This is a genomic window from Bifidobacterium thermophilum (assembly GCF_002846655.1).
In the GTDB taxonomy this organism is placed as follows: domain Bacteria; phylum Actinomycetota; class Actinomycetes; order Actinomycetales; family Bifidobacteriaceae; genus Bifidobacterium; species Bifidobacterium thermophilum.
On sequence record NZ_PCGX01000008.1, the window covers coordinates 288,357 to 403,699 of the forward strand.

A 115,343-nucleotide genomic window follows, 5' to 3' on the forward strand; every position below is an offset into this window, starting at 1 on the left:
CCCGAGCATGTCGTGGTCATCCACGACGATATGGATCTTGAATTTGGTCGTATCAAAGTCAAGGCAGGTGGTTCCGCCGGCGGACACAACGGTATCAAGTCCATTGACCGTTCGCTTGGAACCAATGCCTATGCGCGTGTGCGGCTTGGAGTGGGACATGCCCGTCGAGGCCCGAACGCGCATGACAACACCGTCAACTGGGTGTTGGGCGGATTCGGCCCGGACCAGCGCAAGCAGCTGCCTGAATTCCTCGCCGATGGTGCCGATGCCGCTGAAACCATTATCTTCTCTGGGCTGAGCCGCGCGCAGGAGCAGTTCAATGGCCGGTGAGCAGCATACGCCCGCGGCGCCGTCCGCTTCCGCCGCGCCCGCGGCTCCGTCTGTTGCACCGACCGCCGGAGCGCTTTCCGGACTGCTCGACCAGCTCGATCACGACCGGTCCTTCCATGATTTGTCGCACGGACTGGTCGACGTGCCTGCGAATGAGGGCAGCGAGCCGATGCTCAATGTGGAAGCCGTGCCCGGCATTCGACCGGCTCTCGCAGCGGCGACCGCACAGCGAGCCCCAGTCGTTGCCATCGTGCCTTCGGGACGGGAATCGCAGGAAGCCGTTGAGGCGATTCGCAGCTGGTATGACGGCGATCCGCAGGATATCGCGGAACTTGAGGCCTGGGAGACGCTGCCGCATGAACGGCTCTCCCCGCGTGCAGACACGGTCGCGTCCCGCATGGCGGTATTCCGTCGTTTGACGCATCCGGAACCCGGGAACGCCCTGTTTGGACCGATTAAGGTTCTGGTCATGCCGGTGCGTTCGCTCATCCAGCCGGTTGTCGCCGGGTTGGGTGATGTCGAACCGTTGGTTTTTGCGGCGGGGGAGGAGCTTCCGCTCGACCAGGCCGCGGCCCGTCTTGTCGAGAACGCCTACACCCGCGTCGATCTGGTCATGGACCGCGGACAGTTCGCGGTGCGCGGCGGCATCCTCGACGTGTTCCCGCCGACCATCGCTCATCCGGTCCGCATCGAATTCTTCGGCGATGAAATCGACACCATCAAGGAGTTCCACGCCTCCGACCAGCGCACCTACGGCGATGGCCTACACACCGTCTGGGCGACGCCATGCCGCGAGCTGCAGCTGACGCAAGCGGTGCGTGACCGCGCGAAATCGCTCATCGGGCAGATTCCCAACGCCGAGGACATGCTCGCCTCCATCGCGGACGGCATCCCCGTGGAAGGCATGGAATCCCTGATGCCTGCGCTGATCGACAACATGGAGCCGGTGCAGCGCATGCTGCCCCAAGGTGCGGTCATCATGCTCTCCGACCCGGAACGGTTGCGCCGGGCAGCGGACGACCTGACGAAAACAGCCAACGAATTCCTCGCCGCCAGCTGGCATGTCGCCGCCAGCGGCCATGGGGCAGGCGCGCCGATCAGCTTCGACCAGGCGAGTTTCCTCGACTACGAGGAGACCGTCAGCTCGCTCGCCTATTCGCGCGATGAGGTGTGGAAACTCGCTGATTTCGGCGTGGACCCAGGCCTGCCGGGCAATGTGCGCATCGGCGCAAGCTCCCCGCAAGAATACCGTGGCGACGAGTCGAAAGCCGCCACCGGTATTGAAGGGCTGATTGACGCCGGATTCGTCGTGACCATCACCGCCGGAGCCCAAGGAACGCTCGCCAGACTCAAACGAGCTGTCAACGAGACCGGCATCACGCGCTTTGACGTATTGCGTTCGCGAGCCGTCGACGGGTTCGTGGACCGGGACGCGCGAATTGCCTTGCTCACCGAACGCGACCTGACCGGCCGTTCCAGCGCCGTCGGGCAAACCAAGACACCGAAGCGCCGGCGCAAGGCCATCGACCTGATGGAGCTCAAACCCGGCGATTACGTGGTTCATGAGCAGCATGGCATCGGGCGATACACCGGCATGCAGCAGCGCCAAATCGGCCCTGCCGGCGCGAAAACGACGAGGGAATACCTGGTTGTCGAATACGCGCCCAGTAAACGCAACGCCCCCGCCGACAAGCTGTACATTCCCACCGACCAGCTCGACCAGGTCAGCAAATACATCGGCTCGGACGCCCCCAAACTCAACAAACTCGGCGGCTCCGACTGGGCGCAGACCAAGGCGAAAGCCCGCAAGCATGTGCACGAGATCGCCCAGGACCTCGTACGCCTGTATTCGGCCCGCCAACGCACCAAAGGCTTCGCGTTCAGCCCGGACACCCCGTGGCAAAAGGAACTCGAGGACGCCTTCCCGTACCAGGAGACTCCCGACCAGCTGACCACCATCGACGAGGTCAAGGCCGATATGGAGAAACCGGTGCCGATGGACCGCCTGATCTGCGGCGATGTCGGCTTCGGCAAGACTGAGATTGCGGTACGAGCCGCCTTCAAAGCCATACAAGACGGCAAGCAGGTGGCCGTCCTCGTACCGACCACGCTGCTCGTGCAACAGCATTACGAGACGTTCACGGAACGTTACTCGGGCTTCCCGGTGGATGTCGCCGCGATGAGCCGCTTCCAAAGCCCCAAGGAAATCAAACAGACCATCAAAGGTCTGGAAGACGGGTCGGTCGATGTCGTCATCGGCACGCACAAGCTGCTCAACCCGAAAATCAAGTTCAAGGATCTCGGGTTGTTGATCATCGACGAGGAGCAGCGGTTCGGCGTCGAGCATAAGGAAACGCTCAAAGCGCTGCGCACGAACGTCGACGTCCTGTCCCTGTCGGCGACGCCGATTCCACGCACCTTGGAAATGGCGGTGACCGGCATCCGCGAGATGTCCACGCTCGCCACCCCGCCCGAGGACCGTCTGCCCGTGCTCACGTATGTCGGCCCATACGAGGACGCGCAGGTCACGGCGGCCATCAGGCGCGAGCTGTTGCGCGGCGGCCAGGTGTTCTACGTGCATAACCGCGTCGATTCCATCAGTGCCACGGCAGACAAGATCCACCAGCTGGTGCCCGAGGCGAAAATCGGCGTCGCGCACGGCAAGATGGGAGAGAAACAACTCGACGCAATCATCCGCGATTTCTGGCATCGCGATATCGACGTGCTCGTATGCACGACAATCATCGAAACCGGGCTGGATATATCGAACGCGAACACGCTGATTGTCGACCATGCCGACCGTTTCGGATTAAGCCAGCTGCATCAGCTGCGTGGCCGTGTCGGCCGAGGACGGGAACGCGCGTACGCGTACTTCCTGTACGACCCGTCCAAGCCGATGACCCAGCAGTCGCACGACCGTCTCGCGACCATCGCGCAGAACACGTCGCTTGGGTCGGGCTTCGATGTGGCGATGAAGGATCTCGAGCTGCGTGGCACCGGCAATTTGCTGGGCGACGAGCAGAGCGGACATATCGAAGGCGTCGGTTTCGACCTGTACGTGCGCATGGTTTCGCAGGCGGTAGAAGAGTACAAGGAGCCCGAGCGCAAGGAATCGGTAGCCGTCAGCATCGATTTGCCGATCGAGGCGTCGATTCCGGTGGATTACATCGATTCCGACAAGCTGCGGCTTGAGGCGTATCGCAAGCTTGCCTCGGCGAGGAGCGAACAGGATCTCGACGATGTGCGAGACGAGCTGACCGACCGCTACGGCAAGCCTCCAGTAGAGCTGGATTCGCTGTTCGCCGTGGCCAGACTGCGAAACAAAGCGCGAGATCTTGGTATCACCGAAATCATCGCCCAGGGGCGGAACGTGCGTATTCGTGGGATTGAGCCGGCAGAATCCCTGATGATGCGATTGCAACGCATCTACCCGGGAGCCCAGTACCGGCCGCTCACCCGCACGTTGACGATTCCGGCGCCGTTCGCTGGCTCGCTTGGCTCGGGCCCCATGCCCGGCGACCAAGTGATTGCCTGGACCAACCAGCTGCTCGACGACCTGCAATGGAAGCCCCGGACGGCCGGCAAGTGATTGATCGGGCGAGCCCGGTGCGATTGGTTGAGCCTGTGGTGTGACTGGGCGGTTGCGTACTGACGTGATAGCAGGGGAAGATGCCCCTGAGCGTGTGGTACCGGCCTGTTGTGTGATTGGCCGGTCGCATCACGCCGCGGATAGCGGATGTTCATAGGAGCCGGCCGTCGCAGAACACCGCCGCTGTCGAAGCGTCGCGCGAAGCTGGAAGCGCCATGAAACACAACACGAAGAGCACCATGCCATCCATGAACGAATGGCGCAACGTCATCCCCGCGCTCACTCCGTGGGGCAAGAACCGCGTCAAACCAGAGGAAACCGTCAAGCATGCGCTGATCATGCCGGGCATCGGTTATACCGTCGATCGCCCGCTGCTGTACTGGGCGTCGCAGGCGCTCGCCGCCGAGGGCTGGTACGTTGACCGGCTCGCGCTCACTCTGACCGAAGACGTCGAATTCCCCGAAATGATTTCCTGCATGGAACGCGTCATCGACGTGTGGAAGGCGAAATCCGTCGCCCGCGCAACCATCGCCGCGCAACATGCGTCAGACAATCGCGACACAGACGATGCACAGGATTCCGCTGCTGACGCCGGTTCCAACGCTTCCGCCGATTCCAGCGTTTCCTCCCTCACCCCGGACTCCGCTCCGAAGCTGCTGGTAGTCACGAAATCCTTGTCCACGTTGTCCTTCCCGCATGCGGCAAGGGAAGGCCTGCATGTCGCGCTGCTGACCCCAGTACTCAACCCGCCGCCCTTCGACGTGCACAAGTCGGTGATCCCAGCTCCGCTGCCGGGTGCGGAGCGCGCGCCGAAACCGCTGATTTGCGCGGGAACCGCGGACCCGTATTTCGATGATGCCAAGGCGCATCTGCTCACCGAACGGGTGTGCACGTACCCGGACGCCAACCACTCCATCGAGGTTCCCGGCGATTGGTCGCGTTCGATCGACTATCTCAAAGACGTTACCGGGCGTATCGTCGAGTATTCGCGCACGATCTGATGATGGCAACCATGCCTGGGCCGGCGGCCGAACCCACTGCCGCCGGCACACGCCCGAGTGCAACCGGTTGTCGGTGATGGTCGCCGCGAACGGCTTCACTGGCATCACCGGGCATCATCGTGCAACGGAACCACCGCTTCAAGGCTGAAGCTTCCGTTGGCCTGATCCCACGTCATCGACCCGCCATGATGCTCGATCAGCCGGGCGTGCCCGCGCAATCCCAGCCGTGTTCCCGATTCGGCCGTGCCATCCGCGGAACCTTCCATGGCAGCTCGCGAAGAGCCGTTCGAAGAGCGGCTCGTAGTCACGCCCGGTACCGTGCGAACCTCGTCCACCCCTGATTTCCGGCCTTCTGATTCCTTCGGAGCACCGGCCCCGGATGCTACCGTATTGCACAAAGCGATGGTCATATCGTCGCCTCGGCATCCGACACTGAGCGCGTACCCGCCATCACGGTCGCCGTACCGCAGGATGTTGACGACGAGTTCGTCGAGCAGGTCGCCGATGGCCCGAAGGCGCTGCATCTGGACAGCTGTGCCGCCGAGCTCGTCACACTGGTCCGGCAGGATGATGGGTCGATCCGCCCGATGCGCCACGATGACGCTGCCTCGGATCGTTCGCTCGGACGCTGCGAACCTGATGCGCAGTCGAGCGGCCTCATCCCGCAATGGGTCACAACCATGTGGATCGCCGCAGATCGGGATGTGAGCGGTGGTGCGTCATCATGAAGCGCACGTGCCGGCTGTGAACGCTCACAGGAAACAGTGAGTGAAATCGGCGATATCGTCCAACAATTCCACTATCCTTGACAGTGTCATCACAACCTGAGCAAAAGGAGTAGTTGTGGCAGCAATTGAAAGCGTATACGCGCGCGAAATCCTTGATTCCCGTGGCAACCCGACCGTCGAGGTCTATCTCGAGACCGAAGACGGCGCACAGGGCCGCGGCCTGGTTCCGTCCGGCGCCTCCACCGGTGCCGCAGAGGCTTGGGAGCGTCGCGATGGCGACAAGTCCCGTTACCAGGGCAAGGGCGTGCTCAACGCCGTCAAGGCCGTGAACGAAGTCATCGCTCCGAAGGTCATCGGCATGGATGCCGCCGATCAGCGTGCTCTTGACGACACGATGATCGAGCTCGACGGCACCCCGAACAAGGGCAAGCTCGGCGCCAACGCCATCCTCGGCGTGTCCCTCGCCGCGCTGTATGCATCCGCAGAGTCCGCGGACCTGCCGCTGTACCGCTACATCGGCGGCACCAACGGCCACATCCTGCCGGTTCCGAACATGAACATCATGAACGGCGGCGCTCACGCAGACTTCGCCACCGACATCCAGGAGTACATGATCTCCCCGTACGGATTCGACACCTACCATGAGGCCCTGCGCGCCGGCGTCGAGGTGTACCACACCCTGAAGAACGAGCTGAAGAAGGACGGCCTGTCCACTGGTCTTGGCGACGAGGGCGGCTTCGCTCCGAAGATGAAGTCGAACCGCGATTCGCTCGACTACATCATGAAGGCCATCCAGGACGCCGGCTATGAGCCTGGCAAGCAGATCGGCATCTGCCTCGACGTGGCTTCCTCCGAGTTCTACGGCAAAGGCGAGGAAGGCAAGTATCACTTCGAAGGCGGCGAGCGTGACGCTGAGTACATGCTCGACTTCTACGAGCAGCTGATCAACGATTACCCGATCGTCTCCATCGAGGATCCGTTCCAGGAAGAAGGCTGGGACGACTGGGCGGCCATCACCAAGCGCCTGGGCGATCGCCTGCAGTTCGTCGGCGACGACCTGCTCGTGACCAACCCGGCTCGTCTGCAGAAGGCCATCGACATGGGTGCGGCGAACTCCCTGCTCGTCAAGCTCAACCAGATCGGCTCCGTCACCGAGACCCTCGACGCCATCGAGCTGGCCACCGCGAACGGCTACACCTCCATGGTGTCCCACCGCTCCGGTGAGACCTCCGACACCACCATCGCCGATCTCGCGGTCGCCAAGAACACCCGCCAGATCAAGACCGGTGCCCCGGCCCGTGGCGAGCGTATCGCCAAGTACAACCGCCTGCTGGAGATCGAGGACGAGCTCGGTTCCGAAGCCCAGTACGCCGGCTACAGCGCCTTCAAAGCCTGCAAGAAGTACATCGCCAAGTGAGCCTAGCCTCACCGGCAGTGTGCTGACGGCATGTCCCTAGACGTGCCGCGCATTACGCAATACCCGTCGTGTTCGCAAGTCGAATGCGGCGGGTATTTTCGTCAGTATGACAACCAGTTCGCGAAAACCGGCGCGTCAGCGCACTCAGCAGACCGCCAAGACACGCAGGAACAGCGGACCGGTCTCGTTCTTTATCGCGGTGATCATCGTGATCATCGGCCTGATGCAGCTGGTGTCAACTTTTCATGATTACGCGTTGAACCTCTCCGAACTCAATGGTTTGAAAAAGCAGGAAGCCACGCTCGAAGCGCAGAAGCAGGATTTGGAGAACGATATCGCTCGTTGGGACGACAAGGCGTATGTAACCGCGCAGGCGCGAGAACGTCTTGGATTCGTGTTCCCGGGGGAGGTTTCGGTCCGGGTCGAACATCCCGAGGCGGTCACCGGTTCGACTACTTCGAAGAGCAGCGGCACTTCAAGCGCGCAGGATGAGCAGACGACGCTGCCGTGGTACAAGGAACTTGCTTACGCGTTCCAGCAGGCGGACACCCCGTCGAGATCCTCGTCCTCGTCATCATCGTCTTCGTCGAGCGGGAATGGCTCTTCTGGCAGCGAATCGGGTTCGACGCCAAGCTCGGGCTCAAGCGCCAGCTCTTCGCCTTCGGCGAGCGCATCCGATTCGTCTTCGCCGTCGGCATCCCAGTAAAGGGGGCCGACAGATGGCAGACCGGAAGCAGGGTCCAATCCCGCCGATGCCCGGACTTGCACGCCGCCGGCTCATGACAACACACCATGGACGTACTACGACATCACGAAACCACATCACAACCGCAACACACACCACAGGAGGAACATCATCCGATGACACCGGCGAGTGCAACCCCAACGCAACAGCTCGAGCGAGAGCAGCTTGAGCAGGAGGCTCGCGCGCTGCTTGACCGCCTCATGGCGCAGCCGCCGACAGCCAAGGACATCGCGACGGTTAACGTGCAGCTTGGCCGATTTCCGCGCGGCATGGTCGCGGTCGGCGCTCGTTGCGTGTGCGGCCGTCCGCTGGCGGTGCTGACCCGGCCGTTGCTGCCTGGCGGCATCCCGTTCCCCACGACCTGCTACCTGACGAGCCCTGAAGCGGTCAAGGCGGTGTCCCATGTCGAAGCCACAGGCGTCATGAAACAACTCAACGAGCGGTTGGGTGAAGACGCCGAGCTGGACCAAGCCTACGCCCTCGCACACCAACGATATCTTGTCTTTCGGCACGAGCTCGCCGAACGGCTCGGCGACAGCGAGGAGCATATCGCGGGCATCAGCGCCGGCGGCATGCCCACTCGCGTCAAATGCCTCCATGCGCTGCTCGCCCAGACACTGGTCATGGGCCATGGCGCCAACCCGATCGGCGATATGACCCTTGAACGGATCCGCGACGAGTTCAGCCCCACGGTTTGCCGCTGCACCACGGTCGTCGACGACGAGCAGATCGAGCGATTATTGCAGGAACGGTAGTCTCGTACGCGCGGGAACGCGCCGAAATCGCATCCGCCGACAGCGTAAGTCGGCGCACAGGGAAAGGAAACAGCATGACACAGCTTGCATCGCAACAGCAGGGCGGCACAGGCAAGTCGGTGACGGTTGCCGGCATCGATTGCGGCACCAATTCCATCCGGCTGAAAATCTCGCGGGTCGACGCCAACGGGTATGAGGATATCGTCCCGCGCGTCCTGCGGGTCGTCCGGCTCGGGCAGGACGTGGACAAAACCCATCGTTTCGCCGATGAAGCGCTTGAACGCGTGTACGCGGCGGCGCGCGAATTCGCGCAGATCCTGGCCGAGCATCCGGTCGACGGGCTTCGCTTCGTCGCCACGTCCGCGACCCGTGACGCTGAGAATCGTGCGGAATTCGAAGACGAGATCCAACGCATTCTCGGCGTGCGGCCGGAAGTCATCCCCGGCACCGAAGAGGCGGCGTTGAGCTTCCTCGGAGCGACGAGCGTTGTCCCGCGCGGTGAGCTCGAACCCCCATATCTGGTGGTCGATCTGGGTGGCGGATCTACTGAGCTGGTGCTCGGCGGGGGAGACGAACAGAGTGAAACCGATGTCCAGGCTGCATTCTCGATGAACATCGGCTCGGTGCGCATGACCGAACGTCACTTGCACACCGACCCGCCGACCCAGCAGGAGATCGACGAGGCCGTCGCCGATATCGACGAGCATATCGATGAGGCCTTCCGTACGGTCCCGGCAGGCAAGACCCGCACCATCATCGGCGTGTCGGGCACTGTGACCACGATGACCGCGCTCGCCATCGGGCTGAAGGAATACGACCATTCCGCGGTTGATGGTAGGCGGCTTTCACTCGAGGACGCGTATACGGTCGATGACCGGTTCTTGCGGATGACGCGCGAGGAGCGCCGGATGTACAAGACCATTCACCCGGGCAGGATCGATGTGGTCGGCGGCGGCGCGCTGGTGTGGAGCCGGGTGCTCGCCCGTGTCTCGCAGGCGGCGCTGGAGGACCACGGCAAGGCCATCGATTCGTTCGTCGCGAGCGAACACGGGCTGCTCGACGGCATCGTGCTCGATTACGGTCGTCGTCTGCTCGCCTCGCACTGAACGGCGTGCCACCGTCGCCGATGCCTGGCGTGGCAAGACGCGAAACGCGTGTCTCAGCCGCGCCCGGTCTGCCTGCATGCTAGCATGGAACAGTTGCCCCCTTGGCGGAATTGGTAGACGCAGTGGACTTAAAATCCATCGCCATTGGCTTGCGGGTTCGAGTCCCGCAGGGGGCACCCAACATGCGGCGGCGGGAAGCCGCTGATCCAGACACCGGTTTGGCGCCGAAGAAATCATCCTCCATGTGCAGGAACGCGCGTGGACCGGCCTGGCCTTGCAAGCCATGATTGACCGGGAGAACGAACTGCAGGCGCGTCTCCTGTTCGGCGACACGCCCTCACCCGACACGCCACGCCAGGACGGGCGACTCTGTGGCCGGGCCATCGCTGTGAACAACGGTTATCATCCTCGGCGCGCCATCAAATGGAATATCGGCGATATCCTTTACTTTGCTTTGTCGGGCGCGTATTGTCGATATCGCAAGGTTCCATTCAGTGCAGTCGAAGGAGATTGTCATGGACATCAAAATCGCAACGGGGAGAAACGACCACAGACACGCTAAGACCGTTTGGATCATCCTTACGGCGGTCGCGGTTGTCGCCGCGGCGGTCGCCCTGACGGTCGCGCTCACGACGCGGGATACCGCTATGCTGCGCCCCTCAGCGACTACGACCGCGACCACGAAACGGTCACCGAACACGGCGGCGACACCGAAGTTCCCCGCATCCTATGCCCGGGCGATCGACCACTACCTCGACGACACGCTCACCGCCCTCGACCGACAGAAGGAAGACCAGGGGAATACACAGGTGCCGGTGCAAACACGTGCCACGCCCAGTTACCGCATCGGCGCGGACGGAACGCACGAGCCGGCGATCTTGCGCAACGTCGAGGATGTGCAAATCCCGGCGGGCAAGTACCAGCTGACAGCCTACTGCATTGGCGAGGGCAGCGCGGACGTCGACTTCACCGTCGGCGGCGCCTCGAAACACGGGCTCCTGCAATGCTCGCCCGACGAGGTGAACCAGTCCAACCTGATCATCGACACTGATGGCACAGCAAGCGAAAGGACCGTGACCATCACGCCGTCCGAGCATTGTGAAAGCATGATCGGATACCAGATCCTGTACTACAGGCAGCAGTAACACTACAAGACCCATGGAGGCAGTGGCCTGACCGGTTACCGTATCGGACAGGCCACTGCTTCCGTTGTTTCGTGGGGGGAAAGTCGCCATGCCAGCCGCCTGCCACGCCGCCCCGGCCCCAGGCCGCCGCCGCGAACGATACGACAAGCGGCCGCAAGATCGGGAAACCGATGTCGCCTCGCATGGTATCCGATATCAACCGGATGCCGCCACACACCCGCAGGGTCGGGAACACCGATATCGCGAGTCGCCGCGGCCGGGCGATACATGCAACGCGACTGCACCACCAAGAACTGTGACCGACGAAGGACACTTATCGCATCATCGAAATCGGAAGACTCCGGAACACGGATAAGGGCCGACACGGTATTCACCCATACGTTACTTCGGAAAGCTAAATTGATATCGTTCCACGGCAGAAACCAGTGAACGAAACAAGGGGAGCCATCATGATTCGAAAAATACTCGCGGCCATCAGCGATGCAATCATGCCGCTAGGTCTGATATCCGCAGCGCCACTGGCCTCGGCGGTGGAAGCGCCATTGAGACCGGTAGCCCGCATCCGCTGCGATTTCTACTACCAGGGGCAATGCTACGACCACTGGATCCCCACGCCCGACTCCTGCAAAGGGGTAGGAGTCTGGGGAACCGCCAGGCAACAGGCGGCATGCATGGCATTGTTCGGAGTTGGACACGGGGGTAGCCGATGAAATGGCTTCTCGTCATTGTCCTGATACTGATACTCGGGATTCTCTCATACTCGGCGACCCAGCATCATCTGGACGCCAAGGCCGCGCGGATGCAACACGGCAACGATGAAGACCGCAGATCGGCGAAGGAACTACGCGAAATCTCCAGAAAAATCGACCAAGGAAAATACCTCTATCGGTAACCCCGCAAGACGGACGGACGACGTTGCCGTCCGCCCTTGGCGCCCCATGGACACGCTCATTCCCACTGCGTTGAACCGCCGCCGACACCGGATTCACGGCACGCCAGGCCGCCCGTGCGCCGGATCCACTCATCGTCCCCGTTCCGCGCCGGGACCGGACACCAATATCGCGGTATCCCTTGTGACCGATATCGACGAACACGTCCGGCATCGGTATCGCCGCGCCGGCACTGCACGCCCCGACATCGGCGCCCGTCCGGCCACTCCAATGCCGTGCCTCAACCCCGTCGATATCAGACACCCCACTGCGGTGACCAATATCGACGGTCGATGACGTCACCCCGATATCGTCCTATGCACAGCCCGGAAACACAGCCGGAATCAAAGCGACCCGGGAACTGCCCTCCGTGGTCCGCACGCGTGCCCACAACTGTGGCAAGCCTGCAGTCAATATCGCGGGTCGCCATGTGTCCATCGATATCGCGCAGACCGGTATGCCCGCCGGACCGGTGGCCGATATCAGCGCCCGGGAGACACCCTGCCGATCGGCAGTCCCCGGGTGCCGAGGGGTCCGCTATCGATATCGGATACATGGCGTCCGGCCCTATATCGATGCCGGCGCTCGCGTGCGCCTCATCTGATATCGGCGCCATCCCGCGTGCATACGTCCCGGCCGATATCGCCGGATGCCGCCACACACTCCGATATCGAATAAGAATCATAGAACATGGATACAATAAAAGCATCGAGTTGCCTTGAAAGGAGACGATGATGTTTGCTTTATGGCTGCGCAGGGCCGCAGCGTATTTTCTTCGCATTGTGCTGCCGACATCGCTGATGTCGCAGCTCATCGGGACGTTGCTGTTCGGTAGGTCTTCGCCAGGGGGGACCGCAGAGACTTGGATTGACTGTCTCTGTCTATTGTCCTGCGGTATCGTCTCAGCCTTGTCCACGCGTAATGGGCAGTCCTGGGGTCACCGGATCATGCGGCTTCAAGTCGTTGACCAAGACTCAGGAATGCCGATATCGGGTAGCAGGATGGGTTTGAGGGAATTCGCGCATCTTGCTGATATCGTGTCTCTCGGCATCGGATTTTTCTGGCCGTTGTGGGATGGCCGTGGACAGACTTTCGCCGATAAAATCGCCAAGACCATGGTAATCGCCAAGATGTAGGTATACTGGGAACCACGCAGGGATGCGTTAAACATAAGCATTACATCCAGGCAAAGGAGCCTGTGATGAATGTTCAGCATCAATATAAGAGTGTTCTAGGGACAGCTGCTGCAATCGCTGCCGCAGTAATGGGGGAGAACGGGCATAGTTGTGATGGCGAATCTCATATGGCTGGTGGCGGTAGGCGCGTTGATGCGCTGGTCCCGCCGGTCGGACGGCACGGGTACCGGTTCTTGCCATCATCGCCATGGTCCCGGTACAGGCATCCGCCGGCGAGACCGACAATGCACGAGACAGGCAGCTGGTCGCCGCGCGAAGTTGTCCCGAAGTGGGGCAGACCAGCGTGAAAGCGACGATCAGCACGTGGTCTCCTCGGCCGTTTCCGACTCGTCCTCTACCTCAACATATGTACGTACGGGATTACGCCGGGCGTTACGGAAATCTCCAGTACGGCAATTACGACACCAAGGTCAACATCACGAAGACCATGATTACCGCCCTTGCAAATGAACACCATAGTGCCACACGCGGCGGCAGATCGCCCCTCATGGCGCAATTCCAGAACGGTTATCGGTGTCTCGCGAGACATGAGCGTCGCAAATCTATCAAGGAACCGGCATGGGTATGGCGCTCGCTGCCAGCATCTGCCGGCATCCGTCACGTGACCCGCATCGGCCGCGAAACGAGTCACGGATGCAGTCACATTCGAGTTTGCCGCCTGCGACGCTTATAGTGGCGGATAACCGTTCAAAACACGTACGGTCAATGTGTATGCAGCAAAGGAACATCATGGTCAAGCAGACGAACACTCCAACCCGCGACGGCAACCGTCGAGTCCCGCTCATCTTCGCCCAAGCGGTCATCGTAGCGCTGGCGCTGTGCTTGGGAGAGATACTCTGCGCGCCGCTGTACACCGGCATGTCCTACCATTCGTTGGCGCTCGTGCCATGGTCCGCGATCGCCGGACTGCTGTCGGTCGTGTTCGCCTATACGGTCGGATTCGCGGCGTTGTGGGCGGCAGGCAAAGTCTCGAAGAAAGCGCCGCAGGCGTGGCGTCCGGTGATTGCCGCCCTCTTCGGCCTCGTGTTGTTCGGCATGTGGGGATATTTCGTGTTCGCCGCCGTACTGAACTCGATTATCGTCCCGCTCGGCCATGCCGCGTTGGCGGGGGCGCAGCTGGGATCCATCGCATTCAATTGCGCCGCCGTGGGACTGGCGTCATTCTTCTGCGCATCCGCTTTCGGCGAACGTCTCGCCACATTGCGCACCTGGGTGTGGGGCCTGTTCGCCTGCACCATATTGTTCGCAGCGTTCGGCGTGTTTTTCGTCGTACATATGGCCGCGCTACTCTATTGAGCGAATACATGGGTTGAGTCCGCCCAGCAACCCCCGCTTGACAGATCGACCTGCCCGTCGACGGACTCCCGTCGGCGGGGTGTGCAAAGACAACGATGCGGATGCCTACCCGCATTGCGATATCGAATTCGGAGGTGACGGCTTGTTCAGCGTGCTTGACATGTTCTCCATCGGAGTGGGCCCAAGTTCATCGCACACGGTCGGTCCTATGAAGGCCGCATGCCGATTCGCCCGTTCGCTGCGTGGCTCGGGAATCCTGCACCAGGTCGCTCGCGTCAGGACGGTCCTGTACGGTTCGCTGTCCCTGACCGGCCTCGGCCACGGAACTGACCGCGCAATCATCGCCGGGCTTGAAGGCAGCATGCCCGATACGGTCAACACCGCGCATCTGCTCCACGCCCGTGAGGAATGCGCTCGCAGCCGGCGTCTTGACCTGCCCGGCGGCAGGCGCATCGTTTTCGATCCGGACAGTGACATCGTCTTCGAAAAGTGGCAGCGTCTCGCCGCGCATCCCAACGGTATGCGATTCCAGGCATTCGATAGGGAAGGCAATCTGCTGGACGAACAGGTGTGGTATTCGATCGGCGGCGGATTCATCGCACAAGGCAGCCCAGAAGACACGCTGATCGGTATTCATGACCGTCCGCCTGAACACACGGCATTCGCCGATGCGGATGAACAAGAGACCACCAGATTCCCGGACAAGGCCCCATACCATTTCGACACCTGCACCGAGCTGGTGACTTTGTGCCAACGGGAGCATAAACGGATTTCCGACGTTATCTGGGCGAACGAAACCGCAGTGCGCCCGGCGGCCGATGTGCGCTCCAGGCTGCTTGCCGTCTGGGAAGCCATGGGGCAGTGCGTGCAAGCCGGATGCAGCAGTGACGAGCCGGTGCTGCCCGGCGGTCTTGACGTGCCCCGTCGTGCAGCCGGCATGTACCGTCTGCTCATGTCCACGGGCGATGTGCTGCGGCGCAGCCACCATCGCATCGATGTCGTCTTGGAATCCTCGGATGCGGCATGGGTGAACCTCTTCGCGCTCGCTGTCAGCGAAGAAAACGCCGGCGGCGGCAGAGTGGTCACCGCACCGACCAACGGGTCCGCAGGCATCATCCCCGCTGTGCTGGAGTATTACTGGCATTTCGTCGATGGCGCCGACGAGGACGGCGTCGTCCGCTTCCTGCTCACTGCAGGGGCGATCGGGTATCTGTTCAAACGCAACGCGTCGATTTCGGGCGCCGAAGTCGGCTGCCAAGGTGAGGTCGGCTCAGCGTGTTCGATGGCCGCCGCGGGATTATGCGAGGTAATCGGCGGGACCGTCCAGCAGGTAGAGAACGCCGCGGAAATCGGCATTGAACATAATCTCGGCCTGACCTGCGACCCGGTTCGCGGATTGGTACAGATCCCCTGCATTGAGCGTAACGCCGTGGCAGCGAATACGGCAATCAACGCGGTTCGTATCGCCATGCTCGGCAATGGCTCGCATATCGTCACCCTTGACCAGGCGATCCGCACGATGAAACAGACCGGCGAGGACATGATGGCCAAATACAAGGAAACTGCAAAAGGCGGGCTTGCGGTGAATGTCGTCGAATGCTGACCAGTGAACCTCGTACCGGCGGTCATGCCCTGCGAAGCGTCACGAAGCGTGCTAATCTAAGTGACATTGTTTCAGTGGCATTACGCCGGCGACCCGTGTCAAACGGGGGCGGCGGAATGCACAGATACGTCATCAAGGAGGCAAGCATGGTCAGCAACATGCCCGAGGTCAACGCTGAGTTCGGCGCCACACCGGCAATCGCTTTCCCGACGGATAAACCGCCGGTCGGGCTCAAGTCAATCGAAATCGTGGAAGGCGACGGCCCGATGGTCCGCCGTGGCGACACGGTGACGGTCAATTATCACGGTGTGGTCTGGGGCAAGGACACCCCGTTCGACTCGAGTTTTGAGCGTCATCAGCCGGCGAGTTTCGGTATCGGCGTCGGCCAGGTGATTCGCGGATGGGATATGACGGTTCCCGGTCATAATGTCGGTTCCCGTCTCGTGGTGTCGATTCCGCCATCCTACGGGTATGGCTCGCAGGGCGTTCCGCAGGCGGGCATCGGGGGAGAGGACACCCTCGTGTTCGTCATCGACATCATCTCGACGCGCTGACACGCATCCTTTTCAGGCGCCGGTGGTCGCCGGCGCTTTTTTATGACATGGCCGCCTCGCGCACGTGCTCGTGGGCGGTGCAATCCATCAAGGTCAGGAGGTAACAATGGCCGAGGAAGAGAAGACGATCCTGCTCACGCAGGAAGCATACGACAAGATGAAGCAAGAGCTCGAGTACCGCGAGGGCCAGTATCGTGACGAGATCACCGAACGTATCGCCGCGGCGCGTGCGGAAGGCGATTTGTCCGAAAACGGCGGATACCAGGCTGCTCGCGAGGAGCAGGGCAAGAACGAGGGCCGCATCAACGAGCTGACCGTCAAGCTGCGCAATGCGAAGATTCTTCAGGCCCCGAAGGCAGGCACGGTCGGCAATGGCTCAGTGGTGACGCTCGAGCTCGCCGGCAAGGAAATGACGTATGTGCTGGGCTCCCGCGATATCGCGGTGGCTACCGATTACGACGTCATCAGCCCGGAATCGCCGATCGGCGCCGCGATCATGGGCGCCAAAGCCGGTGACACGGTCTCGTACTCGACGCCGACGGGACGTCAGATTTCCGTGACGATCAAGACGGCGGAGCCGCTGAAGGCTTGAGATTTCGGGCGTGTCACCCTGGGAGGTGTCACGCCCCTCGTTCCGCTGCGTTGAATGCGGATGGAAGTGAATATGGTTGTGGCCCGGCACGTGAGTCGCGTGTCGGGCCACAACCATATCTTGACGTTTCTTGATGCGGTTGATGCGGCAATCGTCCGATTCTACGTGCCGTGAAGGCATGTCAGGCACGCGTCTGATAGGTCGGAGGGCTCGCACATCGGCGTGAAATACGCCAGATGGCACAATCACCGCAGATTGCAGATCACCATGTAGATCGCCACCATATGGCAGGTGTACCCGGCGATGGTGCCGAGATGGAAGATCTCGTGGAATCCGAACACTTTCGGCCACGGGTCGGGTTTGCGCAGGGCGTACACAATCGCGCCGAGAATGTAGCACAGCCCGCCGGAGGCAATCAATACCACGACTGCAGGACCCGCCGCCGGGGAAATCCAGAACAAGCCCATGTAAGCGGCCCCGGAGACTCCGAAGATGATGTATACGAGCACATACAGCCAACGTGGCGCGTTAATCCAGATGACATGGATAATCATGACAATCGCCGTGCACACCCACATGCTCACGATGATGAGGTCACGCATACGCGGCTGCAGGGCGAAGGACACCGGGGTGTAAGTGCCGGCGATGAGCAGGAAGATGTTGACGTGGTCGATGCGCCTGAGCACATTGGTCACTTTGGGCGACCAATCGCCCAGATGGTAGACCGCCGAATTCGTGAACAGCACGAGGGAACAGGTCATGAACACGGCGCACGCCCATTTCAGGCCGGTGCCGTGTGCCAGACAGATCAGGACGATCCCGGCGGCCAAGGACAGTGGGGAAGCGAAGGCGTGCAGCCAGCCGCGCATGAGCGGTTTCGGCCTGCCGTGGACGTCCAGGCGGACTTTTTTCGCGATTTGCGGGACGCTGACTCCTTCGAGTTTGGCGGCCTTTGCTTCGGCTTTGGCGAGCTTGTGTTCGGCCTTCGCATCCGCTGTGCTGCGGATCCGGTCCGCCTTCGCCTGTGCCTTGACGCGGATCGCCTTCGCCTTCGCGCGCATTTCGCGTTGCCGCGCCTGCGCGACCGCATCGCGCTGCTGCGACTGGTTCGTTTCGATGGCGGCTTCCTCTGGTGTTGTCATCTGCCTCACATCCTCGGTTACGCTAACGTAACCTACGTTACCGTAAGCGAGGTATTTGTCAATCTGACACCACCGGGACGACCGTGGTGCGTATGATGGGAGCATGGCAGTATTCACGCAAATCCTTGCGATGCGCCCGGACTTCACCGACGCCGATCGCGAATGGCTTCACCAGCTCGTCACTGATTGGCAGGTTATCGCCGACCTGAGTTTCGCCGACCTGCTGCTGATATTACCGATGCCGGACGGCCGCTATGTCGTCGCCGACCAGTGCCGTCCATCCACGGTGATGACCTTGCGCAGCGAGGATGTTGTCGGCAAGGAAGTCGACCGTGAGCTTGACGGCGAGTTGGACGCTGCGATGCATGCGACGTCGATTTTCCGCTCGACTGTGATGCGCAGCATCGGCAAATCGACGGTGTGCAATGTGTATGCCCCGGTCCGTCATGAGGGCAAGACCTTGGGACTGGTGGTGCGTGAGACCAATATGGCGACACGCGAATCCAACGGCCGCTATGAGTCCGAAAGCATCAACGCCGGCAAGCAGCTCTATGAGATGATTCCGCGCGGGCAGTTCCCGTATCATGATCCAGTGATGAACCAGCGGCACAACGCCCGTGTCGCCGACGGATTCATCATCCTCACCGTCGACGGCATCGTGCGGTACGCCGCTCCGAATGCGGTGAGCTGTTTCCGTCGTCTCGGCTCGCTGTCCACCATGCAGGGCCAGTATCTGAGCGAAGTCGGCACGCAGCTGCTGCATACGAACGACACGTTCCCTGAAAGCCTGCCGCTGGTTTTGAGCGGCAAAGCGGCGGTCGATTCTGAGCTCGAAGCCAATCGTTCCGCGGTGTCCATGCGGTCTCTGCCGCTGTACGACGCAAACGGCCGGACGGGCGCCATCGTGCTGTGCCGCGATGTCACCGAGCTGCGTCGCCGGGATGTCGAACTGCAGACCAAGGATGCGACGATCTCCGAAATCCATCACCGGGTGAAGAACAATCTGCAATCCATCTCCGCGCTGCTCAGGCTACAGGCGCGCAAGACTCAGTCGCAGGAAGTCAAGAAGGAACTTGCAGAGGCACAACGCCGTGTGCAGACTATCGCCATGGTTCACGAAGGCCTCAGCCAGACCGCGGACGAAATGGTCGACTTCGACAAGGTGATTTCGAAGCTGTTGAAGATGAGCGTCGATCTGGCCACCATGAGCGATCAGCGTATCGACATCGATTTCGACGGTTCGTTCGGGCTCATGCCCGCGCAGGACGCGACTCCGCTGTCCCTGGTGCTGACCGAACTGGTCACCAACGCGGTGGAGCACGGGTTCGAGGGCCGCCAGCAAGGTCATATCCTGATCCGCGCGAAGCGAACGGGCACGCATCTTGATATCGCGGTTGAAGATGACGGTTCTGGCATTGAAGCCGAGGAGGAACACGGGATGGCGAAATCATCGGGTTCCGGGCTCGGCACGCAGATCATCAATACCTTCGTCACCAACGACTTCGCCGGCAGCGTCCACTGGGAGCCGGGCGAGCAGGGTGGCACCAAGGTCATTGTGAGCATCAATCTCAGGGCGGCCCAAGCCGAGCAGAATTAGTCTTGTGCCGTGTTGGTGTTTCGGCTACCTGACGTTCAGGGGTGTTTGGCCTCAGGCGCCTGGTACTCTGACGCTCTGAGAACCGGGATTGCGGTACCAAAGCTCAGCCCGGGAGATTGCCGCACAGCCAGCTGGATCGGCGCAATTCCCGTGGAGGCGCGAGAGCTCTTTCGGTGCTTGGTTCTTTCGGCGTAATCTGCCGGTTTCGCCGGGAGTTTGCCGAATCCGGGATCGTCGGACGGTAACCTCCCGGATCGGGTTTTGAGACTGAATTGCAGAACCGCGGAATTCCGCCATTGCTGTTCGGGAGATCATGCCGGAACACACGTCACGTTGAAGAACTCCCGGATTGGCCTGGGAGATTATCTTCGGATGACCGATTTCGCCGTAATCTCCTATGGAGTGCGGGATTTTGCCGGCGTGGGGTTCTGTCGTCTCTGGGACTGCGCCAGTGCGGATCGAATCCAGCCTCGGCCGTTCGGCCGCCCGTGGCCCATGCAGGAGTCGACACCGATAAGGTGCCGATCCACGATGCCGACAATCGTGCATCTCGCCTGACTGTAGTACCTCGCGGGCCATATCTGCCCTATGTGTGTGCGGTGATACTCGATATCGCAAGTACGATCCGCAGCATGTCAACGATGCTGCTGCGTGTATCAGGGGTCAGCGCACACGCATAGGTGAGATAGGCTCCACGAGGTACTACAGATACCGCAGATATTGCAGATTTTGCCGATACCATACCGCAGAATCGCAGTGGGGCCGGCCATCCGAATCGATGACCGGCCCCACTGCGAATAAGACGGGCTGCCCGCGGCAATCAGATTTGCATCTGCATATTTTGCGAACGACGTGCGCGCATTGCGCGGCGCTTCAACGCGCGGCGCTCATCCTCGCTCAAACCGCCCCACACACCGTAATCTTGGTTGGTGTCAAGCGCGCATTTGAGGCACGCGTCGATGACCTTGCAGGTACGGCAGACGGCTTTCGCCTCCTCAATCTGCTGATAGGCCGCACCGGTGTTGCCGACAGGGAAGAACAGTTCCGGATCCTTGTCGCGGCATGCGGCCTTTGCCCGCCAATCATAAGCACTGCTCATTGCTTGTTGCCTTCCTTCATGTCTTAATCAAGTCCACTACCAGATAATCACGAAATCGAGGACTTTTCAAGAGGTTTGGCCCAGAGAAATGTCATCGTCGTGTGGAGATTGATAACGCAAACATTTTACTTGATAGCGCAAACATTGTACAGGTCTTGCACTCGGCCCGTCAAGTACCACCGCGCGACCGGCGGTGGTGAAATCACGCTGCTGCATGCAGGCGAGCACGGGGGCGGGAATGCCCAGCCCGAGATCATGCACGCGATCGCCGGTAGGGAAGACCACGCGTGTCGGCGCATCCTGCGGGACCCTGATATGGCGCAGGGACCCCGCGGCGAAGGCGACGGTGACATCGGGTGATTGCAGCGCCCGTCGGAATCGGTCGGCATATGGGTCGGTGGACAGCGGATCGGCGAGTTCGTCGGCGTCGTCGACAACGATGAGTTCGCGTGCCGGCCCCTGAGACGGCCTCAACGCGGCGAATCGCTGTTCGCGCCGCGGCACCGTCGGCGCCGACCGCCCACCAGGTGACGTGGATGCCGATCATCCGCGACTGCTCGCACAGCACATCGAGCAGTCTGCTCTTCCCGCTCCGAGGCCTGCCGATAATCGCGATATTGCCCAACGACACGTCAATGGATGCCGGGTGCCAGACGACCCCGTCGTCCTTGATACCGATGATCACCCGGTCGGGGCGCTCGGTTTGCATACTTCCGTTGCCATGGTCGGCAACTGCCAGATTGTCTGGCATGCGGTCAAGGTGCTCCGGCAGCGGAGGCGTGAACAGCATGGGCGTGGGCGTCGGCGACAGGAACAGCCCCGCGGTGGCGATATGACGAATCAGACGTCGAGAATCTCCAGGGGTTGTGCACCTCAATGATTGCAACGCTTCGCCATCGTACAGATAGGCCCCTCCCGGGCACGACGGACTGATGGCCTGTGCGACCGGGGAATCGAGCAGCTCGCGCGATTGCATGGCGTCGTTGACGCGCAGACACAGGTGCAGCCGCATATTGGCTTTCATTTCGGCGCTGACCTGGCCGAGCGGGTTTTGCGTGCAGGCGATCAGATGCATACCCAGCGACCTGCCCAGTGAGGTCACACGGGTCAGCCGTTCCAGATAATCGGGCAGCAACGAACGTATCGCGTGGAACTCGTCGATGACAATGACCAGTGCGGGTGGTGGATTGTCAAGCTCGGCGAGGCTGGAACAACCCTGTGAAGCGACAAGCTGTTCGCGCCGCCGCAGCTCACGCTCCAGCGCGAGCAACGCCCTGGCCGCGTGGGCAAGATCGAGGTCGCAGACATTGCCCACACAATGCGGTAGGTCGGCAAGCCCTTGGAATGTGGCACCGCCTTTGAAATCCATGAACACGAAGTTCACTCGGCTGGGCGGATTCCTCGTCGCAAGCGCGAGGCACCAGACCAGCAAGGCCACGGATTTTCCGGAACCGGTGGTGCCGGCGACTAGCGCATGCGGACCCTGTCTGGCGATGTCCAGTGTGAATACCCCCGTTTCGCATGTGCCGATTGGCACGTCGAGATGCGGTGAATCACGCCTGTGTCGGGCATGATTTTGGACGGCGGCCGGGCCATGCGACTGCCAGCCGCGTGAACCGGGACAGGATGAATCCAACCCTTGCGCCCATGTGCGCACGATGGTACGCCACAACATCGGGTCATGGTCGAGCCCCAGCAGCGTTTCCAACGGTTCGGGCGTATCGAGTTCGGAGGGCGGGGGAGCGCCGTTTCCCGTCGGAAATTCGAGCGAAGACCGGGCAGTCACGCAAGCATCGTCGGAGGCATGCGCCGGCGTGCCGATATCGCCGTGTTCGTACGCATCGCGTCCGCCAATCGCCAATATGGCGGAGGCAAGACAACCTATCAATCCCGGGATTGCCATAGGAATGAACATCCAGCGTCCTTCCAGCCCCATGATGATCGCCATCGTGCATTGCGTGGCGGCCGGCGCTAGGGCGCTGCATGCGATGAGGATCCGGCGATGGTGCAGCACAGATGCACGACGGTGCGTCTGCCGTCGCTGATTACCCCGTAGCACAAGTCGGTGTCGCTGACGCGGCCGAGCTGATTGCTGCGGAATATGCGTTGATGATCGAGAACCCAAAGTCATATCGACAGTATGAAGGTGCAATCGGCGTGTCGTCTAGACGCCCGGGAAAATGTGGACGAAAGATGATGACGGCACGAGCCAATGCGATAACGCTGTTCACCGGCGCTCTTCAATTGGACGATAGTGCGCGATGATGCGCGAGTTGCCCGAATGCCCGAGTTCGCGTGTGTGCCCGAGTGCGCGAGTGACCTCGCAAGGGGAGAGGACTTCACACGTTCCTGTGTGATGCCTTATGCGTCACAGAGAACGCCGACGATACGCGGCTCGAACCCGCGTCAGGAGGCCTCGGCGAGCGTGCCGACACTGCCCGAAGCGTGAGTGCCAGCCGCCAGTTCGCTGAACAGTTGCAGATTCTTGTCATCGTCAAGCAGTACGCACGATCCGACGCCGGCCACATAATATCCCTGATCGGTCCAATAGACACTGCCTGATATGCCCTTGGAACTCGAGGCGCTGCGGAACGCCATCACCATGGCCAGCAGGGTGGTCGGCGTCGTCTTGTCATCCACGCTTACCGAGGCCAAGGCTGTTTTCGCAACCTTCGACGTGGTCGAGAAACTGGTCAGCGTGCTTCGTGATGTTGCTTTTTTCATAATCGCGGCGATGACTTGGCGCTGCCGTGCGGCACGGCCGAAATCGCCCTGTGGGTCGGAGTAGCGCATACGTGAGAACGCCAGCGCGGTCCCACCGTCTGCGACATGGCATCCTGCTTGCCATACGAGCCCGGAATTCGCGTCGTTGACTGTGCTGTCATAGCACAGTTCCACACCGCCCAAGGCGTTGACCACGTCCTGCACGCCACCGAATTTCACCATGGCGACATGGTCGATTTTCTGTCCGGTGATGTTTTCGACTGCGCCAACCAGACTCTTCTTGCCGTATAGCTCGTATACGGCGTTGATTTTCATGGACTTGTCATCGACCTTCACGAGTGAATCGCGGGGGATGGAGATCAGCGAGCTCGGCCCGCTTTTCGGTTTGGTCAGTACGAGAATCGTATCGGTGCGGGTTCCGGGGACATCTCCAGAGGATTCGTTGATTGAGCCGTCGCGCTCGTCGGAGCCGAGAATAAGCCACGACGTCGCCTGTCCACTGGACATATCACTCAGCCACGCGGATTTGCTGAGATTGCTGTTGACCCAGTTGTAGGCCGCGATTCCTGCGACGATGACGGCGACCAACAGTACGACAATGAACCTGGAGAACACACGGCCTGCACTGATGTGACGACGGGGCCGTGCCGGGCCGGAAGGGCCCCGTGAACTGGAAGGACGCCGGATATCGTTGGCGCTGGATTCCATCGCATGCTCGTTGTTCGTGGCGTTGCGGGACGATCCGCCGGATACGCGTGCGGATTGCCGAACGGACTGTGCGGCGCCTGCTCGTGGTGCGGATGATGCCGCACGCGAACCAGAGGTACGGCCTTGTGCCGGAGAGAAACTTGGAGGTACGACTTGTCCTGTCGCCGGCTGCGCCGGGGCGGACGGGGTGCGGACTCGGTGTTTCGGGGTCCCCGCAGGCAAGAAGCTCGGCGGTTGGCTGCCGCCAGCCTCCCACTGCGATGATCCTTGTGACATACGACCTCCTGTGCGAATACGGTGCTACTTTTACTCAGCGCGGACGTATTATCACGGATTTCCGTCATTCCTGCGCATTAACCGCACATACTGTCGCATTGAGGTACCGGTCGGCGATGCCTAGATACTGTCCTGTCGTAGGATCGGTGATGGTGCCGTTCTTCTTGTTGACGATGCCGCCGGTGTTCGGGTCGATCAGTGTGCCGTCGGCGCGGGTGATCAGGCCGGTCTTCGGGTCGACGGTCTCAGTCGGCGTTGCGGATGCGGATGCAGAGTCGGAGGAGCTTGGGGTGTCCGAGCTGCTGGGGGAGGGGGATGAATCGGAAGAAGTCTTGGACGTGGTGTCGTCGGCTTGTGTCAGCGGCACCTCCTTGCGCAGCTTCTCCCACACGTCGTCAGCGTTCGAAGCCCAGACGACGCGGTAAATGTCCTTGGACCACGAGGTCACCGGAATCGTCTGCATGTACAGGTGGGTCGGGTCGAGATCCTTCAGGCTCATGGCCAAGCCCACCAGCGTGGATGCGTGGGCCAGCCCGGAACTGATGCTCAGGGACTTGAGCGCAGTTTTGGCCAGTTGATACAGCTGCGAACTCTGCGTGAACAGGTTCTTGGAAAGCGCTTCCTTGATGATTTCCTTGACCAGGTACTGCTGGCGTGTCGTACGCATGATATCCGAGCCGTCGGTGCCGGTCCCATGGCGCATGCGGGCGTATTCGGTCGCCGTCGTGCCGTCGAGATGCTGCATGCCGGGCTGAAGATTGATACCGGTGGTCGCATCTTTCGTGGCGACGGGGATGCATAGGTCGACGCCGCCGAGCGCATCGACCATGTCCCGCATGCCGGCGAAGTCCACAACCACGAAGTTTTTAATGTCCAGTCCGGTCAGCGAATTGACCGCGGCCAAGGTGCAGCTGCCGGCGGAGGCCAAGTCTCCGCCTTTCGCATACGCGTTGGCGAAAATCGAGTTGAACATCACGTCATAGCGAGCCGCAATCGTGCCCTTGCTGGTCTGGCAGCTGGGGGCGTTCACGATGGAATCGCGCGGGATAGACACCAGGTTGATGTATGAGCGGTCGGCGCTGATCTGCAACACCATTGCGGTGTCCGACTGATGGTTCTCCGCCTCGCCCGGACCGCCCAACGCCTTGTTCTCTTCGCCGCTGCGCGTATCCTGCCCGAGCAGCAGGATATTGATGGTCTGGCCGGCGTTGGGATCGACGACGGTATCCTGCGTGGACCCTGACTTCTGCGGGATGATGCTGATGGTGTTGTCGTCAATGACATGGTTGATGTCGTACCACGTCATTGCGGCGGCGCTGCCGACGAATACCAAGGCCGCCGCGACGACGCTGACGACCACGGAACGAGCCTGGTGCCGGGTGCGGTACCCGAGGCTGTGGCGGGGCTTGGGCTGATTCCAACCATTGAGATTGGGAAGCTTGGGGTTGCTGCGATGGGATGTCACGCTTGGAACCTTCCTATGAGCCGTCAGCCTTGGCCGAACTTGGATGATTTGTTCTTCTAGACCAAGTCATTGTAGACCATCAGAGTGATGAAACGTTTCATATTCACACTATTCCCCCGACATTGCACCCCGAACGGCTCTTCGATCAGCCGTGACACCGGGTTGCGGGCCCCGTCTAGACGACGCGGAATGCCCTCGCCATGCCCACGAAAATGGCAGCAAGGGTGCATAAAAGCTTGAAGCATCGGCGGTTCTGTGTATATGCTGGAAGGCAGTGATACTCGATATACCAAGGAGGAGATATGTGGGGTGAGTCACGGGATCACGACGGTAATGGTGCCGCCGGTTCGCGCTCGCTGCATGGGACCTGGGGGATTTTTGACGAAGATGACGGGCTGTCGTGGCGCAACAGGGCCTTATGCTCGCAAACCGACCCCGAGGTGTTCTTTCCTGAAAAAGGCGGTTCGACACGCGACGCCAAACAGGTATGCGAATTGTGCGAAGTACGTGAACAGTGTCTCGACTGGGCTGTCGACCATGATGAACGGTTCGGCATCTGGGGAGGAATGAGCGAGCGGGAGCGTCGCCGCTACAAGAAGGAACGTCGTCGGGCGTGACGCTCTCACCCCCTTGCGTACACTGGAACTATGGATTTGACAGGCAGCGGCATCGAACAGTTGGTGGGAGATGTCTTGGCGTCGCGCACATACACGCACAGCCAGGACGTTGACGACTCCGTGGCGGCGGTGATCACCGTCGAGGAAGACAGGAGGTTTTTCCCATCCACCCTGTCCGCCGTGCTGGCACAGAGCGTGCTGCCGGGGGTCGTGGTCATCGCTGATTGCACGGGAACGCTGGCACAACCCCTCCAGACCTCATTCGAGGTGATTCCCATGCCTGCCGGACCTGCGATGCGGTTGCCGCAGACCAAGCAGGTGTCCGTGCGCATCGTTCCGGTTACGGCTGCGAAATCCTTTGCACAAGCCGTTTCGGAGGCTGTCGAGACGGCACGGCTCGATGCAGGAATCCGCGGCCTGTGGATGTTGCATGATGATTCCCGCCCGGCTGACAATATCTGCCTTGAATCGCTGATTGAGACATGGCACAACGCGCCGACCGCTTCAATTCTGGGGGCCAAACAGCTCGATTGGCTGGGACAGAACCTTCATGATGTCGGCAAGTACGCCGGCCACCACCGCCTGTATTCGCTGGTCGTGGATGGTGAACCCGACCAAGAGCAGTACGACGGCAGACAGGATGTCTTCGCCGTGTCACTCGCCGGTGCGTTGGTTCCCGTCGATACGTTGCGTATGCTCCACGGCATCTCATCGTGGTTCGGTACCTTCGCGCAATCCGCGGATTTCTGCCGTCGCGTGTGTCTCAGCGGTGGGCGTGTCGTCGTCGTGCCCCGTGCTCGCATCGCCCATCGGCGTGCAAGATTCGAAGGCATCCGTACCCGTTCGGGCATGCCCATCGATGAGGATGAACCTCAGCATGCGTCGATGGCGCGGATGCGCGCCGAACAACGCTACGCGTATACGGATATCCGCATGCTGTGGTGGCTGGTCTGGTGGCTGTGCAGCCTGCCCGCCGCGATCGGGCGTGCCGTGGCGAAACTGTTCGCGAAAAAACCGTATGATGCACTGTGCGAGCTCGTGATGCCGTGGTCCGCGCTTGTGTCCTTCCCGCGCGCTCTCAAGGCTCGTCGTCTGGTCGCCCGGCAGAGCAAAGTATCCCAATCCCGTCTGGAGCAACTGGTTGCTGACCGACAGCAGATTGCGCGCTGGCGTGACCGCCGACGCGCCTTGGACAGCCAACGCCATGTGATTTTGCTCAGCCCGTTGGCCAAAGCGCATCTGCGCACCCGTCTGATCCGGCGGTGGACCGGGGCGATACTCATGGCCGTGGTGGTGCTGTGCCTGCTCATCGGCTCGCAATGGTCGCTGGTGCGTTCCCTTGCCTCCGGTGGCACGCTGTATTCGGACCAATGGTTGGCCACTGGCGCGAATTGGCGCCAACTTGTTGATTCCGCAACAACACAATGGGTGTTCGGCGGCGGTGTCGGCCGCGCAGCACCACCGACGCCGTGGCTGTTGGTGCTCATGGTCGCCTCCGTGTTCACGTTGGGGCATGTCGCCACGGCGGTCAGCATCATGTACTGTGCTTCCGCGCCGCTCGCGGCATTGTCGTTCTGGGCGCTGGCGGGAGTGTTCACCCGTTCCGACTCGGTACGTATCGCCGGCGGGCTGATGTGGGTCTCCTTCGCCGCAGCGATGGGGCTGTACCAATCCGGGAACCTCGCGATGCTGACCATGATGGTCTTCCTGCCCGCTGCATTCGCCTTCGTGTTCCGCGCCGTGGGTATGTACCACACCGAGGACCCGATCAAGCCGAAGGCGTCGATTCAGGCTGCGGCGTGCGCGGCTTTGTGCTTTGTCGTCGTTGTACTGTCAGAGCCGCAGACGCTGCTCGCCTTGGTCGTCGCGTTCATCGTGTTCCTCATGATGGTGCCGAAGCATCGTGCCATGTTGCTGCTCATCCCGTTCCCCGCGGGATTCGCCGTTGCTCCGACCCTGCTCAATGCCATCCATAACGGCACGCAGGGCATGTGGCGGCAGCTGTTCGGCGATATTGCGATACCTGTGCGCAGTGTGAACGGCTCGCCGACGGCGTTGAGTCTGACCGATGTGGTCCGCAGGACTTTCGGCGTCAGCGGGAGTGGCGACTTAAGCTCGCTTGATCCGCAGACCGCGTTGCACGTCGCTTCGGTTGTGGTGCTTGCCGTCGTGGCCGCCTTGGCTGTCATCTCGTTGTTCCTGCCGTTTGCGCTCAGAGTGTCGCGTATGATGTGGGTGGTCGCGGTGTGCGGAGCGGTGTTGTGTCTGGCATCGTCCCGCGTGGCCATCGCGGTTGACGCCGACGGCCAGGTGGCCGGTTCCGTGCTTCCGGGCATGGCCTTGGTCATGGTGGCGTTCCTGTCCTGCCTGTGCTTGGTCGCGGGAGGGGCTGTACAGCGTTTCCGCCCGTTGAAGACGTCTCTTGGTGCCGAAGAAGGCGCTGTTCATGCAAGTCCTGAACAATCCCGTCGCACGACGGCCTTGACCCGTGCCGCACGTGCCCTGCTGGTCATTGTGATGCTGGCGTTTGCCGCCACATGGTGCGGTTTCGCAGCTTTGGTGTCTCCCAGCCAGCATATCGGCGGCAGCACGAGCGGATTGCCGATGGTTGCCACAGATTATCTGGCGAAGAACAGCGATTACCGCGTGCTCGCCTTGCAGGCCCAGACCGACAATTCAGTCAATTATTCGATATTGCGCACCGGCAAAGGCGACCTGATTGACGCTTCGCCTGCGTTGCGGGCCCAGTTCGTGTCGGGGGAGCGTGATGCCGCATACCAGACCCTCGCCCAGGCGAGCGCGGCGTTGTTGTCAGGCTCTGATGACGATGCCATCGCGGCGATCAGCCAGCTGGGCTTCGGCGGCATTTACGTGGTTCCCAATACCTCGAACCGCGCTGCACGGACTGCGACAGGGAAGTTGATCGCTAATATCACCGCGTGCGACGGCGTGCAGACCGTCGTCAGCGCGGATAGCGGCACCTACTACCGTGTCGCCGGCGCAACCGATACCGCGACTCAGCACGTCAACACCTCGGCGCAGCGCAGATTGCAGGCGCGCGGATGGCGTTACGTATGGCTGTGGAGCATGGGTATTGTCATCGCCGCATACTGTCTGGTCGCCCTGCCTCGTCCGGGCGCCAAGGTGATGAGCGATGACGAGGAGGATGAAGCATGAGTCAGGAGCTATCCAATCGTAAGCGTGGCGGGTCGGGCCGTCACACCGCGTCGACGGTCCGTCGCGTCCTTGTTGCTCTGCTGACTATGGTGGTCATCCTTGCGGCGTTTGCCGCCTTGATTGTGCTCAAGCCCGCCGGATGGCTGGTCGATTCTCCTTCGGTTACGTCAGGGACGACCGTGCAACATGTCAGCCAGACGCAATACGGGCTGTTGTGTTCGCAGCAGATGACGCTTGCTGATGACGAGAATTTCGGGGACAGCGAATACCAGGCGACCGCGGGCAACATTGCGTCTTCCGCCTTGTATGCGGCCTTCGGTTCCGTGTATGGTGCCGATGTCTACGATTATCCGGTTGCTGACGATGCGCAGCCCGGCGAGCTGTCCGACAGCGATTTGCTGGATTCCGCGAACGTGAAGACGCTCGCCGGCGACGTCACGAAGAGCGCGCAATACATTGATGCGAAACTGCTTGAGGCGAAATCAGGGACCGGTGTGATCGGCTCGATGGCGTCGTGGGCAACATCGGGGGATTTGAAGGGTATGTCGGCCGCTTCGTGCGTGCCGACCGCCCTGAGTGACACATTCCTGCTGCCTGCGACGCAGACTGGTGTCACCGAGCAGCTCGTGGTGTCCAATCCTTCGCAGAAGTCTACGTCACTTGATGTGACCGTATACGGCACGAAACATGCGGGGAAGATGTCATTGTCCACGTCCAGCACGTTGACGGTCTCCGCAGGCGGTCAGGCGACCCTTGATATCGCCGCTGCCGCGCCCGGACAGCAGGGCGTGTACGTCACCGTGTCCAGCAAGGAGACACCGATTTCGTCCGTCGTGAAAGTGATTCGCATGCAGGGGTTGAAGCCGCAGGGATCGGATGTCGTTCTCCCGCTTCAGACCGCGGCGCTCACCCAGGCCATGCCCGGAGTGGTTAAAGGCGATGCTGTGACTGCCCTCGTCTTCGCACGGCGCAGCACCACAGTGACGTTGTCGTGGGTGACCGACGAAGGCCGGGTGGAGGCGAAAACGGTTACCGTACCCGGCAACAGGGTCACCGCGGTCGATCTCGGCAACGCCCCAGACGGTACGCTGGGCTTATTCGCCGACGCCACATCCGAAATCAACATACAGGCGACAGTCAGCCAGAGTGGTTCCGGACAGGCGGATTTCGCGTTCGTCCCCGGAGAGTCGGGACAACAGGCCTCAGGCTTGGTCATCCCGTCATCAACGTCAGCGAGTCTGCAACTGGTCAATCTGTCTGACAATGACCAGACTGTCACGGTGCGTGGCTTCGATGCGTCCGGTAAGGCGACGGGAAGCAAGAAGATTCAGGTGGATGCCACGACAGGCGTGTCGGTCGATCCCGAAGATATCGGCGCCGGTACCCAGATGCTCACATGCCGTGCAGGCAAGAACATGGTGTGGGGCGCGAGACTGTCGCAGACTTCGCTGTCTTCAGGCAAGGTGGCACAGGCAGCATATCTGCCGGCATCATCGTTGGAGCCACAGAGCCGTGAAGTGCTGACGGCGAACGACCAGCGCATCGTGCACTGACCGTTCGCTAATCAAGCCCCCAATCGGGGTCGATTTCCTCAGGTCTACGGCCATACAGCTCAGCGAGACGGCTGACCAGCTCGTCGCGGATCGCGAACTGAAGGTCCATACGGGTGCGCGCATGCATCTGAATTGGCATGCGGTACAGGACGATGCGTGCTGGCGTGCCGCGCCCGGCGGGGAAGCATTGGGAGCATAAATCCGGGTCCGCCTGCCAGGGTGCCGGATCGGACGGCGGAACGTCCTCGACGGCGAACTGTACGGGCTGCACCAATTGAGGCCATGCTCCGTGCAGCCGGCGCAACTGGGATGCGACCATATCGTCAAACATGCCGCTTTTCGTCCGGTACCGGGGCATTCTCACCCCGAACATCGGGGTACGGCTTCCGCGGCCGTGCCTGTTGCGGTATACGTGTAATTGCCAAGGTGCTCGCAGCATGTCGTCAACTGTATGTCGAGGCAAGGATTGAGCTAGGATAGCAGGGTGCATTTCGGCAAGGAGGAACAATGAACGCCACAGCGATCCATGCATGGCAGCAGCTTGATCTCGACGCAGTGGCGTCCGAAGCGAAAGCGATTGCCTTCGATCTCGACGGTACGCTCGCCAGATCGAAGAAACCGATTTCCCCGCAAATCGCGGATTGCCTGACCGCGCTGACCCACCGTCTGCCGGTGGCGATTGTCACCGGCGGCAGGTTCGCCCTGGTACGCAGCCAGATTCTCGATATGTTGGACGATCGCGCCTGCAAAGCGAATATGCATTTGATGCCGACCAGCGGAACCCGTTACTACCGCTGGGATGGCACGCAGTGGGAGTGCGTGTACGAGCATAATCTCAGCGTCGCCGAGCGGCAGGCCGCCATCAGTTCGCTGGAACGACACGCCAAGGAACAAGGCATTTGGGAAGACCACGTGTGGGGCGATCGCATAGAAGACCGCGGCAGCCAGATTACCTTCTCTGCCTTGGGGCAGCTCGCGCCGATTGCAGCGAAGGAATCCTGGGATCCGACCAATGAGAAGAAGAACCGGCTCGCCGAGGCTGTCAGCGCCGATGTGCCTGATTTGGCGGTCCGATCCGGCGGGTCCACAAGCGTTGATATCTCGCTGCGCGGTGTGGATAAGGCGTATGCCGTCCGGCAGTTGGCGACCGCGCTGCATATCGACGTGTCGCAGATGATTTATCTCGGCGACCGTATGGATCCGGACGGCAATGATTACCCTGCTGTCAACGCCGGAACGATTGCCATTCGTGTCACGGGGCCGGAGGAGACCCTTGAGGTGTGCGGTGAGCTCATTCGCCGTCTGCCTGTGGTTGCGTGAATCACCGGTGGCCTTTTGCCGAATGCAGGTAGGTGTTTGTGCCGTCAAGGGCATGAGCCTAGTCGTGTCGCGCGGCGTGGCTTACCGCGCTGTGATGCGGCGCGGGCATCATGATGGTCTGATGCAGTGATGTTGTGCTGCGTATTGCGCGTATTGTGCGGCATCGTGTGCATCGTGCGGCATTGTGTGATGTGATGCTTTGGAGAGCAGCGCAGTCGTAACTTCTGACCACATGCGTCGTACGGGCTGGCATCGCCGCGTGGCGTTCGCATACAGTCGGATGCATGCGATTGCGTGATTTGGCTTCCCGCCTGTTGTCATCCCCGTTCGCGATGGTTGTGCTGCCGCGCGGATGTGCGGGGTGCGGTGAACCCGATTCGGTGTTGTGCGCCGATTGCCGGGCGTTGTTTACTGTGTGGCCGTCCCGGCAGTTTCCGGGCCTTCCCGGCGGTACGCTTGCATGTGCGCGGTATTCGGGTCGGGCAAGGTCGGCGGTGCTCGCATGGAAGGATCATGATGATCGGGAATGCGATACTGTGTTCGCCCGGTATCTTGCGTTTGCCGTCGATATGATGCTGGGCAGGATTGGTGCTGCCTCGGGTGTTTCGGGTGTCGGCAGCGATCATCGGGTGGCGCTTGTCCCAGTACCTTCATCCGGACGGTCCGTTCGGGCCCGCGGCAGACCGCATATGACTGTGTTGTCGCATGCGGTATGTCGTCTGCTATGTGGGGAATACGGGTACGATGCCGTGGTCGCCGATGTGCTGACAGTCGCGCGCCACGGGGGACGGTCGGTCAGCCTGTCCAGCGCGCAGCAGCGTCATGACCGCATGGGCGATCGGTTCCGTGTGCGCGGTCGGTTGCATGATGGTTGTCTACATGATATGGGTTGCCGCGACGTGGGTGTCGGGACGGTGATTCTGCTGGACGACATCATCACAACCGGATCCACATTGCGTGGATGCGCCGATGTGCTTGCCGCCGCTGGAATTCATGTCTCTGCCGCAATCGCCTTGGCGGATACGCCGCCTCGAGGTGGTTCGTCGCGTGTCAGCTGATTGCTGATTCGCACCAAGAATCAACCCTCAGCCACACCAGCCCATACCTCCTCACAGCGCACCTCACCACAGTGCGCTCCTTCACAATCTATCTACGCTAAGTCTCTCGTTTTGTGTCACTGGTTTGTACGGTTTCGCAAACTGGTGACGCTGAGGGTGTTGTTGGCATAGACGGTTTGTGGAGTGCGGTGTGTCACGGCACCAGTCTGTCTGCCAGTCGGCAGTCCGTCTGTCAGTCGGCACGCACGACCGGCATCTCGTTCCAACGCGTGGTACAACGCGATGACAGCATCTCGCGCCGCATGGCCCATGCGGCTCCGGTACCGTCGTTGTTCCTGCCGTCTCCCCGGATGCCTGCGAAACCGATGCCTACGCGGGCCGGGCCGAATCTTCTGGCGACCTGTTCGAACGCCTCACTCAGACCAGGATCTGTCTGTGCGCCCAAAGCGGGGAGAGTGCCATAGGACGCGGCATCAACTAATCCGGTGAGCATGACACCAGCCCGCACATAACGCACCGAAGGGGTGATTCTGCCGTGGAGCGCCTGCCTGGCGGCCGCGGATATGATGACCGGGTCGTCACTCGGGTCTTGCAGGAGGATACTGCCGCAGACTGATGAGTACTGATCATGCTTACTGAAAGGACTGCTGGCACAGAACACTGAAACCCGCGTGCACAGGCTGTGCTGCCGTTGGAGCCTCCTGCAGGCGTACTGGGCGTATACGGACGCCGCTTGTCTGAGGCCTTCCTCGCCAAGAATCGGGGTGCCGAACATACGGGAGCATAATATCTGGCAGTCGCGCTTGTCTCCGGTTGCGTCGCTGTCATCCGCGATGCACGGTATGCCCCGCAGCTCCAGAATCGTCCGTTCAAGTTGCACCGAAAAGCGCCTGCGCATATTGACCGGATCCTGATCGCGCAGTTGCGCGGCCTGCCGTATGCCCAAGCCGCGCAGACGTTTCGCCAGTCTTCTGCCGATGCCCCAGACATCGTCGATTTCGATGGACGAAAGCACGGCTGTTCCTTGGTCATCGCGCGACAAATCGCCCCATGTGGTAACCCCGCGGGACGATGGATGCCGTTTGGCCCAATGGTTTGTGATTTTCGCCAGAGTTTTGGTGGGGGCGATGCCGATGCTCACCGGTATGCCTACTCCCTGCAATACGGCTCGCCGCATAACGGCGGCGATTCGGCGTGTTTGCTCGCTGTCCCACGGCGAATGCATGAAACATTCGTCGATGGAGTACACCTCCTGTCCGGGCAGGAATCCCGACATGATAGACATCATGCGCTTTGACAGGCTGCCATACAGCTCGTAGTTGGAGCTCCGGGCGATGACTTGGTCGTATGCCGCCTCCTGACGGATGGTGAACCATGGCGTGCCGTTGGCGATGCCAAGCGCTTTGGCTTCGTACGACCGGGAAACCACGCACCCGTCGTTGTTCGACAGGACCACAAGAGGCTTCCCGGCTACCTCTGGGTGGAATACAGCTTCGCAGGATGCGTAGAAGTTATTGGCGTCGGCGAGCACAATTGGATGCTCTTGCACACGGGGGTCAGGCATGGCGCGATCCCCACCCTCCGTGCCGGTAGGCACCCGGATGCTTGGGAGCGACGATTGCGCCGCCGCTGGATTTCGCTCCCGGATAGGTGACCGACGGAACTGGTTGTTCTGCGTGGCGTTGGGCCGTCTTACGCTGCCAATGGTAGTTCCCGGTTACCACACCCCAAATCAGCAGGTCTTGGTCGGGGGAGGGGATGAAATCCGGATACGCGGGATTTTCCGGGTGCAACACCGGGGTATGCCCGTGCATGACCAGCCGCTTTACGGTCAGCTCATCATCGAGGACGGCGACGACCACATCGCCGTCCTGCGGATCGAGCGCACGGTCAACCACCAGCAAGTCGCCGTCCCAGATACCCGCGTTTTGCATGGAATCGCCTGCCACGGTCACGATGAACGTGGTGTCCGGGTGCATGATGATATGTTCGTCAAGACTGAAGTCGCCATCGAAATAATCCTGCGCGACCGAGGGAAAGCCGGCGTGTACTGCCTCAAGTGCCTGCGGCACCGGTACGGGGGATTCCGATGCCGGGTGAATCGAGGAAATGACATCTGACAGCCGGGCCATGCCGGTGTCAACGCCGGTGATGCCCGGCTGGCGTGTTCTGATGCTGACGACCATCACATACCTCCATTCGAACACATGTTCGAATTCAGTATGTCGGATAGCCACGACAAACAGCGGCGGGTGCCGCAGAACCAACCGCGACACCCGCCGAAATGCGAATGTGCTGACCGAATGCACCGAATGCACCGCGCCGGCCTATAGCCAGCGCCCTTATGCGTCCCCACTACGCGCGGACTTGGCAACATCCGCCTGGATATGATGCTTGGGCAGTGTGATTTCGAAATCCGCACCGCGCGGGTCGTCCACGACACGCACCGTGCCGCCGTGCAGCTGGGCGGCCCACCGCGCGATGGACAGCCCGAGCCCGGTGCCGCCCGATTCGGTGCCGGGGCCGGTTTTGCCTTTGACGAAACGCCGGAAGATATCGCTTCTGGCCTCAACCGGAATCTGCGAACCGAAATTGACCACATTGGTCACAATGGTGTCGTTGGTTTTGTTTTCGTGCGTTTCAATCAACACCGCCGTGTCATCGGGGGAGTGCTTGAGCGCGTTGCCGATGACATTCGTGAACAGTTGACGCAGCCGGTCCTGGTCGCCTTCCATCGTCAGATCATCAGGCACATGCATGTCGATGGTGTGGGCATGGCCGGAATCCGCGATTTCCAAAGGTTCGATGGTCTCGTCGATGAAATCGGCGAAATTGAAGCGCTCGATTTGCAGGCTCGCCGCGCCTGCCTCCATACGGGACAGATCGAGCAGGAATGCGATCAGATCGCTCAATCGATGCGTTTGGTTGAGAATGCTCTCCATATTCGCCGGGGTCGGTTCGACCACGCCGTCGGCGAGATTCTCAAGCATCGCCTGCAGCGCCGAAACCGGTGTGCGCAGCTCATGGCTGACGTTCGCAATCAAATCGTTGCGCATCTGGTCGGCGTGTTGAAGCTCCTCGGCCATTTCGTTGAACGATCTGGCCAGCATGCCGATCTCATCGTTGCTGTCCGTGCCGGTCTGCACGCGCACGGTGTAGTCGCCTTCCGCCATGGCTTCCGCGGCGTCTCGCATCTGCCGCAGAGGCGTTGTCAGCCCGCGTGAGAAGAAATAGGTGATGCCCAAGGCCACGGCGAGCGTAATCGGCATGGCAACCCATCCGGTCAGGCCGACTTTGAGCAGGAACCATGCCATCACGAACGCGATGGCGGTGGAAATGACAATCAGGACGGACAATTCGAACTTTAGCGATGAGAAGAAGCCGATAGGCCGTCCACTATCCAACAGCCGGTTCGCCCGCGGCCGTTTTTTCGAAGATTGATTGGGCCGGGGCGAATCTGACTGGTGAGTCATCAGCGGGTCTCGCTTTCGGCGTCGTCTTCATTGGGCTCCGGCGGTTCGAAGGCGTACCCGACACCGTGCGCCGTGCGGATCATTTCCGAGCCAAGCTTATGGCGCAGGGCCTTGACGTGGGAATCCACGGTACGGGTGCCTGAAGCATCCGGCCAATCCCAGACTTCTTCAAGCAGTTTCTCGCGCTTGAACACGGTTTTCGGCTTGCGTGCGAGTGTTGCAAGCAGGTCGAATTCTGTGGGCGTCAGGTGCACCTGTTCGCCGTTGAGCGTGACGATGCGCTGCCGCGGGTCGATGACCAGCGACCCGAAGTCGAGGATCTTCTCGTTCTCCAGGTTCTTGGCGATGATGGTGGCGCGCTCCACGCGGCGCAACAGAGCCTCGCAGCGAGCGATGAGTTCGCGCGGCGAGAACGGCTTGGTCATGTAATCGTCGGCGCCCGCTCCGAGCCCCATGACCTTATCCGATTCGGCATCGCGGGCGGTAAGCATCAACACCGGGACAGGACGTTCGGCGACGATGCGTTTCGTCGCTTCGATGCCATCCATAACGGGCAGCATGATGTCCATGATGACTAGATCAGGCTTGAGCTGCTTTGCCGCCCGGACGGCGGACGCGCCGTCTCCTGCGACGCGTGCCGTCCATCCGTTCGCGGTGATGCGCTGCGCTATGGCAGTGGCGAGATCGGGTTCATCCTCGACGACCAGAATCGTGCGCGATTTCTTGGGGTTCTGGCGTGCGGAAGTGTTGAGCATATAGGACCGCCTTTCAGTTCTCTGGTTCCAAGAATACCGCTCCCAACGCCGGAATGGTGAGTTTCGCCGACCAATCGCGGGAATGATAGGCTCCTGCGTCGGCCTCGAATTCGCCGTTGTGGATGCCGGAACCGCCGTACTGCTCGTCATCGGTGGTCAGGATTTCGCGCCAGCGACCGCCGCTCGTCAGCGGCACCTGGTAGTCCTCCCACGCTTCGCCAGAGAAGTTGACAACGACGACGAGCTGTTCGCCCTTGTCGCCGATCCTCACGAAGCTCAGCGTGTTGTGATCGGCGTCATCGCTGGTCAGCCACTGGAAGCCGGCGGGATCGAAGTCCTGGCTCCATAGCGCCGGATGCGCCTTGTACATGGCGTTCAAATCGGCGACCAGATGCTGGATTTGGCGATGTTCCTTCCAGTTGAGCGCATCCCAGTCAACCGATCCGTTGTGGTCCCATTCGCCATATTGGGCGATTTCGTTGCCCATGAACGACAGCTTCTTGCCCGGGTGGGCCCACTGATAGGCGAACAGTGCCCGCACGCCGGCGTATCGCTGCCAGTCGTCGCCCGGCATCTTGCCGAACAGCGACCCCTTGCCGTACACGACCTCGTCATGGCTGATCGGCAGGACATAATGCTCCGAATAGGCGTAGACCATTGAGAACGTGATCTCGTTGTGATGCCACTTGCGGTTGATGGGCTGCTCGTGCAGATATTGCAGCGTGTCGTGCATCCAGCCCATATTCCACTTGAGGCCGAATCCGATGCCGCCTTGGTCCGTCGGGGCGGTGATGCCCGGATACGCGGTGGACTCCTCGGCGATCATCATGATGCCAGGGTTGTTCTTGTACGCCGTGGCATTGGCTTCCTTGAGGAAGTCGATGGCTTCGAGGTTCTCGCGCCCGCCGTAGATATTGGGATGCCACTGGCCGGGCTTGCGGCTGTAGTCGAGGTAGAGCATCGAGGAGACCGCGTCGACACGTAGCGCGTCGATATGGTACTCATCCAGCCAGAAGCAGGCGTTGGCGACGAGGAAGTTGCGCACCTCGTTGCGGCCGAAGTTGAAGATGTACGTGCCCCAGTCCGGGTGTTCGCCGCGGGTGGGATCTGGATCCTCATACAGCGGTGTGCCATCGAAGCGACCGAGAGCGAAGGCGTCCTTGGGGAAGTGCGCCGGAACCCAATCCATGATGACGCCGATGCCGGCCTCATGGAATTTCTCGACCAAATACTTGAAATCGTCCGGCCCGCCGAGACGGGAATCGATGGCGTAGTATCCGGTCACCTGATAGCCCCACGAGCCGGCGAACGGGTGCTCGGCAAGCGGCATGAACTCAACGTGAGTGAAGCCTTCCTTGGCGACATAGTCGACGAGCTGGTCGGCGAGTTCGCGGTAGTTCTTGATGCCTTTCTTCCAGCTGCCGGCGTGAACTTCGTAGATACTGACTGGGCCGTCATGCGGATTGGTGCGCTTGCGATGGTCCATCCATGCCGTGTCGTCCCAATCGAAATGCGATTCGACCACAATCGATCCAGTGGCTGGCGGAATCTCGTGAGAGCGCTCCATCGGGTCGGCCTTCATCACCCATTCGTTATTCGCATTGAGAATCTGATACTTGTAGATCTCGCCTGCCTGTACGCCGGGGATGAACAGTTCCCAGATGCCGGAGGAACCCAGTTCGCGCATGGCGTGCTTGCGACCGTCCCAGCCGTTGAAGTTGCCGACGACGCGCACGGCGTGGGCGTTCGGTGCCCACACGCTGAACGCGGTGCCGACCAGCTGTTCGCCACTGGTGCCGTCGTTGGAATCCATCGGGTCGTCATAACGCATGACGCGCGCACCGAGCGCTTCCCACAGCCGCTCATGCCTTCCTTCGCCGAACAGGTACATGTCAAGGTCGCCCACAGTCGGCAGATACCGGTATGGGTCGTCCTCAACGAGGGTCTCGCCGTTCTCATAGGTGGTGGCCACACGGTAGTCCGGCACACCCCAGCCGTCATGCGTTTCGATTGCAGGGACGGTCGCGCGGAAGATGCCGTTGTGCTCATGCTCGGCGACATGACGGACCCGCTTGCCGCCCTCTTCGGTGATGATGTCGACGCTGGATGCCAGCGGACGCAGGACCCGCACGGTCACGGCGCGCTCGTCATCCTGTGCGAAATGCCCGCCAAGCACCTCATGGGGGTTGTAATAGCTTGCGTTGCTGACGGCGTCCAATGTTCCTTGATCTACAGTAAACATGATGACATCTCCATTGATTCTCTCGTGTTCGTAGTGGTCATATTACGAGACTACCCGCAATTTGCGCAAAAGTCCCGCCGTGTCGTGTGTTTCTTCTCACATTTTTTCGCTGCCGATGGAATACGGGGTCGTGCTCGAGGAGGTGTCGTGATTCCATAATTATCTAAGTCTCGGCCCCTTGGCATAATATGTAAGGTTACGGTCTTTGACTACGTCGTTCACGGAGGGTTCATGGGTTACAAAGTCGGCGATATGGTCGTGTATCCGCGTCATGGTGCGGCACGGGTCGATGCGATTACCGAGCGCACGGTGAAAGGCGTTACACGGCAGTACCTGCAGCTGTCTGTCCTGTCCTCCGACGGTCTGGTCATCAATGTCCCCGTGGAAAACGCGGAGAAGGTCGGGGTTCGCGATATCGTCGATGCCGATGCCGTGTCGAAGGTGTTCGGCATCCTGCGCACGCCGATCGTCGAGAAGGAAATGAACTGGTCCCGCCGTTACAAACTCAATGTCGAGAAGATTTCGACAGGCGACGTGAATCAAATCGCCGAGGTCGTGCGCGACCTGTCCCAGCGCAATGTTGATGAGCATGGCCTGTCTGCCGGCGAAAAGCGCATGCTGACACGCGCGCGGAGCATCCTCACGTCCGAAATTTCGTTGTCCGAAGACATTTCCGAAGAGGAGGCGCAGCGACTGCTTGACGTCAACCTCGGCTACGCCGACCCGCTGCCGGGCGATGACAAGCATCACACCGAAGCTCCCGAGGAGCCGGCATCGCAGACGCTTGCTCGTCTTGAAGCGGAAAAGAAGAAGTCCAAGAGCAAGAAGAAGTGACCTTGGCTTCGGTGCCGTACGGGGATTCATCCGTGCCGATTCCTCAAGAACACCAGAACCGACGGGCTTCTGGAGTCCCGGTTCCGCAAATCCCGCTTGTGGGAATGGGGTTTGACGCCCATCGTTTCGCCAAGGACGCCCGTCCGCTGTGGCTTGCGTGCCTGAAGTGGGAAGGCATCGGGATTGAGGGGGATTCTGACGGGGATGTCGCTGCGCATGCCCTCATCGACGCACTGTTATCAGCGGCGGGATTGGGTGATATCGGCACGCTGTTCGGCGTTGGTGCTGACAGCGCGGGAGCCGGAGCCCATGGAACTGATATGCTCCGCACAACCTGCGACACTCTGCGTGAGCACGGGTTCAAACCGTTGAACGCCAGTGTCGTGGTTATCGGCAACAGGCCGAAAATGAGTGCAAATCGCGAACAGGCGCAGCGGGCGATGTCCCAGGCCGCAGGATGCCCGGTATCCATCACCGCAACCACCACCGACGGTATGGGATTCACCGGGGCGGGGGAAGGCCTCGCAGCGATGGCGACTGCGCTGGTCGTCAAATGCGATAATCCAGGCTCGATAGTCTAGGCACGACAGTCCGGTCTATTCGAGCATTATTGTGTCTTACGCGTTGGTGGTTTTCACGGCGGAGACGGCACGCGCAATAACCCAGAACAAGGTGGACAGCGTCACGATGATGAAGCTTGGCGGCGCCGGGAACATTGCTGAGAGCACCAACCCGCCCCAGATGGAAACCAAGCACAGTACGCTCGCCGTGCACATGGCTTTCAGCGGGGATGCGGCGATGATATTCGCGGTTGCAGCCGGGGTGACAACGAGCGCGAAGATCAGTAAGGTTCCCACTGCGGGCACCGCAATGGTTATGACTCCCGCCATAATCGCCATGAACAGCACATTCATCAGCCCGATCGGCACGCCTTTGGCCTGAGCCACCTGCTCATCCAATGAACTGAACAGCAGTGGACGGTAGATGACGGCGAGTGCGATGACGAGTACGATGTCGAAAATCGCGAACCCGATTACCTGATCGTCTGTGATTGTCAGAATCGAGCCGAACAAAATGGATTGCATCTGTTGCGATGCCGAACTTGACAGCCGTGCGAAGAACAGGCCGAGACCGGTGGCGAAGGCTAGCACGGTTCCTGTGGCGATTTCGCGTTGCGAGGCTCTTTTGCCCAGCGCTCCAATGACGAGCGCGCCTGCGAGCGCGAAGATCCCGAGGCCCAAGGATACCGGCAATCCGAGAAGCACCGCGCCGGTCGCCCCGGGCAAACCGATGTGCGCCAAGGCGTGGGCGGCGAATGTGGAATGCCGTGCGATGGTGAAATATCCCATGGCACCGGCGGCCACTGCGATGCACAGTCCGGCGAGGAACGCGTTGTGCATGAATGGCATGCCGAGGGTCTGCGCCCACTGGGGATCGAAGGAGAAATCGATATCGCTCATGTTAGGGTCATGACCTTTCTGCCGGTGCCGTTGCGGGCGCATCCGGCTGATGCTGGTGCGCATGATGGTGGAATTGCGCCACTTCGACGGGTGCATGCGTATCCTGTTCGATGTCGTCTGGCTCGTCGGGGGACGGGGTGACGAACATATCGCCTTGCGGGGTGGTCACGACTTGGACGGTCGTGCCATACAAGTGGGTCAGCAGATTCGCGTCGAGTACGTCGTTCATCGCGGCGTAATGGGGATGCCCGTCGAGCAGGTACACGGCTCCGGTGAGGATCGGCAGCAACATGTTGAGGTCGTGGGCGACCACTTGGATGGTCATACCGAGCTCATGGTTGAGCCGCGCCAGCACGTGGACGGTTGCGCGTTGGCTGGCCAGATCGAGATTGGCGAGCGGCTCGTCGAGCATGAGCAGCTCGGGGTCGCTCACCAACGCCTGTGCGATGGCGACACGTTGCCGAAGCCCGCCGGACAGTTGCGATAAACGGTAGGACGCTTTGTCGGCCACGCCAACAAAGTCCATCGCTTTGTGGGCACGATTGCGTTGCGCCGCAGTGGTGATATGGAAGCCGAATCGTGTGCCCGTCAGGCCGAGCAGCACCGATTGCTCCGCGGTGAGATTGGAATCGATGTCCGATGTGTAACTTTGCGGCACATACCCGATGCGCTTATTGGACTTGCCTGCCGGTTCTCCAAGGACTTCCACATTGCCGTGCGACAACGGGAGCAGACCGAGCTCGGCTTTCATCATGGTCGTCTTGCCGGCACCATTGGTTCCGACGATGGCGGTGACCGATCCGCGCGGGATTGAGAAGGTCCCGTTGCTCCAGATCACACGGTCGCCACGGCTGACCGCCGCTTGGTTGAACACGATGGCAGCCTCATGGACTGTGTTCTTTGCGGTGTTTCTTTCGCCGCTGGTATTCCGATCGCCGTCCTGAGCGGCTTGGGGCGCTGATCCTGTCATGCTGACCTCCCCGTGGATTGTCGTTGGAATCGGGCGCATCCCGTTGTCTGTCTGAAATCAAGCCGTAGGGATGTCGTATGAAAACAAGTATGACAAATGATGCTGACAATCATTCTCATTTAGTCGGGGGTGAAACCAATACCGCAACCAAGGTGACCAAAACAATCACGCAACGGTATGGAGCTCAGTCGCCCCGTTACTGCGCCGATGACGGGCTCGCGCTGCTCGACGGATCGCTGGCGGACTGGCTTGCAGAAGACGGGCTGGGGGAGGCATCCTGCGAGTTCCCGTCCGTCGAAGTGCCGTCGGACGTATCGTTCGACGAGTCCTTCTCATCGGTTTGCGCGGCGGCGACCTGCTTGGTCATGGTTTCGACAAGCGAGGAAATCCAGCCGGTCAGCGTGTGCTGGTCGGAAGGCATCTGCTCGGTGATTTCAATGACGGGCACCTTGTTGGCCGTGGCCGTCTTCTTTAGTAGAGCCGCAGAATCGCTGGATTCCTGCGGATTGTCCACCAGCAGTTTTGCTTTGTCTGATTCCAGAAGCTCCTGGAACTCCTGCAAATCCGCCGGGGCCGCCTCTCCGCCTGACGTGACGGACTGCAGATAGCCTTGCGGTGTGACGTCCTTGAGCTTCATATCAGACATCAGATAATAGGCGACGGCTTCGGTGGCTGCATACGTGGTGTTCTTGTGCTTCTTGGCGAAGGCGGCCATGGCGTCCTCAAGGTCTGATTCCTCGCTTCGCCATGTCTTGAGCCGCTTATCGAAGGACTTCTTCTTGGACGGCAGGATTTTGGAGAAAGTGTCGGCCAATTCGGTCGCCATCGCCTTGCGCGCGTCTTTCGAGAACCACAGATGCGGGTTGTCGCCTGAAATTGCGCCAACGGTGGAGGCTGCGGAGACACTGACCGTGCCTTTGGCGATGCTCTTCGAAGCCCATGAGTCGTAGCCGGCTCCGTTGGTCACGACGACTTGGGCCTTTTGGATTTCGGCGATGTCCGAGGTCTTGGGCTCGAAATCGTGGGCATCGACGTTCGTGGAATGAAGAATCGTGGTGACCTTGACATCATCGCCGCCGATTTCCTGCGCGAGGGTGCCCCACTGATTGACGGATGCCACCACAAGGATTGGACCCTTCGGGGCCGTAGCTGAGGGCGTCGTCGAGGAAGCTGGACGTGGGGTGGGCAAGCACCCGGCGAGGGGAAGGAGCAATGCGATGGCCGCCAGCGCCGCGAACCATGTCGCCAATCTGTTGCCAAGTCCCCGTGTGCTCATGTTGCCACCTTTTCTCTGTCTGCTGTGCCCTGTTCGCTGAACGTCTCGGTCTGCTGAGCGCTCCGCATGCCGGAATGCGCGCATGTTCTTTCCCCACGATAGCTTACGATACAGAAAACGTAAGCTGCGCCGCTCCTGTCCGCTCCGGGGCGGCGCAGGCATGTTGTTGTGGTCGGGGCGGCGTCAGGAGGCACAGCATGCCCATCGTATTGGACGGCAAAAGCGTGGCTGCCCAGATCAAAGCGGATTTGAGCACCAGAGTCGCAGCGCTCAAGCGGCAAGGGGTCCAACCGGGTCTCGGAACGCTTCTGGTGGGTAGTGACCCGGGCTCCGTCAAATACGTTGCCGGCAAACATGCGGATTGCGCTGAAGTGGGCATCACGTCGATTCGCCGCGATCTGCCCGCCGATGCGACCGAATCGCAGATCGTACAAGCGGTCGACGAGCTGAACGCCGACCCGGCATGCACCGGCTTCATCGTCCAACTGCCGTTGCCCGTCGGTGTCGATGAACTCTCGGTGATTGCGCGCATCGATCCCGGCAAGGACGTCGATGGCATGCACCCGTACAATCTGGGCGAGCTGGTGCTGCACACCTCCGGTGAAATCGCCACGCCGCTGCCATGCACGCCACGTGGCGTGCTGACCCTGCTTGACCATTACGGCATCGGGCTGGACGGCAAGGAGGTGTGCGTGCTGGGGCGCGGTATCACCATCGGCCGCACCATCGGGCTGTTGCTGACCAGACGGAATGTCAATGCGACTGTCACCTTGTGCCATACCGGCACCAAGGATGTGCGCGAGCATATGCGCCGGGCAGATGTCATCATCGCGGCGATGGGTTCGGCCGGTTTCGTCACGCCGGATGACATCAAGCCGGGCGCCGTGCTGGTTGATGTCGGCGTCTCGCGCGTCTGGGACGAGCAGGCGGGCAGGTATCGCATCAAGGGCGACGTGGACAAGGCGTGCTATGCCAAGGCCGGCGCTTATACGCCCAACCCGGGTGGAGTGGGGCCGATGACGCGAGCCATGCTGTTGGCGAATGTCGTGGAGATCGCGGAGCGCGCCGCCGCTCGCTGAAACCACGTGTATATGCGGTGTCGTGCCTGCCGGTGTGGGGTAGCCACGCAACCGTGGCATTCCGGGGTACGACACGCCGTATTTCACCGGCGGCATTTGTGCATGGTACACGCTAAACTCGGTCAAGGTATGTCTCCATGGGCATACCAGATAACTGAATAACGATTTTATCCATCTATTCATTAACAGAAACCACTATTTTAATGGCAGAAAACAATAAGGAAGTCACCAAGGTCGCGATCAACGACATCGGCACCGAAGAAGACTTCATCAAGGCAGTCGATTCCACCATCAAGAACTTCGATGATGGTGATCTGGTCGAGGGCACGGTCGTCAAGGTCGATCGTGACGAGGTCCTGCTCGACATCGGCTACAAGACCGAGGGTGTCATCCCCTCCCGCGAACTTTCCATCAAGAAGGACGTCGATCCCGACGATGTCGTCGAAGTCGGCGACACCATCGAGGCCCTTGTCGTGACCAAGGAAGACAAGGAAGGCCGTCTTATCCTGTCCAAGAAGCGTGCACAATATGAGCGCGCCTGGGGCGATATCGAGAAGATCAAGGAAGCCGATGGCGTTGTCGAAGGCACCGTCATCGAAGCTGTCAAGGGCGGCCTCATCGTCGACATCGGCCTGCGTGGCTTCCTGCCTGCCTCGCTCGTTGAGATGCGTCGTGTGCGCGACCTGTCCCCGTACATCGGCCAGAAGATCAAGGCCAAGATCCTGGAGCTCGACAAGAACCGCAACAATGTGGTGCTGTCCCGCCGCCAGTATCTCGAGGAGACCCAGTCCGAGGTCCGCGAGACCTTCCTGTCCCAGCTCAAGAAGGGCCAGATTCGCGAAGGCGTCGTGTCCTCCATCGTCAACTTCGGCGCGTTCGTCGATTTGGGCGGTGTTGACGGCCTGATCCACGTGTCCGAGCTGTCTTGGAAGCACATCGACCACCCGTCCGAGGTCGTCAAGGTCGGCCAGAAGGTCACCGTCGAGGTGCTCGACGTCGACATGGACCGCGAGCGTATCTCGCTGTCCCTCAAGGCCACCCAGGAAGATCCGTGGCAGCGCTTCGCTCGCACCCACGTTCCCGGCCAGATTGTCAAGGGCAAGGTCACCAAGATCGTGCAGTTCGGTGTGTTCGTGTCCGTCGAAGACGGCATCGAAGGCCTCGTGCACATCTCCGAGCTGGCCAACCGCCACGTCGAGAACCCGGAGACCGTCGTCAAGCAGGGCGAGACCGTGTTCGTCAAGGTTATCGACGTCGATCTCGATCGTCGCCGTATCTCCCTGTCCCTCAAGCAGGCGAACGACGCTGTCGATCCGAACTCCGAAGACTTCGATCCGGCGCTCTATGGCATGCCGGCCGAGTACGACGAGGACGGCAACTACAAGTATCCGGAAGGCTTCGACCCGAACACCAACGAGTGGATCGCCGGATACGAGAAGCAGCGCGAGGAATGGGAATCCCAGTACGCCGCTGCCCACGATCTGTGGGAAGAGCACAAGGCCTTCGTCGCCAAGGAGCTGGAGAACGCCGCGGCTTCCGCAGCCGAGGACGGCCAGGCCCCTCGCGAAGAGAAGGTCCAGGAGACCTCCAACTACTCCTCGAACAATGAGTCTGAAGGCACCCTCGCTGGTTCCGACCAGCTGGCCGCCCTTCGTGAGCAGCTGCTCAAGGAGAAGAAGTGAGCGATGCCAGTCATCACTGACTGACATGGTTGACTGACAAACCAACGGTATGGCCCCGGCACTTCGGTGACCGGGGCCATACCGTATCTTGCACCGGCATGTCGTGCGGCTACCATGGAAAACATGGTGATACGAATCGGACTGACCGGAGGCATCGCAGCCGGGAAAAGCACGGTTTCCCGCAGACTTGGCGAACTCGGGGCGACAATTATTGATTACGATGCCCTCGCCAGGCAGGTCGTGGAACCCGGGGGAGTGGCATTACAGCGCATCGTTGACGTGTTCGGCCCTGAGACCGTTGGTGCAGACGGCAAGTTGGATCGCACCTGGCTCGCTGAACGTGTATTCGGTGAGCATGCCGATCCTCACGCAAGGCAGCGTTTGGACGCCATCGAGCATCCGTTGATTTACGAGTTGGCCAAACGGATTGACAAGCAGACTGCCCGGCAGAACAGCTCGGCCGTAATCGTCCATGACATCCCGCTACTCGCTGAAGTCCTTCATGACCTTCCCTTCAGTTTCGATCATATCGTCACAGTCGAAGCGCCGGAATCAATACGCATCGAACGCATGATTCGCACACGGGGAATGGACAGGGCACAAGCGCAAGCCCGGATCGCCAGCCAGAGCAAGCGGTCGGCCCGAATTGCCATGGCGGACACGGTCGTGGACTCCAATGTAGACGTAAAGACTATGCTCGCACGCGTCGACTCGCTCTACGCCACTTGGCGGGATGAAGCGAGCGCGAGCGGCAGATAAGCAGCAGAAGCAGGCGGCGAACGGCCGCACAACAATATCGAACATTTGTACGAATCACTTGATATGCTGGAAGAATCAGCATACGGACGGGTCATGCGGGACTCAATGGGAGGACGATATGGGCATTTCCATCGAACGCACAGACAAGCCATTTGTCGTCAAGGCCCCCTACAAGCCTTCTGGGGATCAACCCCAGGCCATCAAGGAGCTCGCCGAGCGGATCAACAATGGCGAGAACGATGTCGTGCTCATGGGTGCGACCGGCACCGGTAAAACCGCAACCGTCGCTTGGCTTATCGAGAAACTGCAACGGCCGACCTTGATTCTCGAGCCTAACAAGACCTTGGCGGCGCAGTTGTGCGCCGAATTCCGCGAGCTCATGCCCGACAACGCCGTGAGTTACTTCGTGTCCTACTACGACTATTACCAGCCGGAGGCTTACATCCCGCAAACGGACACCTACATCGAGAAGGATTCCAATATCAACGACGACGTCGAGCGTCTGCGCCACGCCGCCACCGCGAACCTGCTCACCCGTCGCGATTGCGTGGTCGTCGCTACGGTGTCGTGCATTTACGGCTTGGGTACTCCCGAGGAATACGCGGGTCGCATGCTGTTCCTGAAAGAGGGTCAGCAGATCGATCGTGACACGCTGTTGCGCAAATTCGTTGACATGCAATACAAGCGCAACGACATCACCTTCACGCGCGGCACCTTCCGCGTGCGCGGCGATACCGTGGAGATCATCCCCGTGTATGAGGAGCTGGCCATCCGCATCGAGTTCTTCGGCGACGAAATCGACCGGATCTCCACCCTCCACCCAATCACCGGGGACGTCATCGACCATGTCAGTCAGGTGCATATCTTCCCGGCTTCGCACTATGTCGCCGGCCCCGAGCGCATGGAACGCGCGCTGCACACTATCAAGGAGGAACTCGACCAACGCGTCGCCGAGTTGCGCAAACAGGGCAAGGAACTGGAAGCGCAACGCCTGACCATGCGCACCACCTACGATTTGGAAATGCTGACCCAGGTGGGCACATGCGCCGGCGTTGAGAATTATTCACGGCATTTTGATGGCCGTGAGCCGGGCACCCCGCCGCATACCTTGTTGGATTTCTTCCCGGATGATTTCCTGCTCGTCATCGACGAGTCCCACGTTACCGTCCCACAGATTGGAGCCATGTACGAAGGGGACGCCAGCCGTAAACGCACGCTGGTTGAGCATGGCTTCCGCCTGCCTTCAGCGATGGACAACCGTCCGCTCAAATGGGACGAATTCCTTCAGCGAGTCGGACAGACCGTCTATCTGTCGGCGACCCCGGGTGATTACGAGCTCGGGCTCTCCGACGGCGTGGTCGAACAGATCATCCGCCCCACCGGCCTGCTGGATCCGAAGATTGAGGTCAGACCGGTCGAAGGGCAGATCGACGACCTGCTCGCCGAAATCAAGGATCGCGTAGCCAAGAACGAGCGTGCGCTGGTCACGACACTCACCAAGAAGATGGCAGAGGACCTGACCGATTACCTGCTCGACAAAGGCATCAAAGTCGAATATCTGCATTCCGATGTCGACACGCTGAGGCGCGTCGAGCTCCTGCGCGAGTTGCGTGAAGGCAAGATTGACGTAATAGTCGGCATCAACTTGCTGCGCGAGGGGCTTGATTTGCCAGAGGTTTCGCTGGTGGCGATATTGGATGCCGACAAGGAAGGATTCCTGCGGTCCTATCGTTCGCTGATTCAGACCATCGGCCGCGCCGCGCGAAATGTGTCGGGAACGGTCATCATGTACGCCGATGAAGTCACGGATGCCATGAACAAGGCGATTACGGAGACCGAAAGGCGGCGCGCCAAGCAGATCGCCTATAACAAGGAGCATCATATCGACCCCAAGCCGTTGATCAAGAAGATCAGCGACGTCAACGACATGATCGCCAAGGAGGATGTTGATACGCAGAGCCTGCTCGAAGGCGGGTATCGCAACGCCGGGAAAGCCGGCAATTCTCATCTCGGTGTGCCCAATGTCGATCAGGATGAGATCGAGAAACGGCATGAGGAAATCCTCAAAGCCGGGCTTCCGGCGCAGGATTTAGCCGATCTCATCCGTCAGATGAGCGAACAGATGCACACCGCCGCGGAACAACTCCAGTTCGAACTTGCCGCGCGGTTGCGCGATGAGATCCGCGACCTGAAAAAGGAACTGCGCCATATGACGCAGGCCCAGCAGTAGCGTGGTGCGCTCCGCAATCAGGCCGCAAAGCCGTCGCGGGAGTGTATTTCGGCGAGATGATGCAGCAATAGCGTGGACCGGTTCTACAGCCAGACGGCTTGCGCAACCAAGCGTCGGGAAAATCGGGAAAAGTAGAGGGCGTGCCGGCTGAAACCGCAAAACTGGCCCCCATAGACGTTGCAGGGCGCCGTGCTTGTGGTACCAAGCCTCATAGACAAAGCAATGCGTCGCGACCGTTCTGACAGCGGCATCGATGGTGCGTCAGCCGTTCTTTCTATGCTTGTTCCTATGGCAGAAACTCCGGTAGCATTCATGATCGCGACCTTTGCCGTTCTCGCGGTATTCGTCGTCGTAGACCTGTTCATCATCGGCCGCAGGCCCCACGTGCCCTCGACCAAGGAATGTGTGCAACATATTGCGTTCTTCGTCGTGGCGGCCTTGATTTTCGGTGGCATCATCTGGGCTGTCGCCGGATCGAAGCCGGCTGTCGAGTTCTATTCCGGGTGGATGACCGAATACTCGCTCAGCATCGATAATCTCTTCGTCTTCGTCATCATCATGTCGAATTTCGCGGTTCCCAAGGAGCTGCAGAAATATGTCTTGAGCGTGGGCATCACCGTCGCCCTGGTGCTGCGTGGCATCTTCATTCTCGTCGGTGCGGCGATCATCCAGCGGTTCACATGGGTGTTCTTCCTGTTCGGCGCCTTCCTCATCGTCACCGCCCTCAAACTGGTCACCGGGCACGACGATGACGAGGAATACCATGAAAACGGCATAATCCGCGCGCTGCGTAAAGTCATGAAAATCACCGACGAATACGATGGCGAAAAATTGCGTACTGTCAAGAACGGACAACGGTTCTGGACGCCGATGCTCATCGTGTTCCTGACCATCGGCACTACGGACGTCATGTTCGCTTTCGATTCAATCCCCGCGATTTTCGGTCTGACCAAAGACCCGTTCATCGTGTTCACTTCGAACGTGTTCGCCCTGCTGGGCTTGCAGCAGCTGTACTTCCTGCTCGGCAAACTGCTCGACAAACTCGTCTACCTTCCCGTCGGCCTGTCCATCGTGCTTGGATTCATCGGCATCAAGCTCATCATGGAGGCGCTGTCGGGCAATTCGCTACCGTTCATCAACAGCGGACACCCGGTGTCATGGGTGCCGGAAGTGCCGACTTGGCTGTCCTTGCTCGTGATCGTGCTTGCATTGGGTGGTTCCGCTGTAGCCAGCGTGCTCAAGATGAAGCAGGAGAATCGCAAGGAACAGGCGCAGCAGGTTTCAGACGGCGCCTGATGTAACGGTTCGTAGGCTCCCGACCCTGTCCAGATTGCCCGGCGGTAACACGCGGACATATCGACGGTGAACGCGACATGAAGCCGATGTGAGCGTTCACAACACAGTTGCCTGAATGGTTGGCGCATGGTGGGGGAACCGAGTAGACTAGCACACGGAAACAGGATTCTCACCTGTTCGATAGAAAAGTAAGTTGAAACAGAGGCAGGTATTCATGCGTAAAGCAAAGATCGTCGACACGATCGGTCCAGCCACCGAGTCCCTCGAAGGCATCACCAAGCTCGTCGAAGCCGGTATGGACGTCGCGCGTCTCAACCGCTCCCACGGCACCCCTGAGGATCATCTCAAGGTCTACAACAACGTGCGTGCGGCTTCCAAGGCGACCGGCCGCAACGTCGCTGCGCTGGTTGACCTGCAGGGTCCGAAGATCCGCTGCGGTTGGTTCAAGAAGAACGCCGAAGGCGAAGACAAGGTCGAGCTGACCGAGGGCCAGGAATTCATCATCACCACCGACGACGTCGAGGGCGACGAGCACATCACCTCCACCACGTTCAAGGGTCTGCCGGGCGATTGCCATCCTGGCGACCCGATTCTCATCGATGACGGCAAGGTTCGTCTCGAGGTCACCAAGGTCGAGGGCAACAACGTGTACACCAAGGTTGTTGTGGCCGGCCCGGTTTCCAGCCACAAGGGCATCAACCTCCCGGGCGTCGCAGTTTCCCTGCCTGCTCTGACCGAGAAGGACGAAGCCGATCTGCGCTGGGCCATTCGCACTGGCGCCGACATCATCGCCATGTCCTTCGTGCGTTTCGCGACCGATATCGATCGCGCCCACGAAATCATGGATGAGGAAGGCCGTCGCATCCCGATCGTCGCGAAGATCGAGAAGCCGCAGGCTGTGGCGAACCTCGAAGACATCGTCAAGACCTTCGACGGCATCATGGTCGCCCGTGGTGATATGGCCGTCGAAATGCCGTTCGAAGAGGTCCCGCTGGTCACTAAGCGCTGCATCGAGCTGGCTCGCCAGTATGCCAAGCCGGTCATCGTGGCCACCGAAGTGCTCGGTTCCATGGTGCATTCCCCGGTTCCGTCCCGTGCTGAGGCTTCCGATTGCGCGAACGCCGTGCTTGACGGCGCCGACGCGACCATGACCTCCAACGAGACCGCCGTTGGCGAGTACCCGACCGAGACCGTCAAGACCATGTCCCGCATCTCCGGTTACGCCACCGAGCACGGCTTCGACCGTATCCCGGCACTGAAGAACCTGGATATGTCTAACAGCGGTGCTGTGTCCTCCGCGGCTGTTGACCTGGCTGAGAAGGTCAATGCGAAGGCCATCGTGGCCTACACCCAGACCGGTAACACCGTGCATCGCGTGTCCCGCGAACGCCCGGCTGCTCCGATCTACGGCCTGACCACCAACGAGCACACTTACCACTGGCTGGCTCTGAGCTGGGGCACCGAAGCGTTCCTGCTTGATGAGGACTACCACGACAAGAACCGCAGTGACCTCATGGTGTTCACCGACAAGGTCTTGCGTGCCGCGGGCAAGGTCGCTGATGGCGATCGTATCGTCGTGCTGAGCTCCGCACAGGGCGAGCATCGTCCGGGCAGCACCGATTCCATCTACGTGCACACCGTCGGCGCTTGCGACTGAGCCACCTGCTGCGATGAGCAGCGCTGTGCGGGGTTGGCTCATCCCAACCCCGCATGATTCATACTGCGCGATTCGATGGTTCGGATTGCACGGTCGTTGATGACAAGATTGCAAACGCAATTGGCCTCCCACACATTCCATGTGGGAGGCCAATTGCGTTTGCTGCGTACTTCAGTAGTGCGGTTGTTGGCGTGGGCGACACCACCGGGATTTGCGTTTACTTGGCTTTGCGTTCCGCGCGTGCCTTGGCAATGCGCTGAATCAGACGCGGATGGGCGCCCGCATGCTCCGCTTCCTCCGCCGCAAGATGCTCGCGCAGCCGCATGACGGCGATGATTGTCTTCGCGTCGATGATTGTGCCGTTGAGGATCATATCCGAGGCTTCCTCGGGGGTGACGAGACGGACGTCCGGGCGAGGGGTCTCCGGACCGAGTTCCCCGCGTTCGACGGCGGTCAGACCCGTCGCGAAGAACACCGCGGTATGCTGCGTGGAAAAGCTCGGCGTATTGATGAAACGCACGACCTGCACCAGCTCCTTGGCCTCATACCCGGCCTCCTCGCGCAGCTTGCGTACGGCGACATCATGCGGACGCTCGTTGGAATCCATGGCGTGGCCGGCTGGTATTTCCAAGGTCCAGCGATGCGTAGGCAGGCGGTACTGCTCGACCAGGGGGATGCGGCCGTCATCAGTCAGTCCGATGATACCGACCGTGTCGCCATTGTTCTCTTCGACGATGAAGCGTTCAAAATGCCCAACTTTTGAGGAATCGAAAGATACCTGGTCCACATTGAAATAGTGGCTTTGCATGATTTGCCGGCGAGATTCCTCTTTGACCGGGGCAGGACGCCATGGATCGAACTTGCGGAAGGTTGTCTCACTCATTGTTCCTCCTTGATAACCGCTCGAAACAGCTCGGAGCGGTGGGTGCATCAGCTCTCATTCTACGCCGTTGAGGTGTGCTGTCACCGGGCATGTCCGCCTTCCTGGAGGATTAGGCTTGCGGCGAACTCGGACCCGGCGGCTTGCATTTGTTCCCTTCTCCGGGTACGGCGAGGCCCGACAGCGTGCACCCAGAAAGCTGTTGGGTTGCGCTGCAGGGCCTCGGTCAGTTCGCGTGTGCGTGAGACTGCCGACTTCACGCACTGTCGTTACAAATGAGTTTTCGTCATCACATTGCGAGCGCCGGCACCGGCCGCGGCGCGACCAGCACGGTTGAGCCGGTGTTCAGCGAAGGAGGCAGCTCACCGGCAGGCAACTGGAAGGTCAACGGTGTGCCGCTGCCGGTGAGCACCGCATCCACACGGACGAGAGCGCCCAGGAAGTGGATGACGTTGACCCGCGCCTCGATACCGTTGAGACCCTCGCGGGCCGCTTCCGGAGCATCCGCTTCGGCGCCGGCTGCAATCAGTGCGATATTCTCAGGACGCACAAGTACGGTGACATCCCCGGTATGCGATCCCTTGAGCAGGGGGATGCGCTGGCCGAAGACTTCGGCTTGTGCGCCGTCGGAATGGCCGGGCAGACGATTGGTCAGGCCGATGAAGGTTGCCACGTATTCAGTTGCCGGCTCACGGTACAGCGTCACCGGGTCGGCAATCTGCTCGATACGCCCGTGATTCATCACGCCAATCCGATCGGCGATCGCCAGAGCCTCTTCCTGGTCATGGGTGACGAACACCGTCGTTGTCCCGGCTTCGATCTGGATACGCCGGATTTCGTCACGCAGCTGGACACGCACTTTCGCATCGAGAGCGGATAGCGGTTCATCGAGCAGCAGCACCTTTGGATTGATGGCCAGTGCGCGGGCGAGCGCGACACGCTGCTGTTGCCCGCCGGACATCTGCTGCGTGTACTTGGCCGCCTGATCGGCAAGGCCGACCAGGTCGAGCTTCTCCATTGCCCGGCGCCGACGTTCCTCGCTGCCGACACCGCGGATTTCCAAGCCGAATTCCACGTTTTCCAACGCGCTCATATGTGGGAACAGCGAGTATGCCTGGAATACCATGGCCATACCTCGCTTGTTGGCCGGGACGGCCGTCATATCCTGCCCGCCGACGAGAATACGTCCGCGTTGGATGTCCTCAAGGCCGGCGAGGGAACGTAGCGCGGTCGATTTGCCGCAGCCGGAGCCGCCGAGCAGCACGACCATTTCACCCGGCTTGACTTCGAGGTTGAAATCGTCAAGCGCTTTGGAGCTTGAACCGGGGTAGATCTTGTCGATGCCGATCATTTGCACGCCGCCGCCGCGATCCGTGGATTGCGCGAGTACGGCCTGTGCGGCTCGGGTGACGCTGCCTGAATCGGCGGCGTCTGATGACGCATCTGTATGGGATGTCATGGTGTTGCCTTGTGTCAAGGACATATCAGTGTTCCTCCTTGGAACGGCGCATCGCGTCGGAGATGAGATCGAGCGAGACGAGCAGCAGCACGCCGAACAACAGCGCGAGCAGCGACATCGCCGTGGAAATCTGGGAATTGGACTGTCCCAGCTGGTACAGGGCGACTTGCAGGTTCATACGTCCGAGCAGCGAGGCCACGGTGTATTCGCCGAGTACTACGGAAATGGAGATGAATGAGGCCGACAGGATGGACTGCCACAAGTTGGGCATGAGCACGCGGAAAAACACACGCGGCCATGAGGCGCCAAGCGAGCGCGCCGCTTCGCACAACGTGAGCACGTCGATTGAGTTGAGTCCGACGGCGATGGCGCGGAACGCGTACGGCATCACGAGGATTGCGTAGGCGAAGCACAGCCATATCGGGTTGGTGCTCAGCACGTCGGCGGACAGCCAGCGGTAGATGGGGCCGAGTCCGACGACAAGCACGATGGCAGGGATGGTCAGGGGGAGTGTGGCCACCCATTCAATCACCCGTTCCATGCGGTGGGAACGGATGTGCGCGATCACCATGACCGGTACGAGCAGCAACAGCATGATGATGACTGTCACCACGCACAGTGCCAGCGACGTGCCCAATCCGGACCATAGGGTGGACAGGTCCGCGCCCAGCGAGCTGCCGTCGCCCGTGAAGATGGCCTTCCACGGGTCGAGACTCCAGCGTCCGGATAGCGGATGCCGCATCGTGAAAATCAGCATGCACAGCAGCGGAACGCCGAGGAACAGCAGCGTGACAGCGAGAATGGCCGTTTTGATGATGCGCTGCTTGTGCACGCGCATGGCGCGCAATTGTGGTGGCATGACGGATCGTTCGGAAACTGCCGTGGTCGGCGTTGTTGTTGAAGCTGCATCTTGTGCGGCTGTGATGGTGTTCACTGCCATCGTCCTGCCCTCTTTTCCACGGCGTGGCTGAGCATCATCACCAACGCCACGACGACGATCATCGCGAAGGCGAGTACCTGCGCGAATCCTTGCTGGTTTGGATCCATCTCGTTGCGCATCGCACCTTGGATCATCAAGGGCACGAGGATGGAGCGCTGCGAGAACAGGGCCGCGGCTGTGGCGTACGCGGAGAATGCGTTGGCGAACAGCAACAGCAGCGCGGAAACGAACCGAGGAGTCAGGATCGGTCCTGCTACACGCGTCCAATACTGCCATGTCGTGCCGCCGAGATTCTCGGTCGCTTCCCGCCATTGCGGACGGATTGAATCAACCGCCGGCAGGAAGATGATAATCATCAGCGGAATCTGGAAATAGCAATAGATGGTGATCAATCCGGGCAGCGTGCTCAGCCAGTTCGGGTTCACCGTCTGGCCGGTCAGCTGGCGGATCAGCATGGTGCACACGCCATTGATGCCGATGGTCGCGATGAACGCGAAGGCGAGCATCACCCCGCCGAATTGCGCGAGCACCGATGATACGGCGGATACCACGCGGCGCAGCAGGCCGTTTGGCTTGGCGCCGATGGTCAGGGCGTATGAAGCTGCGGCACCCACCGCGGCTCCGATGAGCGCCGAGAGCGCGGAGACGAGCAGTGATGTGGCGAATGCAGATACGGTGTTTGCTTCGAAGAGTTTGCTGAAGTTCGCGAGGGTGAAGCCGCCGTTCGATGTGCGGAACGCTCCGACGATGACGATAACGGTCGGTGCGAGCAGGAAGCATGCGGTGTATGCGAAAAACGGGATGGACATCGCGAACGTGCCCAGCTGCTTGTGATGGCGGGCTGCGACGGACAGATGTTGTGATGCGGAAGGTCCCGCCGGTGCCGGGTCACGCGAGGTGCCGGCGGCGCCGAAGTCTGCGGGGCGTTGCGGTTGGATTGCTGCAGTCATTGAGGACATGCGCTTTCTCGAGGGAATACATTCGTGTGGTTCATTGGGATGCAATACATGAAAGCGTCGCAATCACGGTTGCGGCCTACAGCGGCAGGGGAATGCTCCAGCCTGCCGCGTCTGCCGGTTGGTGATGCGACGCCTTGAAAATCATCAGTTGCCGATTGCTGAATCCCAGTTGTTCTGGAGCCAGGTGGTGATGCGGGTGGAATCGGAATTGGTGTAGGTGATTGGGTCGCCTTCGATGGTGGTAGCGGACTTCAACGCGGTCTTGTCAACAGTACCGGCCTTCTCCATCGCGTCAAGCAACACCGGGTTGGCACCGCCCTTGAGCCACAGGTTCTGTGCATCGGCGGTGTAGAGGAACTCCTCCCACAGACGGGCCGCAGCCGGGTGCGGAGCGTCTACGTTAATGGCCTGGTTGTAGTAGCTGACCACCTGGGCATCCTTGAAGGTCTTGTACTTCCAGGTGACACCCTTCTTCTTCAGGCTGCTCTGGTAGGAAGCCTGGTTGTAGGTCCAATCGAACACGACACCGGTCTGGCCGGAATCGATGGTGCCGTCGGTCACGTCGACGGTGGTGAGGTTGCCGGCTTCCTTGAGCTTCTTGAAGAAGTCAAGGCCGGGCTGCAGGTTCTTAATCGTGCCGCCGGACAGCTGGTTGGCCATGACGAATCCGTTGAAGGCGGCACCTGCCTCGGCGGGCTTGCCGTTCAGAGCGACCGTTCCAGCGAACTTCGAGTCGAGCAGATCGTCCAGCGAGCTGATATCGCCGTACTTGTCGGCGTTCCAGCCGATGGACATGATGCCGGTGTAATCGGCGTAATACTTGCCGTCGGCGTCTTTGACGGAATCAGGGATGTCGTTCCACGCCTGCACCTTGTACGGCGCAAACTGCTCGGTGTTGGTCGAGGCGACCGCGAGACCGAGGTCATAGACGTCGGGCGCGGCGTCCGTGCCCTTATTCGTCTTGCCGGCGTCGATTTCCTCCTTGGAAGAGGCGTTCGGGTTGAGCTCGGTGATCTTGATCTTCGGATACTTCTTCTTGAACGTTGCGATGACTTCGCCGTAATCAGACCAGTCGTGCGGCAGGGCGATGACGTTGAGCGCGCCTTCCTTCTCGGCAGCGGCGACCAGGTCGTCCATCGTGCCGAAATCCTTGAGCGAAGTCGCCTTCGCGGATTTCTCGTTGACCGTCACGGCCTTGCCTGACGACGCAGACGAGGACGAGGAAGAGCCGCATGCCGCCATGGACAGGGCGAGGACCGCCGCCATGGGGATGGCGAGTGCCTTACGCAGGGAAATCATATGTACCAGTCTTTCCTGAGATTGATTTCATTCGTTGGTTGTTGTGTCTGTATGGACAGAAGGCACTATATGCGTGCGGATTGAAGCGGGATTGACGTTGACATGAATCTTCGGTGGAGTATGGTGTCGCGAAATTGAACTCATGATGAATCGCGATTACGTGGCGGTATGTTGAGGCCAGCCAGCACGCCGTTGAATATAGTTCTCTGCTTCTGCCGACGTTGAGACACCTTTGAGTGTCGGTAGAAGGCTTTACCAACGTTGAACGGCTGGTGAGTGTCGGTAGAAGGTTAGGGGACACGCAGCGACTCGCGCGTTGATCAACCCTCGTTGCCGGTTACAATCTCACGAACTAGTGACGCTGGGAGGGCGGTTTGCGTAGACAGTTTGTGCGGTATGGCGGTCACGGCACGAAAAATGAGTAGACAGCCAAAAACGAAAAAACCCGCCGTTTAGGCGGGTTGATGGGTGCCCCCGGTGGGACTCGAACCCACACTGCGCAGATTTTGAGGCTGCTTCCTCTACCAATTGGGATACAGGGGCATACTTCGCAATCGAAGCAACAAAATAACAGTGTACCACATCTTTGCGAGTGACACGAACATTTCAGCAATCGGACGATTTCATGCTTGATATTTGCCATACATCGCTTGGCAACGCCCGAATTCGGCGTCGGAACCTTTGTCTTGACCTTGTCTGCTGGTATCATCGCTAACAGAATGACGGCAGATCGTGCCTGCGGTGTGGGTCCGCACAGAAGGGCATGGATCGGTCTCGGTGTCGGTGCGGCGCGTATCAGCGTGCCTGCCGGATGATTAGGAAAGAGGCAGGGATGACTGCGAAGAACGAGACGGGACAGGCACAGCCGGATACCCCGGTGCTGACGGAGGATGAACTCAAGGCAGTCGCCGCCGGCGAGCCGGTTGTGCCGCAGGATGAGCAGGATGATGACGCTCACGGGGACGAGCATCGCAAGCGCACCGTTGTGGTCGCTGAGGACGAATCCGTCAACCGTATGGATTTGGTCGCCATTCTCGAAGACAACGGTTATGAGGTCGTCGGTGAAGCCGCAAACGGTGAGGAAGCGGTCGAGCTGACGCGCAAGTATCGTCCGGACGTCGTTTGCATGGACGTCAAGATGCCGCGTATGGACGGCATCACCGCAGCTGGCGTCATCTGCGACGAAAATATCGCCCCTGTGGTCATGCTCACCGCGTTCTCGCAGCCTGATTTGGTCAAGCAGGCAACCGGCGCCGGCGCCATGGCGTACGTGACCAAGCCGTATGAGGAATCCAAGCTGTTGCCGGCTCTCGAAGTCGCCATGGGTCGTTTCCAGGAAATCAACGATCTGCTTGACAATGTTGAACGCAGCGAAAACGAGCTCAACGAGACCCGCGACCAGTTGCGTGACGCCGAGGAGAAGCTGAAGAAGGCGCAGGAATCCTTGGAAGAGCGCAAGCTCGTCGACCGTGCCAAGGGGCTGCTCATGGACAAGGCGGACTTCTCTGAGCAGGGCGCCTTCCGCTGGATCCAGAAGACGTCGATGGATCAGCGCATCCCGAAGAAGCGCCTCGCCATGGCGATTATCGCGAAGTACGGCGATCAGAAGCCGGATGCCGACGATGAGCGATAACTCCCAAGCTCAGAACGCTCAACAAGGTGCCGCGGATAAGGATTTCCGCGGCACCTTGCTTGTCGTTGACGGACACTCGCTCGCGTTCCGCGCGTATTTCGCCCTTCCCGTCGAGAACTTCTCAACCGCGAGCGGTCAGGCGACGAACGCGGTCTGGGGCTTCGCCAAGATGCTCGCGCAGGTCATCGAGACCGAGCACCCCGATAAACTCGCCGTCGCGTTCGATGTCAAAGGCGGTACGTTCCGCAATGATCTGCTGCCGCAATACAAAGGCACGCGCGAAGCGGCACCGGAGGATTTGCTGTCACAGCTGCCTCTGATTCAGGAGATGCTCGCCGCGCTCGGTGTCACCTACATCGAAAAGCCCGGGTTTGAAGGCGATGACATCATCGGCACCCTGGCGACCATGGGTGAACGCGAACAGTACCGCACCCTCGTGCTCTCCGGCGACCGCGATGCATTCCAGCTCGTGGACGATGCGATCACTGTCCTGTACCCGGGCCACCATTTCAAAGACCTCAAGCATATGACCCCGCAGGCGGTGGAGGAGAAGTACCACGTCACCCCGCAGCAGTACCCCGATTTGGCCGCCCTGCGCGGCGAGACCGCGGACAATATCCCCGGCGTGCCCGGCGTGGGTGACGGTTATGCGGCCAAATGGATCGGCCAATACGGCTCGCTCCAAGGCATCATCGAACACGCTGACGAAATCGGCGGCAAAAAAGGCCAGGCCCTGCGCGACAATCTCGATCAGGTCAAACTCAACCGCAAAGTCAACGCGTTGGTGCGCGACCTCGATCTCGGCGTCGGCATGAATGACTTTGATTTCGGACCGATGAATCGTGAACAGCTGTCAGCCTTGTTCTCGAAGCTTGAATTCGGCGTTCGTACACGCAATCTGGTCGTCAAGGCGTTCAGCGGCGGCAACAGCGCGTCGGCAGCGTTGCCCGATACAACCCAGACCGCCTCTGCCGACGCCGACGAGCGTCCCGGTGAATCAGTCAGCCTGGTCAGGGACTGTCCGGCAAGCCTGATACGGGACTGGGCGCAGCGGTATCAGGCACAACACGCAGCCAACACCGACGCGACAACCCTCGCCGAAAGCGAACAATCGAAGACAGTAGCGGTCGCCCCGGCCCAATCCGCGGCCAAGCCAGTGCCAGCCACTGCCGGTACGCCCGCTTCTCCGGAAGCTTCTTCCTCTTCCGACACGCCTGACAGTGACACCTACGAATCAACAGAGCGCCGGAGCGAACCGGAAAAGACCGCAACATCAAGCATCGTCATCGACCATCACGCCGTGAGCGCCCCGAAAGTCGCCCAAGGCTGGGTGCTGTACGCCGACGGCGATTCGAAACCCGGCGCTCCACACTGCACAGGTGTGGCCTTGCTGGCAGGTGACGAGGCGTTGGCATTCACCCCGCCGCTTGAACCGGATGTGGCTGCCGCAATCCAGACTTTCATCGATGCCAACCATGACACGATGATTGTCCACGGGTACAAAGAGCATCTGCACCTTCTGGAAAGCATCGGCATTCATCTGCGTCGGCCTGCATTTGACACCAAACTCGCCTGTTATCTGGTGCTTCCCGACTATCATCCCGACTCCCTTGAGCAGGCTGCGGTCCGGTTCGCGGACATCCACCTTGACCAGACGGAACGTCCGGCTCAAGGCCAGCTTGACCTTGACGGCCTGGATGATTCAGGTGCGGCCCAATCACAGGATGATGCGACGATCACCGCGAAACTGGCTACCATCAAGGAGCTTGCAGTGCGGTTGTCCGCCACGTTGGACGAGCGCGAGCAATACGGGCTGTTGCGTTCGCTCGAATTGCCGGTTTCCGAGGTGCTTCACAGGATGGAGGACGCGGGAGCGTGCGTCGATCAGACGCGTCTGGTGGCCATGCGCGACCAGTTTGCCGCCGATGCCGCACAAGCCCAGGAAATCGCATGGCGTGCAGCCGGCAGCGAAGTGAACCTGCAAAGCCCCAAGCAGTTGAGCAGCGTACTGTTCGACAAACTCGGCCTGCGGCCGCTGCGCAAGACCAAATCCGGCCAGTACAAGACGGATGCGGCGACATTGACCGCCTTGTACGCACAATCGGCGAACGGCAATGAGCAGGCGAACGATTTCCTGGGTGCGCTGCTGCGTCACCGGGAAACCAACAAGCTCAAGCAGATTGTCCAGACCTTGATTGACGCGACCAACCCCCATGACAGCCGTATCCACACGACCTTCGAACAGACGGTCGCGGCCACGGGACGCTTGAGCTCGGTCGACCCGAACCTGCAGAACATCCCCAACCGCAATGCGATGGGGCGGGAGATCCGTTCAGCGTTCGTTCCCGGGCCGGGATTCTCGTCATTGCTCAGCTGCGACTATTCGCAGGTCGAGTTGCGCATTATGGCTGATTTGTCAGGGGATGAGGCGCTGATTGAAGCGTTCCGTTCCGGGGCTGATTTCCATAAGTATGTGGCCAGCTTGGTGTATCAGGTTCCGGTGGACGACATCACGCCGGACCAGCGCAGCCACGTCAAGGCGATGAGTTACGGCCTGGCGTACGGGCTAAGCACGTACGGACTTGCGCAGCAGCTGCATATCAGCCCTGCGGAGGCCGACGTGCTCAAAGAGAAGTATTTCGCCACCTTCGGCAAAGTCCATGACTATCTCGAGTCGTTGGTCAGTAACGCGCGGAAGGTTGGGTATACCGAGACCTTGTTCGGCCGGCGCAGATACTTTCCGGGATTGTCCAGCTCCAATGCAAGGGCGAGAAATGCCGCTGAACGCGCCGCACTCAACGCGCCCATCCAAGGGTCTGCGGCGGACATCATGAAAATCGCGATGATCCGCGCCGATCAGGCCTTAAGGGATGCCGGCGTGGCCAGCAGAATCATCCTGCAGATTCACGACGAACTCGTGGTGGAAATCGCGCCCGACGAGGAGGAACAGGTCTCTGCACTGGTCAGTGACGCGATGGAACATGCCGTGAGTCTGGCGGTACCGCTTGACGTGTCGGTTGGTATCGGCGCTGATTGGCAGCTTGCCGCCCATTAGCCCCCTGCATGGCGGGCCCTCGTAAGAGGAGACATACGGACCATGCCAACAGCCGTATCGAGTTGAACTGGTGCCGTCAACGGTGATATTGCGTTGACGATACCAGTGGAAAGCGAGGAAGAATGCCGAATCTGCAAACCGTCGTGGACGCTTTGGAGACCCTGTATCCGCTGCGATACGCGGAATCGTGGGACGCGCCGGGACTGATTGTCGGCGATTTGGACGTACCGGTCACCCGCATCGCCTTTGCGGCGGATCCGACGCATACGGTCATCGATCAGGCGCTCGCATGGCATGCCGACTTGCTGGTCACCCATCATCCGCTGTTCTTCCGCGCGGTGCACGAGACCTCCGGATCTGGCGCACATGGTGCGATTGTCAGCGAACTGTACCGCCACGGCTGTGCGCTGTGGGTGGGACATACCAATGCTGACGCCGCTTACCGCGGTGTGGGACAGGCGGCAGCCGACGCGTTCGGACTGCAAGACCTGCGGCCGCTGGAGCCGATTGATGATCCGCAATCACCGCACGCGGTCGGTATCGGGCGTGCCGGCCGGTTGCCTCAGCCGATGCCATTGCGTGATTTCGCACGGATTGTGGCCCGTGAGCTGCCGCACACCGAATACGGTATCCAAGTCGCCGGCGAGCTTGACGCACCGGTGTCCACGGTCGTCGTGCTGCCGGGTTCCGGCGATTCGATGTTCGACGTGGTCCGTGCCAGCGGGGCGGACGTGTACGTGACCAGCGATTTGCGCCACCATCCGGCCACGGATGCGCTTGAGCAGGCACGCTGGGAGGCGTCGCTTCGCCGGCAGGGCCTGCATGCGGGCAGTGGGGACGGCCATATGCGCCCGGCGCTCATCAACACCCCGCATTCGGCGATTGAATCCCTGTGGTTCAGGTATGCGTTGGATGACGTCCCTGCGGCGGTTGAAACGCGGTCCGGCGAGCGTCCCGAAGTTACGTGGATTGATACGCGCACCGACCCGTGGGATCTGGTGATTCGCTGAACCGTCCCGGCCAAGAGTCAGGCTCAGCATCAGGCTCATCAGACCATGCATACGATCCGCCCGTGGATGGGCAGAGAGGAGAACACGGACATGACACAAGATTCAGCTCACAACGGGCAGACCCGCAATACGCCGCTCCTGCCTCATGATGCTCAGAGCGAACTCGACGCGAAGCATCTGCTCGACCGTTCGTCGGACGGCGTCGATATGAACGGTTCCGTCCGCGAAATCAGCCGCAAGACAGTGTTCGAAGGCCCGATTTTCGCCATCGACGATATCGTTCTCGATCTGCCGACAACCGATGGCGGCACCGCGCGAATCCGCAGACAGCTGATCCGACACGCCCCATGCGTGGTCATGCTGGTGCACGACGTGCCTGGCGACCGCTACCTCATCGAACGCGAATACCGAGTCGGTTCCAACCGTTTCGCCTACGGTTTGCCGGCAGGCCTGATGGACGCGGGCGAGAACCCCGAGCAGGCCGCTCTGCGTGAGCTGTCCGAGGAAACCGGCACCGTGCCTGACAACCTGTCCGCCATCCGCTTCGACCATGTCGGGGCGTACTACTCGTCCGAAGGCATGACCGACGAGCTCGCCAATATCATGGTCATCCACCTTGACCGTTGGCATACCGAAGACCGGCATTTTGACGCCGACGAGCATGTCGAATCGGCGTGGGTCTCCTGGCAACAGCTGCTGGACACGCCCGTGACCGAATCCAACGCCATCATCGCCATCCAGCGTGAGATGCTGCGCCGCACCAAGCATACGGGCGATACCGTCGCGTAAACCAATCGGGCGGAACCGTTCGGACGGCACCAATCAAAGGCACGCCAACCGAGAAACACACGGCGGGCAAGCCTGCGAACATGAAGCGGCAAAACGTGAGATACTGGAATCATGCAAATCAGACCTGGTTCCATGTTTCCGCTCGGAGCAAGTTATGATGGCGCGGGCGTGAATTTCGCATTGTTCTCGCAGGTGGCAGACAAAGTCGAACTGTGCCTGTTCGATGAGAACAACCATGAGACACGCGTTGAGATGACCGAGAAGAACTCATACGTGTGGCACAACTATCTTCCCGGCATCCAGCCCGGGCAACGTTACGGGTATCGCGTCTACGGGCCGTATGATCCCGAGCACGGTTTGCGGTGCAACCCGCACAAGCTGCTCCTGGACCCGTATGCCAAGGCGATTGAAGGCAACATCGACGGTGATGAGAGCCTGTACTCGTACTGGTTCCGCAGCCCGGACGACACGCACGACATGAACACGCTCGATTCAGCCGCCCACACGATGAAAGCCGCGGTTATCAACCCATACTTCGATTGGGGCAACGACCAGCATCCGTTCATCCCGTACCACGATTCAGTGATCTACGAGGCGCACGTGCGCGGCATGACCAACCTCAACACGATGGTGCCCCCGGATATCCGCGGCACCTACGCTGGGCTGGCGTACCCCGGCGTAATCGAATATCTCAAGAAGCTCGGCGTCACCGCCATCGAGCTCATGCCGATCCACCAGTTCGTCAACGACTCGTTCCTGCAAGAGAAAGGGCTGAGCAACTACTGGGGATACAACACCATCGGCTTCTTCGCGCCACAGAACTCTTATTCGAGCTCAGGCGAGCGCGGCGAGCAGGTCAACGAGTTCAAATCGATGGTCAAGGCATACCACCATGCCGGCATGGAAGTCATTCTCGACGTCGTCTACAACCATACTGCCGAAGGCAACAATTACGGGCCGACTCTGAGTTTCCGCGGCATCGACAACAAGGCCTACTACCGTCTCGTGGACAACGACCAGCGCCACTACTTCGACACCACCGGCACCGGCAACTCGCTGCTTATGCGCTCGCCGTACGCGCTGCGACTGATTACCGACAGCCTGCGCTACTGGGTTACGGAAATGCATGTCGACGGGTTCCGTTTCGATTTGGCCGCGACGCTCGCACGCCAGTTCCAGGAAGTCGATAAGCTGTCGGCGTTCTTCGACATCGTCGAACAGGATCCGGTCATCTCGCGGGTCAAGCTGATCGCAGAACCGTGGGATTTGGGTTCGGGCGGTTATCAGGTCGGTGGCTTCCCATCCAGCTGGTCGGAATGGAACGGCCGATACCGCGATTGCGTTCGCGATTTCTGGCGTTCGCAGCCTTCGACCTTGCCGGAATTCGCCAGCCGATTGATGGGCAGCTCAGATCTCTATGAGCAGAATGGGCGCAGGCCGGTCGCGTCGGTGAATTTCATCACCGCGCATGACGGCTTCACCATGAACGATCTGGTCAGCTACAACAACAAGCACAATGAGGCGAACGGCGAAGGCAATCGCGACGGCGAAAGCAACAACCGTTCCTGGAACTGCGGTGTCGAAGGCCCGACGAGCATCCGTGACGTCAACGAACTGCGTGAACGGCAGATGCGCAACATGTTCGCAACCCTCCTGGTCAGCCAAGGTATCCCGATGATTTGCGGCGGTGACGAGGTCGCGCGCACGCAGCAGGGCAACAACAACGCGTATTGCCAGGACAACGAGATCTCGTGGACCAATTGGGATCTCAACGATTCCCAGAGGGATTTGCTGCGGTTCGTCAGCAAGATGATCCATCTGCGGCTCGACCATCCGGTGCTGCACCGCCGCCGCTTCTTCACGGGGCGTACGCCGGGCGATGACGAGAATACGATACCGCAGGTTGAATGGTTCGACCATCTCGGGCGGATCATGGATATGGATGATTGGCAGAACACGCATGCCTCGTCGATGATGGTGTATCTCAACGGCAAGGATATTCCCGAGAGCGACTGGTACGGCAACCAGATGGTCGACAACGATTTCATCCTGATTTTCAACGCCCACTACGAGCCGATCATGTTCACACTGCCTGACGAGAAATATGGGCAGAAGTGGCAGCTGGTCGTCGATACCTACAATCCCAAGGGACCGGAATTGAGCTATGAGGCCGGGTTCGACATCACCGCGCAATCGCGTAGTTTCCTGCTGCTCATGAGCGTGGATGATACAGACAAGGAGGAGCTGTTCTGAGGGAACCGCTCTAAACGCGCGGTTGTACAGGGATATCCGATGATTGTCCGGCGATCGGCAGTGATTGACTGGAGCACACAAGCTGGTGACGCTAGGCCAGCCGCTAGCATCGCCAGCTTGTACGGGCAGACTGGTCGGTACTGCCGACCGCCGAGTGTCGTGCTGCTGATATCCGATTATTGGTCGGATGCGAGCCGCGACTCCAGCGACGAATCAACCGGTTTCGTCTCGATTGCCGAGTGATGCCGGGAAGGCAACCAGCGCAACCAATGGTGGCGACCGGATTTCGAATGATCGTCGTCGGTTGCGCCTGAACCGGCTGTCTTGGCAGCTTCCACATCGTCTTTGGATGCTCTCGTCACCGGCACGTTGACCGGAATCGGCACGGTCCGCATCGCATCAGCGTCGTTGCCGCTTGCGGCGACATCATACTGGGCGTGCAGAAGCTGGGCCTGGACACGGTCGGTTTCAATCGCCGCAATCTGCCTGGTGAACACCACGAACCATCCGAGGAACAGCAGTCCGGCGAACGCCTCGACATTGGTCAGCGTATTTTCGCCTTCCAACCAGATGATGCCGGTATAAGCGCACACGACGATCGCGAGATCAGAGATTACATACACCGCTTTCGACAGCTGCGGCGCCAACCATGGCAGGGCGAGCATCAGAATACCCATGACTCCGGGCAGACTACGTGCGAACACGTTGTGCAACACCGGATGCGGGGTGTAACGGAACATACCGATGCCGAAGAACTCGATACCGGCGAGCGTGAGCAGAATCCCGAGAATGACGGTGCGCGGGACGAAATGGGGGATAGGGCCCGAACCCAGTTTTGTCTCGTCGCCATGCCAGCGCAGACGTTGCCGGTAATTCGCCACGAGTTCGGAGATGGCGAAGTAGCTGATGATGATGATGCAAATGCCGCCGAGCATGAGTGTGGAATTGAACATACGGGCCGCGAACGTGGTGCGGTCGCCCAGCTGGGAGAAATTGTTATTCGCCCAATACGGGTCATCACTGGTCGAGCCCGCGGTGCTGACGCCTGCGATGATGAAGAACGGAAGCAGGGACGCCAGGGTTTTCGCGTTCATGAGCTCCGCCTGAACGAAAGTCAGATAGCCGACGATTCCTGAGAATGCGGCGCAAATCGCAGGCAGGTATCCGGTCATCGTCTTGCCCATGAGCGAATTGATCATGTCGAGGAACATGAACGACGTGAGGAATACCGTCGATCCGTACACAACCGATAATGCGAGCACCTCAAACAGACGCCGGACGACGAGATACCAATGGTGTTTCTCACGCAACGACCTGGAGAAATGCGTATACCCGATGATGAACGAAACGACGGCGCATCCCGCGGCGATACCTGAGCATGCGGTGAATGTGCGCTGGGTCAGCTGCCAGATTGCGGGCGCATAGGTGCGGAACATGGTCATCGCGAAGTACCCGATGACCGCGCATACGACACAGGAAATCAACCCCGACGATTCAGCCCGCTGGTTACGTCCCACGTCGTTCTCCTCTCATTGCCTTGCAGCAGCCATTGTATCGCCAGCGATAGAGGGGCTGCGATGCGGGCTTTTCAGCCAAAGCCGCTACGATTGAACAGCAGGGTGGAGGCGGTGTCGCATATAGGCGTGTGCATGGATTTCTGTGTCCATGTCAATGTGTGGCGAAAACAGGTGCTACGCAATCTTTGTCGACAACCATGGTGTCATCGAAGGAGTGCCAGGAACCATACTGGAAGTGGTCGGAATTGCCGCCGCTGGTTGTGAGATTCAGCGTAAGCTTGCCGCCTACGAAGTCGTATATATTGCACGCGATTGTTCCGTTGTTCTGTGGTTTGCACTGGCCTATGGACAGTGAGTCGCTGCTGAGCTTGCCTGGTGTGTACGTGACCGTCCACGCGGAATAGACTTGCGGATCGAGGTATTTCGAGATGAACGTACACGTGTTGTCTGACAAGTCACGCGCATTGAGCTTGCTGACGCAGCTGCGCGTATGAACGTCCAACTGTCGCAACATCGAAGTCTTGGCTTGATCGGTGAAATCATAGTCAATGGAGAAGGAATATGACAAACTCGCATTGACGACGGCAACCCATGTGCCGTCATCGGAACGTGTTTCACCGTAGCGATAACGGTCTGATTCGGTATCGTCAGTACTGGTGGCGTCGGAACCATCCGTATTGCCGGAACTGTCGGCGCTGCCGGCAGCGTTGTCACCATCGGTTCCGGATGTTTCAGGAACGCGCGTATTGGAGGAACTATACGGAATGAAGATATCTCGTTGGACAACGGTGAACAGTTTCGGATGGTCCGCAGGTAGAGGCGTGCTGACCGCATAGATGCCTGGGTATGCGGGAACATAGAAATCATCGTTGTCGATGTCAAGCATTAACTTGCTCTTGCAGTATTTCTTCGATGTAGGACATATCGAGTTCAGGTTGAAACCGGTATCGGACACCGGCACACCATTCACCGTGAATCGCTCGGACCGTGGCAGTTTCATCACGTTGAGCAGGCTATCATCAAACGCCCATGAGCCATTGGGCTTCATGTGCAGACGGAGTATGCTTGAACCACGATATTGTTCCCCTTGCTTATTGCCCAGAGTGTAGAACATATGAACCGAGTATCGCAACGGTGAGAAGGATTCGTGCTTGAAATCGATGTCATACGATGTGATGCGATGATTGGCGTCCAGCACGCCGTGGGCGAACAGTGCACGCGCGGATTGCGGCACATTTGGGTTGGCGAGTTGTGTAGCATGTTCGAAATCGCCATTCGCAACGGCACGGACATACGAGGCAACCAGTTCACGCGGCGCCTTAACCCGAGGCAAGATGAGCGAAGCCGCGATAAGCGCCACGATGATGACGACAACTGCGACGATACACGACGAGGGCTGCAATGCGGCAAACGGCGATGTCTTCTTGGAAAAGATATCGAGCTCCTGATCCGCGGATGTGTCGGCCGACGATTCTTCGAAGGGAAAAGCTGAATCATGGCACGATGATGAATCCATGCCAGCCAGTGTCGGGGCCGTGTCGTCCTCGTCGTTTGGAGCATCCAGGTGGGAGCGCCATCCGTCCATATCCTCGCCTTTCGTGAATCGGCATTCGTCATTGTGCTACGGTCACTTGCAGCGTCATGCCACGGTGACATGTCATGGTGAGTCTTGGAAAGGAAAAAGAAGCCAAATCATTGGACCCCCAACGATTTGGCTTTTGTGGTCGGGCTGACAGGATTTGAACCTGCGACATCCTGCTCCCAAAGCAGGCGCGCTACCAAACTGCGCTACAGCCCGATGTGTCAAACGGCACAATCACCCATTATACCTAAAGCCAAGACGAGTACGACACGACACTGTTATTCCATCGCCATTTCGCCGGAGTTCCGCCGTTATTACATTGTCATTCCTGTCGCCCTTTCTGACCCCACTGTGCCCGCTTGCTTGTCCCACAAACCGGCGAACTGTTCCCATATGCTGTGATGAGGCGTCGCCAGATGCGGCGTTTCGGATACTATGGTGACCATGACCGAACACGCATATCCCGACCCCTGGCCCGCACCGGTGGCGAGCCGCCCGCTTAACGCGACTGTGACCATTCCGGGCAGCAAATCCCTGTCCAACCGTTTCCTCATCCTCGCCGCGCTCGGCACGAAGCCGGTTACGTTGCGCGGATTGCTGCGTTCTCGTGATACCGAGTTGATGATGGACGCGCTGCGTACGCTCGGTGTGCATTGCGAGACCGCTCCTAACGTCGAGACCACAGTGACCGTGACTCCTCCGGCCGACGGACATTTCCACGGTTCGGATACCGTGTATTGCGGGCTCGCCGGCACGGTGATGCGTTTCGTGCCCGGCCTCGTCCTGTTCGCCGACGGTCCGGTCCGCTTTGACGGGGATGAGCAAGCCTACCAGCGCCCGATGGGACCGATTCTCGACGGTCTCGAGCAACTCGGCGCGACAATCGCCTACGAGGGGGATCCCGGACGATTGCCGTTCACCATCACCCCGCCACAGCATGCGCATATCGACGGCCAGCGTCGGCATGTCGCCATCGACTCGTCATCATCCTCCCAGTTCATCTCCGGGCTGCTGCTGATCGGTTCGCGGCTCCCCGGCGGGCTTGACCTCGCCCACACCGGCGAACACCTGCCCAGCATGCCGCATATCCGCATGACCATGCATGATGTCGAAGCCGCGGGTGGGCATATCAGCATGCCCGGGCTGGGTCACTGGATTGTGGAACCTGCGTCGCTCGAACTACCTGCAGACGTCATCGTCGAACCCGACCTGTCCAACGCCGCGCCCTTCCTCGAGGCGGCGATGATCGCTTCCGGCAGCGTGTCCATACCGAACTGGCCGTATATCACCACCCAGCCTGGGGGACTGCTGCCCGGAATCCTGCAACATATGGGCGCGAGCATCACCCTCGACGGCACGCCATTCGACGAAGCCATGCGTCAAGCCCAAACCCAACCACACGCGTACACCCACCGGTCGGGAACGCTGACTTTGACCGGCAACGGTACCATCCACGGGCTTGGAGATTACGACATGTCCGCTGCGGGGGAGATTGCACCGAGTATCGCCGCCGCCGCAGCGCTCGCCGACACGCCGTCAGCGCTGCATGGCATCGGGCATCTGCGCGGCCATGAGACCAATCGTTTGGCTGCGTTGGTCACTGAAATCAAGCGGATAGGCGGGAAAGCCGAGGAACTGCCTGACGGGCTTGTAATCGAGCCCGTTCCGCGCGCTTCACTGCATGCTGCGGTCATGGAAAGCTATGCCGACCACCGTATGGCGACGTTCGCCGCCATGATCGGGCTCGCCGTGCCAGGCATCGAAATTCGCAACATCGCGACCACCCGTAAGACGATTCCCGATTTCCCTGGCATGTGGGCGGATATGCTCGCGCAACGCTGATTCGCGTCATCGCTGTTGTGGCAACTGGGATTGTGCGATCGCGCCGTATTGCTTGTGATTGCTCTCATCTCTGATTCTGCCGACACTGAGCGGACTGTCAGTGTCGGCAGAAACAGAGATAGGAGCCCTAGGGGTGCAATGGAAGGCGCCGCGCACCTGATTGTGACACGCAAGTATATGCAAATGAGGGGCTGTGAGGATGTTTTTACGCATCCTCACAGCCCCTCAACTGTGCCAACGTTCAGCGGTTACCGACTATGTCATCGACCAGCCGGTCAGACTGACTGGCGTATTCAGCGGGTGAACTCGTTGCCGTAGGAGTCCTTGCCCTCTGCGGCGATGGTCGCGGACTTGCGGGCGATGGCGAGCTCTTCGTTGGTCGGCACAACGGCGATGACCACGGAGCTGTCCGGCGTGGAGATGACGCGCGGCTGCTTGGAACGCGTGTTGTTCTTCTCCTCGTCGAGCTTGACACCGAACGGGGCGAGACGATCGCACACCATCTTGCGCACAATCTCGTCGTTCTCGCCGACACCGGCGGTGAAGGTGATCACATCGACGCCACCCATCTGAGCGGTGAAGTCGCCCACGTACTTGATGATGCGGTGCACGTACACGTCGAGCGCGAGCTTGGCGTCCTTGTCGCCGGCTGCGACGAGCTTGTGAACCTCACGCATATCGGCGTGGCCGCACATGCCGGTCAGGCCGGAACGCTTGTTGAACAGGGTGTCCAGCTCGTCCACGCTCATGTGGGCGTTGCGAATCAGGTGGAAGACGGCAGCCGGGTCGATATCGCCGGTACGGCCGCCCATCATGAGGCCCTCGAGCGGGGTCAGACCCATGGAGGTGTCGATCGGCTTGCCGGAGATCTGAGCGGAGGCAGAAGCGCCGTTGCCGATGTGCAGGACGATCTGCTTGAGGCCTTCAGCGGGCTTGCCGATGATATCCGGGACGACGGAGCCGACATACTCGTGGGAGGTGCCGTGAGCGCCGTAGCGGCGGATGTGGTACTGCTCGGCGATGTCCTTGTTCAGCGCATAGGTGCTGGCCTCGGCCGGCAGCTGGAAGAAGAAGGAGGAATCGAACACGAAGACCTGCGGCACGTCAGGCAGCAGCTGACGCATGACTTCAGCGCCCTTGGCCTCCGGGCCGTTGTGCAGCGGGGCGAGCACGGCGAGATCCTTGACCTGGTTGATGGTCTTGTCAGTGACGAGCGCCGGCTTCGGGAAGATGTAGCCGCCCTGGACCACGCGGTGACCGACAGCCACGATGCCAGCCTCGGACAGCTTCGGGCCGTACTGCTCGAAGAAGCCGAGCACACGCTTCAGGCCCTGCTCATGATCGTGGATGGGCTCTTCGAGCTCATGCTTCTCACCGTTGTACTCGTGCTTGTAATGGCCGTCGGTCGGCTCACCGATCTTCTCGACGAGGCCGGAAGCGAGACCTTCACCGGTCTCGAGGTCGACCAGCTGGTACTTGATCGAGCTGGAACCCGAATTGATGACAAGGACGGTTTTCGCCATAGTGGGCATCCTCCATTGTTGTGTACGATCCGTGCGGTTTTACACGGCTACCATTGCTGACTTTACTCGTGAGCGGCTACAAATCGGGGCGTACGCCATGGCGAATCCATGAGCGTACGCCCCTCGTCACAGGGCTTGCCCGGCAGCTCCGGCTCCGGTCCAGCCCGCCCGCGGTCAGTCTTCTTTCGTCTGCAACGCCGTCAATGCGATGGTGTTGATGATATCCTGGACGGTCGCGCCGCGAGACAGGTCGTTGACTGGTCGGTTGAGGCCCTGCAGCACCGGCCCGATTGCGCGGGCGCCCGACGCACGCTGGACTGCCTTGTACCCGATATTGCCGGCGCTCAGGTCTGGGAAGACGAACACGTTGACGTGCCCGGCGACCGGGTTGCCCGGCGCCTTGGTTGCAGCCACCTCCGGCTCCCACGCGGCATCGAACTGGATCGGCCCGACCAGGGGCAAATCCGGCTGCTGTTCATGCACCAATGCGGTGGCTTCCTCGACCAAGTCGACGTCCGGCCCCTTGCCCGAGCCGAGCGTTGAATACGACAGCATGCCCACCCGTGGCTCGATGCCGAGACTTTTGGCCGTGCGTGCCGATTCGATGGCGATTTCTGCGAGTTGACGGGCATTCGGATTCGGTGTGATTGCCACGTCCGCGAAGACTGCGACATGCGTCTTGAAACACATGAGGAACGCGCCGGACACCAGCGAATTGCCCGGCTTGGTCTTGATGACCTGCAAGGCTGGCCGCACGGTGTTCGCCGTGGAGTTGACCGAGCCGGATACCAGCCCGTCCGCCTTGCCGAGCACGACGAGCATCGTGCCGAAATAGCTCGGATCCTTGAGCTGCTCGCGCGCCTTGTCAGGTGTCATGCCTTTCTTGGCCCGCAGCTCGCACAGCTTGTCAATCATCGGAGCGAGAACGGTTTCATCGTTCATGCTCTGGAAGCGTGCCTTGGACAGGTGTTTGAGTCCGAGTTCGTCGCCATGCTTGAGGATATCGTCGCGTTCGCCAAGAATTAGCAGATCGACGACTTCGCGCTCGAGCAGATAATCCGCGGCCTCGAGAATACGGCCTTCTTCACCTTCCGGCAGTACGATGGTCGCGCCGGACTCCTTGGCACCATGCAGCAGTTTGTTCTGGAACGCGTACGGCGTGGTGGCAGGGGAGAAGGGCGTGTCGATTGCCGCACGCACCTCGTCGGCGGGGGCGTTGTCGCGGAATGCTTTGAGCGCGCGCTCTGCGGCATCGTCATGCTCCGGATCGGGGAAATCGACCGCGGGAACTGTCCACACCGGAATATCGAGCTCGGACAAGGCCTGACGCGCATCTGCCGCTTTCTCGGGCGTGCAGCCGGTCACGAACACGCCGACGACAGCCGAGCCGCCGTGTTCGATCGCTTGACGGCAGGATTCGACGGTTGCGAGCACTTCCTCGCCATTGCGTCTCATCGTGCAGACGGCAAGGAATACCGGGGATTTGAGGTCGGCGGCGATGTCGACGTCAAGTTCGAAACTGTGCGGGTTGAACACGTGGGAGGCGTCCGTACCGACGATGACCATGGCCTCGGCGCCGCTGGCTTTCGCGGTGTCGTAGTAGGCGGAGACGATGTCAGGCCGGATGCACTGCGGGTGCTCGCGTGCATACTTGGGGCATACTCCGCGCACATCGTCAAGACTCTGACCTGCATTCGACGCTTCGACAAGGGACTGCGTGATGGGGCTTTTTCGACATGCGATCGGGCGGAACACCCCGGTGCGTGCGACGGCGGTGAGGGCGTCAAGCACCCCGTACGCCACGACGTTGCGGCCGTTGCCGCCTTCTGGACTGGCGATATAAATCACTCGTTCCGACATACTGCTCCTTGATTCAGGCCGTCGCGCGTCTATGCACACGGCTTGGACGTGAACTGTTCCGTTCTATTGTACGGTCGTTGCGTTTCGCGGTATATCACTGTGTCGCCGTTGCATGCATTCGCCAAGTGGTTGTAGAGAACGACTGAACTTGGAAAGACTTTCCTCTCAGTATGCAAGGAAAACGCGGCGCTCCAGACTTCCCTGTTTGGCCACTCGATATGCCTGTGATGGACTCGCGGAAGGTTGCCCCGGCGAGCAACGTGAATATGTGTCGGTTTGCGTATGTCAGGGCATGCGTCAACCGACGAAACACTCTGGATGACGATGGTGTCCGGTGGCATCTGTCAGGTTTTGTATGTCTTGGCATACGCAATTCGTATGATGGCAACAGGTTCTGGTATTCATGAAGATGTTTTCTTGTGCGGCGCATGTTGAGACATACGTAACTCGGCAGATGTCGGGGGAGAAGCTGTTATCTGTCATGCCATTGTCGGCTGACGTATGTCCGGGCATGCTCGGTACGGCAGACACCGAGTGACGTTGTCGCCAGCGGTTGCAGCGGTAGCGGTGGAAAGTGTAGCTGATACGTGATGTCGTTACGCGATAGAGTAACTAAATGAGACATCAGTACGAAGCGTTCCTTTTGCGTGAATTCAAGAGGTCGGCGTGTCTTTGGTTGACAGCTGCCTGACTGATATGGCAAGCTGAATTTGCGAAATAAGGCGAACTAAGTTCGACTCGCTGAGGCCGCTTCGGGAGACCGGGGCGGCCTTGGTGCTTCTATGAGAACTGGAGATTACCGCAAGGAGGGGCGGCATGACCGGTTTACACAAGCGCTTCAAGGATTATTCGGATCTCACCGCGTTGCTGCGGTCGCGCGGCATGATCGTGGATGATGCTCGTGCCATTCCCGTACTCCGACGGGAAGGCTATTACATGATCATCAATGGTTACAAGGACCTGTTCCTAGACTCTGCCGCCACTCAACAGTCCGGTGGGGATAGGTTTTTGCCCGGTACTTCGTTTGAGGATGTGTACGCGTTGTTCCGGTTTGACCGTGGACTGCGATCTACGCTTATGGACGGGATTATCCGCGCTGAGGCAGCTTTGAAGAGCTTGTGTGCTCACGAGTTTACTCGAGCATATCCAAACGAAGTGAATCCATATCTGAATACCGGTCATTATGATTCTGCTCATCGTAAATCAGCAGGGACATTAATGAACAAAGTATTCAAACGTATCCTTGAACTTGACGATAACCCGCGCAATTATGGCGAGTACGGCGGGAAGGCATACATCCGGCACTATATGAATGACTTGGACGGACAAGTCCCGTTGTGGGTGCTCGCAAACGATTTATCTTTCGGACAGATTGTGTGGTTCTACCAGACACAGACGGCGGCTGTGCGGCTTGCTGTTGCCACCGCGTTCACGGGAATGGGTGGTGCCCGGAGAAGCCGAAGACTGACAGCCCGTACGCTTGACAGCATGTTCAACCGTCTGGTGTTCTTTCGCAACCTGTGTGCGCATGACGAGCGTTGTTACAATGCACACTTCGATAACAGAATGAATGAATCCGTCGCACATGCTTTCCAGGATCTCGCTTATCTTCTTGACCCTGATGACTATTGGCTAATTCGCAAACGTCTTGATGATCTGGTCTCTGGGTTGCATCGCGATTTGCCGTTGCACGCACAAGAGGCGCTCCGTCAAGTGGGGTATGGTACGGGAAGTTTGTGATTCGGCGAACATGGCTTAGTAATCCACGGTTGGATATCACTGCATTGACAATGGACGGTATCTGCGGTGAAGCGAATACGGCAGGAGGGGCACCGGGATTGTTCCCGATGCCCCTCCTGAGCTTAAGGCTTATGCCTCATGCGTCTTGCGACGCTTCAATCACTCGTTGTCGCCAGCGGTTGCGGCGGTGGCGGTGACGGCGCCCTGCTTGGCGGTGTTCACGCCCGGCCACACCCAGTCGGTGTAATCCGGATGATCGTAGCCCTTGTCGACCGCGAACTGGAAGGCTTCGTCGCGGAAGGCCTCCAGCTTGTCGATCTCAGCGGCGTACTTGTCGGCATCAACCATGCGCAGAGCCTCAGCGGTCAGCTCGTAGCGGTCGATGTTGTTGACGCGCACCATGTCGTACGGCGTGGTGGTGGAGCCCTGCTCTTCGTAGCCGTGAACGTTGAAGTTGTCGTGGTTCGGGCGATCGTAGATCAGGCCGCGCACGTCGCGGGCATAGGAGTGGTAGGCGAACAGGACCGGCTTGTCGGTGGTGAACAGGTCAGCGAACTCCTCATCGGTGAGCGCCTCGTTGTTCTCCTTGGCAGACTGGAGCTTGACCAGATCCACCACGTTGACGACCTTGAACTTGATGCCGAGCTTGTTGAGCTTGTCGGCAGCAGCCATGATCTCCTGGGTCGGAACGTCGCCGACGGAAGCGAGGACGATGTCGGCCTCGTCGTTGGACTTGACGTTGGAAGCCCACTTCCACTCGGCAGCACCCTTCTCGAGCTCGGCACGAGCCTCGTCGAGGGACAGCCAGGTGGCGGCCGGCTGCTTGCCGGCGATGATCGCGTTGATCATGTTGGTGGACTTGAAGCACTTCTCGACGACGGCCAGCAGCATGTTGGAATCAACCGGGAAGTAGATGCCAATCACGTGGTCGTTGTTGAAGCACTTGTTCAGCAGCACGGAGGTCACACCCGGATCCTGATGGGAGAAGCCGTTGTGATCCTGGCGCCACACGTGAGAGGAGACCAGCAGGTTCATGGAGGAGATCGGCTTACGCCACGGGATCTCGCGAACCGTTGCCTCCAGCCACTTGGCGTGCTGGTTCAGCATGGAGTCGATCACGTGCACGAAGGACTCGTAGGAGCTCCAGATGCCGTGACGGCCGGTGAGCAGGTAGCCCTCGAGGAAGCCTTCCATCTGATGCTCGGAAAGCTGCTCGGTGACCTGGCCGGTGACGGCCATGTGCTCATCAACCTGAGCGGACAGGTAGCCGGCATCCCACTGCTTGTTGGTCACTTCATAAGCAGCAGCAAGACGGTTGGAAGCGGTCTCGTCCGGTCCGAAGATACGGAACGAATCCGGGTTGTTCTTGATGATGTCGCGGCAGTAGACACCGAGACGACGGGTGGCCTCGAGCTGACCCCAGCCGTGGCCGTACTCGGAGACTTCCTTGACCTCGTAGTCCTCGAGCTTCGGCAGGTTGAGCTCCTCGCGGATGCGGCCGCCGTTGGCGTTCGGGTTCTGGCCGATGCGCAGCTCGCCCTTCGGCATGAAGGCGGTGACTTCCGGACGCACAGCGCCCTTGTCGTCGAACAGCTCTTCAGGCTTGTAGGACTCGAGCCAGTTCTTGAGCACCTGGAAGTGCTCTTCGGTATCGCGAGCGGAAGCCAGCGGCACCTGGTGAGCGCGCCAAGAGCCCTCGGTCTTCTTGCCGTCGATGAACTTCGGGCAGGTCCAGCCCTTCGGGGTGCGGAAGATGATCATCGGGTAGAACGGACGGGTCATGTCGTCGGTCTGAGCCGCGGCCTTGATGTCGCAGATCTCGTCGAAGACGGACTCGAACAGGTCGGCGAAGCGACGGTGGATGGACATGTGGTCCTCATCGTCGAAGCCAGCGACGAACTCGTACGGCTCATAGCCCATGCCGTGGAAGAACTCATGCAGCTCTTCGTCGGAGATGCGGGAGAGGATGGTCGGGTTGGCGATCTTGTAGCCGTTGAGGTGCAGGATCGGCAGCACGATACCATCGGTGCGCGGGTTGATGAGCTTGTTGGACTGCCAGCCGGTAGCCAGCGGGCCGGTCTCGGCTTCGCCGTCGCCGACGATGGCCGGCACGAACAGGCTCGGGTTGTTCATCACAGCGCCGTAAGCGTGGGACAGAGCGTAACCAAGCTCGCCACCCTCGTGGATGGAGCCCGGGGTCTCCGGAGCGAAGTGGGACGGGATGCCACCCGGGTAGGAGAACTGGCGGAAGAACTTCTGCAGGCCAGCCTCATCCTTGGTGATGTTCGGGTAGTACTCGGTGTAGGTGCCGTCCAGGTAGGACTGAGCGGTACCGGCCGGGCCGCCGTGGCCCGGACCCATGATGATCACAGTGTTCTGCTGGTGATCGGCGATGAGACGGTTGATGTGGCCGATGAGGAAGTTCAGGCCCGGGGTGGTGCCCCAGTGACCGACGAGACGATGCTTCACGTCTTCGCGGGTGAACGGCTCCTTCATCAGAGGGTTGCTGCGAAGATAGATCTGGCCGATGGACAGGTAGTTGGCGGTGCGCCAGTACTTGTCAACACCTTCGAGGGCTTCCTCGGAAACCGGAGCGTCAAGCTTCTTCCAAGGGGTGCCAATAACAGGATTCGTCATGTGTACTCCTGTACTCCTGCACTGTTCGTGCGATTGGTTGTTTACATTCGGGCAAGAAGACCTCAGGCCTTGCGGTCCGTGGACTTCTCTCCCTGTCGCAAACCATCGTACGTGGAGCACACGACTTTTGCACGTTTTTTTGCATGTGTGTTCGAAACTGTTGTTAAATTTTGATGTATTGTGAGATTGAGATGGTGGAGATGTGAAGGTGAATGCAAGATGACAATGCCTCCAAAACCGCGGAATATCAAGGAATATAGTAGTTGCTGAACATTTTGGACGTTCATTTCGGTGAAAAACATGGCGGCGTGTTGACGCGTGGCGTGTTCTGTTCATGTTCGCTTGCTGGTGTGGTCGGTTCCTAGGAGTAGCGGCGCGGTGTGCGACCGGATTGCCGCACGGCAGGCGGGTATTGCGTCTGGTGGGGCAGTCGCGGCCGGTATCTGGCTGTTGTGTGATTGGATTGTCGCACGGCGGGTTGGTTTACACGACTTTGGGATCTGGTGTTGGGGTCACATGTCGCGGAGCGACTGGGATGCCGCTTTTTGCCCACATGTCCAGTATGAGTTTGTGAGTTTGCCACATATCCACCGCGGCGTTGTCGGCTTGCCACGCAACAATAGGTATGTTGTTGTGACCAGTCGATTGTATAGATAGGGAGAGTCACCTATGGCGAAAGGTCCAGTGCTCGTCGTCGATTTCGGCGCGCAGTACGCCCAGCTTATCGCGCGTCGCGTGCGCGAAGCCAACGTGTATTCCGAGCTTGTGCCCCATTCCATGTCCGCCGACGAGATGCTTGCCAAGGATCCGAAGGCCATCATCCTGTCCGGCGGCCCGGCCTCCGTGTTCGAACCCGGCGCCCCTGGCATCGACAAGAAGATCTTCGAGGCCGGCGTCCCGGTGCTCGGTATCTGCTATGGCTTCCAGGTTATGGCGTATGAGCTTGGCGGCACGGTTGATAAGGCGGCGCTCGGCGAGTATGGCAAGACCGAAACCAGCATTGACGACGCCGAAGGCATCCTCGCTGGTTCCCCTGCCGAGCAGACCACGTGGATGAGCCACGGTGTGGCTGTGGAGAAGGCCCCTGAGGGCTTCAAGGTGCTTGCCCACACGGAGGGCGCTCCCGTTGCCGCGATGGAGGATGAATCCCGCAAACTCTACGGCGTGCAGTGGCATCCGGAAGTCAAGCACACCCCGCGCGGCCAGGAGCTTATCGAGACCTTCCTGCATAAATGCGCTGGCCTCGACCGCGATTGGGACGCGTCGAACATCATTGAAGACCAGGTCAAGAAGATCCGTGAGGAAGTCGGGGACGCCCAGGTGATCTGCGGCCTATCCGGCGGCGTGGATTCCGCTGTTGCCGCCGCTCTCGTGCACAAGGCGATCGGCGACCAGCTGACCTGCGTGTTCGTGGACCATGGTCTGCTGCGCAAGGGCGAGGCCGAGCAGGTCAAGCATGATTTCGTCAAGGCGACTGGCATCAAGCTCATTGCCGTTGACGCCTCCGAGGACTTCCTCACTGCACTCAAGGGCGTCTCCGAGCCGGAACGCAAGCGCAAGATCATCGGCGAGAAGTTCATCCGCACGTTCGAGAAGGCCCAGCGCCAGGTCATTGAAGAAGCCGGCAAGAACGGCGCTGAGGTGAAGTACCTCGTGCAAGGCACCCTGTATCCGGATGTCGTCGAGTCCGGCGGCGGCGACGGCGCGGCCAATATCAAGAGCCACCACAATGTCGGCGGCCTGCCCAAGGACATCAAGTTCAAGCTGATTGAACCGCTGCGCACCTTGTTCAAAGATGAGGTGCGTGCGATCGGCACCAAGCTTGGTCTGCCGGACGATATCGTGTGGCGTCAGCCGTTCCCCGGTCCGGGGCTCGGTATCCGCATCATCGGCGAAATCACCCGCGAACGGCTCGATTTGCTGCGTGAAGCTGACGCCATCGCCCGCGAGGAACTGTCGAAGGCCGGTCTTGACCGCGATATCTGGCAGTGCCCGGTCGTGTTGCTGGCTGACGTTCATTCCGTGGGCGTCCAGGGTGACGAGCGTACCTATGGTTCGCCGATTGTGCTGCGTCCGGTCAGCTCCGAGGACGCTATGACCGCCGATTGGTCGCGCGTTCCGTACGACGTGCTTGCCACCATCTCCACGCGCATCACCAACGAATGCCGTGGCATCAACCGCGTGGTGCTTGACGTGACCAGCAAGCCGCCGGCAACCATCGAATGGGAGTGATGCCGGAGCACGCCGAATTTGCGCATCGCCGAGAATCCATAGGAGTCTCCGGGGATCGCCGGGACAATTCGGTGATCCGGTGAGAGGCTCGCAGCCGTTGCAATGGTGGCTGCGAGCCTCTTACCGTATCTGTCGCTTGTCGTATCTGTCGTAGCTGAAAGCAGCCGTGCGCTTGTGCCCGTCTACGTTCATTGCATGCTTTTTCGTGGATTCCCGACCGCGTGACGTCGTCACACGCCCTTGACCAAGCGGACTTACGATGGGAACGACGCTGATCGGGCGCGTTCAGTGACCCGAATCATCAACTGCATGATCGACGGGAGGAACGACATGACATACCGGACATCACATGGGGCATCGCATCGGCACGCAGTCGATGGCGCCGCCGCAGGCATGGCAACCGGGGCGCGGGCCATTGATCCGACCATCTGGCGCGTCCTCGGCACGCCGCTGATTGCCGCCACCCACCCCGGTCCGCTGTCAGGCATGGGTGTCGCAGTGAAGGATTTGTATGCGGTCGCCGGGCAACGCGTCGGGGCAGGCAATCCCGCCTATTTGGCTGAATCGCCCGTCCAAGAACATTCCGCTCCCGCGGTCCAACGTCTGCTTGACGCAGGAGCGGATGTGATCGGCATCGCACGAACAGACGAATTCGCATACTCCCTTGCCGGTGCCAACGCGCATTACGGTACACCGCCGAACCCGAGAGCGCCGAGACGCGTACCGGGAGGATCGTCTTCCGGCCCGGCAAGCGCGGTCGCTTCAACACAGGCGACCATCGGTTTGGGGACGGATACGGCGGGATCGATCCGCATTCCATCCGCATATCAAGGATTGTGGGGGTTGCGCACCACGCACGGCAGAATCAGCCGTGAAGGTGTGCACCCGCTATCCGGGTCGTTCGACACGGTCGGCTGGATGACCCGCGACGCACAGACTATGGATGCCGTGACGCAAGCGATGCTGCCTGACCGGGACTCGGCGACATTGTCCGGCGAAGTGGCGGTCTGCGTGTTGCCCAGCCAGATGGTGGATGCGGATGTCGCTGAAGCGTTCGGACGTTCCTGCGATCTGATGCGCAGCGCGACGCTTGAAAGTGGACGCGCACGCCCCGACACGTGGGATGAACTCACCTTGGACGCCGACATGTTCGACGGGTTTCTTGACATCTTCTCCGTGGTACGTGGTTATGAGGCGTGGCGAGCCAACGGCGGCTGGGTACGTGGGCATTTCGACGCAATCGCCCCGGATATCGCCCAGCGTTTCCGTAACGATGCGCAGATTGGCGAGACCGCATATCGCCGAGGATTAGAACGGTTGGAGCAATCTCGCGCGATGGTCAGGTCACTGGTGGGCGACAGGGTGCTGCTCATGCCGACCGCCGCTACTGTCGCCCCGACCCTCACGGAACAAGATGACCCCGACACTGCGGCCCGCACCCGCAAACAGACCATGCGACTGACGTCCCTTGCCGGCATCGGCGGCCTTCCAGCCTTGACCATGCCTATCGCAACCGCACAAGGATTGCCGTGCGGTGTGTGTCTGATTGGTCCTGCCGGGAGCGATAAGGCGTTGGTGGCGTTCGGCAAGGAGCTTCGCCGGCGGCTTTCGGCGTGAGCTCGCGCGATACCAATCGCGGCAGCGGGTCGGCGACTGGAATAGGGGGCGGAGAGCGTCGTCCGTCTGCCGGCGATTGCGATTGGCGTCCGTCTGCATGGCCACCGCGGGAAATCTCAGTTTGCCGCTGTGAGCCGCCGATTTGGGCGTATCGCCTTGCAATAATGCGGAAGTTGGAATCGTCACGCCGTTTCGCGTAGAGTAGGAGAAGGATTTCAGTTGCCGCAAGAGACGCGGCAGCTGGCGGCGAAGGGCCTCGAGATATGCAGCATGAAGCAATGCAAAGCATCATGATGCAGCCAGAAGAAAGGGAAGACCATGGACGATTTCGATGACGATGAGAACATGTCCTTCGAAGAGTCGCTCAGCCACGACGAGATGGGGCCGGTGACCGTGGAGACGCTGCAGAATATCGAGCAGCAGATCAACGAGCAGAACGGGGTGCCCGTGTGGGCGGTTGTGCAGAATCTGTTCGTACCGACCGCACACCGCATTATGCAGGATGCCGGAAGCGTGATCGGCGAACGGGCGGCGAGTTTCGTGCGTTCCACATTGGAAGAAGTGATTCGCACCACACCTGATTCCGGCGATGACCTGCCTGATGTGTCGCTGAGCGTCACCGGCGCCATGACCTTGCTCGGTTCGTACTATTACGATGGCGTGCTTGGCGAGCAGGATTACACCAAGGCGTTCGAATACTACAAGGAGGCAGCGGAACGTGGCGGCATCCGGGCGACGCTGAATCTGGGGTACTGTTACCAGTACGCTCACGGGACCGGGCGTGATGACGGCAAAGCCTGCACCTGCTACAGCGTGGCGTATCTCGCTGACCCCACCAACCCTGAAGCGCGCTACAAGATGGCCGACATGTTCTTCAACGGGTATGGTGTGCCGCGCAACGAAACCGTGGCCGTACAGGCGTATCTTGAGATTCTCGACAAGGTCACCGATGATGACAATCAACAGTGGTTCGCGGAGAATGAGGAATCACTGTACCGCCGGCTCGCGCTCGCGTATCGCGATGGCAGGGGAGTCAAGCGTAGCCCGCTCAAGGCGCTTGAGTATTACGAGAAGCTGGAGATCATCCACTATCGTGACTTGGCGCATGGGCGGCGTGACACACCGTATTACAGTACTGCACAACACTTGGACAGTGTGCAGAAGGAGATCGCCAAGCTGCGGGCGGAGTTGGACTCCGATCCGACGGCGGCGTCGATGTAAGCTCGGGCGGCGCTGGCGGGCATGGGCAGGTGCGTGCTGGTGCTTGCTAGCGTGCGTGGGCTGGTGCGCGGTATGGTGTCGGCTGGCGCGTACTGGCGTTTGCTGGTACGAGTGCTGGTATCCGGGCTGGCATGCGGGACTTTATCCGTTGACGGGTCTGTTTGTGATGATTTCCCATGTGGGGTGTTGGAGATTGTCGGAAATCTTGGGGGATTGTGGGAGATTACAGCAAACTGGCCGTTTGACGGGTAAAGTCCCGTGCTGTTGTGGGTGATGAGTGCGATTCGGTCACTTTGCGGGCCAAGTCCCGTGTTTTCCCGGGAGTTTACCGCAGATCGGTCATTCGACGCATAATCTCCCAACCACGGATTCCTGCCGATGTGTAAAAACCGCGAAATTCCAACATTCTCATTTGGGAGATAATCACCAAATCCCGAAATCCGCGAGTTCTCCCGGGAGCATTTTGGCAGATGGGCGGAATCGGGCTAAACTGCCACTACTTGAGGAAGCTCAGATTGTCTGTTCCCAACAGCACCGCTGTGTGTCGAGTGAAAAGACGTCAGCTTTCCGTCACATGCACGAGGCTACTCCTAGCTGTGAAGCTGCGTATGTTGGTACCGCATGCGATGCTTGATTCTTGGGATGCGGAGCAAGTAACCAGAGTATACTCACTTGTTCGCCTTGGTAGGTGCGTGTGACTGGATACCAGAGCTGTCCAATATTGTCGATGCATTGTTGTTCCTCATGTGTCTTCTTAAGAGCGGGGCGCAATCTTGTTTTCGCCGATTTCAGCTGTCTTCGTGAAGTACATTACTTTATGGCGTATCGATGTTGTAATTGTTTATTGCAGCTATTGTTGTTAGGGCGCATAATTCCGTATTGTGCTAGTCAGTCATCACTCGTTGATTTACCGGAGCGGACGATTGTCTGTTCCTGGGAATATCACAATCATGTGAAGAGTAAGAAGAATGCAGCGGAAGCGATTCTGGTTGTGGTATTAGCGGCAGTCTTCATCATTGGAGTGATTTCCGCGAAGATTATCGATACGGTGAACATTCCTGATGTTGTATCCGAGTCGCTGGCGGATGCTCTTGATGAGCTTGAAAATGCTGGTATCGATGAGGAAGATATTACTGTCAAGGCGTCGAACTTTGATTATGATACTGTGATGGAGCTTGTTGGCAATAATTCCAGTAGTTACTCAAATAGCATCGACGATACCAATTTTGATATTTTCGACAGCCAGTGGGGCCGTGAAGCCAAGATCGTCGAAGAAAATCCTAAGCCAGGTAGATATGACAAGAACAAGTACATTAATGTAACGATTACAGTCAGGCTGAGCAAGAGGGGATTGAGACAGTACAACAAGGCTGTAGCGGCGATGCGTGATCAGGATGCAGCGAGAGAAAAGCAATATCAGCAAGAAATGGCTGATCAGCAGGCGCTGGAGACTAGATTCAACTCGTTGAAGGGGAAAATCGAAGCTGGTCAGTGTGTGTCAGTGAGTGGTTGCATGCCTGATGTGGAAGCGCTAGGTGCACAAGTCGAATATGTATCGGATTCCGATGTCACCAGTAGTGTGGCTTTGTCCCCGGATGAGTGGCGGTTCAAAGACGATACGTCCTCGGACTCTATCAATTTCAATATTCCCTTAGTTACATTGTCGGTTGAACAGATTCCGTATCCTGAGTTGCATCCGGATGCTAGTGAATCATCCTCGGATCGTGAGTCGTCTCCGAATCCTGGTTCGTCGGAGAGCTATTCCGATACCGGTAGTAGCGGCGGCGGGAGCAATCGCTGGCAGTATTACAAGAACTGTAAGCAGGTGTGGAATGCGCTTGGACATGGAATCACGAGTAGCGATCCGGGGTATTCGCGTGACTTGGATGCTGACGGCGACGGTCGTGCGTGTGAGGTGAAGCCGAACTACTGACCGGATGAGTGGTTATGTGTGTTCTGGCCAAATGCTCTTTAGGAATAGTGGCGTTCTTCAACTTTTTCTAGGGAAAGGGGCTTCATGCAAGGCACTTGGGAGAATAATGACATGTTCTCCATCGTCAGACTGCAATTGTCGCATCTGAAGACGAGGCTATCGCATTCACTTTATTAAAAGACATTGTTTTCACAGACGTGCGTCGTTGCCGCTACAATTGCTTTTTCAAGGAATTGGCTCATAGGGAGAGATGATGACTGAACAGTTGGATGTTGACGGGGCTGTAGAGAATCACAGCAATTTCCAGTTGTCTACAGATGAAAATGTCAAGGATGATCTTGACATGAACTCTCACGATAATCTCTCCGGGAAACTGCCGGCTATCGATGAATCTGAGCTTGCTGGAGAACTTGAGATCCAACTGAAGCATCTTCTCAACAGGCACACCGGCAAACGCGATGACCAGACGCCATCGTTCATCCAAATGGATTATGACCGCTGTGTGGATGTCGGAGAATACGAACAGCCGTTAAAGGCGGAGCTAGAGACGGAGCTGCTTCATTTCTTCGCAGAGGGGTATCAGCACGCTGTTCAAGAGCAAGCTGGCGATGCGGAACTTCTTGATCATTCCGTTGTTGAGTCAGCTTCGCTGGTATTCGCCAATCGCGCTGTTCAGCATTTGAAAGAAGACACGAAAGGCCAGTCGTTTTCTGCTGCTTCCCGGAAATATCTCAACCGTCGGCGTATTGAAACAGTTGATTATCCAGTCGTGTATATCGTCTACGGCAACGAGGAGACTGGCGCGTACGATGTTACGCTGAAATACGATACTGTCGACGGCAGGAAAATCTGGTTCAATCCAGACAGTGAGGACGCCAATGCTGTTCGGCGATATGTTGCCTCATTTGATTCCGATGGCAGCGATATCGGGAATTCTCTAGAAAGCCATGACGATTCTACGATTGCTGAGGATTCGCACGATAAGGATTCGCGGAGCTTACCGAAGGGCGTTGATGGGGATCGCTATAAGTGGAAGCGCGGCTATACCGTGTACGTGGGGGAGACCAATGACATCGCCCGTCGTGTCAGGGAACATCTGAACTCGGATCCTTCGGGCAGATCCGATTGGGCTGAAGTCGCGAAAAGACTCACCGAAAAACCTGGCTCCTACAAGCAGGTGCTTATCTGTGATCAGTTTTTCACGAAGTCGATGACGGAAGACATCGAAGACCGTCTCATTGACTATATGGTCGGTGTCCCGGACGTCAAGAAACTGATGAACCGCCGTCGCAATCCGCAGAGCAACTACCATCAGTCCGAAATGACCACCCAGATATTCCATGACATCTGGCGCGGACTTGGCAATTTCTGGAGCGAAAAGCACCCGGATAGCCCCGAGCTGTTTCCCGATGAACAGGTCATTTTCGACTCGGCGCTGTTCAAAGCATCCCCGTTCCATAACCTCACCGATGAGCAGCGGAAAGCTGCGCGACTCATCATGAATGTTGTCGAAAACAAGTTGCGGGCGTTCTCGCAGTCGGAAAAATCCGGGGATGCTCCCACACATTCGCTGATTCTGGTTGCCGGAGCGGCTGGAACCGGCAAGACCGTCCTGCTCAGTCATCTGTTCTATCGGTTGAACGAGGAACTCGGCGATATGCGGGGCGCTCGCGATAAGAGTGAAGTGGATCTCATCGTCAACCATGACCAGCAGCTCACCGTCTACCGGAATATCGCGAAGAAACTCGGGATGGATAAGGTCAATACTTCCAGCATCACGGGCAGGAAAACCGTGGCTGAAGTGACCAAGGCGATCGGGTTCATCAACGCTAAGAGTTCGAAAATTGAAACCGAGGAAGGCAAAGAATATCAGAATAAGGCGAAAGTAACGCTTTACGACTATGATGAGCCGGCAGCAATTGCCGATGTGGCGCTTGTCGACGAGGCGCACCTGCTTCAGACAAGATCAAGCCAGTCATATCAAGGCGGCAACCAGCTGTACGACATCATCATGCGTTCCAAGGTCACGGTTGCCGTTTTTGACCCCAGCCAGATTATTCAGGAGCGTTGCGACTGGAGCCCTGACCTGATTGCGCGCCTCTTCCCCGAAGGGTGGCGTGACCTTGCTTCCGCGGAATTCGCGGTTGCCGACCCGTTACGGCAGAATGCCGCAGACGCTGCGAACAGCAGGTCGCGGAGCGTGGACTTGCCGATTATCCAGATGAAAACACCTGATATCGATTACTGGTCCCGTAAGAAACGCAACATGGAGGTTCCGCCGCTGCCTGAAAAAGTCGACAGGAAACCGCTCACCGTCGATGTGACGAATATCGTCCTGAAAGCGCAGATGCGTGTGTGCGCGGATGATGCAACCATCAACTGGATTGACGATTTCATCGCCGAACATCAGGATGATAATCGCACATCAGCATGCGGCGTTATCGGTCACATCCCAGCTGATCCAGGCGAAATGCGTGAACCGCAGGAGGAAAATTACAGGAATATCGATGGTTCGTATTCGGAGCCGAAGGCATCGACGATTGAATGGGTGCGGCAACCGTATGAAATCAAGGTGTTCGAATCCCCTGTGGAACTGTTCCAGGCAATCTATGCAAAGGCAAGACCGAATAACCTCAGCAGGCACGAAGGTGGTCTATCAAGGGTTATAGCTACATATGACTGGCCTTACACGTCAGGCAAAGTAAATGAAAACGATCCATGCGGCTTTTGGAATGTCGAAATGTACCGTGATGAAAACGGGGATTGGCAGCCTGGTCTTTCTAAAGACATGAAGCAAGAGATTGACAGTACTGTTCATGCATGCGCGCAGTCTATGGGAAGTGCATTGGTCGAGATTTTCGGCATTGGGGCGAAGAATGTGGATGTCCCGGATGATGACGTTATCTCGTCCATGCCAGATGATCGATTCTGCATACCGTGGAATATGGAATTCACGAAATATAGTGGGTCCCTTGGTAACAACACATCGGGAAAGACGCAGTCAGGCACCGATACATCACATAAAAAACGAGGCATCTATCAGCAGACTCCACAAAGCGTTACCGAATCGCTGGCGTCGCTTTCGGACCGCTGGTCTTCAACGAAACACCGTGTTGCCGAAGAGCGTTCATGGGCTGAAGGGGAGCACACGGTTTTCGAAGTGGGCTCGACCTATACCATTCAGGGATTCGATCTCAATATCGCCGGTGTCATCATTGGACCGTCTGTCAAGTACCGTGACGGCAAGGTGATATATGATCCTGATGCCAGTTGCGACCAGTATGCCAAGGAGAAGAAGGCATCACAGGAGGACCGAATTCGCAATATCCGCAACCAGTTCAATGTCCTGATGAAGCGCGGTGTGCATGGGTTGTACATCTTTGCAGTTGATAAGCAGTTGAGGGAGAAGCTGTTGGAGGAATACCAAGGCTATCTTCAGGAAAGAAAAGAACAGGATGCCAATAATCTTGTGCAATGGAAGCGTATGGTGAAAATATACGAAGCGGAACACAGCGCAGCGTCAGATGATGACGAAAGCACGGAGAACGAACTGCAAACGTTATCCTAGGTCTGAGTAGCCCACTGTGTTGTATTTCCCGGTACCGCGTCCTGTGATGGCATGGCAAATCACAGGACGCGGAACCGGTTGTACTGCTACCGCGAGTAGTCTACTTGCTACCGTAGCGCAACCTTCAATCAGCACTGATTAATCAGCTTCATCACCTGAGGAATATCTTCTGCGCTTCGCAGATCCACCCGTGTCAGGCATCCCGCCTCGAATCCGTGCGGTCGCTTGTCCTGCGCGTAGCCGTTCGGATCGTCAAGGTCGTCCATAGTTGCGTTGAGGCCAATGCCGAGGCTTGTGGAGCTGGGAAGTGCCTTGATGACAATGTGCAGTGCCTTCCCGCTATCGGTGTAATAGCCCACGTAGTTCTTTTTCACGCCGAGCGTCCAGTTGGGCTGCGCTTCTCGTATCGCTTGCTGGAGCAGCTCGAAGAGCTCGCGGCATTTGCCGCCGGGTGCGAGTTCCGGTTGTGAGGTTTCGATTGTCCAGCTGCCGGAACGGGATGTCGTTCTCGGTCTTGGTCGGTATTGGTCGATGATGTTCTCTTGCAACGTGGGGCGCGGCCATATCGTGCAAGCTCTATCGGCGAGCATCTCGGCACGTCGGCGGATGGTTTCCGTGTTCCACACGCCGCAATCGGCGATATACCGGTTCAAGCTAAGCGGACTGTACTTGTACCCTCCAGGCTGGAGGCTCTGCTTTTCCGGGAACGACTTGTTCGAATATTCCTGGTTGTAACCGGTGAGTGTGAGATTGCCGAGTGTGTGGCACAACGTGTCGTGGATGTTCTGCCAGTCCGGGCCGAGCATGGTCTTCCAAGCGGCGGAATCATCGATGGTCTGCGGCATGACATGCTCAATCTGGTACATACCGGAATTGATGGGTTCCTTTGGATGGTACGAGTCCTCCAGATGTTCCAGCAGATACTGCTTGCCTTTCTTGAGTCCGTTGTAAATGTCGCGTGTTGTGAGCGCCTCGGCGAACTCGCCGTCATCGGGGAAGTAACCGGTGGTGTTGTTCTCGGGCGCGAGCAGTAGCGCGGTCAGACACTGTTGCGGATTATCGGCATCATCAAGCCTGCGGTACATGCCGGCGAACATCTTGTTCAGGCCCTGTGTGGATTTGCCTACCACCATGCGGCGGAACAGGAAGGATTCGATAGTGTCGCACAGGCTGCCGAACTCATCCTTGGTGAGTTTGCGCTCATCCATCAGCGTGTACAGACACATCAGGAGCGGGCGCACAGGTCTCACGCCAAGGCTGTTGATCCGGTCGAACCTGCGTTTGAGACTGGGGTCGGGCTCCTGCCCGAGGAACAGGCATGCATATCGTGTCGCGTACGCGAGCAGTTCGGACAGTATGGTTTCCGGCTCCCGGTCGAGGTCATGGTTTTGGACGTAGTACTTGAAATCGTGGTAAGCGTTATCCTGCTTAGGGTTGCGCTCGGGGATCTTCAAATACAGCCAATACCAGAGAAATGCGTTGAATTCGTACTCGGCATCCTGTCCGAACAGGTGTTCGATATGGCTCCAATACTGGTCGTAGAGCTCCTTCTGCCGGCCGGCTGGCAGTGACAGGAGAATGAAGTTGCGTACGAGGTCGATTGGGGTGAGGGGCTTGCCTTTGGAATTCATCGACTCGAAGATGAGTTGGGCGTTGTCTTCATTGGGATTGAGCTCCGTGTCGATGATCACCAGCTTGTTTAGGCCGTTCCACAATGTCTCGGGGGAGACTCGCCCGCTGCGGATGTTGTCGGTGAAGAACGCTTTGGCTTCTACGAGACGGCGAATCGGTGACTGCGGCAATTTGGTGCCGTCCACTAGGGATTGCATGGTCGCCTTGTCGTCCATTGACAGGACGAGTTTATACCGCGATTCACCGCGGTAGTCATCGTTGAACAGGTAGCTTTTTCGCAAGGATTTGGGGGAGAGGTCCGTGAGGAATTGCGCGCGGGAATCATCCTCATCCAAATAATCGAGCAGTGCGGCGAGGAGCAAGGACAGCGTGGTCATGCGCTGCTGGCCGTCGATGAGGAGCTTGCGGTGGATGCTGGTCGCAGTGCTGTCTTCTTCGGGAATGTACAGGAACGATCCGATGAAATGGGTCATGCCGTCCTTGCCCGCCAGTGTGACATCATTCCACAAATCCTCAAGTTGCGGGCGTTCCCAGGAATACTCGCGTTGGTACACGGGAATAATGAACTGGGTTCTATCCGCCCCGAGTAGATCAAGGAACCTTGCCTGTGTGGCCCGCATGATTAGTCTCCTTCTTCGGTGATGCCGTGGTTCTATGATATTGCGGGCTGGGGTGATTGGTGTGGGGTGTGGTTTGTGGGTTATTAGGTGCGGGTTTGCGGCAGAAGTGGAAACTCGCTGGTGTGCGATGATGATGTTGCACGGCGGCTTGATATCGTCTGTCGTGCAGGCATTCCGGCATCTACTTTGTCGCGGTGCGACTATCGCGCTACACGGCAACGTAGACGGACCATTCGGATTGTGAGGTAAGGTGGGGTATGGCGAACTCGTTCCTCGCTTGTTTCGCGATGGGCCTACAATCATCCGCATGGATTCAGATAAGTTCTGCTTCGCTGCCAACAGTCTCGTCAGGGTCAGTGCCGAGAAGGAAGCTGCGCTAAACAAACGCGACGGTATTGTCCCGTGGGATGATGCAAAAACGGCATGGGTAAACGCGAGATTCAAATACGCGCTCGAGCATGGGACTGATTTCTGTCAGTTCAAGGCTGGTGAAGAATATGATCGGCTTCATGCCCAGGGCAAGGTTTAGGTGCTGGTTGTCTGTGGTTGCTTGAGTGGTAGTGGGCTCTGTCACTGCTGGATTGCCGTGTTCCATGTGGTGCAGGCTGCAACGCTGAGGAAACCGCACTCAACCGACGCGACCCACAACTGCAAAATAGTCAGCGTCATGAGAAAAGAAAACGGGAGCCTATCTAGAATGGCTCCCGCTGTTGGGAGACCGCTTCACATCCGCAAAGACCGGTCGAGTCATCCCGTGTTCATGTCATGTCGAGGCTATCGATAGTAACCCAGAATCGCAACTGAGCGGCGTGTTCTGTTTCAGTGTCGCCTCGATCCATGCGGCCACTTCACATACCGCTTGAACAGCTTGATCGCATCATCGGGAATATACGCGGTGTCGGCAAGGTGCATGGCATGAATAATGCCGACAAGTCGTGAGGCACTCATGACTGGAATGCCTTGGTATTCGGCGGACGTACCGGATGGGGAATCAGGGTCATAACGCACGTGCCTGTCGGCTGCCCACTGCAGGTTACTGACATCCGGCGTGCCTTCGGGACCGGGGACAAAGCAGATCACCCATTGTGCGTCGATGTTGTGCTCTCTGAGCAGAGGCTCCCACATGGATTGCTGGTGCAACATATTCGACGATGTCGCAAGTGTGACTCGCCCGTCCGGACCGGTCACGAACGCATGCTGAGATTTGCTGATTCGCGCAATCGTGCTGTTGCCCATGCAAATGTATTTGGTGTCCTTGCCGCCCTTGTAATACTTGGCGTCAACAAACCAGGCATGTAATCGTCCTTCATAATCCATGCCGAGCAGCACGCAGTCAATGTCGGCGTTTGTTCTGCGGCCGTTGCTGTCCAAACCATAAAGGCTGTAAAACCCGATGACATTGAGGTTGCCGTTCTTGTTGAACGCAGCGATGATTCCAGCCAAAATCTTCTCACCAATCATGCCTGAGGAGATGCCTCGTTGGCCGTAACCGCTGTGTTCAAGTCCGCTGCCCGGGAATCCGTACAGTTGCCCCCGGTAGTGCGCCTCACCCAGATTCACGCCCATCGCGGCATGGTATGCGTCGCCAAGCGAGGTGCCATATAGTTCCTTAGATGCGTCTTGTGTCACCATGCGGTACCCCTGATACGTCATTTCATCTGGTGGCGCTGGTTCGATGCCATATTCGGTGACGGCGTCATGCAGCGGACCGGGATCATGCTTGTCCAGCCAAGCAGCGTCGGTATGGCGTCTGTATGCCGTCGCCGTATGCCCGGGGATGAGCAACAGCAGCAGCGTGATTATTAATGCGCATGCGATTACTGTGTCCGGTTTGGAGGTGTAGAGCGTATTTTCGCCGGAACCATTACCGGTAGATGCTCCGTTGTCGATCGACACAAAATATAGAAAGTCGAACAGCACGGCATACCACGAGGGGATGCCGGAGACAACGGCTATCAGCACACATGCAATCCGGAACTTGGTCGTCGACGTAGCGGGGGTTTCGGAATACTGACGACCGGACGCCTGAAATCCGATGAATGCATCGATGGCTACCAAGACGGCAATGACCAGAATGCAGGTAATCGGCAAATCCCTCACCCCTCGATACGTCTCCCGGCAATCTCTCCTTCGGCAGTATCTTACGCCGGATCGGGCTTATTGTTCGGGGCAGCGAGTAACGATTATCGCAATGACTCTACCTTGCTGCTGTGTGATGGTCTGCTCGCACTGTGGTGAGGTATCTCCTGTTGAGGTTGAGGGGCGCAGGCAATCAGGTTGTGGCGTGAGTGTGGTGTAGCACGGCGGGCTGAAAGCGACCATTGGTACGGCCATTCTGATTGCTATCTCGTCGTGGTGTGAGTGTGGTGTCGCACGGCGACAAGATAGTGCCCAATAGTACGGTCATACTGCATATTCTCTCGTAGCGTTGCGACTGTGGAGTCGCATGGCGGGCTGCTAACGCCCCTAGGTACAGTTTCCGGTCGCAATCTCGCTGTGTTGCGACTGCTGCATCGCACGCCAGGCCGATGCCCCGTCCACCGTCTCTGTTAGTATCGACCACAGCATGTCTATCACCGCATTGAATCTGTCACATATCACCTACACATACCCCGGGGCGCCGGAACCGATTTTCGAAGACGTTACTGTCACGTTCGCACCCGGCTGGACCGCCGTGCTCGGCGACAACGGCATCGGCAAATCCACGCTCATGCACATCGCACAAGGCAAGCTCACTCCGGAACGCGGGCAAGTCAGCCCATCGGACGCGGTCATCGCGTTCTGCCCGCAGGATGTCGCAGCCGTGCCTGACAACTTGGATGATTTCTCCGCCGACTGGAGCCCGGAAACCATAGCGATACGCGACACGCTCGGCATCGCGGACGACTGGCCGTACCGGTACGACACGCTCTCAGGCGGGGAACGCAAACGGTTGCAAATCGCGTGCGCGCTTGCAGCGCACCCCGACGTCCTGATTCTCGACGAACCGACCAACCACGTTGACGCTCCGACCCGGAACGCCATCGCCCAAGCCATGCTCGACTTCACCGGACAACGCCATGCCCTGGCAACCACCGCCATGCCCACCGCGAACGGGCAGCATCACGAAGAGAGCAACGGTAAAGAAAACGCCACATTGCCCGCACCCCGCCGGGGACGCGTCGGCATCGTCGTCAGCCATGACATCGAACTCATCGACCAAGTCGCCATGCGATGTGCCTGCTTCGAACGCCGTCACGTCGGGCACAGCAACATCACCGTAGTCACCATGCGTCCCGGCAACTACACGGCTGCGCTCGCCGACGCGACCGCCCAACAGGCAGGGGAGCGTCACGCCCTCGATCAGGCAAGCAAAGAAGCCGCGCGATTGCAACGCGAAAGCGCATCACGCCGGCATGATGCGGCACTCGCCGCGACATCATGGCGGGCGAACCGAACCATCTACCGCAAAGACCATGACGCGCGCAACGCCGCCAAACTCGCCAAAATGACCAGTGTCGACGGCTCCGCCGGCTCAGCGCAGGCGCGCCTCGACGCCCGGGTTGAGGCCGCACGGCAGGCTGCGGACTCCATTACGGTCGCCGCGAAACGCTACGACGGGGATCTGGCCGCATTCGCCGGCATCGAACCCAGCCATGCGACGGAACTCGTCCGCCTAGATGCGGGTGTTATTCCGTTCGGGGCATCGGCAGTGCAAGTTCCGGCGCAATCTGACGACCCTGTTGCTGGTGCGGGCGGCGAGAGCAGTAATACGGCGGAAGTTGGGAAATCAGGGAAACCGATTGATATAGCGCAATCGGCGGGTACAACAGGAGCGGCATCGGATATCCCCGTGACCGCACACGCCTGGCACACCCCGGACGGTGTGCGCATACCGGTGCTCAGCGTCGGGCCGAACGACCATATCGGCATCATCGGACCGAACGGCGCCGGCAAAACAACCATCCTCAACGCGTTGCTCGCACGACTCGACACGCAGCCATTCGACGTGCCGCGGCTCGTCATCGCGCAGAACACCACAAGCGACGACGCGCACGCTGCGCTCGACCAGCTGGCGCAACTGAGCCCCTCCGACCGTGGCGACGTGCTCTCAGCCATGGCCCAGCTCAACGCAGACCCCGACCGCATCCTCGCCGCCTCCAGCGAACCCTCGCCGGGTGAACTGCGAAAACTGCTCCTGTGCCTCGGCGTCACGCGCCACCCGCATCTGATCATCATGGACGAGCCGACCAACCACCTCGACCTGCACTCCAGGCAGGCACTCGCCCGGGCGCTTGCCACGTATCGTGGGGCGGTTATCGTCGTCAGTCACGACATGCCGTTCCTGCGTGAGGCGGTCACCCAGCTGTGGCAGGTACACGCGTAGGTGAGTGACGGGGGCCGCGGTGGTTGGTGAGTGATGGGTACTTCCGGCGTGCATCTCGCCTTTCTGTAGTACCTCCCGGAGCGCATCTGCTCTATCCGTGTTCGTGAAAGTCGATATCGCAAGTATCGGCCGCGGAATATCAACGATGCTACTCGTGGTATCGGGTGATGACGCACACAAATAGACGAGATAGCTTTGAGCAGGTACTACAGATACCGCAGATGGCGGTGCGTGCGTGCGGTATTCCGTTGTATCAGTCCGGTGCATGCAGGCAGGAGCCGACGGGGCAGCGGTTTTGGCCCGGTCGCTGTTGTATCCGCCTGCTTACGCTTCCCTCCGCACGCGGAAGGAGATGGCGACACAAGCACCAACAGCCAGCGCCAACACCAGCAGGATGATGAAATCGATACGGCTGCCACTCACGGTCGCAGAACTTACAGGCATGTGCAGGGTCTGCGCGGCAATCACCGCACTCATGACTGCGGTGCCGAGTGACCCGGCGAACTGCTGCATCATCGAGAACAAGGAGTTCTGGTCGGATTTTTGCCGAGGTGCGACATATTTACTTGCGTCGGACATCGTGATGCCGAATCCGATATTGAAACCGATTCTGAGCAGCGTATAGAAGATGCCGGTCAGCACAACGGTCAGCGATTCGGCGAACCCCGTGAGCAATCCCAACGCCAGTACCATGAGCGTGATGCTGACGGTGATCGGCCGGCGCAAACCGGAACGGTCGTAGGCCTGTCCGGCGAAGGGTGCGGCAAACGAACCGATCAGCGAACCCGGCAGCAGCATAAGACCCACTGTCATCGCGGAATCGCCGAGTACGTCCTGCACGTAAAGCGGGAACACAATCGAAATGCCGATATTGATGAACTGCATGCCGAAATATGAGAACAGACGCAGTCTCACCATCCGGTTGTCCAGAATCGAATAATCGAACAGCCTGCGCGCGCCATGACGGGCATGCCACACCATGACGGCTATCAATGCCAGCACGATGAGCAGGCCGATCCAGAACCGCGGGGACAGCCAGCCGCCCCGTCCGGCCTCGTTGACTGCGACAAGCAATCCCAAGAACACGCAGGACAAGACCGTGAGCCCGATGATGTCAAAGCGTTGGCCGTCAACACCCGGCGCCGTACCGTGGATGGTGAACGAGCCGGCGATGCCGATGCATACGAACAGGGGGAGGACGCCTACGAAAATCGCGCGCCAAGACCATACGCTGGTCATAATGCCGCCATACGAGGGTCCGAGCGCCGGTGCCAAGGAGATGATCACGGCGGCGAAGCCGGTGTACACGCCGAGCTTGCGTACGGGTACTTGGGTGAAAATCGTCTGGAACATCAGGGGTGTGGCGATGCCTGTGGCGATTGCCTGGAGCATGCGCCCGAACAGCAGCAGGGCGAATCCGGGGGCAACCAGGCAGATGAGCGAGCCGATGATACTCGTGGCGAGCGCGAAGAAGAACAGTGCGCGGGGATTGAACCGTTTGAGCAAGTATGCGGTGCTGCCCATGACGATAGTCACCAGCAGCAGATACCCGGTGGCGAGCCATTGCACGGTGGTCAGCGGTACATGCATGCTGCGGATGAGCACCGGGAAGTCCACGGTCATCGAGGTTTCGATGAGAATCCCGACGAAGGAGAGCATGCCGATGGACGCGATGGCCGCGCGCGTGCGCCAAGGGACGGGGGAGTCGGCTGTGTCGCGGTTTGCGGGGCGCAGGTCGGGGTTATGCTCCGTGCTGTCTGCGGGTTTCGGTTGTTGCTGTGTGCTTTCGGGCATCGTGCTCCTTGTCGTGGCGTTGTCGTCGTTTGCCGTCGTGCATCGTCGGTTGCCGTCACAGGTCGTGAGCCGTGTCCGGACCGATACGTTGCTATGCGCTGTCATGTGTCGTCTGTTGTGCGGCGGCTTGCCTGCTCGCGCGTGCCGGCCGGTATCGGGTTTGCAGGAGGCGCGGTTTGCGCGGGTGCAGACGTTGTCGGCGGTGCTACTGGCGCTTTGGGCGCTGCGTTAGCATTGGGCGCTGCGAGTGGGGCATGTTTTCGTCGCCGATCCCATGGGGCGTGGTGCGTCACCTCATTCAGCGCGGAAGACGGTCATACTCTACGCACCGGGGGTGGACGGTGCCGGGGGCGGATGGGCGCCGGCAGTAGGTGGCATCGGTGGTTTTCGCAGAAAAGGGGCGAACGTAAAAATACGCTATTTTCCTAAAAAGTCTTGTGCAATCGGTGTCATGCCGGTTATTGTCGGTACGTGATGAAACGAGAACCAGGCACACACAGCCCACACCCACATGACCCGGCAGCAGCTTCACATGCGGGAAAACCGGCACATCGTACCGGTTTCGATTCCGATGGTGAACCCGGCGGTGGAAACGGCTCCCAGCCCGGTAACGGCACAGGCTCTGGCATTGGCTTCGATGCCGCACGCGAGTGGACGTTGGAAGAATGCCCGGTGGGGCAGGATATGCGGGTCACCGGCGTGCGCATGGATGAACGGCATGTGTTGCGCATGCTGGAACTCGGCATCAGGGCGGGCGGCTTGGTGCGTGTCACCCAGCGGTCGAATTTCGGAGGACGTGTCATCGCCATCGGCACGGGCAGAATCGCTGTCGATGCGGCCACCGCCCAATCCATCACCGTCCGGCCAGCGGAACCCAACACGCATGGAGAACAATCATGAGCGCGGATATCAAGTCTGAAGAATCGACGAATACCGCCGGATGCGCCGCGTGTTGCGGGCATGGCGACGGCGAATCCAAACCTGCTCATACCTGGGATACTGGGCCCGACGGGCATAACGGGCATTGCGGGCATTGTGGACATTCCCAGCACGGCGGGCAGCCTGACGGGCAGCACGGCGGACACGACGACATCATGTCGATGCCGTCTCCGACCGTCCGAGGAAGGCTGGAACGGCTGTTTAACGCCATTCGATTCGGCCGCGCGCCTAATGCCGACGCGGATGCGGACTGCCACCATGGTTCCGGCGGCGGGCATACGTTGACCGGCGAAACCGCACGACGCGTGGTCTTCGTCGGCAACCCCAACGTCGGCAAATCCACACTGTTCAACGCGCTGCTGGGTGCTGGCGCGCGTGTGATGAACGCGCCGGGCACCACGGTGCTTGTCGAGCGCGGGCGGCTTGACATGACCGGCAAACCAGGCATTCCCGAATCGTCCGCGGGCATCTGGGACATCATCGACACGCCCGGCACCTACTCGCTGCTCCCGCAGTCGCCGGACGAACGGGTTGCCGCGCAGGCCGCCGCCGGGATTGACGGCATGCCGACGCCTGATGCGCTGGTGGCCGTGCTGGACGCCACTAATCTCGTCCGGTCCCTGTACTTCCTCGCGGGCGTGCTCGAACTGGGCAGGCCCGTCGTCGTCGCGCTGTCGATGAACGACCTGGCCCGCCGCCAAGGCGACGATATCAATCCGCAAACGTTGTCACAGGCGCTTGACGGCGTGCCGGTGATTGCGATTGACCCGCGTACCGGCGAGGGAACAGATACGCTTATGAGCACGGTCGCCGGCAGTTTCGACGGCACCCCGCTTCCGCACGGTTTGCAACTGATGCACGCCGGCAATGACGAAGAGCTTGCAACCATGGTTCGTGAGGGCGCCGACCGCCGCTTCGACTGGGCTGCCGGCATCATCCACCGGCTCGGTCTGGACCATGCCGGGCGGGAGACGGTGTCCGACCGTATCGACCGCGTCCTGCTTAACCCGTGGCTGGGTGTGCCGGTGTTCCTTGCGGTCATGTATCTGGTGTTCCAGGCGACCACAACGCTCGCCGGCCCGATGCAGGACTGGTTCGATGTGACTGTGCGCGGGTGGCTGACCGACGGGATTGACGCGGTTATGTCGTTGTTTGGTCCGGGTGCCACGAGCGGTTGGGTGCACGGGCTGATTGTGGACGGTCTGCTTGATGGCGTCATCACCGTGGCTACGTTCATCCCGCCGATGGGCATCATGTTCATCATGCTGTCTCTGCTGGAGGATTGCGGGTATTTGGCGCGCGCCGCGTTCGTCATGGACCGTCTGATGCGTGCCCTGGGGCTTGACGGGCGTGCGTTCCTGCCGATTGTCGTCGGTTTCGGCTGCAATCTGCCGGGACTTGCGGCCACCCGTACGCTCACTGATTCACGGCAGCGCGTTATGGTCGGCATGCTGATACCGTTCGCCTCATGTTCTGCGCGACTATCCGTGTATCTCGTGCTCGCGTACGCGTTCTTCCGCTCCACGGCGGGCTTGGTCGTCTTCCTGATGTATGTCATCTCGATTGTGCTGATTCTGGCGATTGGCGTGCTGTTGCGTCACACTGTGTTCCGCGATTTGAAGCCTGAACCGTTTGCCATGGTGCTGCCGCCCTACCAGTGGCCGAAAGCCGTGGCGCTGGTCCGGTCCGTGCTCATCCGGCTGTGGGGCTTCCTGCGTGGGGCAAGCTCGATCATCATCAGCGTGATCATTGTGCTATGGCTGCTCGCCTCCGTTCCGGCTACGGCGGGTGCGGGGAGCTTCGGAAACGTCGAGGATGTGCATGATTCGGCCTACGGTGTGGTCGCCGACGCGGTGGCGCCCGTGTTCGCGCCCGCCGGATTCGACGACTGGCATGCCTCGGCCGCCTTGCTCACCGGGTTCGTCGCCAAGGAGGTAGTGGTTGGCTCGATGTCCCAGTCCTACAGCATCTCCGGCACGGACGACCAGTCAGAACAGCAGCAGGGGCAGGGTGCGCTCGGCAGCAAGCTGCGCGAATCCTTCGATGAAGCTTCGGGCGGGCATGGGCGCGCTGCGGCGATCGCGTTCCTGTTGTTCGTGCTCGCCTACACGCCATGTTTGGCGACGGTGGCCGAATTGAAACGCCAGTACGGCGGGCGTGTCGCTGCCGGCAGCGTCGCGCTGGGGCTGGCGGTAGCGTACGTGCTTGCGGTGGTCGCATTCCAACTGCTCAGGCTGGTGATGTGAATGAGTGCTGGTATGGATACTGCCGCGGAAACCGCCAAACACACCGTTCGCCGCATGCCTACCGGTGTCCGCGGCAGGGTTGCGGTGATGATTCGGCAGGGGCTTGATATCGCCGCGTGTGCTCGCGTGCTCGGTATGCCGGTGGATTTCGTGCGGCAGGTCGCCGAAAGCCTGGAAGCTGAAGGTGCGATCGATTTGGTCACATGGCGCGGCTCGCACGGCTGCGCCACCGGCGGCTGCGACCCGGACCCGGATTCCCCGCTATGCGCAGGCTGTCCACTCAAACCAATCAAGCTGCGTCGCCGCACACCTGCCCAAGAAGCGCAACCTCCCCGGCGTCCGGGGCTGTGGCATCGGGCGATACGCCGGGACTGAACGCCTCCGCCCTGCCGGAGTGTCCTGCGTCGACCGCCATGCGATGTCGGACTACAGTGGTGAGGTCGAAAGGAGCGGCCATGAAGGATATCGCCCAGACGGTAAGCCGACGAACCCATGCCTGCATCGACTGGCTGAGCAAACCGAGGGCCATGCCACGTTGGGACGCCTACGACATGGTCTACCTGTTCGCCATCGCCGGCACGGTCGGCACGGTATACGAGGAAGCGCTCATCGGCCTGACCCACGGCGTGTTCGAGAACCGCAGCGGGTCGATCATCACGACTGTCAACTGGGTGTACGGGCTGGGCGCGGTCATCATGTTCCTCGCCCTGCGACGTGCCGACCGGCCATGGCAGTACATCGTCTACGGGTCGCTGCTCGGCGGGGCCGTGGAATTCACCTTGAGCCTGATCCAGCAGTATCTGCTGGGCACGCGCTCATGGGACTATTCCGGCAAATTCCTCAACATCGGCGGCCGTACGACCGTCCCCTACATGCTGGTATGGGGATTGCTGTGCATGGCCTGCATGTGCTGGCTGTTCCCGCCGGTCCTCAGGCTCGTCCACCGCATCCCCGGGCGTGCACGGTGCAGTATCGCGGTGGCGCTCGCCGTGATTATGTTGGTCGATTTGTCGCTCATGGTGCCCGCGATTATCCGCTATGGGCAGCGCGCGCACGGCGTCTACTTCGACAACCCGTACTGCCATTGGGTGGACCGCGTGTTCAACGATACGTTCATGCACTCGCGATACCCGAATATGCAGGTGGGCTAATCCCCGTCCTTCGGTAACGGCGACGGTGATATCGGCTGATCGCGAAGGTAATCGCGCAGGACGACCGCGTTGTTGTGCTCGTTGTCTTTTGCGCCATACAGGAGCGTGACGCGGGGATGATCGGCGATGAGCTCGCGCAGGCGGCTGACCGCTTCCGGGTTGGCGTCCAACTCTTCGCGGTAGCGGGAGGCGAACTCGTCGAACCGTTCGGGGATATGCCCGAACCATGTGCGCAGCTCCTTGGACGGGGCGATATCCTTGATCCACACGTCCACGTGTGCGCTTTGCTTGGACCTGCCGCGCGGCCACAGCCGGTCGACCAGCACGCGCAGCCCGTCGTCCGCGGACGGTTCCTCGTATACACGGCGGATTCTCACATCGCAGCTGGTGTTGCCGTCGCTGTCGCCGTTGTCGCCGTTGCGGCCTTTGTCGTCTGCAACCGTTTGCCTTGTCTGCATTGCTTGTGTCCCTTTCGCTTGTGTCCCATGCATCGGCCCGGCAGCGTCCAGCGGCACGGCTTTCGCGTTCAACGGGCTTTTCGACACATACGGATTGCCCATGATAATCAGGCGTCTTGGCCGGTCCGCCGCCTTGCTGATACCGATGCGGGGCGTGCAGCCAATCCGCTCGCCTTCCCTGAGCGACGCCCGTACCAGCCGCAGCGGTGGCATGCGCAAATCATGGCCGTACAAGGATTTGTCAATGGCGAGCGCCTGACAGAGTTTTGCCGGCCCGTTGGTCAGTTGGGCGCCCGTGCGTCCGCCACGTAGTTGCGTCATATGTTCGACGCCTTCGATCGGTTCGCCTGCGCGGATGAGCACGCCGCATCCGAAGCCGTCCGCGCCGGCGGTCACGTTGACGCAGTAGTGCATGCCGTACGTGAAATACACGTAGGCGTGGCCGGCCGGGCCGAACATCGCGCGGTTGCGTTCGCTACGCCCGTGATAGGTGTGGCTTGCCGGGTCGTTCTGGTCGTAGGCCTCCGTTTCCACGATGCGGACAGCGCTATGGGTGCCGTCGGGCCAGTCGCGTACCAGCAGGCAGCCGAGCAGTCCGACGGCCGCAAGGTCGGCGCCCTGGGTGAGCAATTCCATGGGGAATGCGTTCCCGCTGCCGTTCTCGTCGTCGATTTCGTCGCAGATCCGTGCCATGCTGCTTCCTTTCGTCCGGCGCGTACGCGTCGGCTGCCACCATCGTCTTCCTTGATATGGACGGCAACTGACAGGCTCGCGAACCCTCGCCTAATTTCCCGTGTTCGGTGTGTCGGCATGACACAATGAAATCATGAACGATACGAACGACACCGCCTTGAACGTCAGGCACTTGGTCAAACGCTACGGGGACATGCTCGCGCTTGACGGTTTCGACCTTCAGGTGCGCCGTGGCGAGATTTTCGGTCTGCTCGGACCGAACGGCTCAGGCAAGACCACGGCGATCAGCTGCATTCTGGGATTGCTGGATTTCGAGGCGGGCGACATCCGTGTGCTGGGCGAGCAGATGACCCCGTCCGCATATGAGCTACGCCGACGGATTGGCATTGTGCCTCAGGAGGTCGCCGTATTCGACGAGCTGAGCGTCGAGGAGAACATCGATTACTTCTGCTCCCTGTATGTCAAGGACCGCAAGCGTCGCAAGCAGCTGGTTAAGGAGGCGATAGGGTTCGTCGGGCTCACGGAATTCAGGCGCTACCGGCCGAAGAAACTCTCTGGAGGTCTGCTTCGCCGGCTCAACATCGCCTGTGGGATTGCCCACCGGCCGGAACTCATCTTCTTCGACGAGCCGACCGTGGCCGTAGACCCGCAAAGCCGCAACGCGATTCTCGAAGGCATCAAACGCCTCAACCGCGAGGGCGCGACTGTCGTTTACACCAGCCACTACATGGAGGAGGTCGAACTGATCTGCGACCGCATCCTGATTATGGACCACGGCCGGCATTTGGCGCTCGGTACTGCGGACGAGCTCAAAGCCCAGATCGACACCGGCGAGCGCATAACCATCGAGGCCGCTGGCCTGGGCGGGAGCGTGCCAGCAGGGATCCGTAACCTTCCGTTCGTCCTCGAAGTGAAAGCGAGTAGCGATACGCTGGACATCCGTTGCAAGCATGGCGAACACAATCTGGTCGACGTGCTTGACGTGCTGCGGCGTGGGAACATCCGTCCCGGGCGCGTCACCTCACAGCCGCCGACACTCAACGATGTGTTCCTTGAGCTGACTGGCACAGCGTTGCGCGACTAAGGGGGATCGTCATGTGGCATACCTTCGTCATGGAGCTGAAAAGCTCACTGCGCACACCCGCCGTCCTGTTCTGGATGATTGCGTTCCCTGTCATCCTTGCCACGCTCATCCAAGGCGTATTCGGTACCATTGCGTCCGGCGACGTCACCCTCGAGCCGGCATCCGTGGCCGTGGTCTCAGACACGGCTTGGAACACCAGCCGTGGCGCGAACACGTTCGTCAACGCGTTCTCGGCGTCAGCAAGTGAATCGTCAACATCTTCGAGCTCATCGACCGTCACCGGCAAGAACAGCGCTATCGCACTGTTCAAGCGGATCGACGCCGCAAACGTGGCCGAAGCCACAACGCTCCTGCGTCAAGGCAAGGTGCTCGCCTACTTGTCAATACAGGATTCCGGTGATTTGAGACTCACGCTCTCGCAGAGAGCCGCCACGGATATCGCCCAGACCAAGTCTGGCGGCTCCGACGGGCAGGCATGGTCACTGATCACCCTCGGCACGCTGGTCGAACAGTACAACGAACGTTCGCGCATTGTCACACAGGCAATCGAGCAGGCGGCCGCCAATGACCCGTCGAAACTGACGGACAGCGCGTGGATCGCCGCTCTGGCGGGAGCAAACCTTGAAGAGATCACCCGACAGGCATCCGGCATCCGGCATGCCGACGGCATGGTGCGCTACCATGTCGCAATCCTCGCGATGAGCATCCTTATGGCCATGACCATGACCTGCAACATGCTCAGCGCCCTGCAAGCCAATCTCTCGCCTTTGGGAGCGAGGGTCAGCGTATCCCCGTTGTCGCGTCTCGCGCGCATCGGCGCGGTCCTGTTGTCTTCATGGCTGGCGACTTTCCTGTGCATGCTTATCGTCTACGCGTATATGCGCGTGGTCTTGGGCGTGTCTTTCCCGGGAAGGGAAGGGCTCGCGATCCTCGCCATCGCGCTCGGCTCCGGCATGGCCAATTGTCTTGGTCTGGCGCTCGGTGCAATCCCGGTCATCTCGCTCGGTGCGAAAAGCGGTATCAGTGTCGCTTTCTCCCTGGTCCTGTCGATTTTCACCGGACTGTACGGCAACATGGCCTTCGCGGACAGTGTGCAACGCGCCGTGCCGGGTTTGCAATACCTCAATCCCGCCAAACAGGTGACCAACCTGTTTTACGACCTGCTGTATTACGACAGTCTCGCCCCGTTCGCCCGCACTGTAGGAGTGCTCGCCGCCATGTCGGCGATTGCGCTGGGGGCAGCCGCATTCGAACTGAAGAAGGTGAGCTATGAACACCTGTAAAGCAGCATGGCTGGTTCTGCGCGCAAACATGTTCCAACTACTGGTCTACCTGCTGGCGACCGGGGTCATGGCCGCCATGCTCGGTATCGGCATCGGACTCGCCTCCGACGGCGACGACCAGACCAGCGCCTATGAGCCGCCCGCAGCATCCCTGGCGATTATTGACCGTGACAGCGCCGGCGGTCATGCCACAGGCGCCGCATTGCGTTCGTATCTCTCGTTCTCGGCGGACATCGTTGACATCGAAGACAGTACCCAGGCCATCCAAGACGCGATCGCCACCGACTATGTTGATGTCATCGTCATCGTCCCGCAAGGCTATACGGCATCGTTCACCAAGGCGGCACGAACGCAGGGCACTCTGCCCGCGCTGAGCCTGGCGGGCTCAGGAAACGGCACTGATTCCACCGGTTCTGCGGCGGCGCGGATGCTCACCATCCGAATCAACGGGTTCCTCGGATCACTGAAATCAGCCATGCTTGCCGACCAAGACGCATCGCTCGCCCAAGCAGCCGCCACCGTGGCCAAGGCGCGCGCGGAAAGCGGCCAGTCCGTCCAAGTGGCTGCTGCTGCCCCAAGCCACGCGCATGGCTCGTCAGCCACAGGAAGTCTCACTCCGAGCGGCCGGGTCTTCGCCGCGACCCTCGCTACCATGCTTTACCCGCTGATGCTCAACATCGCGTTCATCGTGATTGTCATCATCACCGCGTTCAACAAGCCGACCACCATGCGCAGGGTCGGCGTGTCAGCCGAACCCGGCCATGCCATCTGGGCACAGGTGTTGCTCGTCTGCTGCGGCGCATCAGCCGTGGTATGGCTGTGCTGCATCGGTGTCGCCATCGCCTGCTCCGCAGTCTGCCAGGGCGGCCTTGCCGGCATCGGGTGGCGGCCATTGTTGTTCTCGCTTATCGGCACGTTCGTATTCTCCTTGACGGTCAGTGCACTGGGGTTCCTCATCGGCCAATGTCGGGTTTCCGCCGCCGCGATGAACGGCATCGTCAACACCGTGACGCTCGCCTCCGCGTTCCTGTCCGGCGCGTGGCTGCCGCAATGGCTGATGCCCTCATCGTTGCAAGCGTTTGCACGCCTACTGCCCGGCTGGTGGTACGTGGACGGCGTGTATGAAGCGTTCGGCGGGCAAGGCAGTGCGATGACCGGTACGCCCGACATCGGCAGGTGGGCTGCCGCAACCGGTCTCATGGCATTGTTCGCGCTCGCGTTCATCGCGGTGGGCTTGGCTGTCTCGCGGTTCGCCGCAAGACGAAAATGACAGTGGGACTGCCATGACCCCAAGGCGCGATACCATTGGCCGCATGAGCACACCGACACCATCGTTCGCCCTGCTGCCGATCCGCACGGCAACCGTGCAGGATCTTGACGCTCTCGACCGGCTTGAACAGGCATGCTTTCCGCCGGCGGAAGCGGCCAGTCGCGCGTCGATCAGCAGCCGGCTCGCGGTATTCCCCGACCATTTCTGGCTGTTGGAAGCCCAACACGGCCCTGACGGCGGCACACAGCTCGTGAGCTTCGTCAACGGCATGGTCACTGACCAGCCGCATCTGCTCGACAAGATGTACGACGATGCCGGCATGCACGATCCGCGAGGCGCATGGCAGATGATCTTCGGCGTGGACACTCACCCGGATTACCGACGTCACGGCTATGCGGGGCGCGTGTTGCGCCATGCGATTGAAACCGCACGCGAGCAAGGCCGTCGCGGAGTGGTTCTCACCTGCAAGGATCGGCTCGTGCAGTTCTACGCGGCCTTCGGTTTCCAAGACGAAGGCATGTCCACATCCACACACGGGGGAGTGCCCTGGCATGAGATGCGCCTGACCTTCTGAGCTGCGGTCCTGCCCGTGACCGGCCGACAGGTAACCGGCGGCAACAGCGCGCACCGCAATCAAACAGCGCCGACACCACCACAACAGACCACGCACGATTGCTAATTGCTAATCATTAATCATCCTCTGTCAAGAAGCCAGAAAGCCAAGGAACCGATGACACTGCCCAAAGTCGCATTCATCTGCACCCACAACTCTTGCCGCAGCCAGATTGCCGAAGCGTTGGGCAGGGCGCTCGCCGCAGACGCGTTCGAATCATGTTCCGCCGGCACCAGCATCAAATCCGAAATCAACCCGGACGCCGTGCGACTCATGCGCAGCCTGTACGGCATCGATATGCCGGCGAACGGGCAGCATCCTAAGACACTCGACCAGCTGCCGCCGATCGATGTCATGGTCACCATGGGTTGCGGTGTTGCCTGCCCGGTGCTACCCGCCCGTTCGCGTGAGGACTGGGGGCTTGAGGACCCGACCGGCAAGGATGACGCGACTTTCATCGCCACAATCCACGAGATCGAACGCGATATCCGGGACTTGCGCAGCCGGGTGTTGGCGCAACAGGTCTGACATTCACAGGCGCCGTGTCTCGGGCCGTTCATACAGGGGTAATCGCAAACGTCGTCAACCGTGTGCAGGCTTTTCAGGCGTACAGTTCCGGCCGCCGCAGACTTGTGTACGGCTTGTCGTTCCGCATCGCCTTGGCTGCATCAAGATCGATATCGGCGGTCAGCAGGCAAGGCTTCTCGCCGGCGAGCGCCAGCACCTTGCCGTCTGGCCCGACGATGACGCTGCGCCCGTCGAAACTCATTGCGCCCTCGACGCCGACACGGTTGCACATCGCGATATTCACACTGTTCTGGAACGCCTGCACGCGCACCTCCTGAAGGAACATCTCCTCAGGTTCGGCGCTCGTGTTGGCCGTGGGGATGACCACGAGGTCGGCACCGCGCAGGGCGAGCGTGCGGATCGTCTCGGGGTAGTGGCGGTCGAAGCATACGCAGACGCCAATCGTGCCGAACGGCGTGTCGATGACGCGGATCGTATCATCCGGCGCGTAATAATCCTGCTCGTAGAAGCATTCCGCCTGCGCGACATGCACCATGCCTTGCCGGCCGAGCAGACTGCCGTCGGCGCCGATGACGAGCGTGGTGTCGATCCTGCGGCCGTCGGGCTGCTCAAGATACGCGTTCGGGCATGCCATGATCCGCCTGTCCGCGCATGCCCGGCGGATTGCTTCGATTGCAGGGTCGTCGAGCTGCATCGCGTACCCGCCCGCGTCGAGGGGAGAAGACGATGCCGGGTATTGCGGGAAGAACGGGGAGAACTGGATTTCCGGGAAGACGACCATATCGGCATGGCTGTCGGCGGCATCGGCGATCATCGCAAGGCTTGTCTTGAGATTGTCTTCGATGCTGCGGGTCATGCCCATTTGTGCCAGCGCGATTTTCATACCGGTATCGTATCGGCTGCGATGCGGCTGCGACAACACCCGTCCACACGGTGAGGCGTCCACGCTAGACTCGGCGGTATGGCATTAACGGGCGGAACACGGGATTTCGTGCAGGAGATTGCGCGGTTTGCGCTACAGAGGCTGCATACTCAACCCCGCCCGGGCGGGCGTATAGCGGGAAGCCTGGTTTTCGACCACCCGGCGACCGGCAGGAGATACGCCATGCTGATCGGCGGGCATGATCTCGTCGTGCGCTGCGAGCCTGCGCATATCGCGTCGTTGCTCACCCTTCCGGGGTTTGGGCCGACCATCAAGGCCGACCATGACACGTGGATGTTCATCAAACTTGATGGGACGGTTGATCTGCCAACCATGGTCGACTATCTGACGTCATCCTACGCGATGGCATCCCTGCCCGCAGAAGATGTCGACGTGCAAGCGACCCGATTCTCTGCGCCCGAAACGAAAATGAACCCTATAGCGACGCTGGAAGACCCATCGCAGCAATCCATCTCGACGGATGATGCCGCCTCGACGCGGGTGCGAATGCATGACACGGTATACACTGACACGCCCATCCCCATAAAACCCGCCGCATCGGGCGCTTCCGCATTGGACAGGGCTGTTGCGCCCGGCGTTTTCGGGCGTGTCGAGGATGCCGGTAGCCAGCCTGCCAACACTCACCGCCGTCCGAGCATCCAGCCCGGCGGTTACGAACCGTATCCCGATTCCGCAGATACCGGAACGGTCTACGGGAGCAACGACTCCATCGCATCCGAAGCAACCCAGCCCGTGCATCCGAACCAGCCCGCGGGGCGAGCCATACCACGGCCGTACCGCGACCAGCCCATCATCATGCCCGAGGAATCAGACCTCGCCGCGCGCCCGTCTCGCCCAGTGCGCCCTCTGCGCCCGGCCCGCCCGACTACCGCACGGCAAAGTAACTCCCGGCAAAGCATCCTGCCCGCCCGCCTGCGCCGCATGCGAGCCATCCGCGCCCACTACACTTTCCGCGACGTGACGCTCGGCCGCGCCCTCGACTTCTACCTGCAAGGCGCATCCGTGGCCGACTACCGCGACGACTACGACTGGCACGGCATCTTCCGCTGGCAGCACCCCACTTACCGGGATATGGACAACCACCAGCTGCGCGGATACTTCGCCTGGCGCACCCGGTTCCTTGACCGCACCGACCAGGCAGACCACCCTGACCGGTCCAGAATCGACGGCGACGCCGGCCCCACGCCACGCGAACGTGACTGGTACGACACGTGCATGGCGTTCTCCAAAGTCCGCGCCTACGAAATCATCTGCGGCATCGAACCCGTCGCCGACCAAGGCTTCCGCCAACTCGCCCGCATCGCCCACAGCTACGCCTGGCAGGACCGACGCTACGCGGAAACCATCGACATGTGGATTCACGACTACCTCATCGACCGCAACCTCACCGAATGCATCAGCGAGGACACCTTGCCGGTCATCGCCTACGACGAGATGATTGACACCGTCACGCACCCCGAGTCCGCCAGCGACGAAGACTACCTCAATGCGGCAATGCACCTGTCCGGATACCACTTGGACACCTCGGCATTCGTCAAACGCCACGCCGGCATCATGCTCTACTCCCTGCGCCGCATCTGCGCCGCCATCGACGAACACTTGAAAACCCGCGCCTCCAGCCTCGCCGACACCTGCTTCGGCCCACTGCCGCAAGAAAGCACATCCCTGTTTTGGGATGCGATCTACCTTGACACGCAACGCTACCAGCCGCAGCCCGACTACGGGCTCATGCGCCTGACCAGGCATGAACCACAAACCGTGACCATCGACCCCATCCGCTACTACCAGTGGACCCCCGAGGACGGCTGGCACCTGCACGCCTACAACCTGAACGGCTCCATAAATCGCACATTCGGCGACATCACCCGCGAAATCGACAGGCAACTACGCCTGTACCACCACTTCGGCCACCCCATGAAAGCGCCCGCATCAGGCAGTCTCGCCGCAAGCCTGACACCGGTCATCACCCGGACAATCGAGACCATTGAACACGAACGCGAAGAAGCCGCCCGGCCACATATCACCATCGACATGCAGGCGCTCGCCAGCATCCGCCACGACGCCGACCTCACCCGGGACGCGCTCATCGTCGACGACCAAGACACGCCGACCGAACCGACACCGGAAAACCGCATGAAACCGCCAGAAAAACAGGCATCCGCAATGCAGCAGGCTGAACAGGCGGAACATCCGGCAACCGAAAAAACGCCTGTGCCCGTACCCGTTCCCGAGTCCATACCGACACCGGCTCCCGCCGTGACTCCAGCAGACGAACCGGCAACGCCCCCGGCTCCCGCGCCGGCTCCCGCATCCGCGCACAAGCCGGTACCGAAAGACGACACCACGGATCCCGAACGCTTCCTTGTTCGCTCACTGCTCAACGGCGAACCATACGAGGACGAGCTACGCCGCCGGCACGAAAGCCTGAGTATGCTGGTAGACCGGATCAACGAACGTATGATGGACGAGATCGGCGACACCGTCATCGAATTCGACGGCGACCGGCCCGTTATCATCGAAGACTACGAAGACGACCTGCGGCAATGGCTGGCACGCTAGCCGCACGCCACCATACCAACGTGAAGGACGCGCACATGGACCATACCGAATCGGCAGCCAACACCCCTGACAGTGCGGAAGCAGGGCAGACTACGCCACGCCGACAAGTTCCCAAACGCATCGCCGGAGTCATCATCAACTCCCTCAAAGGCGGCGTCGTACCCCGCATCGGCCTGCCCTACATCACCGTCGGCCGCCGCCGCGAAATCGAAGCGATCCTCCACGACGTCGACATCATCGAAGGCGGGGGAGCAGCATTCCGCTTCATCGAAGGCCGATACGGCAGCGGCAAAAGCTTCCTCCTACAAGCCGTCCGCACCCACGTCATGGACCGCGGCTTCGTCGTCGTCGACGCCGACCTCTCCCCGGAACGCCGCCTGCAAGGCACCAAAGGGCAAGGCCTGGCCACCTACCGTGAACTCATGCGCAACATGTCCACCAAAACACGGCCGGAAGGCGGGGCACTCCCGCTCATCCTCGACCGGTGGATCGCCACCGTACAAACTGACACCGCCACGGCGCTCGCCGGCGAAACCGGTGCTATGCCCGGCCCTGACGACCCTGAATTCGCAGCCCGCGTGGATCAAACCATCGCCGAGACCATCGCATCCATGCAGGATATGGTCCACGGCTTCGATTTCGCGCGCCTGCTGACCATGTACTACCATGCCAGCCAACAAGGCGATGATGAGACCGTGGGACGCGTGCTCAAATGGTTCCGCGGCGAATACGCGACCAAGACCGAGGCGCGCGGCGAGCTTGGCGTCGGCGTCATCATCGGCGACGACAACTGGTACGACTATCTCAAGTTGTTTGCCGATTTCCTCGTCAAGGCTGGTTATCGCGGGCTGATTGTCATGATTGATGAACTGGTCAACATCTACAAAATCCCGAACGCCATCAGTCGGCAGAACAACTACGAGAAGATGCTCACCATGTACAACGACACCATGCAGGGCAAGGCGCATCACTTGGGCATCATTATGTGCGGCACCCCGCAGTGCGTGGAGGACCGGCATCGCGGCATCTACAGCTACGAGGCGCTGCGCAGCCGGCTCGCCGACGGGCGATTCTCCAAGGAGGGGTCGCGTGACCTGTTGGCCCCGGTCATTCACCTCGACCCGCTGGGCCCAGAGGAGATGCTTGTGCTCGCAGGCAAGCTCGCCGACATTCACGCCCGGCTCTACGGGTATGAGCCGGTATTGGGCGATGACGACCTCGCGATGTTCATACGCGTGGAATATGAGCGGGTTGGAGCGGATTCGCATATTACGCCGCGCGAGGTGATTCGTGATTTCATTGAGCTGTTGGATATCCTCTACCAGCATCCCGACAAGAAACCCGCCGATTTGCTGGCATCCGACGAATTCTCCTACGCGCAGGGCGACCCGTCCGACGGAATGAGCCCGCAGGCGGGCGGACAGTATGCCCAGTTCACGATCTGAGCTTCTCACACCTTGGCAAGGCTGGTGTGTAACTGATATGGAGAACAGATATACAGCAGGTTGTCGTCGGTAAGGCAATAAGGCGATGAAGCAATGAGCAAAGGAGGGCCGCGCATGGATGTGTTCAACCGGTACGCGCCGTTCATCCAGGACACGATTTACGAGCGCGGATGGCAGAGCCTGCGCGGCGTGCAGGTCGCGGCGGGTGAGGCGATTTTCGGCACCGACCAGAACGTGCTGCTCAGCGCCTCGACCGCATCCGGTAAAACGGAGGCCGCGTTCTACCCGATCCTCACCTTGATGGCTGAAGACCCGCCGGCATCGGTCGGTGCGTTGTATATCGCGCCGCTCAAAGCCCTGATTAACGACCAATTCGACCGGCTCAACGAAGTGTGCACGCAAGGCGATATCCCCGTATGGCATTGGCATGGCGACGTCTCGCAATCCCACAAGCGCAAGCTCATGAAACACCCCTCGGGAATCCTGCAGATCACGCCCGAATCGCTTGAGGCGATGCTCTTGCACCGGCATGCGGCCATTCCCGCGCTGTTCGGCGATCTGCGTTTCATCGTGATCGACGAACTGCACGCGTTGATGCGCGGCGATCGCGGTGGGCAGACCTTGTGCCTGATTGAACGGTTGTCCCGCATGGCCGGCGTCAACCCGCGCCGCATCGGGTTGTCCGCCACCATCGGGGACCCGAAGCAGGCAGCGGAATTCCTGAGCGCCGGAACC

At 59.8% G+C, this 115,343-nt stretch carries 85 protein-coding genes, 3 tRNA genes and 1 pseudogene (2 of these 89 cut by a window edge); 56 read left to right on the forward strand and 33 right to left on the reverse strand.

Annotated features, from left to right (window positions below; all coding sequences use genetic code 11):
- The 3 genes from pth to CQR48_RS03910 form a co-directional block, all read left to right on the forward strand.
- Positions 1 to 330, forward strand: partial view of an aminoacyl-tRNA hydrolase gene (gene pth / locus CQR48_RS03900; RefSeq protein WP_044092061.1) — the 3' portion only. 270 nt of this gene lie to the left of the window's left edge; 330 of the gene's 600 nt are visible here — the last part of the coding sequence; its start codon lies off the left edge, out of view; the stop codon is at positions 328 to 330.
- The gene (gene mfd, locus CQR48_RS03905) at positions 320 to 3,919 is read left to right on the forward strand and encodes a transcription-repair coupling factor (RefSeq protein WP_244898930.1); all 3,600 of its coding nucleotides are present in this window, start codon (positions 320 to 322) and stop codon (positions 3,917 to 3,919) included. The genes pth and mfd overlap by 11 nt, the downstream gene beginning before the upstream one ends.
- 215 nt (positions 3,920 to 4,134) lie before the next feature.
- Complete coding sequence (locus CQR48_RS03910; protein WP_180335109.1) at positions 4,135 to 4,920, forward strand: hypothetical protein; 786 nt, start codon at positions 4,135 to 4,137, stop codon at positions 4,918 to 4,920.
- Positions 4,921 to 5,024: 104 nt separating this feature from the next.
- Here the strand turns inward: CQR48_RS03910 and CQR48_RS03915 are convergent, their stop codons facing one another.
- Complete coding sequence (locus CQR48_RS03915; RefSeq protein ID WP_101452070.1) at positions 5,025 to 5,516, reverse strand: hypothetical protein; 492 nt, start codon at positions 5,514 to 5,516, stop codon at positions 5,025 to 5,027.
- A 247-nt stretch (positions 5,517 to 5,763) separates the two neighbouring features.
- Between CQR48_RS03915 and eno the strand changes: the two genes are divergently transcribed.
- From eno to CQR48_RS03980, 13 genes are all read left to right on the forward strand, one after another.
- Complete coding sequence (gene eno, locus CQR48_RS03920; RefSeq protein WP_033493101.1) at positions 5,764 to 7,065, forward strand: phosphopyruvate hydratase; 1,302 nt, start codon at positions 5,764 to 5,766, stop codon at positions 7,063 to 7,065.
- Positions 7,066 to 7,171: 106 nt separating this feature from the next.
- The gene (locus tag CQR48_RS03925; protein ID WP_101452071.1) at positions 7,172 to 7,771 is read left to right on the forward strand and encodes an FtsB family cell division protein; all 600 of its coding nucleotides are present in this window, start codon (positions 7,172 to 7,174) and stop codon (positions 7,769 to 7,771) included.
- 155 nt (positions 7,772 to 7,926) lie between these two features.
- Positions 7,927 to 8,565, forward strand: a complete 639-nt coding sequence (locus CQR48_RS03930) for a DUF501 domain-containing protein (RefSeq protein ID WP_101452072.1) — start codon at positions 7,927 to 7,929, stop codon at positions 8,563 to 8,565.
- Positions 8,566 to 8,639: 74 nt separating this feature from the next.
- A complete protein-coding gene (locus CQR48_RS03935; RefSeq protein ID WP_101452073.1) occupies positions 8,640 to 9,671 on the forward strand; it encodes a Ppx/GppA phosphatase family protein in 1,032 nt (343 codons plus the stop codon).
- 95 nt (positions 9,672 to 9,766) lie between these two features.
- A tRNA-Leu gene (locus CQR48_RS03940) sits at positions 9,767 to 9,847 on the forward strand.
- Between the two features lie 68 nt (positions 9,848 to 9,915).
- On the forward strand, positions 9,916 to 10,233 hold the full coding sequence (locus CQR48_RS09000; RefSeq protein ID WP_143252473.1) for a hypothetical protein: 318 nt from the start codon (positions 9,916 to 9,918) through the stop codon (positions 10,231 to 10,233).
- On the forward strand, positions 10,187 to 10,816 hold the full coding sequence (locus CQR48_RS03945) for a hypothetical protein (RefSeq protein WP_101452074.1): 630 nt from the start codon (positions 10,187 to 10,189) through the stop codon (positions 10,814 to 10,816). Before CQR48_RS09000 ends, CQR48_RS03945 begins: the two co-directional genes overlap by 47 nt.
- Positions 10,817 to 11,522: 706 nt before the next feature.
- Positions 11,523 to 11,708 (forward strand): hypothetical protein, encoded by a 186-nt coding sequence (locus tag CQR48_RS03950; protein WP_015450354.1) that lies wholly within the window; start codon positions 11,523 to 11,525, stop codon positions 11,706 to 11,708.
- 771 nt (positions 11,709 to 12,479) lie between these two features.
- Positions 12,480 to 12,881 (forward strand): RDD family protein, encoded by a 402-nt coding sequence (locus CQR48_RS03960; protein ID WP_101452202.1) that lies wholly within the window; start codon positions 12,480 to 12,482, stop codon positions 12,879 to 12,881.
- Positions 12,882 to 13,670: 789 nt separating this feature from the next.
- Positions 13,671 to 14,237 carry a hypothetical protein gene (locus CQR48_RS03965; protein ID WP_015450372.1) on the forward strand — a complete coding sequence of 189 codons (567 nt, stop codon included), beginning with the start codon at positions 13,671 to 13,673 and terminating at the stop codon, positions 14,235 to 14,237.
- 142 nt (positions 14,238 to 14,379) lie between these two features.
- On the forward strand, positions 14,380 to 15,840 hold the full coding sequence (locus CQR48_RS03970; protein WP_101452203.1) for an L-serine ammonia-lyase: 1,461 nt from the start codon (positions 14,380 to 14,382) through the stop codon (positions 15,838 to 15,840).
- Positions 15,841 to 15,986: 146 nt separating this feature from the next.
- A complete protein-coding gene (locus tag CQR48_RS03975; protein ID WP_015450374.1) occupies positions 15,987 to 16,394 on the forward strand; it encodes an FKBP-type peptidyl-prolyl cis-trans isomerase in 408 nt (135 codons plus the stop codon).
- A gap of 106 nt (positions 16,395 to 16,500) precedes the next feature.
- Positions 16,501 to 16,986, forward strand: coding sequence for a GreA/GreB family elongation factor (locus CQR48_RS03980; protein ID WP_015450375.1), 486 nt, complete (start codon positions 16,501 to 16,503; stop codon positions 16,984 to 16,986).
- Between the two features lie 245 nt (positions 16,987 to 17,231).
- Here the strand turns inward: CQR48_RS03980 and trhA are convergent, their stop codons facing one another.
- The gene (gene trhA, locus CQR48_RS03985; protein WP_101452076.1) at positions 17,232 to 18,128 is read right to left on the reverse strand and encodes a PAQR family membrane homeostasis protein TrhA; all 897 of its coding nucleotides are present in this window, start codon (positions 18,126 to 18,128) and stop codon (positions 17,232 to 17,234) included.
- 103 nt (positions 18,129 to 18,231) lie between these two features.
- Here trhA and CQR48_RS03990 point away from each other — a divergent pair, with 103 nt between their 5' ends.
- Positions 18,232 to 19,725, forward strand: coding sequence for a sensor histidine kinase (locus tag CQR48_RS03990; protein ID WP_015450378.1), 1,494 nt, complete (start codon positions 18,232 to 18,234; stop codon positions 19,723 to 19,725).
- 820 nt (positions 19,726 to 20,545) lie between these two features.
- Here CQR48_RS03990 and CQR48_RS03995 read toward each other — a convergent pair.
- The 4 genes from CQR48_RS03995 to CQR48_RS04010 all read right to left on the reverse strand — a co-directional run bounded on the left by CQR48_RS03995 (position 20,546) and on the right by CQR48_RS04010 (position 25,997).
- Positions 20,546 to 20,824 (reverse strand): WhiB family transcriptional regulator, encoded by a 279-nt coding sequence (locus tag CQR48_RS03995; protein ID WP_015450379.1) that lies wholly within the window; start codon positions 20,822 to 20,824, stop codon positions 20,546 to 20,548.
- Positions 20,825 to 21,077: 253 nt separating this feature from the next.
- A complete protein-coding gene (locus CQR48_RS04000) occupies positions 21,078 to 22,772 on the reverse strand; it encodes an FtsK/SpoIIIE domain-containing protein (protein WP_180335110.1) in 1,695 nt (564 codons plus the stop codon).
- Between the two features lie 458 nt (positions 22,773 to 23,230).
- Positions 23,231 to 24,532, reverse strand: coding sequence for an LCP family protein (locus tag CQR48_RS04005; protein WP_180335111.1), 1,302 nt, complete (start codon positions 24,530 to 24,532; stop codon positions 23,231 to 23,233).
- 64 nt (positions 24,533 to 24,596) lie between these two features.
- Entirely contained in the window at positions 24,597 to 25,997 is a 1,401-nt protein-coding gene (locus CQR48_RS04010) for an LCP family protein (protein ID WP_101452079.1), read from the reverse strand.
- Positions 25,998 to 26,299: 302 nt separating this feature from the next.
- Between CQR48_RS04010 and CQR48_RS04015 the strand changes: the two genes are divergently transcribed.
- From CQR48_RS04015 to CQR48_RS04025, 3 genes are read left to right on the forward strand one after another with little or no spacing between them, the layout of a single operon-like run.
- Positions 26,300 to 26,614 carry a WhiB family transcriptional regulator gene (locus CQR48_RS04015; protein WP_015450384.1) on the forward strand — a complete coding sequence of 105 codons (315 nt, stop codon included), beginning with the start codon at positions 26,300 to 26,302 and terminating at the stop codon, positions 26,612 to 26,614.
- Positions 26,615 to 26,644: 30 nt separating this feature from the next.
- Positions 26,645 to 29,791 carry a glycosyltransferase family 2 protein gene (locus CQR48_RS04020; protein WP_101452080.1) on the forward strand — a complete coding sequence of 1,049 codons (3,147 nt, stop codon included), beginning with the start codon at positions 26,645 to 26,647 and terminating at the stop codon, positions 29,789 to 29,791.
- Positions 29,788 to 31,344, forward strand: coding sequence for a DUF5719 family protein (locus CQR48_RS04025; protein WP_101452081.1), 1,557 nt, complete (start codon positions 29,788 to 29,790; stop codon positions 31,342 to 31,344). The genes CQR48_RS04020 and CQR48_RS04025 overlap by 4 nt, the downstream gene beginning before the upstream one ends.
- Positions 31,345 to 31,351: 7 nt before the next feature.
- Here CQR48_RS04025 and CQR48_RS04030 read toward each other — a convergent pair whose 3' ends face one another.
- Complete coding sequence (locus tag CQR48_RS04030) at positions 31,352 to 31,783, reverse strand: metallopeptidase family protein (RefSeq protein WP_033493203.1); 432 nt, start codon at positions 31,781 to 31,783, stop codon at positions 31,352 to 31,354.
- Positions 31,784 to 31,851: 68 nt separating this feature from the next.
- Between CQR48_RS04030 and CQR48_RS04035 the strand changes: the two genes are divergently transcribed.
- Both CQR48_RS04035 and CQR48_RS04040 read left to right on the forward strand, forming a co-directional pair.
- A complete protein-coding gene (locus tag CQR48_RS04035; RefSeq protein WP_015450388.1) occupies positions 31,852 to 32,664 on the forward strand; it encodes an HAD-IIB family hydrolase in 813 nt (270 codons plus the stop codon).
- A 689-nt stretch (positions 32,665 to 33,353) separates the two neighbouring features.
- A complete protein-coding gene (locus tag CQR48_RS04040) occupies positions 33,354 to 33,722 on the forward strand; it encodes a ComF family protein (RefSeq protein WP_143252474.1) in 369 nt (122 codons plus the stop codon).
- Between the two features lie 232 nt (positions 33,723 to 33,954).
- Here CQR48_RS04040 and CQR48_RS04045 read toward each other — a convergent pair whose 3' ends face one another.
- The 5 genes from CQR48_RS04045 to glgB all read right to left on the reverse strand — a co-directional run bounded on the left by CQR48_RS04045 (position 33,955) and on the right by glgB (position 40,192).
- Positions 33,955 to 35,271, reverse strand: a complete 1,317-nt coding sequence (locus CQR48_RS04045; protein WP_244898931.1) for a Y-family DNA polymerase — start codon at positions 35,269 to 35,271, stop codon at positions 33,955 to 33,957.
- 7 nt (positions 35,272 to 35,278) lie between these two features.
- Positions 35,279 to 35,908, reverse strand: coding sequence for a LexA family protein (locus tag CQR48_RS04050; protein ID WP_081932242.1), 630 nt, complete (start codon positions 35,906 to 35,908; stop codon positions 35,279 to 35,281).
- A 156-nt stretch (positions 35,909 to 36,064) separates the two neighbouring features.
- Positions 36,065 to 37,195 (reverse strand): sensor histidine kinase, encoded by a 1,131-nt coding sequence (locus CQR48_RS04055; protein ID WP_044288523.1) that lies wholly within the window; start codon positions 37,193 to 37,195, stop codon positions 36,065 to 36,067.
- The gene (locus CQR48_RS04060) at positions 37,195 to 37,950 is read right to left on the reverse strand and encodes a response regulator transcription factor (protein WP_015450393.1); all 756 of its coding nucleotides are present in this window, start codon (positions 37,948 to 37,950) and stop codon (positions 37,195 to 37,197) included. Before CQR48_RS04060 ends, CQR48_RS04055 begins: the two co-directional genes overlap by 1 nt.
- A gap of 13 nt (positions 37,951 to 37,963) precedes the next feature.
- Positions 37,964 to 40,192 (reverse strand): 1,4-alpha-glucan branching protein GlgB, encoded by a 2,229-nt coding sequence (glgB, locus tag CQR48_RS04065; RefSeq protein ID WP_101452084.1) that lies wholly within the window; start codon positions 40,190 to 40,192, stop codon positions 37,964 to 37,966.
- A gap of 231 nt (positions 40,193 to 40,423) precedes the next feature.
- Here glgB and CQR48_RS04070 point away from each other — a divergent pair, with 231 nt between their 5' ends.
- Both CQR48_RS04070 and ispF read left to right on the forward strand, forming a co-directional pair.
- Complete coding sequence (locus tag CQR48_RS04070) at positions 40,424 to 41,026, forward strand: CarD family transcriptional regulator (protein WP_015450396.1); 603 nt, start codon at positions 40,424 to 40,426, stop codon at positions 41,024 to 41,026.
- Between the two features lie 104 nt (positions 41,027 to 41,130).
- Complete coding sequence (ispF, locus tag CQR48_RS04075; protein WP_033493118.1) at positions 41,131 to 41,607, forward strand: 2-C-methyl-D-erythritol 2,4-cyclodiphosphate synthase; 477 nt, start codon at positions 41,131 to 41,133, stop codon at positions 41,605 to 41,607.
- A gap of 36 nt (positions 41,608 to 41,643) precedes the next feature.
- Here the strand turns inward: ispF and CQR48_RS04080 are convergent, their stop codons facing one another.
- The 3 genes from CQR48_RS04080 to CQR48_RS04090 form a co-directional block, all read right to left on the reverse strand.
- Positions 41,644 to 42,486, reverse strand: a complete 843-nt coding sequence (locus CQR48_RS04080; protein ID WP_015450398.1) for a metal ABC transporter permease — start codon at positions 42,484 to 42,486, stop codon at positions 41,644 to 41,646.
- A 7-nt stretch (positions 42,487 to 42,493) separates the two neighbouring features.
- Positions 42,494 to 43,456: an ABC transporter ATP-binding protein gene (locus CQR48_RS04085; protein WP_205827661.1), complete on the reverse strand. Its 963-nt coding sequence runs from the start codon at positions 43,454 to 43,456 to the stop codon at positions 42,494 to 42,496.
- Between the two features lie 196 nt (positions 43,457 to 43,652).
- Positions 43,653 to 44,576 carry a metal ABC transporter solute-binding protein, Zn/Mn family gene (locus CQR48_RS04090; protein WP_244898932.1) on the reverse strand — a complete coding sequence of 308 codons (924 nt, stop codon included), beginning with the start codon at positions 44,574 to 44,576 and terminating at the stop codon, positions 43,653 to 43,655.
- Positions 44,577 to 44,929: 353 nt separating this feature from the next.
- Here CQR48_RS04090 and CQR48_RS04095 point away from each other — a divergent pair, with 353 nt between their 5' ends.
- From CQR48_RS04095 to pyk, 6 genes are all read left to right on the forward strand, one after another.
- Entirely contained in the window at positions 44,930 to 45,811 is an 882-nt protein-coding gene (locus tag CQR48_RS04095; RefSeq protein WP_101452085.1) for a bifunctional methylenetetrahydrofolate dehydrogenase/methenyltetrahydrofolate cyclohydrolase, read from the forward strand.
- Positions 45,812 to 46,014: 203 nt separating this feature from the next.
- Positions 46,015 to 47,493: a 30S ribosomal protein S1 gene (rpsA, locus tag CQR48_RS04100; RefSeq protein ID WP_015450402.1), complete on the forward strand. Its 1,479-nt coding sequence runs from the start codon at positions 46,015 to 46,017 to the stop codon at positions 47,491 to 47,493.
- Between the two features lie 123 nt (positions 47,494 to 47,616).
- Positions 47,617 to 48,252: a dephospho-CoA kinase gene (gene coaE / locus CQR48_RS04105; protein WP_101452086.1), complete on the forward strand. Its 636-nt coding sequence runs from the start codon at positions 47,617 to 47,619 to the stop codon at positions 48,250 to 48,252.
- Between the two features lie 118 nt (positions 48,253 to 48,370).
- Positions 48,371 to 50,482 carry an excinuclease ABC subunit UvrB gene (gene uvrB / locus CQR48_RS04110; protein WP_101452087.1) on the forward strand — a complete coding sequence of 704 codons (2,112 nt, stop codon included), beginning with the start codon at positions 48,371 to 48,373 and terminating at the stop codon, positions 50,480 to 50,482.
- A 288-nt stretch (positions 50,483 to 50,770) separates the two neighbouring features.
- Positions 50,771 to 51,778: a TerC family protein gene (locus tag CQR48_RS04115; protein ID WP_101452088.1), complete on the forward strand. Its 1,008-nt coding sequence runs from the start codon at positions 50,771 to 50,773 to the stop codon at positions 51,776 to 51,778.
- A gap of 214 nt (positions 51,779 to 51,992) precedes the next feature.
- On the forward strand, positions 51,993 to 53,435 hold the full coding sequence (gene pyk / locus CQR48_RS04120; RefSeq protein ID WP_015450406.1) for a pyruvate kinase: 1,443 nt from the start codon (positions 51,993 to 51,995) through the stop codon (positions 53,433 to 53,435).
- Between the two features lie 217 nt (positions 53,436 to 53,652).
- On the opposite strand, the gene CQR48_RS04125 is transcribed toward pyk, so the two are convergent.
- The 6 genes from CQR48_RS04125 to CQR48_RS04150 all read right to left on the reverse strand — a co-directional run bounded on the left by CQR48_RS04125 (position 53,653) and on the right by CQR48_RS04150 (position 59,515).
- Positions 53,653 to 54,318 carry an NUDIX domain-containing protein gene (locus CQR48_RS04125; protein WP_101452089.1) on the reverse strand — a complete coding sequence of 222 codons (666 nt, stop codon included), beginning with the start codon at positions 54,316 to 54,318 and terminating at the stop codon, positions 53,653 to 53,655.
- A 286-nt stretch (positions 54,319 to 54,604) separates the two neighbouring features.
- Positions 54,605 to 55,798, reverse strand: coding sequence for an ABC transporter ATP-binding protein (locus CQR48_RS04130; RefSeq protein WP_101452090.1), 1,194 nt, complete (start codon positions 55,796 to 55,798; stop codon positions 54,605 to 54,607).
- A gap of 1 nt (position 55,799) precedes the next feature.
- Complete coding sequence (locus CQR48_RS04135; protein ID WP_101452208.1) at positions 55,800 to 56,633, reverse strand: ABC transporter permease; 834 nt, start codon at positions 56,631 to 56,633, stop codon at positions 55,800 to 55,802.
- 71 nt (positions 56,634 to 56,704) lie between these two features.
- A complete protein-coding gene (locus tag CQR48_RS04140; protein WP_425513409.1) occupies positions 56,705 to 57,664 on the reverse strand; it encodes an ABC transporter permease in 960 nt (319 codons plus the stop codon).
- Positions 57,665 to 57,817: 153 nt separating this feature from the next.
- Positions 57,818 to 58,972 carry an ABC transporter substrate-binding protein gene (locus tag CQR48_RS04145; RefSeq protein ID WP_101452091.1) on the reverse strand — a complete coding sequence of 385 codons (1,155 nt, stop codon included), beginning with the start codon at positions 58,970 to 58,972 and terminating at the stop codon, positions 57,818 to 57,820.
- Positions 58,973 to 59,441: 469 nt separating this feature from the next.
- Positions 59,442 to 59,515: transfer RNA gene (locus CQR48_RS04150), tRNA-Leu, on the reverse strand.
- A gap of 289 nt (positions 59,516 to 59,804) precedes the next feature.
- Here CQR48_RS04150 and CQR48_RS04155 point away from each other — a divergent pair.
- The 5 genes from CQR48_RS04155 (at position 59,805) to glgX (ending at position 67,712) form a co-directional block, all read left to right on the forward strand.
- A complete protein-coding gene (locus tag CQR48_RS04155; RefSeq protein WP_033493136.1) occupies positions 59,805 to 60,605 on the forward strand; it encodes an ANTAR domain-containing response regulator in 801 nt (266 codons plus the stop codon).
- A complete protein-coding gene (polA, locus tag CQR48_RS04160) occupies positions 60,595 to 63,660 on the forward strand; it encodes a DNA polymerase I (protein WP_101452209.1) in 3,066 nt (1,021 codons plus the stop codon). Before CQR48_RS04155 ends, polA begins: the two co-directional genes overlap by 11 nt.
- Before the next feature lie 122 nt (positions 63,661 to 63,782).
- Positions 63,783 to 64,670, forward strand: coding sequence for a Nif3-like dinuclear metal center hexameric protein (locus CQR48_RS04165; RefSeq protein ID WP_101452093.1), 888 nt, complete (start codon positions 63,783 to 63,785; stop codon positions 64,668 to 64,670).
- Between the two features lie 90 nt (positions 64,671 to 64,760).
- Entirely contained in the window at positions 64,761 to 65,459 is a 699-nt protein-coding gene (locus CQR48_RS04170; RefSeq protein ID WP_101452094.1) for an NUDIX hydrolase, read from the forward strand.
- A 111-nt stretch (positions 65,460 to 65,570) separates the two neighbouring features.
- Positions 65,571 to 67,712 carry a glycogen debranching protein GlgX gene (glgX, locus tag CQR48_RS04175; RefSeq protein WP_026650744.1) on the forward strand — a complete coding sequence of 714 codons (2,142 nt, stop codon included), beginning with the start codon at positions 65,571 to 65,573 and terminating at the stop codon, positions 67,710 to 67,712.
- Positions 67,713 to 67,888: 176 nt separating this feature from the next.
- On the opposite strand, the gene CQR48_RS04180 is transcribed toward glgX, so the two are convergent.
- From CQR48_RS04180 to CQR48_RS04190, 3 genes are all read right to left on the reverse strand, one after another.
- Complete coding sequence (locus tag CQR48_RS04180; protein ID WP_101452095.1) at positions 67,889 to 69,229, reverse strand: ABC transporter permease; 1,341 nt, start codon at positions 69,227 to 69,229, stop codon at positions 67,889 to 67,891.
- Between the two features lie 151 nt (positions 69,230 to 69,380).
- Complete coding sequence (locus CQR48_RS04185; protein ID WP_101452096.1) at positions 69,381 to 70,814, reverse strand: hypothetical protein; 1,434 nt, start codon at positions 70,812 to 70,814, stop codon at positions 69,381 to 69,383.
- 136 nt (positions 70,815 to 70,950) lie between these two features.
- Positions 70,951 to 71,027: transfer RNA gene (locus tag CQR48_RS04190), tRNA-Pro, on the reverse strand.
- Between the two features lie 228 nt (positions 71,028 to 71,255).
- Here CQR48_RS04190 and aroA point away from each other — a divergent pair.
- On the forward strand, positions 71,256 to 72,653 hold the full coding sequence (aroA, locus tag CQR48_RS04195; RefSeq protein WP_101452210.1) for a 3-phosphoshikimate 1-carboxyvinyltransferase: 1,398 nt from the start codon (positions 71,256 to 71,258) through the stop codon (positions 72,651 to 72,653).
- A gap of 293 nt (positions 72,654 to 72,946) precedes the next feature.
- On the opposite strand, the gene CQR48_RS04200 is transcribed toward aroA, so the two are convergent.
- Together CQR48_RS04200 and pta are read right to left on the reverse strand one after the other, a co-directional pair.
- On the reverse strand, positions 72,947 to 74,176 hold the full coding sequence (locus tag CQR48_RS04200) for an acetate/propionate family kinase (RefSeq protein ID WP_015450420.1): 1,230 nt from the start codon (positions 74,174 to 74,176) through the stop codon (positions 72,947 to 72,949).
- 174 nt (positions 74,177 to 74,350) lie between these two features.
- Positions 74,351 to 76,036 carry a phosphate acetyltransferase gene (pta, locus tag CQR48_RS04205; RefSeq protein WP_101452097.1) on the reverse strand — a complete coding sequence of 562 codons (1,686 nt, stop codon included), beginning with the start codon at positions 76,034 to 76,036 and terminating at the stop codon, positions 74,351 to 74,353.
- A gap of 816 nt (positions 76,037 to 76,852) precedes the next feature.
- On the opposite strand from pta, the gene CQR48_RS04210 reads away from it, so the two are divergent.
- Entirely contained in the window at positions 76,853 to 77,776 is a 924-nt protein-coding gene (locus CQR48_RS04210; RefSeq protein WP_101452098.1) for an Abi family protein, read from the forward strand.
- 159 nt (positions 77,777 to 77,935) lie between these two features.
- Here CQR48_RS04210 and CQR48_RS04215 read toward each other — a convergent pair whose 3' ends face one another.
- Complete coding sequence (locus tag CQR48_RS04215) at positions 77,936 to 80,413, reverse strand: phosphoketolase (protein WP_101452099.1); 2,478 nt, start codon at positions 80,411 to 80,413, stop codon at positions 77,936 to 77,938.
- A 669-nt stretch (positions 80,414 to 81,082) separates the two neighbouring features.
- Here CQR48_RS04215 and guaA point away from each other — a divergent pair.
- The 5 genes from guaA to CQR48_RS04240 all read left to right on the forward strand — a co-directional run bounded on the left by guaA (position 81,083) and on the right by CQR48_RS04240 (position 90,984).
- Positions 81,083 to 82,645: a glutamine-hydrolyzing GMP synthase gene (gene guaA / locus CQR48_RS04220; protein WP_101452100.1), complete on the forward strand. Its 1,563-nt coding sequence runs from the start codon at positions 81,083 to 81,085 to the stop codon at positions 82,643 to 82,645.
- Positions 82,646 to 82,975: 330 nt separating this feature from the next.
- On the forward strand, positions 82,976 to 84,262 hold the full coding sequence (locus CQR48_RS04225; protein ID WP_244898934.1) for an amidase family protein: 1,287 nt from the start codon (positions 82,976 to 82,978) through the stop codon (positions 84,260 to 84,262).
- Between the two features lie 318 nt (positions 84,263 to 84,580).
- Positions 84,581 to 85,483 carry a tetratricopeptide repeat protein gene (locus CQR48_RS04230; protein WP_101452101.1) on the forward strand — a complete coding sequence of 301 codons (903 nt, stop codon included), beginning with the start codon at positions 84,581 to 84,583 and terminating at the stop codon, positions 85,481 to 85,483.
- A 952-nt stretch (positions 85,484 to 86,435) separates the two neighbouring features.
- On the forward strand, positions 86,436 to 87,416 hold the full coding sequence (locus tag CQR48_RS04235) for an excalibur calcium-binding domain-containing protein (RefSeq protein ID WP_180334545.1): 981 nt from the start codon (positions 86,436 to 86,438) through the stop codon (positions 87,414 to 87,416).
- 253 nt (positions 87,417 to 87,669) lie between these two features.
- Positions 87,670 to 90,984, forward strand: a complete 3,315-nt coding sequence (locus CQR48_RS04240) for a DNA/RNA helicase domain-containing protein (protein ID WP_180335113.1) — start codon at positions 87,670 to 87,672, stop codon at positions 90,982 to 90,984.
- A gap of 128 nt (positions 90,985 to 91,112) precedes the next feature.
- Here CQR48_RS04240 and CQR48_RS04245 read toward each other — a convergent pair whose 3' ends face one another.
- Positions 91,113 to 93,236 carry a DUF262 domain-containing protein gene (locus tag CQR48_RS04245; RefSeq protein WP_180334547.1) on the reverse strand — a complete coding sequence of 708 codons (2,124 nt, stop codon included), beginning with the start codon at positions 93,234 to 93,236 and terminating at the stop codon, positions 91,113 to 91,115.
- Positions 93,237 to 93,543: 307 nt separating this feature from the next.
- On the opposite strand from CQR48_RS04245, the gene CQR48_RS04250 reads away from it, so the two are divergent.
- A complete protein-coding gene (locus CQR48_RS04250) occupies positions 93,544 to 93,765 on the forward strand; it encodes a hypothetical protein (RefSeq protein ID WP_101452104.1) in 222 nt (73 codons plus the stop codon).
- Positions 93,766 to 94,055: 290 nt separating this feature from the next.
- Here the strand turns inward: CQR48_RS04250 and CQR48_RS04255 are convergent, their stop codons facing one another.
- Positions 94,056 to 95,198, reverse strand: a complete 1,143-nt coding sequence (locus CQR48_RS04255) for a hypothetical protein (protein ID WP_143252477.1) — start codon at positions 95,196 to 95,198, stop codon at positions 94,056 to 94,058.
- A 604-nt stretch (positions 95,199 to 95,802) separates the two neighbouring features.
- Between CQR48_RS04255 and CQR48_RS04260 the strand changes: the two genes are divergently transcribed.
- Entirely contained in the window at positions 95,803 to 97,602 is a 1,800-nt protein-coding gene (locus tag CQR48_RS04260) for an ATP-binding cassette domain-containing protein (protein ID WP_101452106.1), read from the forward strand.
- Positions 97,603 to 97,926: 324 nt separating this feature from the next.
- On the opposite strand, the gene CQR48_RS04265 is transcribed toward CQR48_RS04260, so the two are convergent.
- Positions 97,927 to 99,396, reverse strand: a complete 1,470-nt coding sequence (locus tag CQR48_RS04265; RefSeq protein WP_101452107.1) for an MFS transporter — start codon at positions 99,394 to 99,396, stop codon at positions 97,927 to 97,929.
- A gap of 474 nt (positions 99,397 to 99,870) precedes the next feature.
- Here CQR48_RS04265 and CQR48_RS09320 point away from each other — a divergent pair, with 474 nt between their 5' ends.
- The 4 genes from CQR48_RS09320 to CQR48_RS04280 all read left to right on the forward strand — a co-directional run bounded on the left by CQR48_RS09320 (position 99,871) and on the right by CQR48_RS04280 (position 103,732).
- Positions 99,871 to 100,296, forward strand: a complete 426-nt coding sequence (locus CQR48_RS09320; protein ID WP_238551918.1) for a ferrous iron transport protein A — start codon at positions 99,871 to 99,873, stop codon at positions 100,294 to 100,296.
- Positions 100,293 to 102,581 (forward strand): ferrous iron transport protein B, encoded by a 2,289-nt coding sequence (feoB, locus tag CQR48_RS04275; RefSeq protein ID WP_101452108.1) that lies wholly within the window; start codon positions 100,293 to 100,295, stop codon positions 102,579 to 102,581. The genes CQR48_RS09320 and feoB overlap by 4 nt, the downstream gene beginning before the upstream one ends.
- Positions 102,582 to 102,593: 12 nt before the next feature.
- Positions 102,594 to 102,956 carry a hypothetical protein gene (locus CQR48_RS09130; RefSeq protein WP_180335114.1) on the forward strand — a complete coding sequence of 121 codons (363 nt, stop codon included), beginning with the start codon at positions 102,594 to 102,596 and terminating at the stop codon, positions 102,954 to 102,956.
- A gap of 80 nt (positions 102,957 to 103,036) precedes the next feature.
- On the forward strand, positions 103,037 to 103,732 hold the full coding sequence (locus CQR48_RS04280; protein ID WP_180334549.1) for a putative ABC transporter permease: 696 nt from the start codon (positions 103,037 to 103,039) through the stop codon (positions 103,730 to 103,732).
- On the opposite strand, the gene CQR48_RS04285 is transcribed toward CQR48_RS04280, so the two are convergent.
- Both CQR48_RS04285 and CQR48_RS04290 read right to left on the reverse strand, forming a co-directional pair.
- Positions 103,729 to 104,109: a DUF488 domain-containing protein gene (locus CQR48_RS04285; protein ID WP_244898945.1), complete on the reverse strand. Its 381-nt coding sequence runs from the start codon at positions 104,107 to 104,109 to the stop codon at positions 103,729 to 103,731. The two genes, CQR48_RS04280 and CQR48_RS04285, sit on opposite strands and share 4 nt — an antisense overlap.
- A 168-nt stretch (positions 104,110 to 104,277) precedes the next feature.
- A pseudogene (locus CQR48_RS04290) lies at positions 104,278 to 104,883 on the reverse strand (DNA-3-methyladenine glycosylase); the annotation flags it as partial.
- Between the two features lie 133 nt (positions 104,884 to 105,016).
- Between CQR48_RS04290 and CQR48_RS04295 the strand changes: the two are divergent.
- The 5 genes from CQR48_RS04295 to CQR48_RS04315 all read left to right on the forward strand — a co-directional run bounded on the left by CQR48_RS04295 (position 105,017) and on the right by CQR48_RS04315 (position 109,661).
- Complete coding sequence (locus tag CQR48_RS04295) at positions 105,017 to 105,967, forward strand: ABC transporter ATP-binding protein (RefSeq protein WP_101452110.1); 951 nt, start codon at positions 105,017 to 105,019, stop codon at positions 105,965 to 105,967.
- Positions 105,968 to 105,978: 11 nt separating this feature from the next.
- Positions 105,979 to 107,250, forward strand: coding sequence for an ABC transporter permease (locus CQR48_RS04300; protein ID WP_101452111.1), 1,272 nt, complete (start codon positions 105,979 to 105,981; stop codon positions 107,248 to 107,250).
- Positions 107,237 to 108,520, forward strand: a complete 1,284-nt coding sequence (locus tag CQR48_RS04305) for an ABC transporter permease (RefSeq protein ID WP_101452112.1) — start codon at positions 107,237 to 107,239, stop codon at positions 108,518 to 108,520. The genes CQR48_RS04300 and CQR48_RS04305 overlap by 14 nt, the downstream gene beginning before the upstream one ends.
- A 43-nt stretch (positions 108,521 to 108,563) precedes the next feature.
- Positions 108,564 to 109,094 carry a GNAT family N-acetyltransferase gene (locus tag CQR48_RS04310; RefSeq protein ID WP_218971681.1) on the forward strand — a complete coding sequence of 177 codons (531 nt, stop codon included), beginning with the start codon at positions 108,564 to 108,566 and terminating at the stop codon, positions 109,092 to 109,094.
- A 156-nt stretch (positions 109,095 to 109,250) separates the two neighbouring features.
- Positions 109,251 to 109,661 carry an arsenate reductase ArsC gene (locus CQR48_RS04315; protein ID WP_101452113.1) on the forward strand — a complete coding sequence of 137 codons (411 nt, stop codon included), beginning with the start codon at positions 109,251 to 109,253 and terminating at the stop codon, positions 109,659 to 109,661.
- 73 nt (positions 109,662 to 109,734) lie between these two features.
- On the opposite strand, the gene CQR48_RS04320 is transcribed toward CQR48_RS04315, so the two are convergent.
- Positions 109,735 to 110,544 carry a carbon-nitrogen hydrolase family protein gene (locus tag CQR48_RS04320; protein WP_101452215.1) on the reverse strand — a complete coding sequence of 270 codons (810 nt, stop codon included), beginning with the start codon at positions 110,542 to 110,544 and terminating at the stop codon, positions 109,735 to 109,737.
- Positions 110,545 to 110,622: 78 nt separating this feature from the next.
- On the opposite strand from CQR48_RS04320, the gene CQR48_RS04325 reads away from it, so the two are divergent.
- The 3 genes from CQR48_RS04325 to CQR48_RS04335 all read left to right on the forward strand — a co-directional run.
- Positions 110,623 to 113,163 (forward strand): TerB N-terminal domain-containing protein, encoded by a 2,541-nt coding sequence (locus CQR48_RS04325; protein ID WP_143252478.1) that lies wholly within the window; start codon positions 110,623 to 110,625, stop codon positions 113,161 to 113,163.
- Positions 113,164 to 113,198: 35 nt separating this feature from the next.
- Positions 113,199 to 114,608, forward strand: a complete 1,410-nt coding sequence (locus CQR48_RS04330; RefSeq protein ID WP_218971682.1) for an ATP-binding protein — start codon at positions 113,199 to 113,201, stop codon at positions 114,606 to 114,608.
- 93 nt (positions 114,609 to 114,701) lie between these two features.
- Positions 114,702 to 115,343, forward strand: partial view of a DEAD/DEAH box helicase gene (locus CQR48_RS04335; RefSeq protein WP_244898935.1) — the 5' end (the start) only. It continues 1,782 nt past the right edge of the window; 642 of the gene's 2,424 nt are visible here — the first part of the coding sequence; it begins with the start codon at positions 114,702 to 114,704; its stop codon lies off the right edge, out of view.

Bases quoted from the DNA above. Each gene is read 5' to 3' on its own strand.
- CQR48_RS04300 (WP_101452111.1), top strand. From the start codon at position 105,979: ATGTGGCATACCTTCGTCATGGAGCTGAAAAGCTCACTGCGCACACCC.
- rpsA (WP_015450402.1), top strand. From the start codon at position 46,015: ATGGCAGAAAACAATAAGGAAGTCACCAAGGTCGCGATCAACGACATC.
- CQR48_RS04170 (WP_101452094.1), top strand. From the start codon at position 64,761: ATGACACAAGATTCAGCTCACAACGGGCAGACCCGCAATACGCCGCTC.
- CQR48_RS03965 (WP_015450372.1), top strand. From the start codon at position 13,671: ATGGTCAAGCAGACGAACACTCCAACCCGCGACGGCAACCGTCGAGTC.
- CQR48_RS03960 (WP_101452202.1), top strand. From the start codon at position 12,480: ATGTTTGCTTTATGGCTGCGCAGGGCCGCAGCGTATTTTCTTCGCATT.
- CQR48_RS04225 (WP_244898934.1), top strand. From the start codon at position 82,976: ATGACATACCGGACATCACATGGGGCATCGCATCGGCACGCAGTCGAT.
- uvrB (WP_101452087.1), top strand. From the start codon at position 48,371: ATGGGCATTTCCATCGAACGCACAGACAAGCCATTTGTCGTCAAGGCC.
- CQR48_RS04050 (WP_081932242.1), bottom strand. From the start codon at position 35,908: ATGGTCGTCAGCATCAGAACACGCCAGCCGGGCATCACCGGCGTTGAC.
- CQR48_RS04260 (WP_101452106.1), top strand. From the start codon at position 95,803: ATGTCTATCACCGCATTGAATCTGTCACATATCACCTACACATACCCC.
- CQR48_RS03980 (WP_015450375.1), top strand. From the start codon at position 16,501: ATGGCCGAGGAAGAGAAGACGATCCTGCTCACGCAGGAAGCATACGAC.
- CQR48_RS04135 (WP_101452208.1), bottom strand. From the start codon at position 56,633: ATGCCACCACAATTGCGCGCCATGCGCGTGCACAAGCAGCGCATCATC.
- CQR48_RS04125 (WP_101452089.1), bottom strand. From the start codon at position 54,318: ATGAGTGAGACAACCTTCCGCAAGTTCGATCCATGGCGTCCTGCCCCG.
- polA (WP_101452209.1), top strand. From the start codon at position 60,595: ATGAGCGATAACTCCCAAGCTCAGAACGCTCAACAAGGTGCCGCGGAT.
- glgX (WP_026650744.1), top strand. From the start codon at position 65,571: ATGCAAATCAGACCTGGTTCCATGTTTCCGCTCGGAGCAAGTTATGAT.
- CQR48_RS04115 (WP_101452088.1), top strand. From the start codon at position 50,771: ATGGCAGAAACTCCGGTAGCATTCATGATCGCGACCTTTGCCGTTCTC.
- CQR48_RS03975 (WP_015450374.1), top strand. From the start codon at position 15,987: ATGGTCAGCAACATGCCCGAGGTCAACGCTGAGTTCGGCGCCACACCG.
- CQR48_RS03995 (WP_015450379.1), bottom strand. From the start codon at position 20,824: ATGAGCAGTGCTTATGATTGGCGGGCAAAGGCCGCATGCCGCGACAAG.
- CQR48_RS03910 (WP_180335109.1), top strand. From the start codon at position 4,135: ATGAAACACAACACGAAGAGCACCATGCCATCCATGAACGAATGGCGC.
- CQR48_RS04315 (WP_101452113.1), top strand. From the start codon at position 109,251: ATGACACTGCCCAAAGTCGCATTCATCTGCACCCACAACTCTTGCCGC.
- CQR48_RS04200 (WP_015450420.1), bottom strand. From the start codon at position 74,176: ATGGCGAAAACCGTCCTTGTCATCAATTCGGGTTCCAGCTCGATCAAG.
- CQR48_RS03945 (WP_101452074.1), top strand. From the start codon at position 10,187: ATGGACATCAAAATCGCAACGGGGAGAAACGACCACAGACACGCTAAG.
- mfd (WP_244898930.1), top strand. From the start codon at position 320: ATGGCCGGTGAGCAGCATACGCCCGCGGCGCCGTCCGCTTCCGCCGCG.
- CQR48_RS04155 (WP_033493136.1), top strand. From the start codon at position 59,805: ATGACTGCGAAGAACGAGACGGGACAGGCACAGCCGGATACCCCGGTG.
- CQR48_RS04250 (WP_101452104.1), top strand. From the start codon at position 93,544: ATGGATTCAGATAAGTTCTGCTTCGCTGCCAACAGTCTCGTCAGGGTC.
- CQR48_RS04245 (WP_180334547.1), bottom strand. From the start codon at position 93,236: ATGCGGGCCACACAGGCAAGGTTCCTTGATCTACTCGGGGCGGATAGA.
- CQR48_RS04165 (WP_101452093.1), top strand. From the start codon at position 63,783: ATGCCGAATCTGCAAACCGTCGTGGACGCTTTGGAGACCCTGTATCCG.
- CQR48_RS04240 (WP_180335113.1), top strand. From the start codon at position 87,670: ATGACTGAACAGTTGGATGTTGACGGGGCTGTAGAGAATCACAGCAAT.
- CQR48_RS04025 (WP_101452081.1), top strand. From the start codon at position 29,788: ATGAGTCAGGAGCTATCCAATCGTAAGCGTGGCGGGTCGGGCCGTCAC.
- pta (WP_101452097.1), bottom strand. From the start codon at position 76,036: ATGTCGGAACGAGTGATTTATATCGCCAGTCCAGAAGGCGGCAACGGC.
- CQR48_RS04000 (WP_180335110.1), bottom strand. From the start codon at position 22,772: ATGGCGATCATCATGGGGCTGGAAGGACGCTGGATGTTCATTCCTATG.
- CQR48_RS04040 (WP_143252474.1), top strand. From the start codon at position 33,354: ATGACTGTGTTGTCGCATGCGGTATGTCGTCTGCTATGTGGGGAATAC.
- CQR48_RS04035 (WP_015450388.1), top strand. From the start codon at position 31,852: ATGAACGCCACAGCGATCCATGCATGGCAGCAGCTTGATCTCGACGCA.
- CQR48_RS04055 (WP_044288523.1), bottom strand. From the start codon at position 37,195: ATGACTCACCAGTCAGATTCGCCCCGGCCCAATCAATCTTCGAAAAAA.
- CQR48_RS04020 (WP_101452080.1), top strand. From the start codon at position 26,645: ATGGATTTGACAGGCAGCGGCATCGAACAGTTGGTGGGAGATGTCTTG.
- CQR48_RS03950 (WP_015450354.1), top strand. From the start codon at position 11,523: ATGAAATGGCTTCTCGTCATTGTCCTGATACTGATACTCGGGATTCTC.
- glgB (WP_101452084.1), bottom strand. From the start codon at position 40,192: ATGTTTACTGTAGATCAAGGAACATTGGACGCCGTCAGCAACGCAAGC.
- CQR48_RS04085 (WP_205827661.1), bottom strand. From the start codon at position 43,456: ATGACAGGATCAGCGCCCCAAGCCGCTCAGGACGGCGATCGGAATACC.
- CQR48_RS09320 (WP_238551918.1), top strand. From the start codon at position 99,871: ATGAAACGAGAACCAGGCACACACAGCCCACACCCACATGACCCGGCA.
- CQR48_RS04140 (WP_425513409.1), bottom strand. From the start codon at position 57,664: ATGACTGCAGCAATCCAACCGCAACGCCCCGCAGACTTCGGCGCCGCC.
- CQR48_RS04325 (WP_143252478.1), top strand. From the start codon at position 110,623: ATGGCATTAACGGGCGGAACACGGGATTTCGTGCAGGAGATTGCGCGG.
- CQR48_RS03930 (WP_101452072.1), top strand. From the start codon at position 7,927: ATGACACCGGCGAGTGCAACCCCAACGCAACAGCTCGAGCGAGAGCAG.
- CQR48_RS04130 (WP_101452090.1), bottom strand. From the start codon at position 55,798: ATGTCCTTGACACAAGGCAACACCATGACATCCCATACAGATGCGTCA.
- CQR48_RS04060 (WP_015450393.1), bottom strand. From the start codon at position 37,950: ATGCTCAACACTTCCGCACGCCAGAACCCCAAGAAATCGCGCACGATT.
- CQR48_RS04185 (WP_101452096.1), bottom strand. From the start codon at position 70,814: ATGGACGGATGGCGCTCCCACCTGGATGCTCCAAACGACGAGGACGAC.
- coaE (WP_101452086.1), top strand. From the start codon at position 47,617: ATGGTGATACGAATCGGACTGACCGGAGGCATCGCAGCCGGGAAAAGC.
- CQR48_RS04295 (WP_101452110.1), top strand. From the start codon at position 105,017: ATGAACGATACGAACGACACCGCCTTGAACGTCAGGCACTTGGTCAAA.
- CQR48_RS04015 (WP_015450384.1), top strand. From the start codon at position 26,300: ATGTGGGGTGAGTCACGGGATCACGACGGTAATGGTGCCGCCGGTTCG.
- trhA (WP_101452076.1), bottom strand. From the start codon at position 18,128: ATGACAACACCAGAGGAAGCCGCCATCGAAACGAACCAGTCGCAGCAG.
- CQR48_RS04095 (WP_101452085.1), top strand. From the start codon at position 44,930: ATGCCCATCGTATTGGACGGCAAAAGCGTGGCTGCCCAGATCAAAGCG.
- CQR48_RS09130 (WP_180335114.1), top strand. From the start codon at position 102,594: ATGGATACTGCCGCGGAAACCGCCAAACACACCGTTCGCCGCATGCCT.
- CQR48_RS04305 (WP_101452112.1), top strand. From the start codon at position 107,237: ATGAACACCTGTAAAGCAGCATGGCTGGTTCTGCGCGCAAACATGTTC.
- CQR48_RS04215 (WP_101452099.1), bottom strand. From the start codon at position 80,413: ATGACGAATCCTGTTATTGGCACCCCTTGGAAGAAGCTTGACGCTCCG.
- CQR48_RS04230 (WP_101452101.1), top strand. From the start codon at position 84,581: ATGGACGATTTCGATGACGATGAGAACATGTCCTTCGAAGAGTCGCTC.
- CQR48_RS04265 (WP_101452107.1), bottom strand. From the start codon at position 99,396: ATGCCCGAAAGCACACAGCAACAACCGAAACCCGCAGACAGCACGGAG.
- feoB (WP_101452108.1), top strand. From the start codon at position 100,293: ATGAGCGCGGATATCAAGTCTGAAGAATCGACGAATACCGCCGGATGC.
- aroA (WP_101452210.1), top strand. From the start codon at position 71,256: ATGACCGAACACGCATATCCCGACCCCTGGCCCGCACCGGTGGCGAGC.
- CQR48_RS04005 (WP_180335111.1), bottom strand. From the start codon at position 24,532: ATGTCACAAGGATCATCGCAGTGGGAGGCTGGCGGCAGCCAACCGCCG.
- guaA (WP_101452100.1), top strand. From the start codon at position 81,083: ATGGCGAAAGGTCCAGTGCTCGTCGTCGATTTCGGCGCGCAGTACGCC.
- CQR48_RS04330 (WP_218971682.1), top strand. From the start codon at position 113,199: ATGGACCATACCGAATCGGCAGCCAACACCCCTGACAGTGCGGAAGCA.
- CQR48_RS04030 (WP_033493203.1), bottom strand. From the start codon at position 31,783: ATGCTGCGAGCACCTTGGCAATTACACGTATACCGCAACAGGCACGGC.
- CQR48_RS03990 (WP_015450378.1), top strand. From the start codon at position 18,232: ATGGCAGTATTCACGCAAATCCTTGCGATGCGCCCGGACTTCACCGAC.
- pyk (WP_015450406.1), top strand. From the start codon at position 51,993: ATGCGTAAAGCAAAGATCGTCGACACGATCGGTCCAGCCACCGAGTCC.
- CQR48_RS04070 (WP_015450396.1), top strand. From the start codon at position 40,424: ATGGGTTACAAAGTCGGCGATATGGTCGTGTATCCGCGTCATGGTGCG.
- CQR48_RS04320 (WP_101452215.1), bottom strand. From the start codon at position 110,544: ATGAAAATCGCGCTGGCACAAATGGGCATGACCCGCAGCATCGAAGAC.
- CQR48_RS04145 (WP_101452091.1), bottom strand. From the start codon at position 58,972: ATGATTTCCCTGCGTAAGGCACTCGCCATCCCCATGGCGGCGGTCCTC.
- ispF (WP_033493118.1), top strand. From the start codon at position 41,131: ATGGGGTTTGACGCCCATCGTTTCGCCAAGGACGCCCGTCCGCTGTGG.
- CQR48_RS04310 (WP_218971681.1), top strand. From the start codon at position 108,564: ATGAGCACACCGACACCATCGTTCGCCCTGCTGCCGATCCGCACGGCA.
- CQR48_RS04210 (WP_101452098.1), top strand. From the start codon at position 76,853: ATGACCGGTTTACACAAGCGCTTCAAGGATTATTCGGATCTCACCGCG.
- CQR48_RS04080 (WP_015450398.1), bottom strand. From the start codon at position 42,486: ATGAGCGATATCGATTTCTCCTTCGATCCCCAGTGGGCGCAGACCCTC.
- CQR48_RS03935 (WP_101452073.1), top strand. From the start codon at position 8,640: ATGACACAGCTTGCATCGCAACAGCAGGGCGGCACAGGCAAGTCGGTG.
- CQR48_RS03925 (WP_101452071.1), top strand. From the start codon at position 7,172: ATGACAACCAGTTCGCGAAAACCGGCGCGTCAGCGCACTCAGCAGACC.
- CQR48_RS04280 (WP_180334549.1), top strand. From the start codon at position 103,037: ATGAAGGATATCGCCCAGACGGTAAGCCGACGAACCCATGCCTGCATC.